At 65.4% G+C, this 115,343-nt stretch carries 102 protein-coding genes, 2 tRNA genes, 3 rRNA genes, 1 pseudogene and 1 riboswitch (1 of these 109 cut by a window edge); of the genes and pseudogenes, 84 read left to right on the top strand and 24 right to left on the bottom strand.

The window, feature by feature from the left end; genetic code table 11:
• The first annotated feature begins 112 nt into the window (after nt 1–112).
• A complete protein-coding gene (locus FS388_RS01045) occupies nt 113–2,386 on the top strand; it encodes a catalase (protein ID WP_168198721.1) in 2,274 nt (757 codons plus the stop codon).
• A 16-nt stretch (nt 2,387–2,402) separates the two neighbouring features.
• Here FS388_RS01045 and FS388_RS01040 read toward each other — a convergent pair whose 3' ends face one another.
• The 4 genes from FS388_RS01040 to FS388_RS01025 are packed head-to-tail and all read right to left on the bottom strand — an operon-like array spanning nt 2,403 to nt 6,638.
• Nucleotides 2,403–3,809: an L-serine ammonia-lyase gene (locus FS388_RS01040; RefSeq protein ID WP_146338871.1), complete on the bottom strand. Its 1,407-nt coding sequence runs from the start codon at nt 3,807–3,809 to the stop codon at nt 2,403–2,405.
• Between the two features lie 21 nt (nt 3,810–3,830).
• Nucleotides 3,831–5,045: an aromatic ring-hydroxylating dioxygenase subunit alpha gene (locus FS388_RS01035; protein ID WP_146338869.1), complete on the bottom strand. Its 1,215-nt coding sequence runs from the start codon at nt 5,043–5,045 to the stop codon at nt 3,831–3,833.
• Nucleotides 5,046–5,055: 10 nt separating this feature from the next.
• Complete coding sequence (locus FS388_RS01030) at nt 5,056–6,294, bottom strand: NAD(P)/FAD-dependent oxidoreductase (protein ID WP_146338867.1); 1,239 nt, start codon at nt 6,292–6,294, stop codon at nt 5,056–5,058.
• Nucleotides 6,291–6,638 carry a bifunctional 3-phenylpropionate/cinnamic acid dioxygenase ferredoxin subunit gene (locus FS388_RS01025; RefSeq protein WP_146338865.1) on the bottom strand — a complete coding sequence of 116 codons (348 nt, stop codon included), beginning with the start codon at nt 6,636–6,638 and terminating at the stop codon, nt 6,291–6,293. The genes FS388_RS01030 and FS388_RS01025 overlap by 4 nt, the downstream gene beginning before the upstream one ends.
• A 170-nt stretch (nt 6,639–6,808) precedes the next feature.
• On the opposite strand from FS388_RS01025, the gene FS388_RS01020 reads away from it, so the two are divergent.
• From FS388_RS01020 to FS388_RS00995, 6 genes are all read left to right on the top strand, one after another.
• Entirely contained in the window at nt 6,809–7,573 is a 765-nt protein-coding gene (locus FS388_RS01020) for an IclR family transcriptional regulator (RefSeq protein ID WP_146338863.1), read from the top strand.
• Between the two features lie 113 nt (nt 7,574–7,686).
• On the top strand, nt 7,687–10,179 hold the full coding sequence (locus FS388_RS01015) for an FAD-dependent oxidoreductase (RefSeq protein ID WP_146338861.1): 2,493 nt from the start codon (nt 7,687–7,689) through the stop codon (nt 10,177–10,179).
• A 1-nt stretch (nt 10,180) separates the two neighbouring features.
• Nucleotides 10,181–11,353: an N-methyl-L-tryptophan oxidase gene (gene solA / locus FS388_RS01010; protein ID WP_146338859.1), complete on the top strand. Its 1,173-nt coding sequence runs from the start codon at nt 10,181–10,183 to the stop codon at nt 11,351–11,353.
• Nucleotides 11,354–11,425: 72 nt separating this feature from the next.
• The gene (locus FS388_RS01005) at nt 11,426–12,064 is read left to right on the top strand and encodes a YitT family protein (RefSeq protein WP_146338857.1); all 639 of its coding nucleotides are present in this window, start codon (nt 11,426–11,428) and stop codon (nt 12,062–12,064) included.
• 72 nt (nt 12,065–12,136) lie between these two features.
• Nucleotides 12,137–13,048: an NADP-dependent oxidoreductase gene (locus tag FS388_RS01000; protein ID WP_146338855.1), complete on the top strand. Its 912-nt coding sequence runs from the start codon at nt 12,137–12,139 to the stop codon at nt 13,046–13,048.
• 171 nt (nt 13,049–13,219) lie between these two features.
• On the top strand, nt 13,220–13,939 hold the full coding sequence (locus tag FS388_RS00995) for a M50 family metallopeptidase (RefSeq protein WP_146338853.1): 720 nt from the start codon (nt 13,220–13,222) through the stop codon (nt 13,937–13,939).
• 12 nt (nt 13,940–13,951) lie between these two features.
• On the opposite strand, the gene FS388_RS00990 is transcribed toward FS388_RS00995, so the two are convergent.
• Complete coding sequence (locus FS388_RS00990) at nt 13,952–14,920, bottom strand: NAD(P)/FAD-dependent oxidoreductase (RefSeq protein WP_146338851.1); 969 nt, start codon at nt 14,918–14,920, stop codon at nt 13,952–13,954.
• 77 nt (nt 14,921–14,997) lie between these two features.
• On the opposite strand from FS388_RS00990, the gene FS388_RS00985 reads away from it, so the two are divergent.
• Genes FS388_RS00985 through pheT form a run of 5 tightly spaced genes read left to right on the top strand, consistent with a single transcriptional unit; the run spans nt 14,998 to nt 20,279 of the window.
• Nucleotides 14,998–15,564 carry a helix-turn-helix domain-containing protein gene (locus tag FS388_RS00985; RefSeq protein ID WP_146338849.1) on the top strand — a complete coding sequence of 189 codons (567 nt, stop codon included), beginning with the start codon at nt 14,998–15,000 and terminating at the stop codon, nt 15,562–15,564.
• A gap of 9 nt (nt 15,565–15,573) precedes the next feature.
• Entirely contained in the window at nt 15,574–16,092 is a 519-nt protein-coding gene (locus FS388_RS00980; protein ID WP_146338847.1) for a gamma carbonic anhydrase family protein, read from the top strand.
• A 3-nt stretch (nt 16,093–16,095) separates the two neighbouring features.
• Nucleotides 16,096–16,605 carry a DUF456 domain-containing protein gene (locus tag FS388_RS00975; protein WP_146338845.1) on the top strand — a complete coding sequence of 170 codons (510 nt, stop codon included), beginning with the start codon at nt 16,096–16,098 and terminating at the stop codon, nt 16,603–16,605.
• A gap of 51 nt (nt 16,606–16,656) precedes the next feature.
• Nucleotides 16,657–17,733 carry a phenylalanine--tRNA ligase subunit alpha gene (pheS, locus tag FS388_RS00970; protein ID WP_146338843.1) on the top strand — a complete coding sequence of 359 codons (1,077 nt, stop codon included), beginning with the start codon at nt 16,657–16,659 and terminating at the stop codon, nt 17,731–17,733.
• Between the two features lie 2 nt (nt 17,734–17,735).
• Nucleotides 17,736–20,279: a phenylalanine--tRNA ligase subunit beta gene (gene pheT, locus FS388_RS00965; protein ID WP_146338841.1), complete on the top strand. Its 2,544-nt coding sequence runs from the start codon at nt 17,736–17,738 to the stop codon at nt 20,277–20,279.
• 67 nt (nt 20,280–20,346) lie between these two features.
• On the opposite strand, the gene FS388_RS00960 is transcribed toward pheT, so the two are convergent.
• Nucleotides 20,347–21,354 (bottom strand): quinone oxidoreductase, encoded by a 1,008-nt coding sequence (locus FS388_RS00960; RefSeq protein WP_146338839.1) that lies wholly within the window; start codon nt 21,352–21,354, stop codon nt 20,347–20,349.
• A gap of 102 nt (nt 21,355–21,456) precedes the next feature.
• Here FS388_RS00960 and argC point away from each other — a divergent pair, with 102 nt between their 5' ends.
• The 6 genes from argC to FS388_RS00930 are packed head-to-tail and all read left to right on the top strand — an operon-like array spanning nt 21,457 to nt 27,435.
• Nucleotides 21,457–22,485 carry an N-acetyl-gamma-glutamyl-phosphate reductase gene (gene argC / locus FS388_RS00955; protein WP_210410210.1) on the top strand — a complete coding sequence of 343 codons (1,029 nt, stop codon included), beginning with the start codon at nt 21,457–21,459 and terminating at the stop codon, nt 22,483–22,485.
• Nucleotides 22,482–23,681 carry a bifunctional glutamate N-acetyltransferase/amino-acid acetyltransferase ArgJ gene (gene argJ / locus FS388_RS00950; RefSeq protein ID WP_246836245.1) on the top strand — a complete coding sequence of 400 codons (1,200 nt, stop codon included), beginning with the start codon at nt 22,482–22,484 and terminating at the stop codon, nt 23,679–23,681. The genes argC and argJ overlap by 4 nt, the downstream gene beginning before the upstream one ends.
• A 58-nt stretch (nt 23,682–23,739) precedes the next feature.
• Nucleotides 23,740–24,663: an acetylglutamate kinase gene (gene argB, locus FS388_RS00945; protein ID WP_146341801.1), complete on the top strand. Its 924-nt coding sequence runs from the start codon at nt 23,740–23,742 to the stop codon at nt 24,661–24,663.
• Entirely contained in the window at nt 24,660–25,940 is a 1,281-nt protein-coding gene (locus FS388_RS00940) for an acetylornithine transaminase (protein ID WP_146338833.1), read from the top strand. Before argB ends, FS388_RS00940 begins: the two co-directional genes overlap by 4 nt.
• Nucleotides 25,937–26,920 carry an ornithine carbamoyltransferase gene (argF, locus tag FS388_RS00935; protein WP_146338831.1) on the top strand — a complete coding sequence of 328 codons (984 nt, stop codon included), beginning with the start codon at nt 25,937–25,939 and terminating at the stop codon, nt 26,918–26,920. Before FS388_RS00940 ends, argF begins: the two co-directional genes overlap by 4 nt.
• A complete protein-coding gene (locus FS388_RS00930; RefSeq protein ID WP_146338830.1) occupies nt 26,917–27,435 on the top strand; it encodes an arginine repressor in 519 nt (172 codons plus the stop codon). The genes argF and FS388_RS00930 overlap by 4 nt, the downstream gene beginning before the upstream one ends.
• Nucleotides 27,436–27,437: 2 nt before the next feature.
• Here the strand turns inward: FS388_RS00930 and tenA are convergent, their stop codons facing one another.
• From tenA to FS388_RS00915, 3 genes are all read right to left on the bottom strand, one after another.
• Nucleotides 27,438–28,109: a thiaminase II gene (gene tenA / locus FS388_RS00925; RefSeq protein WP_146338828.1), complete on the bottom strand. Its 672-nt coding sequence runs from the start codon at nt 28,107–28,109 to the stop codon at nt 27,438–27,440.
• Entirely contained in the window at nt 28,106–28,759 is a 654-nt protein-coding gene (locus FS388_RS00920) for a TenA family protein (RefSeq protein WP_146338826.1), read from the bottom strand. Before FS388_RS00920 ends, tenA begins: the two co-directional genes overlap by 4 nt.
• A 68-nt stretch (nt 28,760–28,827) precedes the next feature.
• A riboswitch (TPP riboswitch) is annotated at nt 28,828–28,951 on the bottom strand.
• Nucleotides 28,952–28,961: 10 nt separating this feature from the next.
• Nucleotides 28,962–29,387, bottom strand: coding sequence for an ankyrin repeat domain-containing protein (locus tag FS388_RS00915; protein WP_146338824.1), 426 nt, complete (start codon nt 29,385–29,387; stop codon nt 28,962–28,964).
• A gap of 176 nt (nt 29,388–29,563) precedes the next feature.
• Between FS388_RS00915 and FS388_RS00910 the strand changes: the two genes are divergently transcribed.
• From FS388_RS00910 to rrf, 9 genes are all read left to right on the top strand, one after another.
• Nucleotides 29,564–30,799, top strand: a complete 1,236-nt coding sequence (locus FS388_RS00910; RefSeq protein ID WP_146338822.1) for an argininosuccinate synthase — start codon at nt 29,564–29,566, stop codon at nt 30,797–30,799.
• 5 nt (nt 30,800–30,804) lie between these two features.
• Nucleotides 30,805–32,256, top strand: a complete 1,452-nt coding sequence (gene argH, locus FS388_RS00905) for an argininosuccinate lyase (RefSeq protein ID WP_146338820.1) — start codon at nt 30,805–30,807, stop codon at nt 32,254–32,256.
• A 19-nt stretch (nt 32,257–32,275) separates the two neighbouring features.
• Nucleotides 32,276–33,109 carry a lytic transglycosylase domain-containing protein gene (locus tag FS388_RS00900; RefSeq protein WP_146338817.1) on the top strand — a complete coding sequence of 278 codons (834 nt, stop codon included), beginning with the start codon at nt 32,276–32,278 and terminating at the stop codon, nt 33,107–33,109.
• A 4-nt stretch (nt 33,110–33,113) separates the two neighbouring features.
• Nucleotides 33,114–33,800: a DNA-3-methyladenine glycosylase gene (locus tag FS388_RS00895; RefSeq protein ID WP_246836244.1), complete on the top strand. Its 687-nt coding sequence runs from the start codon at nt 33,114–33,116 to the stop codon at nt 33,798–33,800.
• A gap of 81 nt (nt 33,801–33,881) precedes the next feature.
• On the top strand, nt 33,882–36,152 hold the full coding sequence (locus tag FS388_RS00890) for a UvrD-helicase domain-containing protein (protein WP_146338814.1): 2,271 nt from the start codon (nt 33,882–33,884) through the stop codon (nt 36,150–36,152).
• A 15-nt stretch (nt 36,153–36,167) separates the two neighbouring features.
• The gene (tyrS, locus tag FS388_RS00885) at nt 36,168–37,490 is read left to right on the top strand and encodes a tyrosine--tRNA ligase (protein WP_146338811.1); all 1,323 of its coding nucleotides are present in this window, start codon (nt 36,168–36,170) and stop codon (nt 37,488–37,490) included.
• 464 nt (nt 37,491–37,954) lie between these two features.
• Nucleotides 37,955–39,481, top strand: a 16S ribosomal RNA gene (locus FS388_RS00880).
• Between the two features lie 451 nt (nt 39,482–39,932).
• Nucleotides 39,933–43,033 (top strand): 23S ribosomal RNA (locus tag FS388_RS00875).
• Between the two features lie 245 nt (nt 43,034–43,278).
• Nucleotides 43,279–43,395 (top strand): 5S ribosomal RNA (gene rrf, locus FS388_RS00870).
• The 16S, 23S and 5S rRNA genes sit together here, the layout of an rRNA operon.
• Before the next feature lie 94 nt (nt 43,396–43,489).
• Here rrf and FS388_RS00865 read toward each other — a convergent pair.
• Nucleotides 43,490–44,347 carry a MurR/RpiR family transcriptional regulator gene (locus tag FS388_RS00865; protein WP_168198548.1) on the bottom strand — a complete coding sequence of 286 codons (858 nt, stop codon included), beginning with the start codon at nt 44,345–44,347 and terminating at the stop codon, nt 43,490–43,492.
• A gap of 38 nt (nt 44,348–44,385) precedes the next feature.
• On the opposite strand from FS388_RS00865, the gene FS388_RS00860 reads away from it, so the two are divergent.
• The 16 genes from FS388_RS00860 (at nt 44,386) to fdhA (ending at nt 60,459) form a co-directional block, all read left to right on the top strand.
• The gene (locus FS388_RS00860) at nt 44,386–45,225 is read left to right on the top strand and encodes a hypothetical protein (RefSeq protein ID WP_146338806.1); all 840 of its coding nucleotides are present in this window, start codon (nt 44,386–44,388) and stop codon (nt 45,223–45,225) included.
• Nucleotides 45,222–46,058 (top strand): HAD-IIA family hydrolase, encoded by an 837-nt coding sequence (locus FS388_RS00855; RefSeq protein ID WP_146338803.1) that lies wholly within the window; start codon nt 45,222–45,224, stop codon nt 46,056–46,058. Before FS388_RS00860 ends, FS388_RS00855 begins: the two co-directional genes overlap by 4 nt.
• The gene (locus FS388_RS12965) at nt 46,045–46,221 is read left to right on the top strand and encodes a hypothetical protein (protein WP_168198547.1); all 177 of its coding nucleotides are present in this window, start codon (nt 46,045–46,047) and stop codon (nt 46,219–46,221) included. The genes FS388_RS00855 and FS388_RS12965 overlap by 14 nt, the downstream gene beginning before the upstream one ends.
• A gap of 5 nt (nt 46,222–46,226) precedes the next feature.
• Nucleotides 46,227–47,024 (top strand): TlyA family RNA methyltransferase, encoded by a 798-nt coding sequence (locus FS388_RS00850; protein ID WP_146338800.1) that lies wholly within the window; start codon nt 46,227–46,229, stop codon nt 47,022–47,024.
• Between the two features lie 26 nt (nt 47,025–47,050).
• Nucleotides 47,051–48,001: an NAD kinase gene (locus FS388_RS00845; protein ID WP_146338797.1), complete on the top strand. Its 951-nt coding sequence runs from the start codon at nt 47,051–47,053 to the stop codon at nt 47,999–48,001.
• Nucleotides 47,998–49,776 (top strand): DNA repair protein RecN, encoded by a 1,779-nt coding sequence (gene recN / locus FS388_RS00840; RefSeq protein WP_146338794.1) that lies wholly within the window; start codon nt 47,998–48,000, stop codon nt 49,774–49,776. Before FS388_RS00845 ends, recN begins: the two co-directional genes overlap by 4 nt.
• A 14-nt stretch (nt 49,777–49,790) precedes the next feature.
• Nucleotides 49,791–51,473 (top strand): CTP synthase, encoded by a 1,683-nt coding sequence (locus tag FS388_RS00835; protein ID WP_146338792.1) that lies wholly within the window; start codon nt 49,791–49,793, stop codon nt 51,471–51,473.
• Between the two features lie 6 nt (nt 51,474–51,479).
• Nucleotides 51,480–52,493 carry a site-specific tyrosine recombinase gene (locus FS388_RS00830; protein WP_146338789.1) on the top strand — a complete coding sequence of 338 codons (1,014 nt, stop codon included), beginning with the start codon at nt 51,480–51,482 and terminating at the stop codon, nt 52,491–52,493.
• Nucleotides 52,494–52,504: 11 nt separating this feature from the next.
• On the top strand, nt 52,505–53,392 hold the full coding sequence (locus FS388_RS00825; protein WP_146338786.1) for a ParA family protein: 888 nt from the start codon (nt 52,505–52,507) through the stop codon (nt 53,390–53,392).
• A gap of 7 nt (nt 53,393–53,399) precedes the next feature.
• Complete coding sequence (locus FS388_RS00820) at nt 53,400–54,200, top strand: ScpA family protein (protein WP_146338783.1); 801 nt, start codon at nt 53,400–53,402, stop codon at nt 54,198–54,200.
• The gene (locus FS388_RS00815; RefSeq protein WP_146338780.1) at nt 54,197–54,817 is read left to right on the top strand and encodes an SMC-Scp complex subunit ScpB; all 621 of its coding nucleotides are present in this window, start codon (nt 54,197–54,199) and stop codon (nt 54,815–54,817) included. The genes FS388_RS00820 and FS388_RS00815 overlap by 4 nt, the downstream gene beginning before the upstream one ends.
• A gap of 44 nt (nt 54,818–54,861) precedes the next feature.
• The gene (locus FS388_RS00810) at nt 54,862–55,803 is read left to right on the top strand and encodes a pseudouridine synthase (RefSeq protein ID WP_146338777.1); all 942 of its coding nucleotides are present in this window, start codon (nt 54,862–54,864) and stop codon (nt 55,801–55,803) included.
• Complete coding sequence (locus FS388_RS00805; protein ID WP_146338774.1) at nt 55,800–56,882, top strand: prephenate dehydrogenase; 1,083 nt, start codon at nt 55,800–55,802, stop codon at nt 56,880–56,882. The genes FS388_RS00810 and FS388_RS00805 overlap by 4 nt, the downstream gene beginning before the upstream one ends.
• 2 nt (nt 56,883–56,884) lie before the next feature.
• On the top strand, nt 56,885–57,580 hold the full coding sequence (gene cmk, locus FS388_RS00800; protein WP_146338771.1) for a (d)CMP kinase: 696 nt from the start codon (nt 56,885–56,887) through the stop codon (nt 57,578–57,580).
• A complete protein-coding gene (gene der, locus FS388_RS00795; RefSeq protein WP_146338768.1) occupies nt 57,577–59,112 on the top strand; it encodes a ribosome biogenesis GTPase Der in 1,536 nt (511 codons plus the stop codon). The genes cmk and der overlap by 4 nt, the downstream gene beginning before the upstream one ends.
• A 132-nt stretch (nt 59,113–59,244) precedes the next feature.
• Nucleotides 59,245–60,459, top strand: a complete 1,215-nt coding sequence (gene fdhA / locus FS388_RS00790; protein ID WP_146338765.1) for a formaldehyde dehydrogenase, glutathione-independent — start codon at nt 59,245–59,247, stop codon at nt 60,457–60,459.
• An 86-nt stretch (nt 60,460–60,545) separates the two neighbouring features.
• Here the strand turns inward: fdhA and FS388_RS12960 are convergent, their stop codons facing one another.
• Nucleotides 60,546–60,683, bottom strand: a complete 138-nt coding sequence (locus FS388_RS12960) for a hypothetical protein (protein WP_168198546.1) — start codon at nt 60,681–60,683, stop codon at nt 60,546–60,548.
• A gap of 290 nt (nt 60,684–60,973) precedes the next feature.
• Here FS388_RS12960 and FS388_RS00785 point away from each other — a divergent pair, with 290 nt between their 5' ends.
• Complete coding sequence (locus tag FS388_RS00785) at nt 60,974–61,264, top strand: YrhK family protein (protein ID WP_246836243.1); 291 nt, start codon at nt 60,974–60,976, stop codon at nt 61,262–61,264.
• A gap of 103 nt (nt 61,265–61,367) precedes the next feature.
• Nucleotides 61,368–62,066, top strand: coding sequence for a DUF6308 family protein (locus FS388_RS00780; protein ID WP_146338760.1), 699 nt, complete (start codon nt 61,368–61,370; stop codon nt 62,064–62,066).
• A 96-nt stretch (nt 62,067–62,162) separates the two neighbouring features.
• Here the strand turns inward: FS388_RS00780 and FS388_RS00775 are convergent, their stop codons facing one another.
• On the bottom strand, nt 62,163–62,396 hold the full coding sequence (locus FS388_RS00775; protein ID WP_246836242.1) for an AsnC family transcriptional regulator: 234 nt from the start codon (nt 62,394–62,396) through the stop codon (nt 62,163–62,165).
• Between the two features lie 259 nt (nt 62,397–62,655).
• Between FS388_RS00775 and FS388_RS13400 the strand changes: the two genes are divergently transcribed.
• Nucleotides 62,656–63,102 (top strand): DUF6308 family protein, encoded by a 447-nt coding sequence (locus FS388_RS13400; RefSeq protein ID WP_371708456.1) that lies wholly within the window; start codon nt 62,656–62,658, stop codon nt 63,100–63,102.
• A gap of 310 nt (nt 63,103–63,412) precedes the next feature.
• On the opposite strand, the gene FS388_RS00770 is transcribed toward FS388_RS13400, so the two are convergent.
• The 3 genes and pseudogenes from FS388_RS00770 to FS388_RS00760 form a co-directional block, all read right to left on the bottom strand.
• Nucleotides 63,413–63,485 (bottom strand) — tRNA-OTHER (locus FS388_RS00770).
• Nucleotides 63,463–64,008, bottom strand: coding sequence for an FAD-dependent oxidoreductase (locus FS388_RS13395; RefSeq protein WP_371708454.1), 546 nt, complete (start codon nt 64,006–64,008; stop codon nt 63,463–63,465). Before FS388_RS13395 ends, FS388_RS00770 begins: the two co-directional genes overlap by 23 nt.
• Nucleotides 64,009–64,036: 28 nt before the next feature.
• Nucleotides 64,037–64,906: pseudogene (locus FS388_RS00760) on the bottom strand (FAD-dependent oxidoreductase); the annotation flags it as partial.
• Between the two features lie 141 nt (nt 64,907–65,047).
• Here FS388_RS00760 and FS388_RS00755 point away from each other — a divergent pair.
• The 6 genes from FS388_RS00755 to FS388_RS00730 all read left to right on the top strand — a co-directional run bounded on the left by FS388_RS00755 (nt 65,048) and on the right by FS388_RS00730 (nt 72,344).
• Nucleotides 65,048–65,905, top strand: coding sequence for a sulfurtransferase (locus tag FS388_RS00755; protein WP_246836241.1), 858 nt, complete (start codon nt 65,048–65,050; stop codon nt 65,903–65,905).
• A gap of 73 nt (nt 65,906–65,978) precedes the next feature.
• Nucleotides 65,979–67,715, top strand: a complete 1,737-nt coding sequence (locus FS388_RS00750) for a nitrite/sulfite reductase (RefSeq protein ID WP_146338750.1) — start codon at nt 65,979–65,981, stop codon at nt 67,713–67,715.
• Entirely contained in the window at nt 67,712–68,440 is a 729-nt protein-coding gene (locus tag FS388_RS00745) for a phosphoadenylyl-sulfate reductase (protein ID WP_146338748.1), read from the top strand. Before FS388_RS00750 ends, FS388_RS00745 begins: the two co-directional genes overlap by 4 nt.
• 37 nt (nt 68,441–68,477) lie before the next feature.
• Nucleotides 68,478–69,440, top strand: a complete 963-nt coding sequence (gene cysD / locus FS388_RS00740) for a sulfate adenylyltransferase subunit CysD (protein WP_146338745.1) — start codon at nt 68,478–68,480, stop codon at nt 69,438–69,440.
• Between the two features lies 1 nt (nt 69,441).
• Nucleotides 69,442–70,875, top strand: coding sequence for a sulfate adenylyltransferase subunit 1 (locus FS388_RS00735; protein WP_146338742.1), 1,434 nt, complete (start codon nt 69,442–69,444; stop codon nt 70,873–70,875).
• A 44-nt stretch (nt 70,876–70,919) separates the two neighbouring features.
• Nucleotides 70,920–72,344, top strand: a complete 1,425-nt coding sequence (locus FS388_RS00730) for an FAD-dependent oxidoreductase (protein ID WP_146338739.1) — start codon at nt 70,920–70,922, stop codon at nt 72,342–72,344.
• Nucleotides 72,345–72,398: 54 nt separating this feature from the next.
• Here the strand turns inward: FS388_RS00730 and FS388_RS00725 are convergent, their stop codons facing one another.
• A complete protein-coding gene (locus FS388_RS00725) occupies nt 72,399–73,058 on the bottom strand; it encodes a hypothetical protein (protein ID WP_246836240.1) in 660 nt (219 codons plus the stop codon).
• Nucleotides 73,059–73,147: 89 nt separating this feature from the next.
• On the bottom strand, nt 73,148–74,518 hold the full coding sequence (locus tag FS388_RS00720; protein WP_146338736.1) for a CitMHS family transporter: 1,371 nt from the start codon (nt 74,516–74,518) through the stop codon (nt 73,148–73,150).
• A 139-nt stretch (nt 74,519–74,657) separates the two neighbouring features.
• On the opposite strand from FS388_RS00720, the gene FS388_RS00715 reads away from it, so the two are divergent.
• The 8 genes from FS388_RS00715 (at nt 74,658) to FS388_RS13390 (ending at nt 82,295) form a co-directional block, all read left to right on the top strand.
• Nucleotides 74,658–75,860, top strand: coding sequence for a Spo0B domain-containing protein (locus tag FS388_RS00715; protein ID WP_210410209.1), 1,203 nt, complete (start codon nt 74,658–74,660; stop codon nt 75,858–75,860).
• Nucleotides 75,861–75,863: 3 nt separating this feature from the next.
• Nucleotides 75,864–76,301 (top strand): ATP-binding protein, encoded by a 438-nt coding sequence (locus FS388_RS13100; RefSeq protein WP_210410257.1) that lies wholly within the window; start codon nt 75,864–75,866, stop codon nt 76,299–76,301.
• Nucleotides 76,298–77,002 carry a response regulator gene (locus tag FS388_RS00710; RefSeq protein WP_246836239.1) on the top strand — a complete coding sequence of 235 codons (705 nt, stop codon included), beginning with the start codon at nt 76,298–76,300 and terminating at the stop codon, nt 77,000–77,002. Before FS388_RS13100 ends, FS388_RS00710 begins: the two co-directional genes overlap by 4 nt.
• Before the next feature lie 108 nt (nt 77,003–77,110).
• Nucleotides 77,111–78,196: a maleylacetate reductase gene (locus FS388_RS00705; RefSeq protein WP_146338732.1), complete on the top strand. Its 1,086-nt coding sequence runs from the start codon at nt 77,111–77,113 to the stop codon at nt 78,194–78,196.
• 141 nt (nt 78,197–78,337) lie between these two features.
• Nucleotides 78,338–79,297, top strand: a complete 960-nt coding sequence (locus tag FS388_RS00700; RefSeq protein WP_146338728.1) for a VOC family protein — start codon at nt 78,338–78,340, stop codon at nt 79,295–79,297.
• A gap of 8 nt (nt 79,298–79,305) precedes the next feature.
• Nucleotides 79,306–79,956: an alpha/beta hydrolase gene (locus FS388_RS00695; RefSeq protein WP_168198544.1), complete on the top strand. Its 651-nt coding sequence runs from the start codon at nt 79,306–79,308 to the stop codon at nt 79,954–79,956.
• Between the two features lie 463 nt (nt 79,957–80,419).
• Nucleotides 80,420–81,442: a ParA family protein gene (locus FS388_RS00690; protein ID WP_146338723.1), complete on the top strand. Its 1,023-nt coding sequence runs from the start codon at nt 80,420–80,422 to the stop codon at nt 81,440–81,442.
• Entirely contained in the window at nt 81,339–82,295 is a 957-nt protein-coding gene (locus FS388_RS13390) for an SIR2 family protein (RefSeq protein ID WP_146338721.1), read from the top strand. The genes FS388_RS00690 and FS388_RS13390 overlap by 104 nt, the downstream gene beginning before the upstream one ends.
• Before the next feature lie 665 nt (nt 82,296–82,960).
• Here FS388_RS13390 and FS388_RS00680 read toward each other — a convergent pair.
• The 6 genes from FS388_RS00680 to FS388_RS00655 form a co-directional block, all read right to left on the bottom strand.
• Nucleotides 82,961–83,033 (bottom strand) — tRNA-Arg (locus FS388_RS00680).
• Between the two features lie 37 nt (nt 83,034–83,070).
• Nucleotides 83,071–83,397 carry an antibiotic biosynthesis monooxygenase gene (locus tag FS388_RS00675; RefSeq protein WP_146338718.1) on the bottom strand — a complete coding sequence of 109 codons (327 nt, stop codon included), beginning with the start codon at nt 83,395–83,397 and terminating at the stop codon, nt 83,071–83,073.
• Nucleotides 83,398–83,446: 49 nt separating this feature from the next.
• Nucleotides 83,447–85,588, bottom strand: coding sequence for an intein-containing Rv2578c family radical SAM protein (locus FS388_RS12950; protein ID WP_168198542.1), 2,142 nt, complete (start codon nt 85,586–85,588; stop codon nt 83,447–83,449).
• 137 nt (nt 85,589–85,725) lie between these two features.
• Complete coding sequence (locus FS388_RS00665; RefSeq protein ID WP_146338716.1) at nt 85,726–86,373, bottom strand: NAD(P)-dependent oxidoreductase; 648 nt, start codon at nt 86,371–86,373, stop codon at nt 85,726–85,728.
• Nucleotides 86,374–86,445: 72 nt separating this feature from the next.
• A complete protein-coding gene (locus FS388_RS00660) occupies nt 86,446–87,708 on the bottom strand; it encodes a beta-propeller fold lactonase family protein (protein WP_146338713.1) in 1,263 nt (420 codons plus the stop codon).
• A gap of 6 nt (nt 87,709–87,714) precedes the next feature.
• Nucleotides 87,715–88,128 (bottom strand): RDD family protein, encoded by a 414-nt coding sequence (locus FS388_RS00655; RefSeq protein ID WP_146338711.1) that lies wholly within the window; start codon nt 88,126–88,128, stop codon nt 87,715–87,717.
• Between the two features lie 164 nt (nt 88,129–88,292).
• Between FS388_RS00655 and glnA the strand changes: the two genes are divergently transcribed.
• Nucleotides 88,293–89,720 (top strand): type I glutamate--ammonia ligase, encoded by a 1,428-nt coding sequence (glnA, locus tag FS388_RS00650; protein ID WP_146341797.1) that lies wholly within the window; start codon nt 88,293–88,295, stop codon nt 89,718–89,720.
• A 70-nt stretch (nt 89,721–89,790) separates the two neighbouring features.
• Here the strand turns inward: glnA and FS388_RS00645 are convergent, their stop codons facing one another.
• Entirely contained in the window at nt 89,791–90,708 is a 918-nt protein-coding gene (locus FS388_RS00645) for a LysR family transcriptional regulator (RefSeq protein WP_146338708.1), read from the bottom strand.
• A gap of 82 nt (nt 90,709–90,790) precedes the next feature.
• Between FS388_RS00645 and FS388_RS00640 the strand changes: the two genes are divergently transcribed.
• The 23 genes from FS388_RS00640 to FS388_RS00530 all read left to right on the top strand — a co-directional run.
• Entirely contained in the window at nt 90,791–91,489 is a 699-nt protein-coding gene (locus FS388_RS00640; protein ID WP_168198541.1) for a LysE family translocator, read from the top strand.
• A gap of 34 nt (nt 91,490–91,523) precedes the next feature.
• Nucleotides 91,524–93,179 (top strand): arginine--tRNA ligase, encoded by a 1,656-nt coding sequence (gene argS, locus FS388_RS00635; protein ID WP_146338701.1) that lies wholly within the window; start codon nt 91,524–91,526, stop codon nt 93,177–93,179.
• Nucleotides 93,180–93,187: 8 nt separating this feature from the next.
• Complete coding sequence (locus FS388_RS00630; RefSeq protein WP_146338698.1) at nt 93,188–94,678, top strand: diaminopimelate decarboxylase; 1,491 nt, start codon at nt 93,188–93,190, stop codon at nt 94,676–94,678.
• A 28-nt stretch (nt 94,679–94,706) separates the two neighbouring features.
• Nucleotides 94,707–96,035 (top strand): homoserine dehydrogenase, encoded by a 1,329-nt coding sequence (locus FS388_RS00625; protein ID WP_371708445.1) that lies wholly within the window; start codon nt 94,707–94,709, stop codon nt 96,033–96,035.
• A 30-nt stretch (nt 96,036–96,065) separates the two neighbouring features.
• The gene (gene thrC / locus FS388_RS00620; protein ID WP_146338692.1) at nt 96,066–97,148 is read left to right on the top strand and encodes a threonine synthase; all 1,083 of its coding nucleotides are present in this window, start codon (nt 96,066–96,068) and stop codon (nt 97,146–97,148) included.
• A 9-nt stretch (nt 97,149–97,157) separates the two neighbouring features.
• A complete protein-coding gene (gene thrB, locus FS388_RS00615) occupies nt 97,158–98,153 on the top strand; it encodes a homoserine kinase (protein WP_146338689.1) in 996 nt (331 codons plus the stop codon).
• A 201-nt stretch (nt 98,154–98,354) separates the two neighbouring features.
• Nucleotides 98,355–100,283 carry a transcription termination factor Rho gene (gene rho, locus FS388_RS00610; protein WP_146338686.1) on the top strand — a complete coding sequence of 643 codons (1,929 nt, stop codon included), beginning with the start codon at nt 98,355–98,357 and terminating at the stop codon, nt 100,281–100,283.
• 113 nt (nt 100,284–100,396) lie between these two features.
• On the top strand, nt 100,397–101,479 hold the full coding sequence (gene prfA, locus FS388_RS00605; RefSeq protein WP_146341796.1) for a peptide chain release factor 1: 1,083 nt from the start codon (nt 100,397–100,399) through the stop codon (nt 101,477–101,479).
• Entirely contained in the window at nt 101,469–102,395 is a 927-nt protein-coding gene (gene prmC / locus FS388_RS00600) for a peptide chain release factor N(5)-glutamine methyltransferase (RefSeq protein ID WP_146338683.1), read from the top strand. The genes prfA and prmC overlap by 11 nt, the downstream gene beginning before the upstream one ends.
• The gene (locus FS388_RS00595; protein WP_371708441.1) at nt 102,392–103,060 is read left to right on the top strand and encodes an L-threonylcarbamoyladenylate synthase; all 669 of its coding nucleotides are present in this window, start codon (nt 102,392–102,394) and stop codon (nt 103,058–103,060) included. The genes prmC and FS388_RS00595 overlap by 4 nt, the downstream gene beginning before the upstream one ends.
• Nucleotides 103,057–104,169 (top strand): MraY family glycosyltransferase, encoded by a 1,113-nt coding sequence (locus FS388_RS00590; protein ID WP_146338677.1) that lies wholly within the window; start codon nt 103,057–103,059, stop codon nt 104,167–104,169. The genes FS388_RS00595 and FS388_RS00590 overlap by 4 nt, the downstream gene beginning before the upstream one ends.
• The gene (locus FS388_RS00585; RefSeq protein ID WP_146338674.1) at nt 104,166–104,555 is read left to right on the top strand and encodes a hypothetical protein; all 390 of its coding nucleotides are present in this window, start codon (nt 104,166–104,168) and stop codon (nt 104,553–104,555) included. Before FS388_RS00590 ends, FS388_RS00585 begins: the two co-directional genes overlap by 4 nt.
• A 201-nt stretch (nt 104,556–104,756) precedes the next feature.
• Complete coding sequence (gene atpB / locus FS388_RS00580; protein ID WP_168198717.1) at nt 104,757–105,560, top strand: F0F1 ATP synthase subunit A; 804 nt, start codon at nt 104,757–104,759, stop codon at nt 105,558–105,560.
• Between the two features lie 95 nt (nt 105,561–105,655).
• Complete coding sequence (locus FS388_RS00575; protein WP_146338668.1) at nt 105,656–105,859, top strand: ATP synthase F0 subunit C; 204 nt, start codon at nt 105,656–105,658, stop codon at nt 105,857–105,859.
• 94 nt (nt 105,860–105,953) lie between these two features.
• Nucleotides 105,954–106,508, top strand: coding sequence for a F0F1 ATP synthase subunit B (locus tag FS388_RS00570; RefSeq protein ID WP_146338665.1), 555 nt, complete (start codon nt 105,954–105,956; stop codon nt 106,506–106,508).
• Nucleotides 106,508–107,317, top strand: a complete 810-nt coding sequence (locus FS388_RS00565) for a F0F1 ATP synthase subunit delta (RefSeq protein ID WP_146338662.1) — start codon at nt 106,508–106,510, stop codon at nt 107,315–107,317. Before FS388_RS00570 ends, FS388_RS00565 begins: the two co-directional genes overlap by 1 nt.
• 91 nt (nt 107,318–107,408) lie before the next feature.
• Nucleotides 107,409–109,034, top strand: a complete 1,626-nt coding sequence (atpA, locus tag FS388_RS00560; protein ID WP_146338659.1) for a F0F1 ATP synthase subunit alpha — start codon at nt 107,409–107,411, stop codon at nt 109,032–109,034.
• Between the two features lie 40 nt (nt 109,035–109,074).
• Entirely contained in the window at nt 109,075–109,962 is an 888-nt protein-coding gene (locus tag FS388_RS00555) for a F0F1 ATP synthase subunit gamma (protein ID WP_146338656.1), read from the top strand.
• 45 nt (nt 109,963–110,007) lie between these two features.
• The gene (gene atpD, locus FS388_RS00550) at nt 110,008–111,468 is read left to right on the top strand and encodes a F0F1 ATP synthase subunit beta (RefSeq protein ID WP_146338653.1); all 1,461 of its coding nucleotides are present in this window, start codon (nt 110,008–110,010) and stop codon (nt 111,466–111,468) included.
• A 6-nt stretch (nt 111,469–111,474) separates the two neighbouring features.
• Nucleotides 111,475–111,744: a F0F1 ATP synthase subunit epsilon gene (locus FS388_RS00545; protein WP_146338650.1), complete on the top strand. Its 270-nt coding sequence runs from the start codon at nt 111,475–111,477 to the stop codon at nt 111,742–111,744.
• Nucleotides 111,745–111,830: 86 nt separating this feature from the next.
• On the top strand, nt 111,831–112,523 hold the full coding sequence (nucS, locus tag FS388_RS00540; protein ID WP_146338647.1) for an endonuclease NucS: 693 nt from the start codon (nt 111,831–111,833) through the stop codon (nt 112,521–112,523).
• A gap of 404 nt (nt 112,524–112,927) precedes the next feature.
• On the top strand, nt 112,928–114,874 hold the full coding sequence (locus tag FS388_RS12945) for a hypothetical protein (RefSeq protein WP_168198540.1): 1,947 nt from the start codon (nt 112,928–112,930) through the stop codon (nt 114,872–114,874).
• Nucleotides 114,875–114,878: 4 nt separating this feature from the next.
• On the top strand, nt 114,879–115,343 hold the beginning of the coding sequence (locus FS388_RS00530; protein WP_146338644.1) for a tetratricopeptide repeat protein. The gene runs 477 nt beyond the window's last position; only the first 465 of its 942 coding nucleotides appear in the window; its start codon is at nt 114,879–114,881; the stop codon falls past the right edge of the window.

Here is a 115,343-nt window from a genome sequence, read left to right as displayed (position 1 = left end):
TCAGCGGGAGGCGACGGCGGCGCGGTCGCCTGAGCGCTGAAGCGCCAGGCAACGCACAGGCAGCGTCTCGAAGAGCTTCAGGGTGTCTTCCTAGCGTGGGGTCGTGGCCCGGATGCCTGCGCACCAGTCTGCGGCTCCGGCCTCAGACCATGTTGCACCCATTGGTAAGGACCCCGCCATGAAGGACATCCGCATACCCGGCGCACCGCAGGAAGAGCCTGTTCCTGAGAAGCAGCCCACGGCACCCGCAGCTCCTCCCGAGGCCAAGCCTGACCAGGAGGGCCCGCAGGAGGTGAGCCCTACGGGTGTGCCCCAGCCCGGAGCTTCACAGGCCCGCCGCCAGCAGGGGGAGCACCTCACCACCGCACAGGGCGCCCGCGTGCGCAGCACTGACCATTCCCTCCGAGCCGGTGCGCGCGGCCCGACCCTCCTGCAGGACCACCACCTGCGGGAGAAGATCATGCACTTCGACCACGAGCGCATCCCTGAGCGCGCGGTCCACGCCAGGGGCGCCGCCGCGCACGGCGTGTTCGAGTCCTACGGGACCGGCGAGAAGCTCACCCAGGCGGGCTTCCTCGCCGAGAAGACGACCACACCCGTCTTTCTCCGCTTCTCCACCGTGCTGGGCAACCGCGGATCCGCCGATACGGTGCGCGACACACGCGGCTTCTCGGTGAAGTTCTACACCGATGAGGGAACCTTTGACCTGGTCGCCAACAACATCCCGGTGTTCTTCATCCAGGACGGCATCAAGTTCCCCGATCTGATCCATGCGGCCAAGCCGCACCCTGACCGCGAGATTCCTCAGGCCCAGTCAGCTCACGACACCTTCTGGGACTTCGTCTCGCTGCACACCGAGGCCCAGCATCACACCCTGTGGAACATGTCTGACCGCGGCATCCCGCGCTCCTACCGCATGATGGAGGGCTTCGGCGTCCACACATTCCGCATGATCAGCGCCGAGGGCGAGACGAGCCTGGTGAAGTTCCACTTCAAGCCCAAGCTCGGCGTGCATTCCCTGACGTGGGAGGAGGCGCTGATGACCAACGGAGTGGATCCGGACTTCCACCGGCGCGACCTCGCCGATGCGATCGAGAAGGGCGCCTTCCCTGAGTGGGAGTTCGGGGTCCAGGTCTTTCCGGACACTGAGGACCAGACGTTCGAGGGCATCGACCTGCTGGATCCCACCAAGATCGTGCCCGAGGAGCTTGCTCCTGTGCACCCTCTGGGCAAGCTGACGCTCAACGCCAACCCGACCAACTACTTCGCGGAGACGGAGCAGGTCGCGTATCACCCGGGCCACCTGCCTCCGGGCATCGACGTGACCGATGATGCGCTGCTCCAGGCCCGGCTCTTCAGCTACCTGGACACCCAACTCACGCGGCTGGGCGGCCCAAACTTCAGCCAGATTCCCATCAACCGCCCGAAGGCCCAGGTCAACGACAACCTGCGCGACGGGTTCCACCAGAGCGCCGTCCACACCGGTGTCGCCCCCTACCACCCCAGCGGACTCAACGGCGGCAACCCCCACCCGGTCTCCGACGCGGATGGGAAGGCACCTCCTGCCCTCATCGACGTCCCCCAGGCGGTTGCTGGAGAGAAGGTCCGCAGCAAGCCCGCAAGCTTCGAGGACCACTACAGCCAGGCCACGCTGTTCTACCGCAGCCTGACCCGCACCGAGCAGCAGCACACCATCCAGGCCTACACCTTCGAGCTCGGCAAGTGCTACGACCTCACCATCCAGACGCGGCAGCTGCAGTGCCTGGCCAATATCGACGCTGAGCTGGTCAGTGCAGTGGCCGAAGGGCTCGGACAGCTCGTGCCTGGGCCCACTGAGCCGCCCGCTGATGATGTCACTGTCTCACCGGCGCTCTCACAGATCGGGCAGAGCTACCCGATCGACGGCCGGCTCATTGCGGTCGTGGTGGACGAATCCTCGGAGTCCTCAGAGATCCAGAGGATCAGGCAGGACCTCGACGCCCGAGGGCTGGTGCCGCTGGTCGTCGCTCCCACCGGAGCGCCGCTGAGCAACGGGGTACACCCCCAGCGGACCTACCTGACCGCCCGCTCCATCGAGTTCGATGCCATCATCTTCGCGACGGGCCCCTCGAAGGCTGCGGCGGGCGCCGACCCGGACACGGACCAGAAGCTCGGGGACCCCGTCGGAGTCTCCAACGTTGACCCGCGGCTGACCCTGATGGCCGGCGAGGCCTACCGGCACTCCAAGGCGATGGTCTTCGCCGAGGGCTCCGCGGTGCTCACCTCAGCCGGGATCCAGGCCGGAACCCCCGGGGTGCTGGTGGGCGAGCCGCGCTCTCAGCTTGCGGAGCTCTTCGAGCTGCTGGGCGCGCACCGCGTCTGGGAGCGATTCTCGCCCGCCGTCTGAGGCCAACGCCGCCTGCTCAGCACTCCACGACGCTGACCGCGAGGCCGCCGAGGGCTGTCTCCTTGTACTTCTCGGACATGTCCTTGCCGGTCTCGCGCATCGTCGCGATCACCTCAGAGAGCGAGACGCGGTGCTCACCGTCTCCCATCAGCGCCATGCGGGCGGCATTCACCGCTTTGCCGGCCGCGATTGCGTTGCGTTCGATGCAGGGCACCTGTACGAGCCCTCCGACGGGGTCGCAGGTCAGCCCCAGGCTGTGCTCCATGGCGATCTCAGCCGCGTTCTCCACCTGCGCAGGAGTGCCGCCGAGCACTTCGCACAGACCCGCGGCCGCCATGGATGAGGCCGACCCCACCTCACCCTGGCAGCCGACCTCAGCCCCGGAGATGGAGGCCTGCTCCTTATAGAGCACTCCCACGGCCGCTGCGGTGAGAAGGTAGGTGGTCACAATGCGCTCGCGGTCCTCAGCCCGGGCGAAGCTGGATCCCGCACCGTAGTGCGTGGCGTAGACCCCCACAGCAGGGATGATCCCTGCAGCCCCGTTGGTCGGCGCAGTGACCACACGGCCGCCGGAGGCGTTCTCCTCGTTGACGGCCAAGGCCGTGAGGTTCACCCACTCCTGCCAATACGCGTAGCTGCGGGTGGGGTCCTCAGCCGAGAGCCGAGCGTGCCAGTCCGGCGCGCGACGCCGCACCTTCAGCCCTCCTGGAAGCGGGCCGCTTCGAGTCAGAGCGGAGTTCCTGCACTCCTCCATCACTGTCCATATCTGAAGGATGCCCTCACGGACGTCCTTCTCGGAGCGCAGGGCTGATTCATCGGCGAGCATGATCTCCGACATCGGCATGCCGGTGGCTCGGACGTGAGCCATCAGCTCCTCGGGTGAGGCGAAGGGATGGGGAACCTCCGGGGTCTGATGGGCGGCCGCAGCCTCCTCGGCCGAGGACTCAGCCAGGACGAAGCCTCCGCCCACCGAGTAGTAGGTGTCCTCGGCCAGCAGTGCGCCCGCTGCGTCGTAGGCCTTCAGCCGCATGGCGTTGGTATGCCGAGGCAGGACTGTCAGCGGCCGCATGGCGAAGTCCTCGACCCTCAGCGGCACGGGCTGGCCGAAGCCCAGCCGGTCAGCGAACCGGATCGCGCCGGCGGCCTGGATATCGGCAGTCCGCGACTCCGCCTGAGCGGGCAGAAGAGTCTCCGGATCCCACCCCTCCAGGCCGAGAAGCACGGCGGGGAATGTTCCATGGCCGTGCCCGGTCGCTGCCAGTGATCCGAAGAGATCCACGGTCACGGAGGACACATGCTCCACCGTTCCGGCAGGGGCAAGGTGCTCAGTGAGGAAGAGGCGAGCGGCGCGCATGGGGCCCACCGTGTGCGAGGACGAGGGGCCGATGCCGACCCGGAAGAGGTCGAAGAGGCTGAGCTGCATAGCGGTGCTCGAGCCTTCGGCCTAGGAACCGGCCGCTGCGGCAGGCTCAGACTGGGCTGCGCCCGCGGGCGATGATGCGCGCTCCATGCCGAGGCTCTCGTACCACCAGGTGTGGAACTCCTCGATGTGGTGCTCGCTGGGCACCAGGGCACCGCCGGCCGCGTAGGCCTGGGAGGACATCGAGGGCTGGGTGAGCTCACAGGCGTTGAAGTCCTGCTCGTTGACGCGGTGGAAGAGCTCGACGGACGTGGTGAGGTCCAGCTGCCCGGCGTCGGCCCTCTCCACCACCTCGGGCAGAAACAGCCAGTCGCAGACGACGACCGTGCGCGACTCGGAGACGGGAACCATCCTGTGGATGATCACGTGATCGGGCACCGTGTTGATGAATACATGGGGCTTCACGGTGATCGCGTAGTACTTGCGGTCCTGGCCGGGGACGAGCGACGGAAGCTCCTCGAAGCCCGAGGCGGAGCCGTCCACGGTGAAGCCGCCGATGTCCTCCCCGAAGTTCGACCCGTGGACTTCTCCGTTCTTCCGCTGGGAGGCCAGCCCGTCGGCGAACTCAGGGATCACTTCGGTCAGCTCGGGGTGGATGGTGGCGCAGTGGTAGCACTCCATGAAGTTCTCGATGATGAGCTTCCAGTTCGCTGCGACGTCGTAGGTTTTGGTCTCGCCGCGGCGGAGGCTCTCGATGCCGTAGTTGTCGATTGATTCGACCTGGCCGAACCGGGTGCGGACTTCGCCGAGCACCGTGTCGTCGAAGGAGGGAGGCTCCTCGGCGACGCAGATCCATACGTAGCCCAGCCACTCGCGGACATGGACCAGCTGGAGGCCGTAGCGGCTGCGGTCCACGTCGGGCATGGAGGTCAGGTTCGGCGCAGCCACCAGATCACCCTCGAGGGCGTAGGTCCAGGCGTGGTAGCCGCACTGCAGGGTTCGGCTCTTGCCCTCACCGGTGGTGCACACACGCATTCCTCGGTGGGCGCAGACGTTGAAATATGCTTTGATGCCGGCTTTGCGGGTGCGGGTCACGATGACCTCTTCGCGGCCGATGGTGACGGTCTTCCAGTGGCCGGCTGAGTGCAGGTCGTCGGCCCGCAGTGCGCAGTTCCACATCTTTTCGAAGATCTCCGCCTGTTCGGCCCCGAAGATGCTGGGATCGGTGTAGACGCGGCCGGGGGGAGTGGGACGCAGGGATGAGCCCGGGAGCGGCTCGTCCACGTGCTCGATGATCATGACAGGTCTCCTATGCGGCCAAAGCAGGTGCGGTGGTGCGGATGCGGCGGGTCTTGCGCCATCGGGTGACGTCGCGCAGACGGTTGATGCCGAGGACGCCGATCTCCTCACCGCCGCGGGAGTAGCTGACCAGCAGGTTTCCTTCGCTGGGAGAGCCGTCCAGGACAGTGGTGGTGTCGGCGAGGTGGATGCGTCCGGCGCCCTGAATGCGCAGGTCGAACTGGTCGGACCAGAAGTACGGCTCCTGCAGCACGGCGGGCTGGGCATCGGTGAGGGCAGCGGCCACGACGGCTGCCTCTTCCACAGCCTCCTGCCAGTGCCCGACCGGGCGCAGTCCGGAGGAGTGGGAGGCCCACTGAGCGCAGTCGCCGGCGGCGTAGACCCCCGGCACCTCCGTGGCTCCTGTGTCGTCGCAGAGAACTGCGGAGGTGTCCTGGGTGAGGGTCACCCCGGAGCCCAGCAACCACTCGGTGCGCGGCCGTGCGCCGATCGCGCAGATGACGACCTGCGCCTCGAGCGATGAGTCGTCGGCGAGCAGCACCTCATGGCCCCTGAGAGTGCTGCGCACCGCGCGGGCTCGCGTGGGAGGTGCGAAGCGCACGCCGCGTGCCTCATGGGCTGTGCGGATCGCCTGCCCGACCGGGGAGCCGAGTCGCGCGGCTCCTGGGTTCTCCTCACCTGCGACCACCGTGACGGAGGCCGCGCCGCGCTCGCTGCAGGTCGCAGCGGCCTCCAGGGCGAGGAACCCGCCGCCCAGCACGGCGACGGAGGCTCCGGCGAGCGAGGTGTCGCGCAGCGCGAGCGCGTCGTCCATGTTGCGGAGCACATAGGGGCGGATCGCCGCACTCCACTCCTGGGGCCCGGCTGCGGGGCTGGCTGCGGGCAGCGTGCAGGCCGATGCGCCTGTGGTGATGATGACGGCGTCTGCGGAGTGGAAGGCTCCGTCGGCGGTGCGGACGCCCAGCGGCTCTGTGCCGTTGCGGCTTCCGGCGAGGCCGACCACGCCCAGGCCGCTCACCCAGTCGACCTCGAGGGGATCCTGAGGGTCATCGAGCAGCAGATCCTCCTCAGCGACAGCGCCGGTCAGGTACGCCTTGCTGAGGGCGGGACGGTCGTATGCGGGGCGGATCTCCTCCCCGAAGATGGTGATGCGGCCGCGGTGACCGTGGCGCCGGACCCCGTACGCGGCGTGGTATCCGGCCAGTCCGGCACCGACGATGATGAGGTGGCCGTCTGCTGGGAGGCTCATGCGACCCTCACCCCCGGCGGCAGGTTCGGCTCGGCGCCGGAGAGTTCGACGAAGACTTCGCCGTCGTGCACCTCCACAGTGTGGGCACGGACTCCACGCTTTGCGGGGGGCTGGTCTACGTCGCCGGTGATGAGCGAGAACGTGGACTCATGGAGCGGGCACTCCACACGGCAGTCCTCGACCCATCCGGCAGCCAGCGAGGCGTCTTGGTGGGTGCACGTGTCGTCCAGGGCGTGCACGGTGCCCTCTTCGGTGAGGAAGACCGCGATCGGGGGACTGACCGAGGCGATGCGCAGCCCTTCGCCGGGTGTCAGATCGTTCAGTGAGCATATTCGGAGGCTCATGCTTGCCACCACCACACATTTCGTTTAACGTTGCGGATAATGCAACACCAGTCGCGATGAGCAACAGCGTTAAGGAAAGTGTTCTCCCTCGATGTGGAAACCGTCAAGCATGATGTGACGGGGTGCAGAAAGTTTTACCGAAAAGAAACACACAGAGAAAGGTGCCTCCCATGCCGGACCATGCGGCCGAGCGTGTCAGCCCTGTGCAGTCGGTGGATCGCGCGGCGCGCATCCTGGAGCTGCTGCGGGCTGAGTCGGGCCTGACGATCAGCGAGATCGCACGGCGCCTGAATGTGCACCGGTCGACGGCCTTCCGGCTTCTGGCCACGCTGGAGGATCACGATCTGGTGGAGCAGGAGCAGGCGCGGGGAGGCTTCCGGCTCGGGTTCGGCCTGCTGCGGATGGCCGGGGCCGTCACGGGGCGCATCGATCTGGCGCGCGATGCCCAGCAGGGCTGTGATGCGGCGGCTCGTGAGCTCAATGAAACGGTCAATGCGGCCATCCTGGACGCCGGTGCCGCCATGACGATCACTCAGACCGAGGGCAAGCGCATGATCGGCGTGGCGCAGCAGTACGTGGGTCAGCGCGGACCTCTCCACGCCACGTCGACGGGCAAGGTGCTGCTGGCGCACGCGGATCCGGCGGAGCAGCGACGCGCGACCGGCTCTCCGATGACGGCCTTCACGGCCTCAACCCTCGTCGAGCCGCAGGCCCTGGAGGCGGAGCTGGAGAAGGTGCTGCAGCGCGGCTGGGCCTCGGCTGTCGCTGAGTGGGAGGAGGGGATCAATGCGGTCGCCGTGCCGATCAAGGATGCGATGGGAGGTGTGGTGGCTGCGCTGTCGGTGACGGCGCCGGCCTTCCGTCTGCCGGAGTCGCGGTTCGACGAGTGCGTTGAGATTCTGCGCGAGGCAGCGTCCTTTATTTCTGGGACGTAAAAATATTCTGTGCGGGGGTGTGCCCTCTTGGCTGCACCGGCATCTCGTCCTAGGCTTGTCTCATCATGAGCAATACGTTGCGTATCGTGCAACGCTGATGGGAGGAGGTGCCGATGGCACCGCACGTAGCGATCATCGGCCTCGGCGTCGTGGGCTCAGCCCTCGCCGATGAGCTGGTTCTCAGAGGATGGAACGACGTGACCGTCGTGGAGCAGGGACCGCTGTATGTGACCGGAGGCTCCAGCTCCCATGCCCCGGGGTTCGTGTTCCAGACCAGCCCCAGCCGCAGCATGTCGCTGCTGGCTCAGCGCACCCTCGACAAGCTCGACGGCCTCGAGCTCCGGGACGAATGGCTGATGAAGCGCACAGGCGGGCTCGAGATCGCCTCCACTCAGGAGCGGGCGCATGAGCTGAAGCGCCGTCGCGCATTCGCGGACGCAGCGGGAATCCCCTCGCAGCTCATCGGTCCCGAAGAGATCAGCGCACTCTGGCCGGAGCTGGACACCTCTGGTCTCACCTCCGCGCTGCACACCCCCACCGATGCTGTGGTCAAAGGCGTCAGGGCTGTCGAGTTCCAGGCCGGCCGCGCCCAGGCCGGCGGCGCCCGGATCCTGTCCCACACCAAGGTGGTCGGCATCCCGACCCGGGAGTCGCGGGTCATCGGGCTCGACGTCCTGCCCGTCGGCGCCCCGCAGGATGCCGAGTCCGAGCGGATTCCGGCAGACATCGTTGTCTCGGCGGCAGGGCTGTGGGGGCCGGGTATGGCGCGGGAGCTGCTCGGCTTTGAGCTGCCGATGCTCCCAGTGGAGCACGGCTTCGGATTCAGCACCGCGCTGCCGCAGCTGGCCGACGTGGACGACCGCATCGAGACGCGCAGGCCGATGCTCCGGCACCAGGATCACGCGATGTACCTCCGGGAATGGGGGCAGCGCATCGCCGTCGGCGCCTATGAGCACCGCCCTCTGCCGGTGGAGCACAGCAGTCTGGCCAGCGCGGAGGAGTTCCGCCGCACCGGGGTCCATCCGGCCGTGAAGCCGTTCACCGAGGAGGACTTCGCGCCGACCTGGCAGGAGGCCCAGCGACTGCTCCCCGGCCTGATCGGCGCAGACTCCGAGGCCCGACTGGAGCGTTCGATGTCCTTCAACGGGATCTTCTCGTTCACCCCGGACGGAGGACCTCTCCTGGGTCCGGTGCCGCAGGTCGAAGGGCTGTGGATGGCCCAGTCGGTGTGGGTGACCCAGTCCGCCGGCGTCGGCCAGATCATGGCCGACTGGATCACCGCCGGGGAGCCCGGCATGGATACCCATGGGCTGGATCTGGCGCGCTTCGACCCTGCTGTGATCTCGAAGCGGTGGGCGCGGGAGCAGGGCGAGGAATCGTACGATGAGGTGTACGACATCGTTCATCCGAAGGCCACCACGCTGCGGATGCGGGGCCTGCGCACGTCTCCCTTCTACGAGCGGCAGCAGTCTTTGGGGGCCGTCTTCGAATCCGCGAACGGCTGGGAGCGTCCGCTCTGGTATGAGACGAATGCTTCCCTCGGCGACCCTGCGCTGGGAAACCGGCCCCTGCCCCCGCGGGACGAGTGGGCGGCGCGGCACTGGAGCCCCATCGTCGCACTCGAGGCGCGCGGCATGAGGAGCAGCGCCGGACTGGTGGACATGTCCTCCCTGCCCCGCCTGAGCGTGACGGGGACAGGTGCTGGGGAGTTCCTCGATCAGACGCTGTCGCGGCCGATGGGCCGGAAGGACGGCACCGTGGTGTACGCGCTGATGCTCAGCGAGGACGGAGGAGTGCTCTCGGACATCACCGTGGCACGTCTGGGGGAGGATCACTTCCACCTCGGCGTCAATGGCCACCAGGACGCTGCCTGGCTGACTGGACGGGCGCGGAGCCTGGGCTTCCGGGATGTCCGAATCAGCGACGCGACGGCCGGCTCATGCGGTCTGGGGCTGTGGGGGCCCCACGCCCGGACCGTGCTGCAGCAGCTCACCGAGGAGGACCTCACCGCCGACGCATTCCGGTTCTACAAAGCCCGGCAGCTCAGCATGGCAGGCGTTCCGGTGCTCGCCCTCCGACTGAGCTACGTCGGGGAGCTGGGCTGGGAGCTCTACGCCCCCGCCGAATTCGGCAGGGGGCTGTGGGACGCCACCATGGGCGCGGGCGCTGAGCACGGCATCATCCCCGTCGGGCGCCGAGCATTCGAATCGATGCGGCTCGAGAAGGGCTTCCGCCTCTGGGGCGCGGATATGGGCCGCGAGCACAGCCCCGCCGAGGCCGGAGTCGCCTTCGCCGTGCGCGGGGCCGCGGAGAGCCTGTCGAGGGCCGAGCCGCAGCGGACCCTGATGTGCCTGGTCCTCGACGATCCCGCCCGCGTGCTGCTGGGCGGTGAGCCGATCTATGCCGCAGGAGGCAACGAGGTGATCGGTTATGTGACCAGTGCCGATCAGGGGTACAGCGTCGGCGAGTCCATCGCCTATGCGTGGCTGCCCGGACCGGCGGAGCCCGGCACTGAGGTGATGATTGACTACTTCGGACTGAGGTGTCCCGCACGCGTTGCGACGGAGCCTCGCTTCGACCCGGCGGGAGAGAGGATGCGGAGCTGACATGGAGACCTTCGACGTCATCGTCATCGGAGTGGGATCAATGGGAGCGGCGGCGGCCAGAGAGCTGGCCGGCCGCGGGGCCCGCGTGCTGGGCCTGGAGATCTTCCAACCCGGCCACGACCAGGGATCAGCCCACGGGGGCACGCGCATCACCCGGCAGTCCTACTTGGAGGATCCCGCGTACGTGCCGCTGCTCTTCTCAGCCTACGACGGCTTCCGGGAGCTGGAGAAGGAGACTGGCCGCGACCTCATGCGCCTGTGCGGGGGGATATACATCGGCCATCCGGAGTCCCAGACATTCGCCGGCTCGCTCGCCGCCGCGAAGCTCCACGGGCTCGACCATGAGGTGCTGACCGCCTCCCAGATTCGCGAGCGATTCCCCACCATGGACCCTCACGATGATGCGCTGGGGCTCTTCGAGCAGAACGCCGGCTACGTCCGCCCGGAGGAGACGGTGGTGGCGAACGTCGAATCGGCGAGCGCACGGGGAGCTGACCTGCGGTTCGGCCAGCGGGTCAGGGGCTGGAGCGCCGCCGCCGGGGGAGGAGTCGAGGTCACCACCGACGTCGGCACCTATGGTGCCGACCGCCTGGTGATCGCTCCGGGAGCTTGGGCCCCGGAGCTGCTGGGGGACCTGCACCTGCCCCTGAGCATCGAACGCATGGTCTTCCACTGGTTCGCTCCGGACTTCGACGCGGTGCCCTACGACGCGTGGCGGGAGGAGAACCACCCGGTCTACGTGGAGCAGACCTATGAGAATCATCAGATCTACGGCTTCCCCATGACGGACGGGCCGGAGGGCGGGTTCAAGCTCGGGTTCTTCCGGGTGGGCACCCCGACCACGGCTGACACGATCGACCGGGAGGTTGCGGACTGGGAGAACGAGCGGATGCAGGCGCGGGCCCAGGAGCTGTTCCCCCACCTGAGCGGGGAGACTGTCATGGCCAAGACCTGCCTCTACTCCGTCACCCCGGATAAGCACTTCGTCATCGGGCAGCACCCTGAGCACGACCAGGTCTCCATCGCGTGCGGCTTCAGCGGTCACGGGTTCAAGTTCGTCCCGGTCGTCGGTCAGATTCTTGCGGACCTGGCGCTGGACGGCAGCACGGAGCACCCCATCGGCCTCTTCGACCCCATGAGGCCGGCCCTGCAGCAGTCCCTGCAGCCTGGGTGATCCTCGGCCCAGCGCCGCGGACTGAAGCAGCCGTCACACCGGTGTTGCACGGGCTTCGCTACAGTATGGCGCGTGACATCTTCCGAGTCGCGATCCTCGCGGCCGCTCGCCAGCCCTCCTGCCCTGCAGCACACCGTTCCCGAGGATATTCTCGGGGTGATCGTCGGGACGTTCATCGCCGGTCTGGGGCTGTACATTCTCGAGCACACCGGAGGTGTGACAGGGGGCACGGCAGGGGTGGCCCTGCTGCTCACCTACGCGACACCGCTGACGCTGGGTCCCATCTTCGTGCTGGTGAACATCCCCTTCTACCTGCTGGCCTGGTGGCGCAAAGGGTGGAAGTTCACGCTGAAGACCGTCGCGTCGGTCGGCGCTCTGGCGATCTTCACCGAGGTGAATGCGTGGCTGATCCCCTTGGGCGACATCGACCCGATCTACGGCACAGTGGGCGGGAACTTTCTGCTGGGCGTGGCGCTGATCGTGATCTTCCGCCACGGATCCTCCCTCGGCGGCTTCAACATTGTGGCGCTGATCGCCCAGGAGCAGTTCGGTCTGCGTGCCGGCTACGTGCAGATGTGTCTGGACCTCATGGTGGTCCTCATGGCGTTCGCCGTTCTCGCTCCTGCCTTCGTCGCGCTCTCAGCCCTCGGAGCCGTGACGCTGAACACTGTGCTGGCCTTCAATCACAGGCCCGGCCGCTACCAAGCCTGACCGGACCTGAGCCGCACCCCAGGGAGCAGGAATCTGCTGGGCGGGCTCTGTGTTGTCGTGCGTATGCGTGCAATGACCTATTCACAGTACGGAGATCCAGACACTCTCGAGCTCACCGAGGAGCCCTCGCCCAAAGTGGCACCGGGCGCGGTCCTGATCCGGGTGGAGCGCGCCTCCGTGAACCCGGTGGACTGGAAGCTCATGTCAGGCGGCCTCGACGGTCTCCTCGACGTGTTCTTCCCCGTCATTCCAGGCTGGGATGTGGCCGGGGTCGTGGAGGAGGTCGGCCCCGACGTGCCCGAGTTCGCCCCGGGGGATCGGGTGGCCGCCTACGCCCGCAAAGACTTCGTCCACGGCGGCACCTACGCCGAGTACGTATCGCTGCGAGCCTCAGATGTTGCGCGACTGCCCGAGGGCGTGGAGTTCGACGCCGCGGCCGCGGTGCCCCTGGCCGGGCTGACGGCGATGCGCTCGATCGAAGCCCTGGGCCTCACTGACCAGGACACTCTCCTCATCCATGCGGCCTCAGGCGGTGTGGGCCACTTCGCCGCTCAGCTCGCTGCGGAGACCGGAGCAACGGTCATCGGAACAGCCTCGGAGAAGAACCACGGCAAGCTGCGCGATCTCGGCGTCACGCCGGTGGCCTACGGCGAGGGTCTGGTCGACCGCGTGCGCGAGGCGGCTCCCAGCGGCGTCACCGCCGTGGCCGACTTCGCCGGGGGAGTGATGGAGCAGACCCTGGAGCTGCTCCCAGACGCCCGGCGCCAGGTGTCCGTGACCGACTTCGATGTGCTGGAGCACGGCGGACGCATCATCTGGGTGCGCCCCGACGCGCAGCGGCTCGAAGCCCTGCTCGACCGGGTGGCCGAGGGGCGGCTCACAGTGGACATCGACACGGTCTTTCCGCTGGAGCAGGCCGCCGATGCGATGAAGCACAACGCCGCCGGATCCAACGGAAAAGTGATCATCGACACCACGCGATGAGTATCGAAAGTATTTTCGATACGCCTATTGTGAAGCGGTAGAAAGCGTGTTCTAATAGGCATGCGCGATGGGAAGCGCGGCCCCCGCGAGAGCTCGTCCTCACGGCTCTCACGGGGGCCTCCCCATGTCTCGGGGCCATAAGCCCTCGCCCATAGGGCAGAATCGGCGCCTATGCATCCCGTCCTCGACTTCATCGCGGAACGCTGGAGCAGCCAGGCGGACGCCGATCCCGCCGTCGTGCTGGCTGTTGCGGTCGCCGTCCTCATCCTTGCGCTGGTGCCTGTCAGCTGGCATCTCCTGCGGCAGGCCGCCACGATCATCCACGAGATGGGCCACGTCTCCGCGGCTCTCGTCAGCCGACGTCGCATCTCAGGCATCCGCCTACATGCGGACACCTCTGGATCCACCCTCACCTGGGGCAAGTCCCAGGGCCCCGGGCTGCTGCTGACGTTCCTGGCCGGCTATCCCGCACCCGGTCTCCTCGCCGTGGCCCTGGCATGGCTCGCGCTCGCAGGCCACGCCGGCGCGGCACTGACTCTCTACCAGGCCGTCGTGCTGCTCGCACTGCTTCTGTCCCGCAACGCAGTAGGCATCCTCTCCTGCCTGGTCTCGGTGCTCGTCACCGGCGCCATCTGGTGGCACAACGAGCCCGAGATCGTGCTCTACACCGTGGTCGCCCTCGCAGTGTTCTACGGGATCGCGGGACTCCGGGCGACCTTGGACCTCTGGGGAAGCCACCTCTCGCGGCGGCGGACGTCATCGGGCAGCGACGCCGCGCAGGCGGCCAGGGCCTGGCGGGGGCTTCCCCTGCCGAGCTGGGTCTGGCTGATCGTCTTTCTGCTGATCAGCACCAGCTGTGCCGTCACGGTGGTCTGGCTGCTGATCCTTTAGCTGTGCCCGCGCCTATGCGGCCTCAGCTGCGTCGAAATCCTCCTGGATCAGCGCAGCATTGACCTGGGCCCCGGCCATGGTTCCGGCGCTGATCGCCATGGGTACGTTGCCCATCGGCATGGTCAGATTCCCCGCAGCCCACACCCGAGGGTGACTGGTGCGTAAGGTCTCGTCCACGGCGAGGAAGCTGCCCACGATGCTGTCCGCACGCGCCAGAGCCAGCCCCTCGAGGAAGTCATCATGGGGGACGAGGGCCCCTGCGGTGAAGATGGCGTCCACGGCTGTCGTGCCGCCGCCCTCCAGGCGCACATCCGCGGTGCTGCCGCCCTCACCCCTGACTTCGGTGACCCTGCGCGGTTCGATCTTCACCCCGCGGGCGCTCAGCCGCAGACGGGCCGCCTCCTCCAGAGGCTCTGCAGCGGCGGAGAAGAACGTCAGATCATCGCTCCACTGCCTCAGCAGCTGCGCCTGGTGCATGGCCATGGGGCCGGTGGCGAGCACGCCCAGGCGCCGGCCGCGGACCTCCCATCCGTGGCAGTAGGGGCAGTGCAGGACGCTCCGGCCCCATCGTTCGGCCAGGCCGGGGATCTCAGGCAGGCGGTCCGTCACCCCGGTCGCGGCGACGATCGCACGGGCGAGGAACTGCTGGCCATCCTCGAGGACCAGCCGCATCGAATGCGCGTCGGCCTCGGACACCGTGCTCACCGCGGCCTCAAGGATTTCGACGCCGTAGCCCGTCGCCTCCGCGCGTCCTCGCGCCTGAAGCTCGGTGGGTGGGAGCCCCTCGTGGCCGAGCACCGTATGCATGTGTTCGGCGAACCGGTTGCGGGGTGAGCCCGCATCGATGATCAGAGTGCGCCGCAGGGAGCGTCCCAGCGCCAGTGAGGCGGCGAGTCCGGCGGATCCGCCGCCGATGATGACCGCATCCCAGAGCTCTCCGGCTGCCGCGGACGGTGTGATGGTGGAAGCAGAAGGTGTCATGTATCCAGCATGAGGTGAGGCCGGCCTGTGTGAAAGAGCGTTTGCAGAATGTGCAAGATCTGCCGGAGAATGCATGCGTGGAAGAGCTCAAACAGGTGGGCCTGCGCCTGAAAGCGGCACGCACGGCCAAAGGATGGACATTGGAGCGGCTGGCGCGTGCTGCGGACGTCTCGCCCAGCACGCTCTCCCGCTTGGAGACGGGCAAGCGGCAGGCGAGCCTCGAGCTGCTTCTGCCGCTCACCAAGAAGCTGGGGATCACAGTCGACGACCTCCTCGCGGCGCCCGCGCAGGATCCCCGGGTGGATCGGGACGGCTGGGAGGCCGCGGGCCGACGAGTGCTCCCGCTGTCGCAGGAGAGCTCCCCGGTGCAGACGTACAAGATCGTCCTGCGCCCCGCCGCGGCGGTCCCTGCGCACATGCTGCAGACTCACGACGGCTATGAATGGCTCTATGTTCTGCACGGACGGGTGCGGATCCAGCTGGGGGATAGGGACATCGTCCTCCATAAGGGTGAGGCCGCTGAGTTCGACACCCTCACCCCGCACGCGATGACCGGCATCGGACCCGAGGACGCCGAGATCATCAGCATCTTCAATGAGGCCGGCGCCAAATTCCACACTCAGGCCCCGAGTGAGCAGGGTTAGAGTTGGGACATGGCTCACGTACTGACTGTCAACGGCAAGACTCCCCAGATCGGTGAGGGCGTGTTCCTCGCCGCCACCGCAGCCATCACCGGCGACGTGGTCATGGAGAAGAACTCATCGGCGTTCTACGGCGTCTCCGCCAGGGGCGACATCGACCGCATCGTGGTCGGCGAAGGCACCAACCTTCAGGACAATGTCGTGCTGCACACCGAGCAGGGCGACCCCTGCATCCTCGGCAAGGGCATCTCCGTGGGCCACTCAGCCGTCGTCCACGGTGCCCGGGTCGGCGACCGCACCCTCATCGGCATGGGTGCCACGGTTCTCAACGGCGCAGTGATCGGCGAAGAGTGCCTCATCGCCGGCGGGGCAGTCGTCCTCGAAGGCACCGAGGTGCCCCCGCGCTCGCTGGTCGCCGGAGTGCCCGGCAAAGTGCGCCGCGAGCTGACGGAGGAGGAGATCGAGCACATCCGCGCCAACGGTGAGCGGTACCTCGGCTACAAGGACCTCCACATCGACGCAGTGTCCTGAGCCGTGCTGGAATCAGCCGCCGCAGAGGCGATGAGCACCGTCATCATCGGGATCGTTCTGGTGGTCGGTGCCGCCGGGATCATCCTTCCCGTCATTCCCGGAAGCCTCGTCATCATCCTGTCCCTGCTGGCCTGGGCCTTTCTGCTCGGCGGCCCGGCGGCCTGGACCGCTGCCGTGGCAGGCATGGTCATCGCGGCAGTCGGCTGGTCTGCGTCCACCGTGCTGACCGGCCGTGCTCTTCATCGGGAGAGAATCCCGCGGCGGCCGATCCTCATCGCGGTCGGCTGCGCGCTCGTCGGGGTCTTTCTGCTGCCTCCTCTGGGACTCTTCATCGGTTTCGCCGCCGGGCTCTTCGGGGCAGAGTTCTTCCGCAGGGATCGTGATTGGCAGGCTGCCGGGCGCGCCAGCCTCGCGGCTCTGCGCGCCATCGGTCTCGGCATCCTCCTGGAGTTCGTGCTGGCGGGCCTGGCCGTCTCGGCTTTCCTCATCGGTGCCCTCGTCCACTTTCTCTGACCGCATAGACTGTCTGCGATCATCCAGCCCTGACCTCACTACGGGAGCAGAATGTCCACCCTCGAGAGCTACGAGGACCCGGCCGCGGCCGAGGTTCCGCACCCACTGGACGAAGCCGCAGTCGACGCGCGTGCGCAGCAGGCGGTTGCAGCGTTCGACGAGGCATCCGACCTCGACGAGCTGAAGGCTGCACGTCTGGCCCACACCGGTGAGAGATCTCCGATCGCTCTGGCCAACAGCCGGATCAGAGACCTCGAGAACGCGCAGAAGAAGCAGGCCGGGAAGATCCTGGGCGGAGCCAAGGGCAGAGTCCAGAAGGCTCTTGCGGCCCGCACGGAGGTACTGGAAGCTGAGCATGCCGCACGCATCCTCGAGGAGGAGGCGGTGGACGTCACCGCCGCGCCGCGGCGCCGTCCCCTCGGAGCCCGGCACCCGCTGAGCGTGCTGCAGGAGGATGTCTCGGACGTCTTCACGGCGATGGGGTGGGAGATCGCCGAAGGTCCCGAGGTGGAGTCGGAGTGGTTCAACTTCGATGCGCTCAATATTGCGCCCGACCACCCCTCCCGCGAGATGCAGGACACCTTCTACGTGGAGCCCCAGGACCGGCACCTGGTCCTGCGCACCCACACATCGCCGGTGCAGATCCGGTCGCTGCTCACCCGCGAGCTGCCCGTCTATGTGCTCTGCCCCGGGAAGACGTTCAGAACTGATGAGCTCGACGCGACTCACACCCCCGTCTTCCATCAGTTCGAAGGCCTTGCCGTGGACAGAGGCCTGACGATGGCCGATCTCAAAGGCACCTTGGAGCACTTCGCCCGGCAGATGTTCGGCCCGGAGGCCGCCATCAGGCTGCGGCCCTCCTACTTCCCCTTCACCGAGCCCTCGGCGGAGCTCGACGTCTGGGACGCCAACGCAAAGGGCGGGGCGCGCTGGGTCGAGTGGGGAGGCTGCGGCATGGTCCACCCGAATGTTCTCGCCGCTGCCGGAATTGAGGACGCCCAGTACACCGGCTTCGCCTTCGGCATGGGAGTGGAGCGGACGCTGATGTTCCGCAACGGCGTCACGGACATGCGCGACATGATCGAGGGCGACATCCGCTTCAGCGCCCAGTTCGGACAGGAGGTCTAGATATGCGCATCCCGCTCTCATGGATTCGTGAGCACACCCAGTTTCCGGAGTCGGGGACTGCCGAGGATCTGATGGCCGAGCTGGTCAGGGTCGGGCTCGAGGAGGAGGACGTCCACACCTCGGAGCTGACTGGCCCGATCGTCGTCGGTGAGGTGCTCGAGAAGACCCCCGAGCCGCAGAAGAACGGCAAGACCATCAACTGGTGCAGGGTGCGTGTGGTCCCTGAGGGCAGTCAGCAGACCCTCACAGGCGACGGCATCGATCCCGGTGGAGTTCAGGGAGTCGTCTGCGGCGCCCACAACTTCGAGGTAGGCGACAAAGTCGTCGTGACGATGCCCGGCGCCGTGCTGCCCGGTGATTTCCGCATCAGTGCGCGTCAGACCTACGGCCACCTGTCGGCAGGCATGATCGCCTCCGTGAAGGAGCTCGGCATGGGTGAGGACCACCACGGCATCCTCGTGCTCTCGACGCTCGGCCTCGACCCTGAGCCCGGCACCGACGCGATGCGGCTGCTGGGCCTGGACGACTCCGCAGCGGAGATCAACGTGACCCCCGATCGCGGATACGCCTTCAGCATCCGGGGCGTCGCCCGCGAGTATTCGCACGCCACCGGCACAGCCTTCTCGGACCCTGCCGAACAGGTGCAGCTCGAGCCGCCCCGAGCTGAGGGGCATAAGGTGGTCATCAACGACCTCGCACCGATCTACGGCACCACCGGGTGCAGCGTCTTCAACGCACGCACGGTCACCGGAATCGACGCTGACGCCCCGACGCCCAGCTGGATGGCCTCTCGCCTGCGCCTGGCGGGCATGCGTCCGATCAGCATCGTCGTCGACGTGTCGAACTACGTCATGCTCGAGCTCGGGCAGCCCAACCACTGCTACGACGCCTCGACCCTCGACGGTGCCATCACAGTGCGCCGCGCCTTCCCCGGGGAGAAGCTCACCACCCTGGACGAGAAGGAGCGCGAGCTGCACCCCGAGGATCTCCTCATCACCGACGATTCAGGTCCGATCGGCATCGCAGGCGTCATGGGCGGCGCCCGGACGGAGGTGAGCAGCGCGACGACGAACGTCATCATCGAGGCAGCGCATTTCGACACGATCACCGTCAGCCGCTCCAAGCGTCGCCACCGGCTGCCGTCCGAGGCGGCTAAGCGCTTCGAACGCGGGACGGACCCTCAGCTTCCGGCGCTTGCAGCGAAGCGAACGGCTGACCTGCTCGTCGAACTCGCCGGGGGAACTGACGCCGGCGAGGTCACGCAGGTCGGTGAGCCCCAGGTGCCGCAGGCCATCCGCCTTGATGCGCAGCTGCCGGCCAGGCTCGTGGGCGTGGAGTACAGCCGCGAGCAGATCGTGGCGCTGCTGCAGCAGATCGGCGCCGAGGTCGTCGCCGACGGCGAGGATCACCTCCTGGTGACGCCTCCGACGTGGAGGCCGGACATCACCATCCCTGAGGCGCTCGTGGAGGAGGTCGCGCGGCTGGCAGGCTATGACCAGATACCGGCGCGCCTTCCCGAAGCGCCCGCCGGGCGAGGTCTCACCCCGGCTCAGCGCCGCCGCCGCCGAGTGAGCGCGTCGTTGGCCGCCGCCGGATTCACCGAGGTGCTCAGCTACCCCTTCTACTCCGAAGAGGCCAACACCCTCTTCGGCCAGGCTCAGGAGGGTGAGCGTCCAACGCCGATGATCAGGCTGGCGAATCCGATCGCGAGCCAGTACCCGGTGCTTCGATGCCGCATCCTTCCGGGTCTGCTGGACGCCCTGCGCCGCAACGCCTCCCGCGGGCTGCGCGACCTCGCACTGTACGAGACGGGCTCAGTGTTCCTCGCCAAGGACGAGTTCGGCACCGCGCAGCTTCCTGCGCTCGGCCGCCACCCCGGTGACGACGTGATCGCCCAGCTCGACGCAGGAATCCCGGACCAGCCGCAGCATCTGGCGGTCGCACTGGCCGGCCGTGAGCCTGCCGCCCAGCCCGGAGAGCAGGGCAGGGCGAGGGACTGGGCCGATGCGGTGGAGGCTGCCCGCAAGGCTGCGGACCTGCTGCACGTGGAGCTCGGCGTGGTCCAGGGCTCGCACCAGGCGTTCCATCCCGGCCGCACTGCGGAGCTGAAGCTCGCAGAGAGGACCGTCGGATACGCCGGTGAGCTGCATCCGAAGGTGATTGAGGAGTGGGATCTGCCCGCGCGCACCAGCGTGATGGAGCTGAACCTCAGCGCGCTGCTTGAGTCCGCGCCTGAGAAGGTCCTGGCAGGACCGCTGTCCGGCTATCCCGCGACGACGCAGGATGTCGCCCTGGTGGTTGAGGCGTCGCTGCCCAGCGCTGACCTTCAGGCGACGCTCCAGGAGGGCGCCGGGGAGCTCCTGGAGCACATCGAGCTCTTCGACGTCTACGCAGGCACCGGCATTGAGGACGGGCGGAAGTCCATGGCCTACGCCCTGCGCTTCCGCGCACAGGATCGGACGCTCACTGCAGAGGAGGCCTCCGAGGCTCGTGCGGCTGCGGTGAGCCTTGCGCAGCAGCGTCACGGGGCCGAGCAGCGCAGCTGATCGCGATGTCGGGGCTGCCCTGCCCTGCGAGCACACGCGTGCGGGGCAGTCCGGCAGCGTGTGCCGGTCAGGGCTTCAGGAGCAGCTTTCCGGCGGTGCGGCGGCTCTCGAGGTCCTCATGGGCCTGGCCGGCGTCAGCCAGGGTGTAGGCCTGCCCGACGTGCAGCGCGAGAGTCCCTTGGCTGATGTGGTGGAAGAGCTCGGTGTATCGCCACGTGCGCTCCTCGGAGTTCTGCAGGTACCAGTTGATCGCGGGGCGAGTGATGTAGAGCCCGCCGCGCCGGTTGAGGTCCTGGAGATCATAGGGAGGCACCTGACCGGACGCTCCCCCGTAGAGCACGAGGGTGCCTCGGATGGCCAGGGACTCCAGCGAGCCTTCGAACGTGGAGGCCCCGACGCCGTCGTAGACCACGGGCACGCCCTCGCCATTGGTGATCTGGCGGACCTTTGCGGGAAAGTCTTCGTAGGGGATGACGTGGTCGGCCCCGGCAGCTTCGGCGATCTGCGCCTTCTCCGGCGTCGAGGTGGTGGTGATGACCCGAGCTCCGCGTGCTTTGAGGAGCTGCGTGAGGATCTGGCCGACGCCGCCGGCGCCGGCGTGGGTCAGGACGGTCTGTCCGGGGGAGACCCGGTAGGTGGAGCTGATCAGATAGTGCGCAGTGATGCCCTGAAGCGGCAGCGCCGCTGCCTGCTCGTCGCTGACTCCCTCAGGGACGGAAGCCGTCTTGTCCGCATCCACCAGGAAGTGGGAGGCGTATGTTCCGGTGGCCGCTTCGCAGGTGGTGACGCGCTGGCCGATGTACGACGTGTCCACGCCCTCGCCGACGGCCAGGACCTCCCCGGCACCCTCCTTGCCGGGGGTGAAGGGGTATTCGACGGGGTACACCCCGCTGCGCTGGTAGGTCTCGATGAAGTTCACTCCGGCTGCTGCGGTGCGCACCAGCAGCTGTCCCCGAGCAGGCTCGGGAGCAGTGACGTCAGCAACCTCGAATACGTCGGGGCCACCGGCCTCACGGGCCCGGACCACAGTGGCGTAGTCAGGGAGGTCCTCGGGGTAGACGGTAGGCTCGATCATGGGTTCAGAGTACCGAAGACAGGTCTCAGGTCGAAGAACAGTCCCGCTGATGCTTATGCATAAATATTGAGTCGGTTGCATATTCGTGCAACGATGGTGCCCATGTTTACAGCTGCTGTCTCCGGCGCCTCCGGCTACGCCGGCGGTGAGGTGCTCCGCCTGCTCGCCGGGCACCCCGAGGTTGAGGTCGCCACGGTCACTGCCCACTCCAATGCCGGTGAGCGCCTCGGCGCCGTCCAGCCTCACCTGCTCACACTGGCCGACAAGATTCTGACTGAGACCACGGCGGAGAGTCTGGCCGGGCACGACGTGGTCTTTCTGGCCCTGCCGCACGGCGCATCGGGTGAGATCGCCGCGCAGCTCGGACCGGACACGGTCGTGATCGATGCGGCTGCCGACCACCGGCTGGAGTCGGCTCAGGCGTGGGAGACGTTCTACGGCTCAGAGCATCAGGGAACGTGGCCCTACGGCCTGCCCGAGCTGCCCGGTCAGCGTGCCGAGCTGCGGGGCGCCAGCCGGATCGCCGTCCCCGGCTGCTACCCCACCACAGCCCTGCTCGGCCTGGTGCCGGCCTTCGCCGATGGCCTGGTGGAGCCGCGCGACGTGGTGATCGTCGCTGCCACAGGCACGTCGGGAGCCGGAAGGTCGCTGAAGCCGCACCTTCTGGGCTCTGAGGTGATGGGAGGCATGAGCCCCTACGGCGTCGGAGGGGGACACCGCCACACCCCTGAGCTGGAGCAGGGGCTGAGCTGGGCGGCCGGCGAGGCGGTTCAGGTCTCCTTCACTCCCACCCTGGCCCCCATGCCCCGGGGGATCCTCGCGACCTCCACCGCGCGGGTCCGGCCGGGCACCACGGAGCAGTCTCTGCGCGAGGCCTACCGCGCCCACTACGCCGAGGAGCCGTTCGTCCACCTGCTGCCCGAGGGCCAGTGGCCCGCCACCAAGCAGGTGGTCGGATCCAACCACGTGACCATCCAAGTGGCTCTCGACGAGCACGCAGGCCGAGCGATCATATGCTCGGCCTCGGACAACTTGGTGAAAGGAACGGCCGGCGGCGCCGTCCAATCGATGAACCTCGCCCTGGGGATCGAAGAGACCCTCGGCCTCAACCTGCTGGGAGTGGCACCGTGAACCACCACGCATCGTCCGGGATCACCGCTCCCGCTGGGTTTCTGGCCGCAGGAGCGGCGGCAGGCCTGAAGTCCGCCGGCCGTGATGTGGCCCTGGTCGTCAACAACGGCCCCGAACGGCACGCTGCGGCGGTCTTCACCACAAACCGCGTCGCAGCGGCACCGGTGCTCTGGTCCCAGCAGGTCATCGCCGACGGCAGAGCCGACGCTGTGATCCTCAATTCGGGAGGGGCGAACGCGTGTACTGGGGCGCCCGGATTCCAGGACACCCACGCCACCGCAGAGGCTGTGGCGCGTGCGCTGACGGCGGCCGACCGCGACGTCTCCGCCGGAGATGTGCTGGTCTGCTCCACGGGCCTCATCGGTCAGCGCCTGGACATGCCCGCCCTGCTGAGCGGGGTGGAGCAGACCGCCGCTGCGCTCTCGGACGATGTCGGCGCCGCAGAGGCGGCCGCAGACGCTATCAGGACGACCGACACCGTCTCCAAGACCGAGGTGCGGACCGGCACCGGCTTCACCATCGGAGGGATGGCGAAAGGCGCGGGCATGCTGGCTCCCGGCATGGCGACGATGCTCTCGGTCATCACGACCGATGCGGTCATCAGTGCAGCCGACCTGGATGCGGCGCTGCGCGAATCGGTGCGCGTCTCCTTCAACCGAGCTGACTCGGACGGCTGCATGTCCACCAACGACACGGTGATCGCCATGGCCTCCGGCGCCCACCCCGAGGCGGACCCCAGCGGAGCCGATCTGGGCGAGTTCCAGGCCGCGCTCACCGAGGTGTGCCAGTCCCTGGCCGCACAGCTGATCGCTGATGCCGAGGGCGCCCACCACGAGATCGCCATTCGCACCGTCAACGCGGTCGATGAGGAGCAGGCCGAGACGGCGGGCCGCTCAGTGGCCCGCTCCAACCTCTTCAAGGCTGCGATCTTCGGCCAAGATCCCAACTGGGGCCGCGTGCTCTCGGCGGTGGGCACCACCGACGCCGAGTTCGACCCGGCGACGATCGACGTCGCCGTCAACGGAGTGTGGGTCTGCCGCGCCGGCGGCATCGGTGAGGACAGAGACCTGGTGGACCTGAGCGGGCGCAGCGTCGATGTCGTCATCGATCTGAAGGCCGGCGCTGCTGAAGCCACCATCCTGACCAACGACCTCACGCACGACTACGTGCATGAGAACAGCGCCTATTCCAGCTGATCACCTCCTGAGCAACCGATGGAGCACTATGCCTGAGCAGTCGACCGAATCCCTCACCATGCTGCCGCGCGAGGCGGGGAGCCTCGCCTCCGCCGCGGACAAGGCCGCCGTGCTCGTCGAAGCGCTGCCCTGGGTGCAGAAGTTCGCCGGTCAGACCATCGTCATCAAGTACGGCGGCAACGCGATGGTCGATGATGAGCTCCGCCGGGCCTTCGCCCAGGACGTCGTCTTCCTCAAGCACGTCGGCGTGAATCCGGTCGTCGTCCACGGAGGCGGACCCCAGATCAGCACCATGCTCGACGCCGTCGGCATTGAGTCCGAGTTCCGCGCCGGATACCGGGTCACCACCCCGGAGGTCATGGACGTGGTCCGCATGGTGCTCACCGGGCAGGTGGGCCGGGAGCTGATCGGTCTGATCAATTCCCACGGCCCCTACGCGGTCGGCCTCTCAGGAGAGGACGCGGCCCTGCTCCGGGCCGAGCGGAAGGCGGCCGAGGTGGACGGAGAGACGGTGGACCTCGGGCTGGTGGGCGAGGTCACGGGAGTCAACCCCGCTGCCATCCAGGACCTGATCGCGGCGGGCCGGATCCCGGTGATCTCCACCATCGCTCCGGAGTTCGCAGACGGAGATCCCACCGGAGAGGTTCTGAACGTCAATGCAGACACCGCGGCGGGGGCTCTGGCCGCAGCCTTGGAGGCGGCCAAGCTGGTGATGCTCACCGACGTCGAAGGTCTCTACGCCGCCTGGCCTGACCCCTCCTCCCTGATCTCGTCCCTCACCGCATCCGACCTCCGGGCGATGCTGCCCAGCCTCCAGTCGGGCATGATCCCGAAGATGAGTGCGGCCCTGGCCGCCGTCGATGCCGGGGTCCCGCGGGCGCACATCGTGGACGGCCGTCGTCCTCACTCGATGCTCCTGGAGATCGTCACCTCCGAAGGGGTGGGCACTCAGGTGGTGCCGGATGCGGAGGTGCAGGCATGACGAGCTACCCAGATGCCATGAGCACCGCCTCGCTCGACGCGTCGAGCACGTGGCAGCAGCGGTACGGACAGTCTCTGATGGGCGTCTTCGGCACGCCTCAGGATCTGCTGGTCCAAGGCCGAGGCTGCTGGGTCACCGACGCTGATGGCCGTGAGCTGCTGGACATGCTCGGCGGCATCGCTGTCAACGCCCTGGGGCACAGCCACCCGGCGCTGAGCCGTGCACTGGGCGAGCAGCTGCAGCGTATGGGGCACATATCCAATCTCTTCGCCTCCGTGCCCCAGATGCGGCTGGCCGAGATGCTCCTCAGCGCGGCCGAGGCGCCGGCCGGCTCCAGCGTCTTCTTCGCCAACTCCGGGTCCGAGGCGAACGAGGCTGCCCTCAAGGCAGTGCTGCGCCACCGGCATGAGACCGGAAAGTCCCGCATCCTCGCTCTCGAGGGCGGCTTCCACGGGCGGACGATCGGCGCGCTCTCGCTCACCCACAAGCCCGCATTCCGGGAGCCCTTCGGAGACCTGATCGATGGCATCGAGTTCCTCCCCTTCAACGACGCAGACGCGTTGGAGCACAGGTTCGACGACGATGTTGCCGGCATCGTCCTCGAACCCATCCAGGGGGAGGCCGGCGTCAAGCCGCTCGCGCCGGAGTACCTGCTGCGCGCACGCGAGCTCGCCGACCAGCACGAGGCGCTCATGGTGCTCGACGAGGTCCAGACCGGGATCGGCCGCACCGGGGAATGGTTCCGCTTCCAAGGGGTGAACCGGACACTCTCCGCCTTGGGCAGCCCGGGGATCGCACCCGATCTGATGACGCTGGCCAAAGGGCTCGGCTCCGGCATTCCCATCGGAGCCCTCGTCGCCTTCGGCAGCACCAGCAGCACGCTTCTGGGCGCCGGCCAGCACGGGTCCACCTTCGGAGGCAACCCGCTGGCGGCGCTCGCCGGGCAGGTCACGCTGGAGACGATCCAGGCGGAGGGGCTGCTGGACAGCGTCAGCGCCGTGGGAGCCCGCCTCGCCGAGGAGCTGCGGGCCCTGCCTCAGACCGCGGAGGTCCGCCAGTTCGGCCTGCACATCGGTGCAGACCTGGTGCTGCCCGATTCGATCAGCGCCGGCGACGTCGTCGCCTGCGCGCGAGAGCACCACGGTCTGATCATCAACGCCACGGGGCACGCCACCCTGCGACTCGCGCCGCCTCTGACCCTCTCGCATGAGGAGGCCGACGAGGCCGTCGCCCGGCTCGCAGCCGCCCTGACACGTCTGACGAAGGAGTCCGCATGACCACTCGCCACTTTCTGAGCGACTTGGACCTCAGCCCCGAAGAGCTGACCCGCGTCCTCAACCTCGCCGACTGGATGAAGGCCAACCCCTACGCCATCGCGCCGCTGCAGGGCCCGCAGACCGCAGCAGTATTCTTCGACAAGACCTCGACGCGCACGCGGATCAGCTTCGCTGCAGGGATCGCGGCGCTGGGAGGCAGTCCGCTCATCATCAGCCCGGGGGAGTCCCAGCTGGGCCACAAGGAGTCCATCGCGGACACTGCAAGGGTCCTGGATCGCCAGGTGAGCCTGATCGTCTGGCGGACCTATGAGCAGGCCGGTCTTGAGGAGATGGCCCAGTTCAGCAGCGTCCCCGTCATCAATGCGCTGTCGGACGATTACCACCCGTGTCAGCTGCTCGCCGATCTCCAGGCCGTCCGGGAGAAGCTCGGCACACTGGCGGGTAGGTCCTTGGCCTACCTGGGCGATGCGGCGAACAACATGGCGAACTCGTACCTGCTGGCCGGCGCGAACGCCGGGATGGATGTTCGCATCGCGGGACCGCAGGGCCACCTGCCCTCCCGGGAGGTGGTGCGGGCCGCCGAGGAGCGAGCGGCGCAGACCGGCGGTCGCGTGACCATCACGACCGACCCGGCTGAGGCGCTTCAGGGCGCAGACGCCGTCGCCACGGACACGTGGGTCTCGATGGGGCAGGAGGACGAGAAGGCTCAGCGGATGCGGCTCTTCGGCGACTACCAGATCAGCGCGGGGGCCATGGCGCTGGCCGCCCGTCATGCGGTGGTGCTCCACTGCCTGCCTGCCTACCGCGGAGCGGAGATCACCGCAGAGGTGCTGGACGGTGAGCAGTCGATCATCTGGGATGAGGCGGAGAACCGTCTGCACGCCCAGAAGGCGCTGATGGCCTGGCTGCTGGTGGAGTCGGGCCAGGCAGATCAGACGACGGAGCGTCTGGTGCGCGAGGCGGAGGCCGCGGGCCTATGAGCCGGGAGTCTGCCCGATCGCGCACCGCGCCTGCGACCAAAGCTGCTCGACACGCCAAGGTTCGCGACCTGATCACCCGTGGGAGCATCCGGTCGCAGGCGGAGCTGGCCGACAGGCTCTCCGAGGCTGGGGTGCGGGTCACCCAAGGGACCCTCTCGCGCGACCTGGTGGAGATCGGGGCAGCACGCGTCCGCGGAGCCGACGGCGCACTGGTCTACGCGGTGCCTGCCGAAGGCCCTGCCGGTGAGCTCCAGTCCGACCAGACGGAGGCCGCCACCACGGCGCGGCTGGCCTCGCTGTGCAGGGACCTGCTGGTCTCCGCGGAGGCCAGCGCGAACCTGGTGGTGCTGCGCACTCCGCCGGGAGCGGCGCAGTTCCTGGCCAGTGCGGTGGACCACGCGGGCCTGCACGAGGTGCTGGGGACCATCGCCGGCGACGACACCATCATGCTCATCAGTCGTGGTCCCTCGGGGGGAGAGGCCCTGGTGGCGCGCTTCGACGCCATGGTGGGCTGAGCTCAGCCCGTGGCCGCTCTGTCCAGGCCCATCTGCCAGAACGCCGCCTCAGCTCGTGAGGCAGTGGCAAAGATCTCTGCAATATCCTGGAACCGCGCCTCGGAGCCGCCGCGGGCTGCCAGCGCCTCGATGTGCTCGACGGCAGACCGCGCCGTCTCCTGGTACCACTCCGAGGAGTACTCTGCGATCCATTCGGCGTAGGGATGGTTCGGGTCCGCGTCTGCGGCAGGCTTGAGTCGCCGGCCGATCTCGGCGTAGCCGATGACGCACGGGGAGAGGGCCACGTGGAGGTCCAGGAGGTCGCCGGTGGCTCCCGCGTCGAGCACGAAACGCGTGTAGGCGATGTTCGCGGGGTCCTCCGGGGTGCTCTCGATGTCCTCGGGCGTCAGGCCGTAGAGCTCGCCCAGGCGCTTTACGTGCTGCTGCGTCTCGTGCAGGATGTTGCCGATGCCTTCCTGGGCGTAGCGCAGGTCCTCGAGGGATCGGGCTTTGTAGCCGATGAGGGCATAGGCCCGGGCGAACTGGACCAGGAAGTGATAATCCTGGATGAGGTACTCCCGGAAGGCGACGGGGGGCAGCGTCCCGTCCTCCATCTGCTGGATGAAGGGGTGGTCGGTATAGGCCTGCCACTCGGCTGGGGAGGCTTCCTTCAGGCGGTCGAAAAGGGTGCTCATGAGTGATCTCCGTTCTGGTAGACGGCGTTGAAGAAGTCCAGCTCCAGCGTCACGGACCGTGAGAAGAAGTCCTGGGCCGTCGGCGCATCCTGGGGGCCGACCCGGTCGAGCTCGGAGCGGAGGAACTCCACCCACTCGTAGAACGCCGGGCTGCTGTGCAGATCGATCCACTCCGCGTGGACGAAGTGCTGGGGCCTGCTGGTGCCTGCGCGGCGGGCCCAGTCGCCGTAGAGCCACTCGGCGACGGTGAGCACCGCGAGGACAGCCGCATAGTTCTGTGTGCGGGAAGCCTCGCGCATGATGGCTTGGAAGCCGGCGCAGGGGGCGGTATCAGGGGTTTCGATGCGCTGCTCCTCGCTGACTCCGAGCGCCTCGAAGGAGCGCAGGAAGTAGCTGTTCTCGTCGTCGGAGATCATTCCGGCGAATCGTCCGAACCGCAGGCGCGCCTTCATCGTGTCGGCGGAGGCCATGGCCGCGCCGAGCAGGGTGAGGAACGCATCGAGGAACCGGTGATCCTGAATGAGGTAGGCAGCCATGTGGTGGTCGCTGACAGTGCCTGCGAGGAGCTCATCGACGAAGCGGTGGCCGACTGCGCCGTCCCAGGCCGGCTGGTTCTGCTCCTTGAGCTCAGTGCTGAATCTCTCGGCCATCTCTCTCCTTCTGCTGGGGTCGATCCGGGACCGACGAGAAGGGAGAGGGTGCGCTGCCGCGAGAAGGCTGCGGGCAGCTCGCCAGTCCCTTCGCCGGTATCAGCCGGATCAGGTTCAAAGGGTCGACGCACCGTCCGCGCTGCGGCTCAGCGTCATCTCAGTCCCTTTGGCGGGACGCCCCTCGGGTGTGACTCAGGCTACATCATGAGGAGGTGTACTCGTCGAGGAGGGATCGCATGCCCTCTATCCCGAAGACCTCGATCACCGCATAGGGATTCTGCCGCCCCCTGTGCACGTCGGCGCCTGCTTCGAGCAGCAGCCGAGTGATCTCTTCGTTCTGGCGGAAGACGGCGCACCCTACGGCGGTCTGGCCGCGGTCGTTCTCGCGGTCCGTCTCCGCGCCGCGCTCCAGCAGTCCCCGGACCAGCTCAGCCTGGTCGTGGTACGCGGCAAGGATGAGGAGGGTGTCGCCGGAGGAGTTGGTGAGATTGGGGGGAATGCCCTGGTCCACCAGGCTCAGCAGCTCCTCTGTCTTGCCGGCCCGGGCGAGGTCGAACATGGAGGCCAGAAATTCCAGCTGCTCCTCGGTGAGGTCCGCCGGTGATCCTGGGGTCTGCTGGTCTGCCATGGGCACCAGCTTAGCGAGCATGTCCATTCTTCGACCCGCTGTGCGACGCCGTGCGTCATCTCCGGGGCCCGCATAGAGTGGGGGAGCCGGATCGCGCAATCGATAAGTATGCATCGTACTGAATATTTATGTAGAATGCGGTTCATCAACCCTGCACACCCCATGAGGAGACTTCTGTGAGCGAGCGCATCGTACTGGCCTACTCGGGCGGCCTGGACACCTCTGTTGCCATCGGCTGGATCGCTGAGGCCACCGGAGCCGAGGTGATCGCTGTCGCGGTCGACGTCGGCCAGGGGGGCGAGTCGCTGGAGACCGTCCGTCAGCGTGCGCTCGACTGCGGGGCGGTGGAGGCCTACGTCGCCGATGCGCGTGACGAGTTCGTGGAGCAGTACTGCATGCCCACGCTCAAGGCCAACGGCCTCTACATGGATGCCTACCCGCTGGTCTCGGCCATCTCCCGACCCATCATCTCCAAGCACCTGGTGGCGGCAGCCCAGCAGTTCGGCGCCACGACGGTGGCCCACGGATGCACGGGCAAGGGCAACGACCAGGTCCGCTTCGAGGTCTCCATCCAGACCCTCGGCCCGGAGCTGAAGTGCATCGCCCCCGTTCGTGACCTCGCCCTGACCAGGGAGAAGGCCATCGAGTACGCGGAGCGCAACGAGCTGCCCATTGAGACCACCAAGAAGAACCCGTTCTCCATCGACCAGAACGTCTGGGGACGGGCAGTCGAGACGGGCTTCCTGGAGGACATCTGGAACGGTCCGACCAAGGACGTCTACGACTACACCGAGGACCCGGCCTTCTCGCCGGCCCCGGACATCGCGAGCATCACCTTTGAGGCCGGCATCCCGGTGGCCCTCGATGGGGAGAGCCTGAGCCCTCTGCAGATCATCGAGCAGATGAACCGTCGTGCCGGAGCCCAGGGCATCGGCCGGATCGACATCGTCGAGGACCGTCTGGTCGGCATCAAGTCCAGGGAGATCTACGAGGCGCCGGGAGCCATGGCGCTGATGGCTGCTCACCGCGAGCTGGAGAACATCACGCTGGAGCGCGAGCAGGCCCGCTTTAAGAAGACGGTGGACCAGCGCTGGACGGAGCTCGTCTACGACGGGCAGTGGTACTCGCCGCTGAAGAAGAACCTGGACGTGTTCATCGAGGAGTCGCAGAAGTACGTCTCCGGGGAGATCCGCCTGGAGATGCACGGGGGCCGCGCGACGGTCCAGGGCCGGAAGTCCGCCACCTCCCTCTACGACTTCAACCTGGCCACCTATGACGAGGGCGACGCCTTCGATCAGTCCTCGGCGCCCGGGTTCATCGACATCTACGGGCTGTCCTCCAAGGTTGCCTCGCAGCGCGAGGAGCGGCTGCACGGCAAGCCGGACCTCTCCGGCGCCGGAGTGGAGAAGTAGGCGCGATGGCGGAGAAGACCCACCAGGGCTCGCTGTGGGGCGGGCGCTTTGCGGCAGGCCCAGCCGATGCGCTTGCGGCGCTGAGCAAATCCACGCACTTCGACTTTCGACTCGCTCGGTACGACATCGCCGGCTCCCGCGCCCATGCCCGTGTGCTCCATCGCACCGGGCTGCTCGACGACTCCGAGGCTGCCGGCATGCTCTCCGCATTGGACCGTCTGGAGGAGGACGTGCTCTCGGGCGCGTTCTCGCCGGCGGCATCGGACGAGGACGTGCACGGAGCCCTGGAGCGAGGCCTGCTTGAGCGCGCCGGCGAGGAGCTCGGAGGCAAGCTGCGGGCCGGCCGGTCCCGCAATGACCAGATCGCCACGATGGGCCGCATGTTCCTGCGGGACCACGCCCGCGTCGTCGCGGCCGGCGTCATGGACACCATCGACGCGCTGATCAGCCAGGCCGAGGCCCACCCTGAGGCCCCTATGCCCGGCCGAACGCACCTGCAGCACGCGCAGCCGGTGCTGCTCAGCCACCACCTGCTGGCCCATGCCTGGGCCTTCCTTCGGGATCTGCAGCGAATGGTGGACTGGGACCGGCGGGCCGCGGCCTCTCCGTACGGCCACGGTGCGCTGGCCGGCTCGTCGCTGGGCCTTGACCCGCAGCGTGTGGCTGAGGAGCTGGGCTTCGACGAGGCTGCGTGGAACTCCATCGACGGGACGGCTTCGCGCGACGTCTACGCCGAGTTCGCGTGGGTCGCCGCGATGATCGGCGTCGATCTGTCCCGGATCAGCGAGGAGACGATCTTCTGGGCCACCAAGGAGGTCTCCTTCGTCACTCTCGACGACGCCTTCTCGACGGGCTCCTCGATCATGCCGCAGAAGAAGAACCCCGACGTCGCTGAGCTGGCGCGTGGAAAGTCCGGGCGGCTCATCGGCGATCTCACAGGGCTGATGACGACCCTGAAAGGGCTTCCGCTGGCCTACAACCGGGATCTGCAGGAGGACAAGGAGCCCCTGTTCGATGCGGTGGACACTCTGGAGCTTCTGCTTCCGGCTGTCTCGGGCATGATCGGCACGCTGACCTTCCACACTGAGCGGATGGCGGAGCTGGCGCCCCGCGGCTTTGCGCTCGCCACCGACATCGCCGAATGGCTCGTGCGTCAGGGGGTCCCCTTCCGCGTGGCCCATGAGCTGGCGGGGGAGTGCGTGCGGGTCGCGGAATCCCGGGACGTGGAGCTCTGGGACCTCACTGATGAGGAGCTCGCCGGCATTTCGGATCACCTCACTTCTGACGTGCGCGCCGTGCTGACCACTTTCGGGTCCTTGACGTCGCGCTCCTCACGAGGGGGCACCGCTCCTCAGGCAGTCGCCGAGCAGCTTGACGAGCTGAAGCGTCAGCTCCAGCCCCTCAGAGACTTCATCGCTACCCCCGGGAGCATTGTGGGACCGGACGGGATCGCCTGATCGCCAGCCCCTCTCTGCCGTGAGTTCGTCGCACAGCTCCGCCTCGCCGAAGAGGCCGCCGTCGCCCAGAGTCCGACGTCGCCGGGCCGCAGCCGCAGCGGCTGCCGCTGGCCTGGTGGTGCTGGTGGTGGTCGTTCTGGTGCTGCAGCAGTGGGCCGGTCGTGGGGAGGAGCGCCCCCACCCGACCGAGCTGGGCTACCCCTCGGCGCCTCCTCAGGCCCACCCTCCCGCGGCCTCGGACGCTCCCGAGGACGTGACCGCCGTTCCCCTCGCTGAGCTCGCTGACCCCGAGTGGACTGCTGAGATGAGCGGGGCTGCGGGTATTCCTGAGCGAGCGCTGATCGCCTACGCCGGTGCCGCTGTGCACCTGTCCCAGACGCGGCCTGAGTGTGGGCTGGGTTGGAACACGTTGGCAGGCATCGGGCAGGTCGAGTCCGTTCATGGGCAGTACGGAGCGTCGTCCGTCGCCGATGATGGTGCGGTGGATCCTCCTGTGATCGGAGTGGCCCTGGACGGCAGTGAAGGCCTGATGGCCATCCCCGACACCGATGATGGCGAGCTCGACGGGGACACGGAGTGGGACCGCGCGGTGGGCCCGATGCAGTTCATCCCGACGACGTGGGACCAATACGGCCAGGACGCGAATCAGGACGGTCAGGCCGATGTCCACCAGTACGACGATGCCGCCCTGTCGGCCGGGGTCTACCTGTGCGAGAGCGGCGAGGACCTGACCAGCGACTTCGGCTGGAACGACGCGGTCACTGCCTACAACCAGTCGGTGGAGTATGCCAACAGCGTGGCGCAGCGAGCCGCCGAGTACGCGCAGCACCAGGAGGCCGAGAACAATGAGTAGTCGGATGACTGTGGCAGGCATGAGCGCCGACGCGCTGAGCGAGCTCTTCGATGCCCATGCCGTCGATGTGGCTCCCCGGCTCCTGGGCTGCCGTCTGACGGTGAGCACTCCCGAGGAGGACGTCACCGTGCGGCTCACAGAGGTGGAGGCGTACGGAGGCGAAGGTGAGGACCCTGGGTCCCATGCCTACCGGGGCATGACGCCGCGCAGTGCTTCGCTCTTCGGCCCGCCCCGCCACGTGTATGTGTATCGCAGCTACGGCATCCACTTCTGCATGAACCTCGTGTCCCATGCCGCGGGAGCCGGCGGGGTGCTGCTGAGGGCCGCGGAGGTGCTCGAGGGTCGGGGTGCCGCGGTCAGCCGTCGCGGAGGCAGAGACACCGGGGTCAAGCTGCTGTCCGGTCCAGGGCGCCTGGGACAGGGCCTGGGGGCGGACACCACCCTCGACGGCGCCGCCGTGGAGATTGTTCAGGACCCGCCTCAGCCTCGGGTCGGGCCCCAGGAGGGCCTTCGCGTCGTCCTGGCTCCGCCGGAGCAGGGGCATCGCCCGGAGCCGGTGAGCGCGGGCCCTCGGGTGGGCGTATCGGGCGAGGGCGGTTCGGAGGCGTACCCGTGGCGCTTCTGGCTCGCCGAGAGGCGGTCCGTCTCCCCCTACCGAGCATCGACCCGACGACGCAGAGCCGCTCCCTGAGGTCCGCGTCACTTTGCGTTAACCATGGACGCTGTAATATTGACTGATCTTTTTCCGTCTCCGAAGAAAGCAGCACGCTTGATGACTGAGACCGCCGATCTGGTCACTGTTCCGCCCCTGGAGGGCGGGGTCGATCAGGAGCGCCTGTACGTGGCTGCCCTCTACCGCCGCTTGGATGCGCTGCGTCGGGAGAAGGAGGCGCAGCTGGCCAAGGTTCGCTCCACCGGTGCCGTGGGCACCATGCAGAACATCTCGGAGCGAGACGCCTTCGCGACCATGTACGAGGACCGGTTGGCGCAGCTGAATGCCGTCGATGACCGGCTCGTCTTCGGCCGGCTGGACCTGGACACCGGCGAAACGCGCTACATCGGTCGGATCGGGCTGACTTCAGAGGCACGTCAGCGTCTGATGCTGGATTGGCGCGCTCCCGAGGCGGGGGTCTTCTACCAGGCAACGGCGTTCGCGCGGCAGGGTGTGCGCAGGCGCCGGCACCTGATGCTCAAGCACCGTCAGGTCCAGGGGCTCGAAGATGAGGTGCTGGATGCCAGCGTTCTCGAGGAGGATGTCGAGAACCATGGAGACGGTGCCCTGCTGGCCGCGCTGAAGGCACGCCGCACGGGCCAGATGGGCGATATCGTCGCGACCATCCAGGCGGAGCAGGACCGCATCATTCGCGCGGACCGCTCCGGTGTGCTCGTCGTCCAGGGCGGCCCCGGCACAGGGAAGACGGCGGTGGCGCTGCACCGCGCGGCCTACCTGCTCTACGCGCACCGTGAGCGTCTGAAGAGCGCCGGTGTGCTCCTGGTGGGACCGAGCTCGGCATTCATGTCCTACATAGAACGAGTCCTGCCCTCCCTGGGCGAGACCGGTGTGGTCATGTCGTCCCTGGCCGACCTCTACCCAGGGGTCAGGGGGGTGGAGGAGCCCGACGCGCGCGTCGCCGAGATCAAGGGACGCGTGGACTGGGTTGAGATCCTCGACGCGGCGGTGGAGCACCGCCAGAGGAGCATTCCCGAACCTCGGGAGGTGACGGTCGAAGGCACGGCCGTGACGGTGACGCCCAAGATGATTCGTCGCGGAATCGAGCGGGCCAGGGCCACAGGCAAGCCGTACAACGAGGCTCGCGCCACCTTCGTGAAGGTCATGGTCAGGGAGATCGCAGAGAAGCTCGAACGGATCATCGAGAAGCGATCCCAGGGCAATGACGCAGACCGCGCCTACCTTGCGGAGGATGTCCGCACCTCACGCGACGTGCGTGTGCTGCTGAACCTGTGCTGGCTGCCGCGCACCCCGCAGAGCCTCTTGGAGGACCTCTTCTCGAAGCCCCAGTATCTGACCGATGCGGCCCCGCAGCTCAGCGATGCCGAGCGTGAGCTGCTGCAGCGTCGTCCCGGCAGTCCGTTCACCTCCTCGGACGTTCCCCTCCTGGATGAGGCCGCTGAGCTGCTGGGCGATCTCGATGAGACTGCCGGGCGTGAGGAGGCGCGGCAGAAGATCTCTCGCCAGAAGGACCTCGAGAACGCGCAGAAGGCCGTGGAGAATGCAGTGCCTCAGCTCGAGGAGATGGGCATCGAGGGCTTCCTGGATGCGGAGGCTGTCGCGTCGATGAACGCGGAGTCGGGCCCCACCCTGAGCGCGGCGGAGCGGGCCACTCTTGACCGTTCGTGGACCTACGGCCACATCGTGGTCGATGAGGCCCAGGAGCTCTCGGCCATGCAGTGGCACGTGCTCTTCCGTCGCTGCCCCCTGAAGTCGGTGACGGCTGTGGGGGATACCGCGCAGGGGTCCTCCCCGTCTGCCTCGTCGAACTGGGGCGAGGCCTTCGAGCCGTTCGTCGATGAGGACCGGCTGCGGATCGAGGAGCTCACCGTGAACTACCGCACTCCGGGGCGCATCGTGGAGCTGGCCGAGCGGGTGGCTGATGCGAACGGTTTGCAGACCACCTCCCTGCGCACCGTCCGGGAGGGCGATCATGCGCCTGAGGTCACCCCAGTCCAGGAGAGCGAGATCCTGGGCGCGGTGGTGCAGGCGGTGGAGGACGAGCACCGTCGCCTGGGGGAGGGCCTGGTGGCCGCCATCGTTCCCGATCGTCTGATCGGGGCGGTCCGGGAGCAGCTCGCCGAGAGATTCGGCACCCGACTCGGGCGCGGCGCGGGCTCGCTCACCCAGGATGTGGTGGCGCTGACCGCGGACGAGGCGAAGGGTCTTGAGTTCGACGGGGTGGTTGTTGCGGAGCCGGCCGAGCTGGTCGATCAGGCCGGCGGAAAAGTGGGCCCCCTGTATGTGGCGCTGACACGCTCGACGCGATCGCTGCAGGTCGTCTCCTCACAGCCGCTACCGGCGGGATTCTGAGATACGGTGAACGCCGTGACGAATGCGAAGAACCCAGTGCTCGAGACTCAGCGCAACGACCCCAGCTTTGCGAACGCGTATCAGGAGCTGAAGTGGCGCGGCCTCGTCCAGAACTCCACTGACGAGGAGTCCATCGAGACGGCCTTAGCAGGCTCGCCGATCACGTTCTATGCCGGCTTCGACCCCACCGCGGCCTCCCTTCACCTGGGGCATCTGGTTCAGCTGCTGACGATGCGTCGCCTGCAGCTGGCCGGGCACAAGCCCCTGGCGCTGGTCGGCGGCTCGACCGGGCTCATCGGTGACCCCCGGCCCACCAGCGAGAGAACGCTGAACACTCCGGAGGTTGTGGCGGGGTGGGTCGACAGTCTGAGCAGGCAGATCCGCCACTACGTCGATATGGACGGCGCTGAGGGTGCGCAGATGGTGAACAACCTCGACTGGACTGAGGGCATCAGCGCGATCGAGTTCCTCCGGGACATCGGAAAGCACTTCCGCATCGGCACCATGATCAAGAAGGACATTGTTGCCAAGCGGCTGAACTCAGACGATGGAATCTCCTACACCGAGTTCAGCTATCAGATCCTTCAGGGCTACGACTTCCTGCAGCTCTACCGGCAGTACGGATGCACGCTTCAGTTCGGAGGATCGGACCAGTGGGGGAACCTCACGTCGGGCACTGACCTTGTGCGCAAGGCTGAGGGGGCAGCGGTGCACGCTCTCTCGACGCCGCTGATCGCCAACTCTGACGGGACGAAGTTCGGGAAGTCAGAGGGCAACGCAGTGTGGCTCGACTCTGAGCTCACTTCTCCCTACACCTTCTACCAGTTCTGGCTGAACCAGGCGGATGCAGATGTGATCAACCGGCTCAAGGTGTTCACCTTCCGGAGCCGGGAGGAGATCGATCAGCTCGAGCGAGCTGTGGAGTCGGAGCCCTTCAGGCGTGAGGCCCAGCGAACGTTGGCCTGGGACGTGACGTGCCTGGTGCACGGCGAAGAGGCTGCTCAGCGAGCTATCGCTGCGGCGGAGGCGCTCTTCGGCAAGGGCGACATCGCAGATGTCGACGAGCGGACCCTCGCGGCCATCGCGGCCGAGTTGCCCACGGCAGACCTGCCGGCGGATGAGGCAACACCCGTGCGCATCCTTCACGACACGGGTCTGGTCAAGGGACGCGGCGAAGCGCGCCGAGCGGTGCAGCAGGGCGGGGCCTACATCAACAATCGGCAGGTTGAGGATGCGGAGACTGCAGTGGGCCATGACGAATGGCTTCACGGCCAGTACCTCCTCGTGCGTCGGGGAAAGAAGAGCCTCGCAGTGGTCAGGCGCGCCCCATCCGCATGATTCCGGGGTTCTTAGCCGGGGTTTGCACGTGCTCAGGAACGTGTGTAGAGTTAACCATCGCGCCGGGGGCCACAGCGAAAAGCTGAAAGCCACAGGCGCTGCGGAGAGTCTCTCTCCGATCACCTATCGAAGTTGAAGCTTCGTTTGGTGTGCTCGGAAACTCCAGGTAAACACGGAGTTGACGGGAACGAAACGAAGCGGTAACATAGAGAAGTTGCTTCAGAGCGATCCGGGAGAAAATCCTGGTGGTGCTGACAGCGATTGCTGCTTGAGAACTCAATAGTGTGCCAAATTTGTTGATACCAATTTATTTATTGGTAGTCACAGCGCTTGCACCCCCGTGTGAGCAGCTGTGACATGCCTGGATTGATCAGCAGCTGGCGAGCATGAATATCCGTGAGGCCCCGTTTTCCGGCGGGGTGGAGATCATGTTCGTTACGTTGTTTAGTTCTCTATTTAGTTATCTAATGGAGAGTTTGATCCTGGCTCAGGATGAACGCTGGCGGCGTGCTTAACACATGCAAGTCGAACGATGATGCTTCCAGCTTGCTGGGAGCGGATTAGTGGCGAACGGGTGAGTATCACGTGAGCAACCTGCCCTTGACTTCGGGATAAGCCCGGGAAACTGGGTCTAATACCGGATATGACCATCGCCCGCATGGGTGGTGGTGGAAAGCTTTATGCGGTCTTGGATGGGCTCGCGGCCTATCAGCTAGACGGTGAGGTAGTGGCTCACCGTGGCTTTGACGGGTAGCCGGCCTGAGAGGGTGACCGGCCACACTGGGACTGAGACACGGCCCAGACTCCTACGGGAGGCAGCAGTGGGGAATATTGCACAATGGGCGAAAGCCTGATGCAGCGACGCCGCGTGCGGGATGACGGCCTTCGGGTTGTAAACCGCTTTCAGCAGGGAAGAAGCTTTTTGTGACGGTACCTGCAGAAGAAGCGCCGGCTAACTACGTGCCAGCAGCCGCGGTAATACGTAGGGCGCGAGCGTTATCCGGAATTATTGGGCGTAAAGAGCTCGTAGGCGGTTTGCCGCGTCTGCCGTGAAAAATCCGGGCTTAACCCGGATCGTGCGGTGGGTACGGGCAGACTAGAGTGCAGTAGGGGAGACCGGAATTCCTGGTGTAGCGGTGAAATGCGCAGATATCAGGAGGAACACCGATGGCGAAGGCAGGTCTCTGGGCTGTTACTGACGCTGAGGAGCGAAAGCATGGGGAGCGAACAGGATTAGATACCCTGGTAGTCCATGCCGTAAACGTTGGGCACTAGGTGTGGGAACATTCCACGTTTTCCGCGCCGTAGCTAACGCATTAAGTGCCCCGCCTGGGGAGTACGGCCGCAAGGCTAAAACTCAAAGGAATTGACGGGGGCCCGCACAAGCGGCGGAGCATGCGGATTAATTCGATGCAACGCGAAGAACCTTACCAAGGCTTGACATGGACCGGATCGCCATAGAGATATGGTTTCCCTTCGGGGCTGGTTCACAGGTGGTGCATGGTTGTCGTCAGCTCGTGTCGTGAGATGTTGGGTTAAGTCCCGCAACGAGCGCAACCCTTGTCCTATGTTGCCAGCGGGTAGTGCCGGGGACTCATGGGAGACTGCCGGGGTCAACTCGGAGGAAGGTGGGGACGACGTCAAATCATCATGCCCCTTATGTCTTGGGCTTCACGCATGCTACAATGGCCGGTACAGTGGGTTGCGATGCCGCGAGGTGGAGCTAATCCCTAAAAGCCGGTCTCAGTTCGGATCGGAGTCTGCAACTCGACTCCGTGAAGTTGGAGTCGCTAGTAATCGCAGATCAGCAATGCTGCGGTGAATACGTTCCCGGGCCTTGTACACACCGCCCGTCAAGTCACGAAAGTTGGTAACACCCGAAGCCCACGGCCTAACCCTTGTGGGGGGAGTGGTCGAAGGTGGGACCGGCGATTGGGACTAAGTCGTAACAAGGTAGCCGTACCGGAAGGTGCGGCTGGATCACCTCCTTTCTAAGGAGCTGGCTGCGAGTCGCGGCCGCCCCGTTGTGGCATCCGAATGTGGTGTCCCGGGGTTTGCTCATGGGTGGAATATCAACGAATACCACGTTTTGTCGTGGTCACCGGCTGGTGGTGTTGGCCGCAGTTGCTTAGTACGCATGCTCTTTGGAGTGTGTTGGAAGGGTGTGCGGCTGGTGTCTGCTGGTTGGTGTTTGGCGCACTGTTGGGTCCTGAGGCCGCAGCCGTTTGGTTGGCGTCCTTTTGGATCGTGCTTCTGCAGCAGGTCTGCTGCACCGTGTCTGGTGTGGTGGTGGCTGTGGGGGTTGTTGTTTGGGAACTGCATAGTGGACGCGAGCATCTTTGTTTGCAATTTTTTTGTTGAGTGTTCGTCTGCGCGCTGGCTCCGATTGGGGGTTGGTGCGTTGATGTGTCGTTTGGTGGCTTACATCGCTATGTGTAGTGGGTGTAAGTGTTTAAGGGCGCATGTGTGGATGCCTTGGCAACAGGTGCCGATGAAGGACGTGGGAATCTGCGAAAAGCCTGGTGGAGCTGATAACCGAGCGTTGAGGCCAGGATGTCCGAATGGGGGAAACCCCGTGCACTGTTATGGTGCGCGACCAGCCGCTGAATGTATAGGCGGTTTGGGGAACGACGGGAAGTGAAACATCTCAGTACCGTCAGGAAGAGAAAACAAAAGTGATTCGGTGAGTAGTGGCGAGCGAAAGCCGATGGGGCTAAACCCATCACGTGTGATACCTGGTAGGGGTTGCGTGATGGGGGTTGTGAGGCCCAGTGTCCAAGATCTACCAGTCTTGGCAGTTGAGGTGCGGGCGTATAGACGAAGAAGGTTGAGTCCTTCACCGTAGAGGGTGTGAGTCCCGTAGTTGACATGCGTTCCGCCGGCTGATCTGGGTTCTCGAGTAGCACGCGGCTCGAGGAATCGTGTGTGAATCTGCCAGGACCATCTGGTAAGCCTGAATACATCCTGTTGACCGATAGTGAATCAGTACCGTGAGGGAATGGTGAAAAGTACCCCGGGAGGGGAGTGAAAGAGTACCTGAAACCATGTGCCTACAATCCGTCAGAGCACCCTTGGTTGGTGTGATGGCGTGCCTTTTGAAGAATGAGCCTGCGAGTTAGTGCTCAGTAGCGAGGTTAACCCGTGTGGGGAAGCCGCAGCGAAAGCGAGTCTGAATAGGGCGTCTTAGTTGCTGGGTCTAGACCCGAAGCGGAGTGATCTACCCATGGCCAGGTTGAAGCGCGTGTAAGAGCGCGTGGAGGACCGAACCCACCTAGGTTGAAAACTGGGGGGATGAGCTGTGGGTAGGGGTGAAAGGCCAATCAAACTCTGTGATAGCTGGTTCTCCCCGAAATGCATTTAGGTGCAGCGTCGCGTGTTTCGTCCGGGAGGTAGAGCTACTGGATGGCCGATGGGCCCTACAAGGTTACTGACGTCAGCTAAACTCCGAATGCCCGAGACGTGAGAGCGCGGCAGTGAGACGGTGGGGGATAAGCTTCATCGTCGAGAGGGAAACAGCCCAGACCACCGGTTAAGGCCCCTAAGCGTGTGCTAAGTGGGAAAGGATGTGGAGTTGCTTAGACAACCAGGAGGTTGGCTTAGAAGCAGCCACCCTTGAAAGAGTGCGTAATAGCTCACTGGTCAAGTGATTCCGCGCCGACAATTTAGCGGGGCTCAAGCACACCGCCGAAACCGTGGCATTCAGGTTCGTCCTGGATGGGTAGGGGAGCGTCGAGCAAGCCGGTGAAGCCGCAGCGGAAGCTAGTGGTGGAGGTTGTTCGAGTGAGAATGCAGGCATGAGTAGCGAAAGACACGTGAGAAACGTGTCCGCCGAATGACTAAGGGTTCCAGGGTCAAGCTAATCTGCCCTGGGTTAGTCGGGACCTAAGGCGAGGCCGACAGGCGTAGTCGATGGACAACGGGTTGATATTCCCGTACCGGCGAAGAACCGCCCACGCGAACCCGCTGATACTAACCACCCGAACGCTGCTGCAGTTGCCCCTTTTGGGGGCTTCGCGGCAGTCAGTAGCGTGGGACCTGAAGTGGTCTAGCGAGCGTATTAACAGGTGTGACGCAGGAAGGTAGCCGGGCCCAGCGATGGTTGTCTGGGTCTAAGAATGTAGGCCGACTGGTAGGTAAATCCGCCAGTCATACAGGCTGAGATTTGATGGGCCCCCACCTCGGGTGGGGGATCCGGTGATCCTATGCTGCCGAGAAAAGCATCGACGCGAGGTTCAAGCCGCCCGTACCCTAAACCGACACAGGTAGTCAGGTAGAGAATACCAAGGCGATCGAGAGAATCACGGTTAAGGAACTCGGCAAAATACCCCCGTAACTTCGGGAGAAGGGGGGCCACTCGCCTATTAGGACTTGCTCCGAAAGGGTGTGGTGGCCGCAGAGACCAGGGGGGTCCGACTGTTTACTAAAAACACAGGTCCGTGCGAAGTCGTAAGACGATGTATACGGACTGACTCCTGCCCGGTGCTGGAAGGTTAAGAGGACCCGTTAGCCCCTTGTGGGCGAAGCGGAGAATTTAAGCCCCAGTAAACGGCGGTGGTAACTATAACCATCCTAAGGTAGCGAAATTCCTTGTCGGGTAAGTTCCGACCTGCACGAATGGATAACGAGACCCCCGCTGTCTCAACCGTGAACTCGGCGAAATTGCACTACGAGTAAAGATGCTCGTTACGCGCAGCAGGACGGAAAGACCCCGAGACCTTTACTATAGCTTGGTATTGGTGATTCGCATCACTTGTGTAGGATAGGTGGGAGACTGTGAAGCCGGCACGCTAGTGCTGGTGGAGTCATCGTTGAAATACCACTCTGGTGTTGTGGATCATCTAACTTCGGGCCTGATCGGGTCCAGGGACAGTGCCTGGTGGGTAGTTTAACTGGGGCGGTTGCCTCCCAAAGAGTAACGGAGGCGCCCAAAGGTTCCCTCAGCCTGGTTGGCAATCAGGTGTCGAGTGTAAGTGCACAAGGGAGCTTGACTGTGAGACAGGCATGTCAAGCAGGAACGAAAGTTGGGACTAGTGATCCGGCGGCACCGTATGGAAGGGCCGTCGCTCAACGGATAAAAGGTACCTCGGGGATAACAGGCTGATCCTCCCCAAGAGTTCATATCGACGGGATGGTTTGGCACCTCGATGTCGGCTCGTCTCATCCTGGGGCTGGAGTTGGTCCCAAGGGTTGGGCTGTTCGCCCATTAAAGAGGCACGCGAGCTGGGTTTAGAACGTCGTGAGACAGTTCGGTCCCCTATCCGCTGCGCGCGCAGGAGATTTGAGAAGGTCTGTCCTTAGTACGAGAGGACCGGGACGGACGAACCTCTGGTGTGCCAGTTGTACTGCCAAGTGCACCGCTGGTTAGCTACGTTCGGGATGGATAACCGCTGAAAGCATCTAAGCGGGAAGCCGGCTTCAAGATAAGATCTCCATCACATTCAATGTGTGAAGGCTCCCTATAGATGATGGGGTTGATAGGCCAGATGTGGAAGCGCAGCAATGCGTGAAGCTGACTGGTACTAATAAGCCGACCACTTACACCACCACCACAACGTTTCACTCAATAGGTGTGAACACTGTGTGCTACGCGTCCACTCTGCGGTCCCTGACCAACAAACCCCACCCGCCTGCCCCCCAGTTCTTTTGGGGGTGGCTGGTGGTGAGCACGAGCCCCTCACTGATGGTGGGGGTGATGGTTGAATGGTTACAGTTGAATAGTGTCACGTGTTGTGACCCTTTTATAGGTTTCCAAACCCCTCCGGTATGTTGGGGTGGTTTGGTCTAGGGTTACGGCGGTCATAGCGTGGGGGAAACGCCCGGTCCCATCCCGAACCCGGAAGCTAAGACCCACAGCGCCGATGGTACTGCACTGGTAACGGTGTGGGAGAGTAGGTCACCGCCGGACATCTCTTCAAGAAAAGCCGGATGGGCAGTCAGAGACGACTGCTCCATCCGGCTTTTTCTATGTCCAGAAGCAAAGCACATCACGAAGCTGAGAACTAGACCACCAGATTCTCAGTGACCACATCAAGAACTTGGTCCCTCTGCGCCTTACGAACCAACCGCGCGCGCACCCCGCGGGCAAGTACCTCCGCGGAAAGCGCAAAATGAAGCCGAGACACAAACTCCAATTCATTCTGAAACATATTCAACGGCGGCACAATATTCAGTACGTCGTCAGCCAGTTTTGCCGCCGGAGAATCAGTGTTGGATGTCATCACCACCAGTGTTCCCTCTGACCTCGCCGCAGCTTCAGCAACGCGCACCGACAGCTCATTCAGACCGCTCGGAGTGATCAGAAAGCACAGACCTCCAGGCCCCAGCTGGCGCGCTGCAATCTGCTGACCGAACACATCCTGCAGAGTGCTCGCCCGCAGTCCCTCCGACATCAGACGAAATGCGAAGTCCAACGCCGTCGGCGCCGACTGACCATTCCCCGCGACGAGCACGCTGTCCGCACCGCACAGCAGATCCAAGACCCGCTCCGCCTGGTCCTCAGGGACGGCATCCATCGCCCGCTCCACACCCGAGGTGAGTCTGCGCGCCTCAGCCGAGCATGCGCTCATGCTCTCGCCCTCATGCTCGGAGTCCAGACCCGTTCGCGGCTCTGCGGGAGTCTCCCTGGCCAGGGCCACGCGAAACTGCGGATACCCCTCGTAGCCCAGCTTTCGACACGTGCGCACCACCGTCGAACGGGCGACGCCCACGCGGTCGGCAAGCTGCTGAGCGGTAGAGTCCACTGCGGCAGAAGCATCATCGAGGACCTCCCTCACCACCTTCGCCTCACTGGGCAGCAGCGTCGCCAGGGCCGAGGACATCCGCGTCGTGGCCGGCAGATGATCCCCCGAGTGCTTCATGGCCCCATGGTAGCCACGATGGCCGGTATCCTGTATCGGTGGCAGACCGAGCAGCACCAGCAGACAACCGCGACCGACCATCCCGCGCACCCCAGGATCACCGGCGCTCCAACAGGGAGGACCGCGCCAGGTCACCCGAAATCGACGAGGACGTCACCGGCAAGGAGCTCGACCGCGAAGCGGCCAGGCAGCTCGGGACCCTCAACGACATCAACCGTGGCTGGGTGTCCAAGCACCTCGTGATGGCAGGTCGTCTCATCGACATCGACCCCGAGCTGGCTCTCGAGCATGCCCTGGCCGCCTCGCGCCGGGCCGGCCGACTGGCCGTGGTGCGCGAAGCAGTGGGCCTGGCAGCATACGCGGCGGGGGAGTACGACGAGGCGCTGCGCGAGCTGCGCACCTACCGCCGCATCAGCGGCGACCACACACACATCCCCGTCATCGCGGACTGCCTCCGCGCCCTCGGCCGCTCCGCCAAGGCTCTGGAATTCGCACAGGACGAAGGTGCACAGCAGCTGACGGGAGCGCCGCGGGCGGAGCTTGCCATGGTTCTTGCCGGCGCGCACCAGGACTCCGGGGATGAGGAGGCGGCACTCCTGGCTCTGCAGATTCCCGAACTGGACCTCAACCGTGCCTTCAGCTTCTCGCCTCGCCTGTTCGCTGCCTACGCGGACGTCCTCGAGTCAGTGGGCCGCTACGACGATGCGCGCCGATGGCGGAACCAAGTGCCTGTGGCCGAGCGCGCGCTGGGAGCAGGCCACTACGAAGAGCCCGACATCCTCGACTTCGACTATGACGAGGACGACGACGGCTCCTCCGTCCCACGCATCAGCGACCTGCTCGGCGACGCCGAGGCGAAGGAGAAGCGCGCCCAGTGAGCACCACACCACTCGCCGACCAGCACGACGGTGTCCTGTTCGACCTTGACGGCGTGCTCTACCGCGGGCCGGAAGCAGTGCCGGGAGCCCAGGAGGCTCTCTCACGCCTGAAGTCTCAGGGCCTGCGCTGCGCCTTCGTCACCAACAACGCGTCCCGCTCTGCGGAGCACATCGCAGGCCACCTCCGCGAGCTGGGCATCCCAGCCGAAGCCGAGGAGGTGTACGGCTCAGCCCCGGCCGGAGTCCGCCTTCTCGCCGAGCACCTCCCAGCTCCGGCCAAAGTGCTTGTGGTGGGCTCCGACTCCCTGAGGTCCCTCGTCGACGCGGCCGGATACGAAACGGTCCGATCAGCCGATGATGAGCCTGAAGCCGTCCTGCAAGGCTTCGACCCCACTCTCTGCTGGGCCGACCTGGCCGAAGCCTCCTATGCGATCAACGCCGGTGCCCAGTGGTTCGCCACCAACCTTGACCGCAGCGTGCCCCGAGAGCGCGGCATCGCACCCGCCAACGGCGCCATGATCGAAGCGGTCAGCTTCGGCACCGACCGTCACCCGAAGGCCGCCGGCAAGCCGGAGCCAGTCATGTTCACCCAGGCAGCAGAGACGCTCGGCCTCTCCAGTCCGCTGGTGATCGGCGACCGTCTGGACACCGACGTGCTGGGCGGCAACCGAGCCGGGTACGCCACGGCACTCGTCCTCACCGGCGCGACCACGCAGCAGCAGGCGGACGCGTCCCAGGATCAGCAGCGCCCCGACTGGATCATCGACTCGCTCGAGGATCTGTTCACCGGCGTCCACCGCGCACCGGCTGGGAGCACCAATGGCCGCGCATGAGGCAGGCGGCGCTCCCACCGGCACTGAAACCGCCCATGACCCTCAGAGCAGCGAAGAGGCGGCCGGCAGCCTCACGCCGGACACGCTTCAGGAGCAGGTGGCCCACGCTGAGCGCAAGCACCGTGAGCTCTCCGAGAGGCTCGAGTCCATCGGCCGCAGCTGAGCACGATGGCCCGCCTCGATAAGGAAGTGGTGGCACGCGGCCTCGCACCCAGCCGCACCCGCGCGGCGCAGCTCGTCGCCGAGGGTGCGGTGCTGGTCGACGGCAAGCCTGCCCATAAGCCGTCAGCGGCCGTCTCACCGAACAGCCGCATCGACGTGGAGCCGCGTGAGGCGTGGGTCAGCCGCGCCGCGCACAAGCTCCTCGGCGCCCTGGCATCCTTCCCTGGGGCGACCCCGTCCGGTCGTCGGTGCCTGGACGCGGGGGCGTCCACCGGAGGCTTCACACAGGTCATGCTTGAGCACGGGGCCCAGCACGTCGTCGCGGTCGATGTCGGGCACGATCAGCTGGATGCCTCGCTGAGAGACGACCCTCGCGTCACCAGCATCGAGGGGACAAACCTCAGGTACGCCCGCGCCGGAGATTTCGGTGCGCCCTTCGGGCTCATCGTCGCCGACCTCTCATTCATCTCCCTGCGTCTGGTGCTGCCCGCACTGGCCGAGCAGGCCGCCCCGCAGTCGGATCTGCTGCTGATGGTCAAGCCCCAGTTCGAAGTGGGACGGGACCGTCTCGGCCGCACCGGCGTCGTCACCAGCGGCGCCCAGCGCCGCGAAGCCGTGGAGGCAGTCGTGGCCGCCGCAGCAGCGGAGGGCCTTCACCTGGGCGGGATCGCGGTCTCGGCCCTCGCCGGGCAGGACGGCAACCGAGAGTTCTTCCTGCACCTCCGGCGACCCTCTGGGGACGCCGCCCAGGAACTGACCAGCCCAGCCGATAGGCTGGGCGAGATCGACTACGAAGATCCGTGAACATGATGTGAGCAGAAGGAGGCCGGATGGTTGCAGCGAAGCAGCGGGCCGTGCTCGTGCTTGCTCACACGGGCCGGATGGAGGCTGTCGAGGCGGGGATCGAAGTCGCTGAGCAGCTGCATGCGGCCGGACTGACCCCCGTCATGCTGGCCAAGGACGTGCAGGCAGTCTCCTCTCAGATGGGAGAGCGGCTGGCGGCGATACCGCTGGCCGTCGCCGAGGAGGACATCGCGCTGAGCGAGTGCGAGATCGGTATGGTCCTGGGCGGCGACGGCTCCATCCTGCGCGCAGCGGACCTGGTGCGTGAGGCCGACCTGCCCCTGATGGGCGTCAACCTCGGGCATGTGGGCTTCCTCGCGGAGTCGGAGCGCACACAGCTCGACGATTCCGTCCGATGGGTCGCCGAGCAGAACTATGTCGTCGAACGTCGCATGGCCCTCGACGTCCAGGTGTGGCACGGCAGCACCCACGTCACGTCGTCGTGGGCCCTGAACGAGGCCAGCATCGAAAAGGCCTCCCGCCAGCGGATGATCGAGCTGGTCGTGGAGATCGACGGTGCTCCGGTCTCGACCTTCGGGTGCGACGGCATCGTCATGGCCACCCCCACCGGCTCGACCGCCTACGCGTTCTCGGCCGGCGGTCCCGTGGTGTGGCCTGAGGTTCAGGCGCTGGTTCTGGCGCCCATCTCAGCCCATGCGCTCTTTGCGCGCCCGCTGGTGGTGGATCCCGATTCCACGATGGCCGTCGAGGTGCTGCAGCGTGAGGGCGAGGAGGGCGTGCTGTGGTGCGACGGGCGGCGGGCAATGCCCCTGCCCGGAGGAGCCAGGGTCGAAGTCACCCGCTCCGACAGGCCGGTGCTGCTGGCACGGGTGCACCAGACGCCCTTCTCCCAGAGGCTCGTCGAGAAGTTCAACCTGCCCATCACCGGCTGGCGCGGTCCGACCGTGAACCCGGGACAGGAGAAGAAGCAGGGATGATCGAGCACCTGAGCATCAGCTCACTGGGAGTCATCGATCGCGCCGAGCTGGAGCTGACCCCAGGATTCAACGTCGTCACCGGCGAGACCGGCGCGGGCAAGACGATGGTGGTCACCGCCTTCGGCCTGCTCCTGGGCCACCGAGGCTCGCCCGCGGCGGTCCGAAGGGGCGCAGAGCGAGCCAGCGTCGACGCTGAGCTGGAGGTGCCGGCGGGACACCCCGCCCGAGTCCGGGCCGCGGAGGCCGGGGTGCTCGACGAGGCGGACGCAGAGTCTGCCGAGGAGCCGTTCCTGATGGGACGCTCCGTCAGCGCCAAAGGTCGCAGCCGGGCCACGGCCGCCGGGCGCGGAGTGCCCGTGAGCACCCTGGGGGAGATCGGTGAGCAGCTCGTCACGGTCCACGGCCAGGCGGACCAGCTGCGGCTGAAGTCCGCCTCTGCCCAGCGCGCAGCCCTTGATGCCTATGCGGGTCCGGAGTTCGCTGCGGCCCTCCGGGCCTACCAGGACGATTTCGCCCGCTTCCGGGAGCTCGCCGCCGAGCTGGAGGAGATCACCACGAACGAGCTGGAGCGGCGGCGCGAGGCTGAGCACCTGCAGCAGGCGCTCGAGCAGATAGACGAGGCCGATCCGCAGCCGGGGGAGGACGCGCAGCTTCGGGCCGAGTCGATGCGCCTGGAGAACCTGGAGTCGCTGAGGGACGCAGCCCGCACCGCCCAGGCGGCGGTCGCCGGTGGCGACGCGGCGCTCGCGGACGAGGCCCCCAGTGCGGTGGCGCTGGTGGAGGACGCTTCGCAGGCGCTGGTCCCCGTGACGGATCAGGACCCTGAGCTGGAGGAGATCGGGCGGCAGCTCTCCGAGGTGTCCACGCTCCTCACCGACGCGGGCAACCAGCTCGGCGTCTACGCGGCCGGACTGGACGAGTCGGGCCCGGAGAGGCTCGCCGAGGTCCACGCGCGTCGCGCGGAGCTGGACCGGCTGATGCGCCTCTACGGCACAGAGATCACAGATGTTCTGCAGTGGGCCGAGGAGTCGCGTGCCCGGCTGGACTCCCTGCAGGGCGACGCCGGACGCATCGAAGAGCTCTCGGAGCAGGTGAAGGAGATGGAGGCCTCGCTGTGGTCCCAGGCCGGCGCGCTGCGCGAGAAGCGGCAGGAGGCAGGCGATGCCCTTGCCGCCGCAGTGGGGGAGGAGCTGGCCGCCCTGGCCATGCCGAACGCACGCCTTCTTGCCGACGTGACCCCGCTTGAGAGCCTCACCCGTCACGGCGCCGATCAGGCGGCTCTTCTGCTGGCTCCCCACGCAGGCGCGGATCCGGCGCCTCTGGGCCGCGGCGCATCAGGCGGTGAGCTCTCACGGGTGATGCTGGCCCTCGAGGTGGTGCTCTCTGAGCACGCACCCGCCTCCACCTTCATCTTCGACGAAGTCGATGCGGGAGTGGGCGGAAAGGCAGCGGTGCAGATCGGTCGGCGTCTGGCGAAGCTCGCTCAGCACGCACAGGTCATCTGTGTGACGCACCTGCCGCAGGTCGCCGCATATGCCGACAATCACATTCGGGTCTTCAAGGACCCGGAGGCATCAGGACAGTCCGACGGCGTGACGGCATCAGATGTGCGTTCCCTCACTGACGATGAGCGGGTGGGGGAGCTGGCGCGCATGCTGGCAGGCCACGAGGACTCCGTTTCGGCGCGCGCTCACGCCGATGAGCTGCTGAGGCAGGCCGCTGAGGAGCACCCGGCCTCCGCGCAGAGCTCCGCAACCCCCATCCCCGAACGCTGATAGGCTAGAACTCCGTGGTCAACCGCGCTTCTTCCAGAAACCAGAACACCCCCAGCCCAACTCGACAGATCTTCGTCACGGGGGGTGTTGTCTCCTCCCTCGGCAAGGGTCTGACGGCATCGTCCCTCGGTCACCTCCTCCGAGCACGCGGCCTGTCCGTCGTGATGCAGAAGCTGGATCCCTATCTCAACGTGGATCCCGGCACCATGAACCCCTTCCAGCACGGTGAGGTCTTCGTGACCGAGGACGGCGCCGAGACCGACCTGGACATCGGCCACTACGAGCGATTCCTGGACGAGAACCTTGACGGGGTCAACAACGTCACCACCGGCCAGGTCTACTCCAGAGTCATCGAGAAGGAGCGTCGAGGCGACTACCTCGGCGACACCGTCCAGGTCATCCCGCACATCACTGATGAGATCAAGCGGCGCATGCGTCTTCCTGCCGATGAGCCCGGCGAGCGTGATGCCCCCGATGTGATCATCACTGAGATCGGCGGAACCGTCGGCGACATCGAGTCTCAGCCCTTCCTCGAAGCTGCGCGCCAGCTCCGGCAGGACGTCGGCCGGGAGAACGTGTTCTTCCTGCACGTTTCGCTGGTGCCCTACATCGGACCGTCGCAGGAGCTGAAGACGAAGCCGACGCAGCACTCGGTGGCCGCCCTGCGGTCCCTGGGAATCCAGCCTGACGGGATCGTGCTGCGCAGCGACCGCGAGCTGCCTGCCGATATCCGGGGCAAGATCTCCAGGATGTGCGACGTCGACGCCGACGCTGTGATCAACTGCGCCGATGCTCCGAGCATCTACGACATCCCGCGGATCCTCCACAAGCAGGCCATGGACGCCTACGTCGTGCAGGCGCTCGACCTGAAGTTCAAGGACGTCGACTGGTCCAAGTGGAACAGCCTGCTCAGCGTGGTCCACCACCCCGATGACGAGGTCGAAGTGGCGCTCGTCGGCAAGTACATCGACCTGCCCGATGCCTACCTCTCGGTCACGGAGGCGCTGCGCGCCGGCGGATTCGCCAACAGTGCCAAGACGAAGATCCGTTGGGTGCCCTCCGACCTCTGCTCCGACCAGGAGAGCGCCGCCAAGGCGCTGGCAGGCGTAGATGCCATCTGTGTGCCCGGCGGGTTCGGCGTGCGCGGCCTGGACGGCAAGATCGGCGCACTGCGGTACGCACGTGAGAACGGTGTGCCCACGCTCGGGCTGTGCCTCGGGCTGCAGACCATGGTCATGGAGTACGCCAGGAACGTCGTCGGACTTCCCGAGGCCAACTCCACCGAGTTCGACCCCGACACGAAGTTCCCGGTCATCGCGACGATGGCGGAGCAGGAGACCATCGTCGCCGGCGAGGGCGACCTGGGCGGAACCATGCGGCTGGGCGCCTACGACGCGTCGCTGGTCGAAGGCTCCGTGGTGGCCGAGACGTACGGGACCACCGAGATCTCGGAACGTCACCGGCACCGCTATGAGGTCAACAACGCCTACCGCGAGCAGCTCTCTGAGGCTGGGCTGGTGTTCTCCGGAACCAGCCCGGACGGCACTCTCGTGGAGTTCGTGGAGCTGCCCAGGGAGTCGCACCCCTACTACGTCTCCACGCAGGCGCACCCCGAGCTGAAGTCCCGGCCCACCAGCCCTCACCCGCTGTTCGCCGGCCTCATACGAGCCGGGCTGCAGCGGCGCTCGGCACGCTGAGCGGCCGTGGGCCTGTCAGAGGCGGTGCAGGAGTATCTGAGCCACCTGCGCATCGAGCGCGGCGTCTCGGAGAACACCTTCGCCTCCTACCGGCGTGATCTGCGCCGCTACACGGCCTACCTGGACAGTCGGGGGACCTCCTCGCCCGATGCGGTGGACGAGGGGCACGTCTCGGACTTCGTGCAGGCTCTGATGACGGGCGGCGACGGGGGAAGTGCTCTCTCCTCGCGCTCGGCCGCGCGGGCCCTGGCCTCAGTGCGCGGTGCCCACCGGCACTGGGCCCTCGAGGGGCTGACCGCTCACGACCCGGCGAGGGAGGTCGCTGCCCCGAAGCAGGCAGAGACCCTTCCGAAGGCCCTGACCGTGGACCAGGTCACTGCATTGCTGGACGCCCCCTCGGCGGCCGACCCGCTCGGGCTCCGGGACAGGGCGCTCCTGGAGTTCCTCTATGCCACGGGCGCACGGATCAGCGAAGCGGTGTCATTGGACGTCGATGACGTGCATGTGGTCCAGGCCGGCCAGGAGAGTCCGCCCGCCGACCCTGCCGCCTCGCCCCCGGATGCCGAGGAGGATGGCGACCGGCTCGTTCTGGTCCGAGTGACGGGCAAGGGGAACAGGCAGCGCCTCTTGCCCCTCGGGCAGTACGCCCAGCGGGCGGTGGGCGACTACCTGACGGCCGGCCGCCCCGCGCTCCTCGAGACTGCCTCAGCCGCAGGGCGCTCCGGGCGGTCCCGAGGGAGCGCTGCACTCTTCCTCAACCGCCTCGGAGGCCGCCTGTCGCGGCAGTCGGCGTGGTCTGCGCTCGTCAAAGCGGCCCGCGCAGCGGATATCGGCGCGGAGGTGTCGCCGCACACCCTGCGCCACAGCTGCGCCACCCACCTGCTCGAGGGCGGCGCGGACGTGCGCACCGTCCAAGAGCTTCTGGGGCACGCCTCAGTCACCACCACCCAGATCTACACCAAGGTGACCGCCGACTCGCTTCGGGAGACGTATATATCTGCCCATCCGCGAGCCTTGTAGGGTAAGGAGTCATGACGGACCAGGAACCCACCGAGCTTGTGACCATTCACGGGGACGCCATCATCGGTCCCACTGGACGGCCCAAGCACGAGTTCCCCATCCCGGACGCCCTTGACTCCCACGGCCCTGCCCGGACGATTGCGGTGGTCAACCAGAAGGGCGGCGTGGGGAAGACGACCTCGGCCATCAACCTGGGCGCCGCTCTGGCTGAGTACGGCCGTCGGGTGCTGATGGTCGACTTCGACCCGCAGGGAGCTCTCAGCGCGGGCCTGGGAGCCTCACCGCACGATCTGGACGTGACGATCTACAACGTGATGATGGAGAAGGACGTCCGCACCCGGGACGCGCTGCTCTCAACACACATTCGTGGGATCGACCTGCTTCCTGCCAACATCGACCTCTCCGCAGCCGAAGTTCAGCTGGTCACGGAGGTCGGGCGCGAACAGGTGCTGCAGCGAGCACTGCGCGAGGTCCGCGACGACTATGACGTCATCATCATCGACTGTCAGCCCTCATTGGGGCTTCTGACCGTCAACGCCCTCACGGCAGCCCACGGAGTGATCATTCCCCTGGTGGCCGAGTTCTTCGCCCTGCGGGCGGTGGCGCTGCTGAAGGAGACCATCGAGAAGGTCCAGGACCGCATCAACCCGGACCTTGAAGTCGACGGCGTGCTGGTGACCATGGTCGATCTGCGCACCACCCACGCCAAGGAAGTCATTCAGCGCATCGTCGAAGCCTTCGGCGACCGGGTCTTCGAGACCGTCATCAAACGATCCGTGAAGTTCCCAGATGCCACGGTGGCGGCAGAGCCGATCACCTCCTACGCCCAGAAGCACGACGGAGCCAAGGCATACCGTCAGCTGGCGCGCGAGCTCATCGGCCGCGGCGCAGCCCCGTGATCCTCGCATGAGCTCGGAGCTGCTGGACGCTGAGACGGAGGCACCAGGCTTCCGGCTCAGCCTGGAGAACTTCGACGGCCCCTTCGACCTGCTGCTGGGCCTGATCGCCAAGCGCAGGATGGATGTCACCGCTGTCGCCCTGGGAGAGGTCACCGACGAATTCCTCTCCTACGTGCGGACGCTGGATGCCCGCCGTGCACTCGACGAGTCGTCCAACTTCGTCTTCGTCGCCGCGACGCTGCTGGATCTGAAGATCGTTCAGCTCCTCCCCGGATCCGAGCCCGATTCGGAGGAGGACCTCGCCGCCCTCGAGGCTCGAGACCTGCTGTTCGCCCGCCTGCTGCAGTACCGGGCCTTCAAGGAGATAGCACGCCATCTCGGGGATGCCGTGGGCGCCAACGAGCGACGCGTCGCCCGCCAGCCGGGCACCGACCCCGCGCTCGCCGGGGTGCTGCCCGAGCTGATATTCAACGCAACCCCTGAGGACCTGCGTGCGCTGGCGGAGAAGGCCTTCGGGCGACGCGCGTCCGAGCCCGACGAGGTTCGCCTCGAGCACCTCCACACATCAGTCGACTCCGCGGCGGAGAGGCAGCAGGTGCTGCGGATGCTGCGCGAGGCGGGACGGGTCACCTTCCAGCAGCTCGTCGCCGACGCCGATGCGCAGGCTGTGGTGGTAGTGCGCTTCATGGTGCTGCTGGAGCTCTTCCGCGACCGCGTCGTCTCACTCGATCAGCCGGTTCCATTGGGCGAGCTGACGGTGACCTGGGCTGACGGCGAATCGCAGGCGGAGGAGATCGAGGACCGATGACGCAGCGTCCGGAGCCCGAGTCGGACCAGGGGCAGCCTCTGACCTCGCACGAGGATCGGCTGGGTGCGCTCGAGGCAGTGCTGATGGTCGCCGAGCAGCCCGTGCCCGCAGCGGATCTGGCTGCCGCTGTGGGACTGCCCCTCCACCACGTTCAGCCCCTGCTCGACGAGCTCCGGGCCGAAGCTGACGGCAGCTCCGGGCGGCAGAGAGGCTTCGAGCTGCGTGAGGTGGCCGGGGGCTGGCGCTACTACTCGCGGGAGCGCTTCTCCGAACCGGTCTCTGCCTTCATGCTCGGCGGTCAGATGGCGAAGCTGTCCCAGGCTGCGCTGGAGACCCTCGCCGTGATCGCGTACCGGCAGCCGGTCTCACGCTCAGCGGTGGCTGCGATTCGCGGTGTGAGCGTCGACGGGGTGGTGCGCACACTGGTCACTCGAGGCCTGCTGGACATCGCGGGCACTGACCCGGCCACAGGGGCCACGCTCTACATGACGACCACCGAATTCCTCGAACGTCTGGGGCTCGACTCACTGGATGATCTTCCGCAGCTCAGCCCGCACCTGCCGGGCGTGGGGGACCTCGTCGAAGCAGACTTCAGCGAGCAGGAGCCGGGCCTCTGAGCCGGCGCACTGCGGTGCGCCCTGTGGCCGGTAGACTGGCGGCCATGTCTTCGAGGGGTTCGGGCGGCCGTGCGCCCAGAGCGTCCCGTGCCGCACGCACCCCCAAGCCGGGCACATCCGGAGGTCCCTTCGCGAATCAGGCGAAGCACCGTCTGATCTCCTCTGAGCCCAAGCGTGTGAAGCTGCGCGCCGATGAGGCCGAGGAGAACTTCCGGGCCGTGCATGACCCGGAGGGCACCCGCCTGCAGAAGGTTCTGGCCTCCGCCGGTGTGGCTTCCCGCCGGGTCAGCGAGAATCTCATTGCGGAGGGGCGCGTCATGATCGACGGCCGTACCGTGATCGAGCCCGGAGTTCGGGTGGTCCCTGAGCAGGTCACGATCCATGTGGACGGCATTCGGCTGAACCTCGACGTGGAGCACCAGTACGCCGTGCTGAACAAGCCGGCAGGGGTGATGACCACCATGTCCGATCCGGAGGGGCGGCGGTGCGTCGGAGACTTCCTGACCCCGGAGCAGCAGAAGCTGCGGCTGTTCCATGTCGGCCGTCTGGACTTCGAGACAGAAGGTCTGCTGCTGCTGACCAATGACGGGGATCTGGCCCACCAGCTCACCCATCCGTCCTACGAGGTTCCCAAGACCTACCTCGCCGAGCTGCGCGGCAATCTGCCCAGGAAGGCGGAGGCCCAGCTGCGGGCCGGCATCGAGCTGGAGGACGGCCCCATCGTGGTGGACGACTTCCACCATATGGGCTCGAACGGCGGACGAACGCTGGTCCAGCTCACTCTTCACTCCGGCCGCAACCGCATTGTCCGGAGGATCTTCGAGCACTTCGGAGCTCCGGTGGCGCGGCTGGTGCGCACCGCCGTCGGTGGGATCGCCATCGGCGACCAGGCGCAGGGCACGGTGCGGGAGCTGACCTCGCGGGAGGTGGGGCACCTGCGCGACCTCGTCAGCGACCAGCCGAACGAACAGGGTGGGACGCGGTGAGCTTTCAGACAGTCCTCGTACGAGGCACCGGCCTTCTGGGGACCAGCATCGGCTTGGGCCTGCGCGCATCGGGAAAAGAAGTATGGCTCTCGGACCCTTCTCAGGTGGCGGTGAGCATCGCTGCCGACATCGGCGCCGGCAGGGTGTGGAATGACGAAAGGCACCCCGACCTGGTCGTGGTCGCGGCTCCGCCGGAGGCCACCGCAGAGGAGGTGCATCGGGCGCTGGTGCGTCACCCTGAGGCGATCGTGGTGGACATCGCTTCGGTGAAGGGTTCGGTGCTGGACGAGCTCCGCCAGTTTCCCGGTGAGACCGATCTCACCCGCTACGTGGGAACCCACCCGATGGCTGGTCGTGAGCGCTCTGGTCCCGTGGCCGCCCGTGGCGCTCTCTTTACGTCGATGCCGTGGGTGATCTGCCCCCACGAGGACGTCGCAGAGGAGACCGTCGCAGCTGCAGAGGAGCTGGCCCGCCTGCTCGGAGCGAGTCTGCACAGGATGACTCCGGCTCAGCATGATGGGTCGGTGGCGCTGATCAGCCACCTGCCGCAGGTGGCGGCCTCTCTGGTGGCCTCACGGCTTCAGAACGCCCCCCAGCAGGCGCTGGGCCTCTCCGGCAATGGGCTTCGGGACGTCACCCGAATCGCCGCCTCCGACCCGAACCTGTGGGTCCAGATCCTCACCTACAACGCGCCGGCCGTTTTGGAGATCCTCTATGGCCTGCGCGAGGACGTGAACCAGCTCATCGGGACCTTGGAGGCTCCGCGGGCTCCCGGAGGTCAGGCCGACATCGCTCAGCTGATCGCTGAGGGCAACGCGGGGGTGGCGCGGATTCCCGGAAAGCACGGCTCTCCGCCGCAGTCATTCACCGTGGTCACCGTCATCGTCGACGACCGTCCCGGACAGATCGCCGCCCTGCTCAATGACGTCGCAGAGATCGGGACCAACGTCGAAGACATGCGCATGGACCACTCCGCAGGCCATGAGGTGGGTATGGTGGAGCTTTCAGTTCTGCCTGGCCGGGCCGAGGAGCTGGCTCAAGCGCTCACGCACATAGGATGGAAGGTAGTGCTGACTTAGTTATGGCTGAACCACATTCCCGGATGATCATTGCCGTCGACGGCCCCTCAGGCAGCGGAAAGTCCAGCGTGTGCCGGGCGGCTGCGACCCAGCTGGGCGCTGACTATCTCGACACCGGGGCGATGTACCGGGCGGCGACCTGGTACTGCTTGGACCAGCAGCTGGATCTGGACGACGAGGCCGCAGTGGCGGTGGCGGTAGAGGAGATGCCGCTGCACCTGTCCACTGATCCGCAGCATCAGAGCGTCACGGTGGGCGAGACCGACGTGTCCGTCGCGATCCGTGAGCCGCGGATCTCCGAGGCGGTCTCTCAGGTGGCGACGAACCGTCGCGCTCGGTCTGTGCTGATCGACGCGCAGCGCCGCATCATCGACGAGTCCGGATTCATCGTGGCCGAAGGCCGCGACATCACCACAGTGGTCGCTCCCGACGCCCAGGTGAGAGTGCTGCTGACGGCATCGGCGGAGGCGCGGCTGCGTCGCCGCGGGCTGCAGCTCACTGCCGAGTCCGGCGCCGAGCAGGACGAGGCAGCCCTGAGACGCCAGGTGCTCGAGCGGGACCGCAGGGACTCAGCCGCGTCCAACTTCACCGAGGCCGCCGATGGGGTGGCCGTGCTTGACAGCTCAGACCTGACTTTTGAGGAGACCGTGGATTCATTGATCGGCCGTGTGGAGACCCTGCAGGATGCTTCGCGATGAGTGACCGCACAGAGGGCGAGTACGTGCCCGAGGGTGAGGACCGCATCGAGGAGCGGCTGGCGAGCCTCAGCGAGGAGGAGGCCCAGGCGCGCGCCGCAGCGCTGCGGGCCGGCCTTGAGGCGTATGAGCTCGAGGAGGACGATGCTGACCTTCTTGAGGACTTCGTCGAGAGCGAGGCCGAGGAGCTCTACCTTCCCGCGCCGCCGGTGCTGGCAGTGGTGGGCCGGCCCAATGTGGGCAAGTCGACGCTGGTCAACCGCATCATTCGTGCGCGCGAGGCCGTGGTCGAGGATGTCCCCGGCGTCACTCGGGACCGAGTTTCCTACGAGGCGGAATGGAACGGCACAGATTTCACGCTCTTGGACACCGGCGGCTGGGAGGCCGACGCGAAAGGAATGGCCAAGCAGGTCGCTGACCAAGCTGAGATGGCGGTAGACGAGGCGGATGCCGTGGTGTTCGTCGTCGACGGTCTGGTGGGTGCGACGGCGGTCGACGAAGCCGTTGTCCAGATGCTGCGCCGCAAGCGCAAGCCGGTGATTCTGGCCGCGAACAAGATCGACAACACCTATGAGGGCTCGTCGCAGATGGCCGAGGTCTACGCCCTGTGGAACTTGGGGCTCGGGGAGCCGTTCCCGATTTCGGCGCTGCACGGCACCGGCACCGGCGACATGCTGGACGCAGCCTTGAGAGTCCTCCCGGAGACGGCGCAGCACGGGGGTGTGATCCCGCAGGGCGGGCCTCGGCGTGTGGCGCTGGTCGGGCGTCCCAATGTGGGCAAGTCCTCGCTGCTGAACAAGCTGGCCGGCTCTGACCGAGTGGTGGTCGATGACGTGGCCGGCACCACCCGCGATCCGGTCGACGAGTTCATCGAGCTCGGCGGGCAGCAGTGGCGTTTCGTGGACACTGCGGGGATCAGACGTCGTCAGCACATGGCGGCGGGCTCTGAGTACTATGCGATGCTCAGGACTCAGCGCGCCCTGGACAAGGCAGAGGTCGCCGTGGTGCTGGTCTCGGTGGAGGAGCCGGTCAGCGAGCAGGACGTGCGGATCATCCAGATGGTGCTCGATTCCGGCCGTGCCGTGGTGCTGGCCTACAACAAGTGGGACCTCATGGACGAGGAGCGTCGCTACTACCTGGAGCGCGAGATCCAGCGCGATCTTGCGCATGTGGCCTGGGCGCCCCGAGTCAACGTATCGGCCCTTACGGGATGGCACAGGGACAGGCTCGCGCCGGCTCTGAACACGTCCCTCACCAACTGGGAGCAGCGGATCTCCACGGGGCGGCTCAATGCGTTCCTCGGCGAGTTGGTGGCGGCGCATCCGCACCCGGTGCGCGGCGGCAAGCAGCCGAGGATCCTCTTCGGCACGCAGCCGAGCACCCGGCCTCCGAAGTTCGTGCTCTTCACCACGGGCTTCCTGGATCCCGGGTATAGGCGATTCATCATTCGGCGGCTGCGTGAGACGTTCGATTTCACCGGCACTCCGATCGAAGTGCAGATGCGTGTGCGTGAGAAGCGCAAGCGTCGCAAATGAGTCTCATTAAAATTAGATTTACTGTCTTTTTGTAATTCTAAAAAGTGCTTCACCTTCGGGTTTATTCGGGCTACCGTGGTTCTTGCATGCCGTGATGTTCGTCACGGTGCAGTCGACTGGCAGGAGTCCGTCATGAGCTCGAATCGTGTTGTCGTCTACAAGGGCCCGGGTGAGGTCACCATTGAGTCCGTGGACTACCCGAAGCTGGAGATTCCCAAGGAGGTCGCGGACCATTTCGGCATCTCGCAGAAGGCTCCGCATGCTGCGATCCTCAAGGTGGTCACCACAAACATCTGCGGCTCCGACCAGCACATGGTCCGAGGGCGGACAACGGCTCCTGTGGGTCAGACTCTGGGCCATGAGATCACCGGTGAGGTGGTGGAGGTCGGCGAGGACGTCCTGTTCACCAAGCAGGGGGACATCTGCTCCGTGCCGTTCAACATCGCTTGCGGGCGGTGTCAGACGTGCAATGACGGAAAGACCGGCATCTGCCTGAACGTGAATCCCGCCCGGGCTGGGGCCGCATACGGCTACGTCGATATGGGCGGCTGGATCGGCGGTCAGGCCGAGTACGTCATGGTTCCCTACGCCGACTTCAACCTGCTGAGGTTCCCGGACCGCGATCAGGCGCTGGAGAAGATCCTGGACCTGACGATGCTGTCGGACATCTTCCCCACCGGCTATCACGGCGTATACACCGCGGGCGTGACGACGGGCTCGACGGTGTACATTGCTGGCGCAGGGCCTGTGGGGCTTGCGGCCGCGCACTCTGCTCAGCTGCTGGGTGCAGGTGCGGTGCTGGTGGGCGACATGAACAAGGAGCGCCTGGCCAAGGCGGAGAGCTTCGGGTGCGTGGGCATTGACCTGACCCGGGACGGAAGCCTGCCGGACATGATTGCTGAGGTGCTTGGTGAGCCGGAGGTCGACGCTGCCGTGGATGCGGTCGGCTTCGAGGCACGCGGTCATGGTGAAGGCGCTGCAGAGGCTCCCGCGACGGTGCTCAACGACTGTATGGAGGTCGCTCGCGCTGGTGCCGGAATCGGCATCCCCGGGCTGTATGTCACCGGGGACCCCGGCGCTGCGGATGACAACGCCAAGGAGGGCACACTGGGTGTCCGCTTGGGGCTCGGGTGGGCGAAGTCGCACACGTTCGCCACTGGTCAGTGCCCTGTGAAGCAGTACAACCGGCAGCTGATGAAGGCGATCATCCATGACAAGGCGAGGATCGCGGACGTCGTCAGCGCCACCCCAGTGTCACTGGACGATGCGCCGGATGCGTACCAGCAGTTCGACTCCGGGGTTGCCCGGAAGTTTGTCATTGACCCGCATGGGATGGTGTCCTCCTAAGCTCAGGAGCGCGGGATGCGAAGAGGCTCCCTGCGACCCTTCATCACGGGTCGCAGGGAGCCTTTCGCGTGTTGAGGGCGGGAACGTCATTTGCTGACGTACACCCGTGAACGTTCCCGGAATACGTGCACTCCGGAGAGCGCGAAAGCAATCATCACAAACACCGGACCGGCGATGAGCGACCAGCGGAGCGTGACATCCCAAGCCGTCAAGAAAGTATCCATGACCTGACAGTACGCTCATCGCGAACGAGTAGGTGCTCGACGTGCCGGTTATGCGCAGGGCGCATTTGCGTGCGCCTCAGGCGCTGCATGCGAGCTATCTGTGAGCGGATGCCTGCCCGCCTTGACCACGGCCTTGCCAGCGTCGAAAAAGCTTTCGTCCTACCCACAGCAGAATCGTCCTGATGATCATGATCCGACCGTAGCCAGCGAACCCGTGCGTCCCCTTGGCGGTCGCAGGACGCTGAGAGGGAGCCATGGGGCCGCGTCGGTTGCTCCGGACGATGGATATCGTGACATCCCTGAGTGATCACTCCAGCGACCTGACTCTGCGCATCGGCCACGAAGAACTGATCATCCGTGGCCGCTACGAGACGCTGAGCATCATCAACGACATCCTCATTGCGCTGTGGTTCATCAGCGGCAGCGTCCTGTTCTTGAGTGAATCCACGACGACTATTGGAACGTGGCTGTTTCTGATCGGCAATATGCAGCTGCCCATCCGCCCAGTCATCCGGCTCGCCCGCCGGATGCACATCACGCGCATCGGGGGAGGGGCAGGCGCAGCCTCGCAGGACTTCTGAGCCTATTCAGCAACACGAAGCCGAATGAGACAGGCCTCGTGGATAGAAGAATTCTGGTGAGCATATAGTTAGGATGTAAGCCCAGGTATCAAAAGGAGCTCTCGTGGACAATGCATCCCAGTTTCCGTCCGTGTCAGAAAATGTTGTCGATCATGCACGAGAGCAGGCGTTTATCGCGTTGCGTGACGCTAAGACTCCCCGGCTTTTACGCGAATTTTATGATCCGGAGACTAATTACGCTGGAGCGACGTTCACGCAGCTGGGACCAGTGGACCACGGTGCAGTGACGGCGGTCGACCTCGTAGCTACCGCAACACTATCCGTGACAATCCCTCCCCGGGCAGTGCGCCGGTTTCTTGGGGAGGAGGGCACAGCTCAAGAACTATCGCGCCTCCTGCATGCGTTGCCGGATGTCACCCTGGAGAACACTACCCCTGCGGACTTCGCTCCTATGAGCGAGTTTTACGATTTCATCAAAACTTCGTTAGCTCGCGCAGGTACGGCGTCGTCTAATGCGTGGGTAACGGCCAGCAAAATCACCGCACGAAAACGTCCCGGCCTGTTTCCTGTCCGCGATAGCGTCGTATGTACATATCTGGGTATCCATAACCTGCGAGATCGTGCGAAGGATTGGGTGGTTTTTCGCGAGCTCATGCGAGACCCCGAGATTTTAGAACGTCTGGAAGTGCTTGCTTCATCTACTAAAGAACCTTCGATGGAGAACCGGCCAGTTGTTGAGCCAGAGCCCTTGAGGCTGCTCGATGCCGTGCTCTGGAGGTTTGCGGGTAATCCCGGCCACTAGCCGTCAGGAGCGGGTTCGTCGGCGGGTGGTAATCGGCCGCCTCTAGATGGTCATCCCCCTCGAGGGCTCCGAGGTTCGAACCCAACTTTTCCTGCCTCAATTAGCATCATCGTTGAGGGCGGTCAGCAGTTCGCCGACCCGATGGTGGCGCTCCAGGGGGTGCCGCAGGGGCAGCTCCGGGTGCACACGACAGCGATTCCGGTGTCCGACACGCTCTCGGTCCAAGTACCCCTCGTTGAGGAGTTCGGCCCGGATGCGCTGTGCCGCACGTTCAATGATTCGCACCTTCTCCGCTATCTCACGGACGAGCAGCCCGTGATCCCAGGCCACGCAGATCCGTACGTGTGCATGATCGTTCAGGTGAGCTGCCCTGGGGTTGATGGAGGCTCCGGCTACATCCTCGACCGTCTTCCATGGACCGCGCTGGGCGCGTCGATACCGGGCCGGCGACCCCTCGTGGGGGGCGGGATGCTGTGCTCCCCATGGATGAGCATGAGGGGGACGGCCGAAGAGCCCTCATGAGGTTACGGTGTCGCGTGGCTGTGACACGGCCCAGGGCGGGGAAGTGTGAGCGGCTGAGGTCGACGAATTGAGCAGAGTTCGCGGGAGATGCATAACCCGCGATTCGAGGAGACGGGCCTGTGACAGTTCAAAATCTTCCCGCGGTCAAGCAAGACACTATCGATCTCGCTCGCAATCGGGCGCTTACGGCTCTTCTCGACGCTGGCACGCCTCAGCGTCTGGCGGATTTCTTACAACCCTGAAGGCAACTACGCAGGAGACTGCAGCCCAGGACTCCGGGGCGAGGTGCGAGTTCTACGACCTGGTCAAGGATTCGCTAGCCAAGGCGGGGACAAAGGCGTCCAGCACCTGGGTCACAGCTAGCAAGGTCACCGCACGGAAACGACCTAAGCTCTTCCCTGTCCGAGACAGTGAGGTGTGCAAACTCCTTGGGATGCAGGACCTAGGAGACCGAGAGAATGACTGGTGCGTCTTCCGTGAACTGATGCTCGACTCCGAGATTCAAAATTGCTGAGTGGTCTACCAGCTCAGGTCCGGACAGCTGCTGGGGAGACTCCATTGCGTCTGGAGCCCGCACCCGTGAGGCGTCTTTGACGCAGTGCTGGAGGTTCGCTTGAGCCGGTCAGGGGGAGCGGTGAGACTGGCCACCAGGACGGTCTCGATTGACGCCATGCGTGGCCATAAACGACCACTGGCAGTGTGCGCAGAAGTCTACTTGTCACGTCACTAGTGACCTTCGAAACGGCGTCTCCGGGACCATTCCGGGTCAAGCAAAAGCCTCCGCTTCCCTTGTTCTACAAGGAAGCAGAGGCTCTGCATGTTAGTCGGGCTGGCGGGATTTGAACCCACGACCTTCCGTCCCCAGACGGACGCGCTACCAAGCTGCGCTATAGCCCGTAGACGTGCTCTGCGCCGAAGCGAACCCGGCGGAAGCACCCGAAAGTCTACATGAGGTTTGACGGCTCAGCGACTCGGCCCGAGAGCTCCTGCGCCATGGCTGCCTGCGCGGCCAGCTGCCCGGAAAGACGGCCCCTTCCATGGTGCCCAGGTACTTCTGCGCTGTGTAGTCGCCTGCGAGCACCAGGCCGTTGATGGAGGTGCGCTGCTTCGGGCGCTTGGCGTCATTGCCGGGCTTGGGCGGGTAGAAGTCCTCAGGCATGACGATCTTGCGGAAGTCCAGCATCTTGTGCCGCAGGTCCAGTCCCAGCCGGTCGGCTTCCTCGAAGGCCTGCTTCGCCAGCTCCCATGAGTCGGTTCCGCGGTGTGCCTCCGGCTCGGTGCACACAATGCTCACCCGGCCCCTGGAGTCGGCGAACGTGGTGCGCGACTGTTCGGCGAACCACCCGAGCATGGTGCCGGGTCCGAATGTGGAGCGGTCCTGCGGCAGGAGCGGCTCCGCGAGCTCGAACTGCAGGCTCACGATGGGGAGTGCTCCATGCTGAAAACGCGTCGAAGGACGGCTCACCGGACAGCTGCTCGCGCACCAGCTTCTGCGCAGGACCTATGGATGAGGCCAGCACGACCACATCTGCCACCAGCGTCTCGTCGTCAGTCCGCACCCCGGTGACTTCACCAGCGTCAGTGACCAGCTGCTCGACTGCGCAGGAGGTCCGGACTGTCGCTCCTCGGGTGCGCAGATATTCGGCGATGGGCTCCGCGAGGACCTCCGTCATGGGACCTGCGAAGGCTCCCGCGCGCGATGATGGGCTGGTGTCCCAGTACGAGGAGGTGAGGTTCATGAACGTCGCCATCGAGAACTGATCCGCCGGAACGCTGAAGAGCCCGTCGGTCAGCGGTGCCAGGATGCGGTCGATGGTCGCCTCTGCCAGGCCGTGCTTCAGCGCGAACTCCTGGACGCTGAGGCCGTCGAGGGACTCGTCCTCGCTGCTGTGCTGCTTCGCCGCGGCGGCGAGCATCTTGCCGTGCTTCGCCTTCTCCGTCATGGGCAGGAAGTCATTGTTGCCCAGCGCCTCGCCGACGGACTTGATCGGCCGATGCACCACCGACGCGCCGAACTCGGCCTTGGGCCCGCCATCGGGGGTGATGATCTCGACCTCGTCCTCCCAGACCACGATGTCTTCGAGATCCGTGCCGGTGCGTCGGATGAGGTCTGTCGTTGCGGTGAATGAGCTCATGAAGCGGTGGAGTCCGGATTCCACGGTCATGCCGTCGGCTTTCCAGCTCGAGGTCCGGCCCCCAACCTGCTCGGCTCGTTCAAGCACCGTGACCCGGTGGCCGGCGTCGACAAGATCCACGGCGGCGGCCAGTCCGGCCAGGCCCGCCCCAACGACAATGGCGTGCTTCGCATTCTCAGGCATAGACGGAAATTAATGGGCGAATCTACAGGGAAACTCCAGGAACCCTGGACTCGAGCGTAACGAGCGACCTGATCACTCTGTGCGCACACCGCATCACCTGGTGCTCTTTATGTTCAAAATATTCGCATACAATATGGCGCTATGGCCTACCGCGAGACACTGCCTCACCTGATGTCCGCCGCTGAGCTGCACGCTCGAATCGATGACCCACAGGTGAAGATCCTCGACGTCCGGTGGCGGCAGGATCGCCCCGAGGGCCTGCCCGAATACCTGCAGGGACACATCCCCGGCGCTGTGTTCGTCGACCTCGACTACGAGCTCGCCGATCCCATGTCAGCCAACAACGGGCAGGGCCGCCACCCGCTGCCGGCACCGTCGGACTTCCAGGAGACGGTGCAGCGCTGGGGGCTCAGCGGCAGCGAGACAGTGGTGGTCTACGACGATCTGAAGAACCTGTCCTCGGCCCGAGCCTGGTGGCTGCTGAAGTGGGCAGGCTTCCCGGACGTCCGCGTCCTCGACGGCTCTCTGCGGGCGTGGACCGCCGCCGAGTACCCGCTCGCGGACGCCCTGCACCTGCCTGAGACGGGCAGTGCTCTGGTCCGGCCCGGGCAGCTGCCGCTGCTGGAGGCCGACGAAGCGGCAGCGTTCGCGCACGAGGCCACCCTGCTGGATGCTCGCCCCACGGACCGCTACACCGGCGACCATGACCCGCTGAGCGTTCGGCCGGGCCACATTCCCGGGGCCATCAGCGCCCCGGCGACCGGAAGCGTGGACGCTCAGGGACGCTTTCTGCCGGCCGAGCACCTGCGCCGGCGATACCTGAGCCTCGGTGTCGACCCGGAGCGTCCGGTGGCCGTCTACTGCACCTCAGGCCTGCATTCGGCCCACTCGGTCATCGCCTTGGAGCTGGCCGGATTCGACGCCGTCCTCTACTCGGCCGGCTACAGCCAGTGGACCCGCGATGAGCAGCGATCGGTCATGGTGGGCCTGCGCCCCTGAGCACTGAACGCGAATGTGAACAAAACTTACGCGCAGCTATTTTCTGAGCCGCGGAGAGGCGTACCGTTTCAATATGTCCACTGAGACCAGTTCTCGTCCCGCGCGGCCGCCGCGGCAGAAGAAGCCCAACGGCCAATGGAAGGTCGACGGCCAGGAGCCCCTCAACCACAACGAAGAGTTCAAGCAGGAGGACGACGGGCTCAACGTTCGTCAGCGAATCGAGGAGATCTACTCCAAGCAGGGCTTCGCCTCCATCGATCCTGACGACCTGCGCGGCCGCTTTCGGTGGTGGGGTCTCTACACCCAGCGCCGCCCCGGCGTACCCCCGGGTGCCCACAACTCTCTTCCCCCCGAAGAGGTCGACGACGAGTACTTCATGCTCCGCATCCGCCTCGACGGCGGCGCCCTGACGACAGATCAGCTCAGACTCATCGGGGAGCTCTCCAGAGACTTCGGGCGCAGCACCGCCGACATCACCGACAGGCAGAACGTTCAGCTGCACTGGGTGCGGGTGGAGGATATGCCGGAGATCTGGCGGCGCTTGGAATCGGTCGGACTGGGCACCACCGAGGCCTGCGGCGACACGCCGCGCGTGATCCTCGGCTCGCCCGTCGCCGGCATCGCCGCCGACGAGATCATCGACCCCACCGCCGTCATACAGGAGATCTCTCGGCGCTACATCGGCGACCCTGAGCTCTCCAACCTGCCGCGCAAGTACAAGTCAGCCATCACCGGCCATCCGAGCCAAGACGTCGTCCACGAGATCAACGACTTCTCGCTGGTCGGTGTGGTCCACCCCGAACTGGGGCCGGGATTCGACCTCTGGGTCGGGGGAGGGCTCTCCACGAACCCCCGCCTGGCCGAGCGCCTCGGGGTCTTCCTCACTGAGGATGAGGCCCCCGATGTGTGGCACGCAGTCACCCAGTGCTTCCGGGACTACGGCTACCGGCGCCTTCGCGCCAAGGCCCGGCTGAAGTTCCTGCTCGCAGACTGGGGCCCGGAGAAGTTCCGCCAGGTGATCGAGGACGAATACCTCGGGCGGTCCCTCACCGACGGCCCCGAGCCGCCGGCGCCGACCAGCCCCGGGGACCATATCGGCGTCCACGCCCAGAAGGACGGAAGGTTCTACATAGGAGCCGCCCCTGCCGTCGGACGCGTCAACGGAGAGCTTCTTCTGGAGCTGGCCGATCTCATCGAAGCTCACGGCTCGCATCGGCTGCGCACCACTCCCCACCAGAAGATCGTGGTGCTCGACGTGGCCGCGGAGAAGGTCGAATCCCTCAAGGACGGCCTCTCCGCGCTCGGCCTGGACCCCAGCCCAAGCGTCTTCCGACGGTCCACCATGGCATGCACCGGCATCGAGTTCTGCAAACTCTCCTTCGTTGAGACCAAATCCACGGGCATCACCGTGATCGGCCAGCTGGAAGAGGCCTTGGCCGATGTCGCCGACCAGCTGCCGGAGCGCCTCACGCTGAACATCAACGGATGCCCCAACTCCTGCGCCCGCATCCAGGTCGCAGACATCGGGCTCAAAGGCCAGCTGATGGCCGGTGACGACGGAGAGCAGACCCCCGGCTACCAAGTGCACCTCGGAGGCGGGCTCACGTCCTCCGACCGCGACGAGGAAGCGGGCCTCGGCCGCACCGTCCGTGGGCTGAAGGTCTCCCGCGAGGGGGTGGCCGCCTACGTCGAGAAGCTCATCCGCCGCTACCTGAGCACCCGAGAGTCCGCGTCCGAGACGTTCGCGGTCTGGGCGCACCGGGTCGACGACGACGTCCTCCAGCACCAGTGGGAAGGACGTTCCGCATGAGCACCGCCGCCGTCCTGAACCCCGACCAGCTCAGAGCGCTCGCCGAATCCGGTGCCGAGGAGCTGGCCTGGGACGCCCCCGCAGAAGAGGTTGTCGCCTGGGTGGCCGCACATTTCGACACTCCGGACGTGGCCGTCGCCTGCTCCATGCAGGACGCGGTGCTGCCCGCACTGGTCGCCGACCAGGTTCCAGGGGTGGACGTGCTCTTCCTCGAGACCGGCTACCACTTCGCCGAGACCATCGCGGCGCGCAACGACGTCGAGCACCGCCTGAACGTCAGAATCGTCGACGTGCAGCCCAAGCTCACCGTGGAGGAGCAGGACGAGCAGTACGGCAAGGACCTCTTCGCCCGTGACCCGGCCGCCTGCTGCCGCATGCGGAAGATGGAGCCGCTGGGACAGACACTGTCCGGGTACAGGGTCTGGTTCACCGGAGTCCGCCGGGACGAGGCCCCGACCCGCAGCGGCACACCCCTGATCACCTGGGACGAGATGCACGGGCTGGTGAAGGTGAACCCGCTGGCCACCTGGAGCTTCGACGATCTCGTCGGCTACGCCGCGGACCACGACGTCCCCGTGAACATGCTGCTGCAGCACGGCTACCCGTCCATCGGATGCAAACCGTGCACCCGCCCCGTGGCACCAGGCGAAGATCCCCGCTCAGGACGCTGGGCCGGCACCGGAAAGGTCGAATGCGGCATCCACACCACCGACTCCACCTCCTGACCAGCACCGCACCCCGACCAGCACCCTCGAGGAACCCATGACCACCACCGCACCCGAAGCCCAGCGCACCGCACAGCAGCTGGCGCAGGACGGCGTCCTCTCGGCCGCCGGCACCACGGCGCTGGCACGCCTGGAGGCTGAAGCCATCCATATCATCCGCGAGGTCGTCGCAGAGTTCGACCGACCAGCGATGCTCTTCTCCGGCGGCAAAGATTCCGTGGTGATGCTTCACCTCGCATCCAAAGCCTTCTGGCCCGGCCGGGTCCCATTCCCTGTGGTCCACATCGACACCGGCCACAACTTCCCCGAGGTCATCGACTTCCGCGACCGGACCGTCGAACAGATGGGCCTGCGCCTGGTGGTCGGCTCGGTCCAGGACCTCATCGACACCGGCGAGCTCCAGGAGCGCGCTGACGGCACACGGAACCCCCTGCAGACCGTGCCCCTGCTGCGAACCATCGCGGAGAACCGGTTCGACGCTGTCTTCGGAGGCGCTCGCCGGGACGAGGACCGTGCCCGGGCGAAAGAGCGGATCATCTCGCTGCGCGATGAGTTCGGGCAGTGGGACCCGCGCTCGCAGCGGCCTGAGCTCTGGAACCTGTACAACGGGCGGCACAAGCCGGGCCAGCACGTGCGCGCCTTTCCCATCAGCAACTGGACTGAGCTGGATGTGTGGCGCTACATCGCCTACGAGAGCATCGAGCTGCCGCCTCTGTACTACGCCCACGAGCGTGAGGTCTTCCACCGCGACGGGATGATCCGGGCGGTCGGCCCGTTCAGCCAGCCCGCCCCGGGGGAGTCGACGCAGACCCGGCTGGTGAGGTACCGCACGGTCGGGGATATGTCCTGCACCGGGGCAGTGGACTCGGCAGCCGTGAACAATGAGCTGGTTCTGCAGGAGGTTGCCGAGGCCACGGTCACTGAGCGCGGAGCAACCCGCGCCGATGACCGCCTCTCCGAAGCGGCCATGGAGGACAGGAAGAAGGACGGGTATTTCTGATATGACTGTGAGCGCTGAATCTCCGCGGACGGCGACGCCGTCGGGCACCCTTTTCCGTCTCGCCACTGCCGGAAGCGTCGACGACGGCAAGTCCACCCTGGTGGGCCGGCTGCTCCACGATGCGCAGGCCATCCTCAGCGACCAGCTCGCAGCGGTCGCCCGCACCTCTGCCGAGCGCGGCTTCGGAGAGGCCTTCGATGAGTCTGGCCAGCCCCTGGATCTGGCGCTGCTGACGGACGGGCTGCGCTCTGAGCGTGAGCAGGGCATCACCATCGACGTCGCGTACCGCTACTTTGCGACCGATCAGCGCAGCTTCGTGCTCGCCGACTGCCCCGGGCATGTCCAATACACACGGAATACGGTCACCGGCGCCTCCACTGCGGACGCGGTGGTCCTTCTGGTCGACGTGCGCAACGGCGTCGTCGAGCAGACTCGCCGGCACTTGGCAGTGGCCGCTCTGCTTCGGGTTGAGCACATCATCATCGCCGTGAACAAGATCGACGCCCTCGACTACAGCGAGGAGGCGTTCCGCACGGTGGAGGCAGAGATCCTGCGTGTGGCACGAGAGCTTCGCGGCCACAGCGACGCGCTCCGCCCCGATGCGGCGGACCCGATCGTGGTGCCCGTCTCCGCTCTGCGCGGCGACAACGTAGTCACCGTCTCGCAGAGGACGCCCTGGTACGCCGGGCAGGCTCTGCTGCCGATCCTCGAGCACCTCCCTGATGCTGATGCCCAGCACCGCCTCGAGGAGCCGATGAGGCTTCCGGTCCAGACAGTCATCAGGCCCCAGGGCGGCCTGGCACCGGGCGTGCCCGGCGATGAGTTCGCAGATTTTCGCGGGTACGCCGGCCAGCTCGCGGCCGGGCGGCTCAGCCCAGGAGACAGGGTGAGGATTCAGCCGGGCGGGCACGTCACCGAGGTGACGTCAGTGCGACGCACCGGGCTGCAGGCAGACCTCGCTGAAGGTGAGGCAGCGGCCGCAGGCGAATCGGTGGTGGTGGAGCTGGCCGGGCAGTACGACGTCTCCCGCGGCGCTGTGCTCACTGCTGAGGCAGAGCCGGCGCAGGAGCTCGACGAGGTGCGGGTCCGTCTGGCGTGGTTGCACGAGAAGCCGGCATCGGTGGGGACCCGCGTGCTCTTCAAGCACGGGACAACGACCGTCAAGGCGCTGATCAGCGAAATCCGTACCCGACTGGACCTGAGCACCTTAAACGCGGACAATTCTGATCAGTTGGAGCTCAACGACATAGGAACCGCCACGATCAAGCTCGCCGCGGCGCTGCCCGTGGACGACTACACCGCATCCAAGCGCACCGGAGCCTCGCTGCTGATCGATCCAGCGGACGGCAATACACTGGCCGCCGGACTGATCATCCTGCCCGAGGCCCCCGAAGAGCAGGGTGCTGACTCTGCGGAGGACTGGCTGTCCTCCTAGCCAGCATCCCGCACACCACGTAAGGACAAAGGACCGAATACCAGATGACCGAGACCACCTCCGCCCCCTCCCGCCGCGTCGCCGTCGTAGGCGCCGGTCCCGCCGGCGTGTATGCATCAGACATCCTGCAGCGCTCTGAGCAGGGCGGGAGCATGGCGATCGACCTGTTCGACCGCTACCCGGCGCCCTTCGGGCTCATCCGCTACGGCGTGGCGCCGGACCACCCGCGGATTAAGGGCATCATCAAGGCGCTCCACAAGGTGATGGAGCGCGGAGGCATCCGGTTCATCGGCAACGTCGACTACGGCCGCGACATCACCCTCGAGGAGCTGAGGAAGCACTACGACGCCGTGATCTTCGCCACCGGCGCCATCGACGACGCTGCCCTGAACATCCCCGGCATCGACCTCGAAGGCTCCTACGGCGCCGCAGACTTCGTCTCCTGGTACGACGGCCACCCCGACTACCCGCGCGAGTGGCCGCTGAACGCTGAGCAGGTGGCGGTGCTCGGCAACGGCAACGTCGCGCTCGATGTGGCTCGTGTGCTGTCGAAGCACGCTGAAGACCTTCTGGAGACCGAGATCCCGGACAACGTCTATGAGGGGCTGCAGACCTCCCCGGTCCAGGACGTGCACGTCTTCGGCCGCCGCGGCCCGGCCCAGGTGAAGTTCACTCCCTTGGAGCTGCGGGAGCTCTCCCACACCCGCGACGTCGACATCGTCCTCTATGAGGAGGACTTTGAGTTCGACGAGGCGTCGGACGAGTCCATCAAGACCAACAACCAGGTGAAGACGATGGTCAACACTCTGGCGAACTGGCTGGTCGAGCAGGAGGAGCGAAGCGAGGAGGCTTCGCGGAAGCTTCACCTGCACTTCCTGCACCAGCCGGTCGAGATCGTCGAAGGCAGGAACGAGGACGGCTCGGGCACCGGCAAGGTGGCGGGCATCAAGTTCGAGCGCATGGAGCTGGACGGCACCGCGCGAGCTCAGGGCACCGGCGAGTTCGTGGAGTATCCCGTGCAGGCTGTCTACCGTGCGGTCGGCTACTTCGGATCGCCGCTGGCAGACATCCCGTTCGACTCCGAGCGGGGCATCATCCCCAACGACGGGGGGCGGGTGCTCGATGAGACCGGTTCCCCGGTGGAGGGCATCTATGCCACCGGTTGGATCAAGCGGGGACCGGTCGGCCTGATCGGCCACACCAAGGGCGATGCCTTGGAGACGATCAACCACCTGCTGGAGGACTTCCCGAACCTGCCCAGCGCAGAGCAGCGCGATTCGGATGTGCTGGACCTTCTGGAGTCCCGCGGTGTGCAGACCACTTCCTGGGAGGGGTGGCTGTCGCTGGACGAGCACGAGCGTCAGCTCGGCGAGTCCTACAGCCTGCCCTCGGGGGAGGCCCGTGAGCGGATCAAGGTGGTGGCTCGTGAGGAGATGGTCAGCGTCTCCCGCGGGGTGACGACCGCCTGACAGCGCTCGAACGTTTCACGACCTGGTGCCCGGGCCTCCTGCGAGGTCCGGGCACTACTCGTTCTGGCTGCTCTTGTCGGGACGCACCAGCAGGAACATCAGTCCCATAATGACCACACCCGCGCCGATGGACGCTGCGATCGCGCCCTCTTCGCCGAAGAGGCCCTCCAGGAAATTCCGGGCAGGAGATTCCGGATCGGCGAGTGCTGCGATGACGAAGGCGCCGACGACGATGATTGCCAGCGCTGAGCCGAGGTAGCGCTTCCAGGCGGAGCCGCCGCTCTTCTGCAGGGATTCGCCGGCCTTAGCGACCTGTTTGGCGCGGAGCACTCTGAGTGCGCCGACGCTGCGGAGCATGCGAAGGATCTGCATGGGCCCGATGCTGAAGATGGTGGCGATGATGGTCAGCGCGGTGAGCAGGATGAGCCACCAGTTGCGCCGGACCCAGTCGACTTTTTTGGGGGAGACGAGGAAGAGGACGACTGTTTCGACGACCAGGACGACGCTGGCGCCCCACAGCCCGACGTGGCCGATCATTTCGAAGGGCTCATCGAACAGGGTCAGGAACACTGACGGCACCGAGACGATCGCGGCGATGAGCACCGGCCAGGCCAGGCGGGTCTCCCACTGCTCCCCGATCTCTTCGGTGCGCTCCTCGGAGAGTCGGCCGAGGGCTGCGGCGTAGAGGTCCTGCGCTTCGGACTTCAGGTGCATGCGCCTCAGACACCCGCCTCGTGGGAGGTGCGTGCGTTCTGGGGTGCCGGGCGTGTCACCCCGTCAGCGTACCTAACGCCGCCGCCGGCTCAGCTCCAGGGGATCGCGCCCACGCCGAGCGAGACGGCCAGGACCACGACGCTGAAGATCCACATGGGGAAGAAGGAGTACTTGATGTGCTTGCCGATGTCCGCGCCGGCCAGCCCGAGGCCCAGCCAGAGGGATGCGTTGAGGGGGCTGATGTAGGTGCCGATGACGTTGCCCACGATGACCGTGTAGGTCACAGCGAGGGTGTCCACGCCGACCTGTGATGCGATGCCTTCGACCAGGGGCAGCAGGGCGAAGTAGTGGGCGTCGGTGCTCAGGAGCAGCTCCAGTGGGAGTCCGAGGACGCCCACGATGAGGTGGAGGTAGGGGATGGAGGATTCGGGCAGGAGGCCGACTGCGTCTGAGGCGAGCGACTCCAGCATGCCGGACTCCTGCAGGATGCCGAGGAAGCATGCGGCGGCGAAGATGATCGCCCCGGTGCCCAGGGCGGCTCCGCCGTGTGCGCGGATGCGCTCCATCTGGTCGGAGACTTTGGGGTAGTTGATGATGAGCGCCGCACACAGGGCGATGAGGAAGCAGAGTGCCGGGGGGACGATTTCGGTGACGAGGAGAGTCATGGCGGTGAGGACCAGGACGGCGTTGAGCCACATCTTCGTCCGGGTGGCGTCGGCGGGCTGCTCGGACCCGGCCGCCCAGTCTGCGCTGGCTGCGGTGTCCGGCTCTGCGGTGCCGATGCCGGTGTCGCTCGCGTCGCTGCCGGATCCGCCGCCGGCGTAGGCGAGGACCTTCTGGTGAGCAGCGATGCGGGCCCTCTCGCGGTACCCCAGGATGACGGCCATGCCGACCAGCAGCACCAGGCTGATGATCTGCACGGGGATGAGGTCGCGCCAGATGGTGACGGGGTCCAGGTCCAGTGCTGCCGCGGATCGGCCGACGGGACCGCCCCAGGGGAGCATGTTCAGGATGCCCATGCTGGTGCCCACGAGCAGCAGCAGCAGGTATCGGCTCATCCCGAGCCGCTGGTACAGCGGCAGCAGCGCGGGGATGGTGATGAGGAAGGTCGAGGCGCCGGCGCCGTCCAGGTGGCACACGGCGGCCAGCAGCACGGTGCCCACCGAGACGGCCACGACGTTTCCTCGCGTGAGCTTCACCGTAAGGCTGATGAGGGGGTTGAACAGGCCCGCATCATTCATGATCCCGAAGAAGATGATGGCGAAGATCAGCATCACCGCAACGTCCATGACCGAGCCGAGGCCGGTCTCGAAGAAGTCGCTGATCTCGCCGGGCGTGAAGCCTGCGATGAGGGCGCCCACGATGGGGATCACCGTGAGACCCACCACTGGGGATATGCGTCCCAGGATCAGCAATGTCGTCATAGTCCCGATGACCGCCAGGCCGACTAGGCTGAGCATGTGTCCTCCGTGTAGGTATGTGCCGCCCGTGACCCGGGCCACACTCACTCTCCGGCATAAGTGGCGCAGGTCACGCGCTTAATCGCAATAGGGTGATATTGGTCATATTGGTCGCAGCTCCCTGGGGCAGAATGGTCTGGTGCGACTTTCGCTGACGACCTACCTCTTCCTGCTCAACACGGTTCTCCTCGCGGCCGCCGTGGCTGCAGTGGGAGCGCTCTGGTTCGCCCATCACCACCGTGTGGTTCAGGCTGAGGGGGAGGAACGAGCCATGGTGATGGCCCAGTCCGTCGCCGCCATGCCGGCCGTTCGGGACGGCCTGGCGTCCGAGGACCCCTCCCAGGAGCTCGGCCCGATGGCCGAAAGGCTCCGCGAGGCCTCCGGGTTCGAGTACATCGTGGTCGCTGACGAGGAAGGCATCCGGCATTCCCACCCTGTTGAGGACGCGATCGGCCAGCCCTCGAGCATCGACGCCTCCTCCGTGCTGGCCGGCAGCGAATGGACAGGCGTCGAGCGGGGGCCTGCCGGACTCACACTCAGGGCGCGGACACCCATATGGGGCGAGGACGGCGAGGTGATCGGGTACGTCTCGGTGGGAATCCTCACCTCCGACATCGACGGAGCCATCTCAGAGGCGCTGCCCGTCATTGCCGGGACCCTTATGACCGCCCTGCTTCTCGGCGGGGCGGGTGCCTACGTGATCTCCCGGCGCATCCGCGCGCGCACCCACGGGCTGGAGCCCCATCAGATCACCGAGCTGCTCGACAGCCGCGAAGCCCTCCTCTACGCCATCAGCGAGGGAGTGATCGCAGTCGATCACGACGGCCGAATCGTCCTGGCCAACGATGCGGCACGCAGTCTGCTGGGCCTGAGCGCCGAGGACATAGGTCAGCTGCCGGAACAGGCGAGCCTTCCCCCAGAGGCTGACCAGCTGCTCAGCGGCGATGGCCCCTCCAGCGATGAGCTCCTGAGCATCGGAGACAGGATCGTCGTCTGCAGCCGACGGCCGGTGCGCGTCGGCGAGGTCGACGGAGGTGCCGTCATCACCCTGCGCGACCAGACTGAGCTGACCCAGCTCACCGGCGAGCTCGACGGCGCACGCACCGTCACTAGGGGCCTCCGCGCCCAGCGGCACGAGTTCGCCAATCGGATCCACACGGTCGCAGGCATGCTGGAGCTGGGAGCCGTCGAGCGCGCCAAGGACTACCTCACCGAGCTCTCCGCAGCGACGATCAGAGCCAACGCGCAGGTGACCGAACGCATCGGCGACCTCACTCTGAGCGCCCTCATCCTGGCCAAATCCGTCCAAGCCTCCGAACAGGGAACGGCGCTCGACGTATGACCACTGAGCTGGCTGGGAGGTGAGTTCGAGGGACGCCTGCGCGACGACCTCCTGCTCATCGTCGGCAATCTCGTCGACAACGCGCTCGAAGCGACAGGCGACGGGGAATGGGTGGAGCTTCTCGTGCGGCAGCACGCCGTTGCCGGGAACGCTCACGATCACCTGAGCCCCTCCCGAGGTCTCGTCGAGATCCGTGTCACCGACTCCGGCCCCGGCGTGAGCCCCGAGACTGCGCAGCAGATATTCGCGGCAGGATTCAGCACCAAACAGACCCAAGGAAGCGACCGCAGGGGCCTCGGGCTCGCCCTGGTGCGCCAGGCATGCCGCCGATGGGGAGGAAACGTCGAAGTGGACACTGCCGAACGCACTGTCTTCACCGCCTACATCCCCGCACCAGCCCCGGCCGAAGCCGCAGCCGCCCCCGCGGAGGCCTCACTGTGAGCCGCAGAGGCACCATCAGTGTCCTCGTCGTCGACGATGACGTGCGCGTGGCCCAGAACCACCGGGAGCTCGTGGACTCGATGAGCGGCTTCTCCGTCGTCGCCGCCGCCCACACCGCCGGCGAGGCGCTCGCCGCAGTGAGGAAGCACGGGCCAGACCTGGTGCTCCTGGACCTGTTCCTGCCCGATGCCTCGGGCCTGGACGTGCTCAACGAACTGCGCGGGCCGCAGGCGGAGGCTCAGGGGGGCCTCGTGGATGTCCTGGTCATCACGGCGCTGCGCAACGTGGAGCACGTGCGCACGGCACTGCACAGCGGCGCGGTGTACTACCTTCTGAAGCCCTTTCCGCTGTCTGTGCTCAGGGAGCAGCTGGAGCGCTACGCGGCGGCTCAGCGCAAGATGACTCAGATGGGCACGGCCACCCAGGACGATGTGGACGGTCTGCTGGGTCTGCTGCGCCCGCGGGGGAGGAGCCAGCCCCTGCCCAAGGGGCTGACGTCAGCAACGGCCGACCTGGTCGCGGAGACTCTTCGCGAAGCTGGTACGGATCTCTCCGCTGCCGAGGTGTCTGCCCGCATCGGCGTCGCCCGTGTGACGGCCCGACGCTATCTGGAGCACCACTGCGCCGAGGGCAGAGCTCAGCTGCAGATGAGGTACGGGTCGGCCGGCCGCCCGGAGCACCGCTACCGGTGGGCCGCATAGGCTCCGAGCCATGAGCGCCCCCTACGCCGGGACATTGCGCAGTACACTGTGGCCCATGACATGCACCGTCCTGCGGTGATCTGACGGAGAGGCGGACACGTGGCCACGATGGCGTTCAGTCACCAGACGCTTGGTCAGCGAGTGAGCTTCGGAGTGGGCAATACGGCGTCTGATCTCGCGGGAGAGGTCGAACGGTTCGCCGAATCGACAGGCGCTCCCCAACGGGTCATGCTCATCGCTGCAGAGAGCGCCGGGGATACGGCCGCTGAGGCTGCCAGCGGCCTGCCGGTGGTCCACTCCCATCGTGGTGCTGCCCGTCATGTGCCCCTGGAGGATGCCCAAGCCGCCCGCGTCGAGGCGCAGCGCTCAGAGGCTGACCTTCTGGTGGCGATCGGAGGAGGCTCTGCCGTCGGACTGGCGAAGGCTGTCGCACTGACCCACCGGCTGCCGATCATCGCAGTGCCCACGACCTACTCCGGCTCCGAGGGCACCAACATCTGGGGTATGACTGAAGCCGGCACAAAGACCACGGGGGCGGATGATTTCGTGCTTCCGGCCGCTGTCGTCTACGACGCTGAGCTCGTTCGTGACCTGCCGGCAGATCTCACGGTCGCCTCGGGCCTCAATGCTCTGGCCCACTCCATCGACGGTCTCTGGGCCCCGGGGGCCAACCCGATCAACACCGCATGGGCCGGCGAGGCGATGCGCGCCCTGTCTGAGGGGCTGCCGAAGGTGGCGAGCGATCCGCGTGCCAGCGAGCCTGGCCGCCAGCAGATGCAGTACGGCGCGTACCTCTCTGCGGTGGCCTTCGCCTCCACCGGGTCAGCCCTGCATCATAAGATCTGCCACGCTCTGGGCGGCGCGTTCAACCTCCCGCATGCTGAGACGCACGCGGTGGTGCTGCCCTACGTGCTCGCCTTCAACGCTCCGGAGGCCCGATCTGCGGCCGAGCGCATTGCTGAGGCCTTCGGCGCTGAAGATCCGGTGGAGGGGCTGATGGCGCTGCGGGCAGCCATCGGCGCGCCCGGGGCCCTTCGCGACCATGGCCTCGACGAGGCCGATCTTGACCGTGCTGCGGAGCTGGTGCTGGCCGCTGCCCCTTCCAGCAACCCGCGTCCTGTCTCCGCCTCCGATGCGCGGCGCATCGTGCGTGCTGCCTGGGCGGGAGAGGATCCGGCGGCGCTGAGCCGCTGATCGGGCTGCGGCAGCGTCACGCTTGCGCGTCGCGGCATTCCTGGTCCGACTGGTGCCGACTCATGCTTGACGTGATCGGGTGCCGGCGTAAAATGAGCCTTGCGGTGTGAGGTAAATCACACTCATAAAGAGAGGCTCACCATGACGTACCTGCTCGGCTCTCACCACGTCACGCTTTCTGTCGCGGGCGCACAGGAGGATGTGGACTTCCACACCAAGGTCCTTGGTCTGCGGTTCATCAAGAAGACCGTCCTCTATGACGGTTCGATCCCGGTCTACCACCTCTATTACAGCAATGCGAACGGGGATCCCTCGTCGGTGGTCACCACGTTCCCCTGGGGGCATCAGGGAGTCTTCGGGAAGCGAGGCACGAATCAGGCTCGCGAGGTGATGCTCTCCGTTCCGGCGGCCTCCATGGATTTCTGGGCCGAGCGGCTGAAGAGCTTCGCCATCGACTTCGCTCAGGAGGAGCTCTTCAACGAGCGTCGAATCCTGCTCAACCACCCGAGCGGCCTGGAGTACGTGCTGGTGGGCGCCGAGGGTGACCCGCGCGTCGGTCACCCGGGCCACGGTGTTCCGCCGGAGCATGCGGTGCACGGCATCTACGGTATGGGCATTCACGCCTACGACATGGACCGGATGGTCGAGTTCGTCGACGATGTCTTCTTCAAGGCGGGGGAGATCAGCGAGACCGGACACGTGGCGCGCTTCCGTCTCGGCTCGGATGCGCACGGCAACTGGGTGGAGCTGCGCGGGAATCGCACTGATGAGCAGGGCACGTGGCGCTTCGCGGCCGGCACCTACCACCACTTCGCCTGGAACCTGGACACTTTGGACAACCAGGAGGCGGTGAAGTTCGACATTGAGGGTGCTGGCTACACCGACGTCTCGGAGCTGAAGGATCGCACCTACTTCAAGTCGCACTATGTGCGGACCCCAGGAGGAGCTCTGTTCGAGCTGGCGGTCACTCATGAGGACGGCGGATGGGACTGCGACGAGTCTCCGGAAGAGCTGGGGAAGCAGTTCATGATTCCGCCGCACTTCGAACAGGATCGCGAGAAGATCATGGCCCAGCTGGAGCCGATCACCGTGGAGGACTGATCCCTCGGATGCGCTCCCACTCCGAGATCGCCCCCATCACGCATGGTGAGAGCGCTGACGATGCTGGCGCAGTCGTCTATGGAGTTCACGGCCGTACCCAAAGCCCCGAGTTCATCCGGGAGCTGGCGGATCGCGTGAACCTGCCCGGGCTGCACTGGGTGATTCCGTCTGCCGCGGATCATTCCTGGTACCCGGGCGGGTTCATGGCCGATCCGGAGGAGAACCAGCCGCAGCTGGGGGAGGCGCTGGCTGTCGTGGATGCCCAACTGGGGCGGCTGCTCGCCGATCGTGACGCCGGCGGGCCGCCCGTGGTGGTGCTCGGCTTCTCCCAGGGTGCGTGTCTGCTGGCCGAGTACCTGCTGACGCGACAGCCGCGGGTGGATGGTGCGGTCCTGCATACCGGCGGGTACATGGGGCCCGATGTGCGCAGCTTTGCGCCGGCGTCGGGGGCACCCCTCAGAACGGTGTCGGTCGAGCTGTTCTGCGCAGATGAGGACCCCTGGGTGCCGCTGCACCGGGCCAAGGAGACGGCATCAGCGTTCGAGGCACTCGCTGCGGCGACGACATTGACCGTCTACCGCGACAGTGAGCACCACATCACCGACCATGCCGTCTCGCGGATCCGCCCCTACCTGCAGGAGTGGCTGATTGCACAGTAGTTCGCTTGTCCAAACGCCTACCGTTACATCGGCGGTCCGGAATGCGAAAGCTAGGGGACGAGATGTGTCAACTCTTCAGAGAGTTCCAACGCCTGACGGGAAGGAACTACCCGCCAGGCGTTATCGCCGATTACTTTTTCATGCGTCACGACTCTGTAGAAGTCAGCTCGGTCTACTAGCGCGGCTGCCCAGTAAATCCGCTCAAGTGGACTGGTCCGTGTACGGAGCAATATCGCGGTAAAGAGTCGTCGATTTCACGCACGCACGTAAGTCGGCGATTTCAGAGCAAGGCCACGCTTGGGGTAGCTCAGCCTGCGTGAGCGTGTGACATCGCAAGCTGGTACGGGAGTCCCATCAGCCTTTTATAGGCGGAAGACTTATGCCTCCCTGACCGCTCTTTGGGGCCAAGGTGGGTGACGTCATCCTCAGGAGGCCTAGCTCAGCACTAGTGTATTGTTCAGACATGGATCGGAATGTCTCAACAATTGTCTTCTTCAACAATAAGGGTGGAGTCGGGAAGACGACCCTGGCTTGCAACTTCGCGCACTACGCAGCCGAGGAATTGAATCTCGATGTGACGATCCTCGACTTAGACCCTCAGGCGAATGCGACGCAGCTCGTGCTCACTGATAACCAATGGCAAGAGATCTACGCAGATTTCGACCGCAGCGAAGACGAAAGTATTATGCGAGCGTTCCGTGACATTCGTGATGGGGATTCGTCTGTCCCCACCGACTTGCGATTCCATGAGTCGTTCCGGTTCAAGTGCAAAGTGCTCGCTGGCCATCCTTCGATGTCGACAGTCGAGGACCTGCTGAGCCAAGCTTGGACAGAATTGCGTGCAGGCGACGTAGGTGGCGCCCGTCGAACGAACTGGTTGCACACCCTCAGGCAGTCCATCGACTCAGAGCTTGTCATCATTGACTTGGGCCCAAGCCTCGGGGCGCTTAACCGAAGCGCACTTCTAAGCTCAACCCACTTCATGACCCCCATGGCGGCAGATCTATTCAGCCTGTACGCCTTGAAGAATATAGGGGAGTGGATGCACCGTTGGATTGCTGAATACACGGACAGTATGCATCGTGCGCTTGAAGGGAATGCAACGAGTCAACGACTTAGGAAGCTTCCGCAAACTCCAGAAGTCCAAGAGGGATATCTTGGGTACACCGTTCAGCAATATATGGCAAAGAAAACTAATGGTGAGTACCGTCCGACTGTTGCTTACGACCGCTTCAAAAGTCAAATACCGGACCATGCGATGGCTTTGAAGAACATTTCAGCCGGCGAAATGGACTACGACTTAGGAATCGTTCCGAACATGTTTGCCATGGTTCCTTTAGCGCAAGCAGTGCACGCACCGATCCGCGCGTTGGTTCCCAGCGATGGCGTGCGAGGCGCCCAAAACTACCAAAAACAGCGGTACACCGAGAGCCTCGACCAAATATTCCGGCGCATCGCGGAGAATGCGGGGCTTTCGAATGAGTGAATATTGGCCAGTACAAGTTGTCGAGGCGGCCAGGCGGCAAGAGCTTGTGGTGGTCGTGGGGGCGGGAGTCTCATACAACAGTGTGCAGGGTGGCTTACGACCTCCAACGTGGGTGGACCTCATACGCCGGTTGGCTGACGCAGCTAAGTTGAGGGGCGAAGTATCGAGGGTCCTCGATTCGCTTCTGGAGGCATATTCTCTGCTGGAAGCAGCTGAGCTTGTATACGCGACCGCCGCCGATAATTCGCGTCTCGCTGATGTTCGGCGCACTCTAAGAGATGCCACTGACGGACCCGAAGGGGCGCATTTCAAGCCAAACGAGTGGCATGATGCCCTTATGCAATTGGGCCCTACGGGCCCCCGAGTTGTCGTAACCACGAACTATGACAGGATCATCGAGCGCGGCTCAGACAATACTTTTCAAAAACACGAACATGACTCGAAGACAGTCGGTCAAGATATACGAAACGGTCTACCTACTCTGATTAAAGTACACGGGTCCGTTGACACGTTAGAGAACACCATACTAAATCAATCGGATTATACAAGACTGAGCATCACTGGTTCGCACGTAATGGATGTTTTGAGGGCACTATTTTTGACGCGAACTGTTTTGTTTTTAGGTTACTCTATGGGCGATCCGGATATTCAACTTGTCCTACAGAATGTCCAGCCGATAATGGGACAGACGCCGGCCCACTACGTATTGTGTGAAGACGTGGTCTCCTATAAGCGTTCTATGCTTCAGACTTCGTTCGGTGTCACGCCAATCACCTATCCCACGAATAGTCATGACAAGGGGCTGGAAATGCTGGAAGAACTCGCCGAACGTTCGCGGGCTGTGGGCGCATAGCCTGATTGGACACCCTACTGGTCCGCAGAGTGTGTACGACTTAGGGTGCTCGACTCCGACTGACGGGCGTTCAGAGCGCATGGGGGTGCCTAATATTTTCCTCTGCAGTTCCCTGCGTTAAAGATGTTCCAGTACAGGTCTCCTGAAGCCTTATTCGCCGCACAAGCCGGGCATTTGGTCTAGTGGCCTGACTCCCCAGCTCGGGCTTTTCGCCGGTCTTCGACAACGGCCGCTGGGGTTGTGGGTCCTATGGCAATTCAGGGGCCCCGGGGTTGTTGCCCGGGTCGGTCTTTCGTGCAAAGTTCAGCGTCGCAAGATCTGCGGGTTCATGGTGGTTAAGGTCTTAGACACGGTCCAAGGTCCTGTGGAGCTCCAGGAGACCAAGGTGCTTATTTCGCGCCCCAAACGGAACGCATTTTTATAAGATTGTGATGGAGCGACATGTGCATTTCGAGGCTTAGAGCCGTCCGTCGAGAGGGCGCAGAGAGTCTTCGATATGAGCGTTACGGACCAAGACCGTAAGATAAAGTAGACCCGAGAGGATTATGTGTTTGCGATTAAGCCGCTATCTGGCGTCTTGGCATCTGCGGAACGTCCCCAACCGAGCAATGTTCATCGAACCAGACGGCGTCTGCTGTTTTCGCCGCACATGCCATATACGGGAGTGCCCCCAGGAGGATTCGAACCTCCGACCTTCGGTACCGGAAACCGACGCTCTATCCCCTGAGCTATGGAGGCGGGGGTCGCTTTCAGCGACCGACCCAGATTACCAGAGTCAGGCGCTCACTGAGACTTCGTAGCTCCACAGTTCAGCCGACATGCCCACCGGCTTCTGCTTGGGCGCCTCATCCTGGTCCTTCTCCGCGTGGGATGCGCCGAACCGTTCCGAGTTCCGCCAGTTCTCGTAATCCTCTTCAGAGTCCCAGCGCGTCACCACCAGCCACGTAGTGCGCTCGTCCGTAGGCTTCAGCAGCTCGAAGCCCTGGAACCCAGGGGTGCCCTTCATGGAGTCCTGTCGCGCGGCGAAGCGGTGGCCCAGCTCGTCGCCGGAGCCGGCGGGCACAGTGATGGCGTTGATCTTGATGACGGGGGAGTGAGCCATACCAGGAGTCTATCGGGCGTCGCGACCGAATGTCGGGTCCCCAAGGGCATCAGAACAGTGCGCCCTGGCTGGTCGCGGAGAGCTCCAGACCTGGGATCTCTGCCTGGGCGCTGGTGGAGGCTGAGTCACTGGTCGGCTCGTCCGGGGACATGCGCGCCCGCCAGCGCAGATCACCGTCCCGAACGAACCCATGGCGCCGCCGCGCCTCGGCTGCGCGGGCGCTGAGCCACTGCTTGTAGTCCTTCGACGCGTACGTACCGAAACCCCGCCTGCCGGTGTACAGCTGGCGGTACTTCGGAACGAGCGCAGGGTGCTCCTGCTGCAGCCATTGCATGAACCATTCTCGTGCGCCAGGCCGCAGGTGCAGGGCGCCCGTGCTGACCCAATGCGCTCCAGCCTCGCGAAGCGCGCCGTGCAGCCAGTCCAGGTGGTGCTCCGAGTCGGTCAGCCACGGCAGGATGGGCATCGCCAGGACATTGACGTCCAGGCCCGCGTCGGCAACCGCCTTCACCAAGCTCAGACGGGCGGATGGGTTCGGTGTGCCCGGCTCTACCGCCTGCTGAAGGTTCGGATTCATGATGGCGAGGGAGACGGCCACCGAGACGTCGACCTTTTCGGAAGCTTCCACGAGCAGCGGCAAGTCGCGCTTCAGCAGCGGCCCCTTCGTCAGGACGGAGAAGGGCGTTCCGGAATCCGCAAGGGCCCGGATGATGCCCGGCATGAGCTGATACCGTCCCTCCATGCGCTGATAGGGGTCGGTATTGGTGCCCAGGGCCACATGCTCCCGCTTCCACGAGGGCTTCGACAACTCTGCTCGCAGAACCTCAGCCACGTTCGTCTTTACGACGATCTGGGTGTCGAAGTCCTCGCCGGCGTCCATGTCCAGATACTCGTGAGTCCGGCGGGCAAAACAGTTGTGGCTTACGACCCCATTGGCGATGAAGTCGCCAGTCCCAGTAGTGATGTCGATCATCTGCTGCTCATATCCCAGGTCCTCGATCGAGGTGACGTGCAGCTGGGCGAAGGTCTTGACGGCTCGTCCAGCCATGGAGAGCTTTCGTGTGACCGCGGGGTTCACCAGGTGAAAGAAGCGCCGGTAGGAAGTGGCGGCGCCAGTCAGCCTGATCGTGGTGACGCCGATACTATTGACCGGCTCTCTGACGAAGGGCATCTCGAATGTCTCAAGAGCCGCCTCGATGTGGGTGAGGACCTCGTCCTCGCTGTTGGAGATCCGAAGAGCACTTCCGGAGAAGGAACCCTCGGCATCGAAGATCCCAGCCAGGTATCCCTTCTGCCAGTCTGCGGTGACATTCTCAGGCCATTCGATGAGGCTCCGGATTGCTGCATAGTTGGCCCGCGTCGAGGTATGGATCGCATCCATGGGTGACCGGGTGGCGCTGCCCTGCACATAGGGACGGCGATTGGTCAGGACTCCTTCAGCAGCCAGATACTCCTGGCTCCGTTGAAGCGCCTCAGCGTCTTTGAGGGCCAGTCGAAAGTGGGTGACCCGATACGGCTTCCCTGTGCTCTTCCTCGTATAGGTCCGATCAATCAGCATTCCGTCGCCTCGGATCATTCCGGTGAGGTACCCCTGACGGTAGGCGGGGGTGTGGACCGGAGCGGAATAGGCACTCAGAATACGTCCGAGCCCAAAGCCCATGAGTCTGTTGTTGGTGGTGAGGTAAGGGCGCTGCCCTTCGCCCCGAGGCAGGGGGGAGACGTACTTCCATCCTCGTTCGGTGAGGAAGCGGTGATCAGGGCTGCTCAACAGTTCCGTCCCATCGCGCAGGGTCACGCGTTGAGTCCGTTTACGGGTGTGCCAGAGGGCCTCGACCTCGGTCTCGACGAAATATCGATATCTCTCACCGGGCTCGGTGCCGATGATCTTGTCACCGACCCTGATGTCGCGAAGCGGCTTCTGGCGCCCGTCGGCCATCATGATCAGTGTCTCCGGGGCCAGACAGTAGCGGCACTGGTGCAGACATCCGCGGCTTGGATTCACGGTCCAGCTGAAGGGCATATTCGACTGGCCCGGGACCTTGTTCAGGGCCGTCTTGGCCGCGACCTCATGGAACGTGATGCCCTCGAACTCTGGCGTGCGGACGCTGCGGACGAGTCCCTGCATGGGAATGAGCGGCGCCGTGCCCGGCGCCCCGGGGCCCGCTTGGATCTTCTGACTCTCCCATCGCATGCGACATATTCGAACACAGATTCGAAAGAAGATCTACAGGAGGCGAAAGAGCCTTCGATTCAGGATGCTCTCAGACAGAGTTCGCAGCCTTCTTGTCTCAAGCCGCCACACGGTCACTGGCCCCCTGGTGCAGAACGTCAGTACGCCACGGCGAACCGCGTGCGGTGATGCCTCGGCGCCTCAACCTCGTCCACCAGAGCGATGGCCAGGTCGGCCGCAGACAGGTCGGACCGGCCCTCATCATCTGTGAGCAGCACACCGGAATCATCCGTCCGGTAGGTGCCGCGGCGCTCGCCAGGGTTGAACGCGCCGAAGCCCGCGGCAGGGGAGACGAAGAACCAGTCCAGCGCTTCGTCGCTGCGCTGAAGGTCCCCCCATACCTCCGTCATCTCGAAAGCCTCCGGTTTGGCCTGTTCCGGGAACTTCGACGTCTCAATCAGACGGGGCCCATCGGGCGAGACCCGCAGAGAGCCGGCCCCACCGATCACGCCCAGCCGCACGCCGTGCTTCTCCACCATGGGGATCAGCCTCTCAGCCGCCTGTTTCACCTGCCCCAGCATGTCCTCACGCGGGGCAATCGCCACCAGAATCACCTCCGCGCCATCCATGAGGCCCGCAAGGAATCCCTCGTCCTTCACATCCCCGCTCACATAGTTCACACCCTCAGTCGGAGACTCAGGGGCTCGCCGTGAGACGGCAGTGACCTCGTGGCCGCGGGACGCAGCTTCGCTCGCGATGTGGGAGCCGGCGTAGCCGGTGCCGCCGAGAACAGTGATTCGAGCCATGGTGCCCTCCTGGGGAGTTGATGTGGTGCTGACGCCCCTGACAACGCCCGGAAGCGCCGAACCCTTCCGGGCCTACTGCTCGACGGTGTCGTCGAAGATCATCAGCGCCCCGCCGTCGTGATAGTTCGACACCCATACGGTCCCCGACAGTTCGTCGTAGGTGACCCCGATGGGGAACTCGCCCGCGGGAAGCGTCTCGATCTCATCCAGGGTCTCAGCATCGAACTTCGAGATCGTGTTGTCGTAATAGTTCGCTGCGAACAGAGCCGTGCCGTCGGCTGAGATGTCCATGGTGCGGGGCTCGCGGCCCGTAGGCGTCGAATCGATGACGTCGTTGGTGTCGGTGTCGAACGCGACGATCTGATCTGAGCCCGAGAAGGTCGCATACAGCACACCGCCCTCCGGCGAGAGCACCAAGTGCCGGGGCCGCTCGCCCTGGTTGTAGAACATCTCGGCTTCGCCGGTCTCCAGGTCCACCTCGTAGATCTCGTTCGCGTACATGGCCGTCACATACACCGTTCGGTTGTCCGGCATGGGAGCGATGCCCCGGGGCTGCGAGTTCAGGCGGATGCGTTGGGTGGTCTCACCGGACTCGGCATCCACTACCGACAGGTCGTGATCGCACCAGTTCGACACCAGCAGCGTCGAGGCATCCGGCGTCACAGACAGGTATTTGGGCACGCGTCCCACCTCGATGAAGTCATCCCAGGTGCCCTCTTCGACGCTGTAGCGGAACAGTGCAGTCGGCTCCACCGCGTCACCGTTGCGGCAGTCGTCATAGGCGTCCGCGCCGTAGTCGCGGAAGCGGTACTGAGAGACGTATGCGTACTCGCCGTCCTCGGTCCACACCGCCTCCACCGGGGCTCCGGTGACCTCGTCCGGGTAGCCCTCGACGCCGAAATCAGCAGGGTTCAGCGTCGCATCGAGCTCCTGGACCAGCTCCCGCTCCTGGGTGTCATACAGGGTGGAGTTGTTCCTGTAGATCATGTTGTTCGCGATGGCGAGGCCGCGACCGTTGGACACCACCGACTTGGGAAAGATCGAAGGCTCCGTGATCGACTCGGCGAAGGCGAAGCCTGTGGTGTTCGATGGGGGACGATCAGGGATCTCCTCGTCGCCGGGCACAGCATCGTCCTCGTCCGCAGGGTCAGCGTCGTCCCCGCCGTCCTGCTCATCCCTCTCGCCGGTGTCGCCTTCAAGGGTGGGGCTGGGGATGCTCTCCTGCTCGGTCTCTGCTGACTGCTCCCCGTCGTCACCGCCGCATGCGGAGAGCATCACGGACAATCCGGCGCCGAGCACGAGCAGGCGCAGGGGGAGCGGGCGGGATTCAGTCATGATGCCTCACATCTGGACCTGGACAGTTCCCGCGATTCTGTCATGGGCGCCCCTGCCATCCGGGGATATCAGCAGCACGGGAAGGACCAGCAGCAGCATGGCGGTGCGGAGGCTGGACCATGCGAGCCCCGGCAGGGCTGGGCCGGACCCGGATCCCAGTCGCACCACCTGCGTCCGGACGAGTCGCTTGCCGATCGTCACACCGAGCAGGCCCACCAGCACCACATGCGTCAGCACGAAGATGCCCAGCGTTGCGAGCTCATTGAAGCTGAAGAAGGTGAGCGAGATCAGGGAGGCGATTCCCCAATCGATGAACAGGGCCAGCACCCTCCGCCCGAAAGGCGCCATCGCGCCCGGACCATCAGCTGGCAGCCCCAAAACGTCGCCGGGGTATCCGTCGTCATCTCGATCTGGGCTCACAGGCGACAAGTGTACGTCTGAGAGCCTCCGTTAACATGCCGGAAACATTTGCGTGACCAGCGGGAAACCGGAGAGTCGGTAGTGTGTCACGTGTCTGCCTGAGTCAGCTTCTGCTGCCGCTCAGGAGTCCGATGACCGACTCACACGATGAGGAGCAGTACCGCATGTTCTCCAGCCCCCAGGAAGTTCTCGACTACATCAAGAACGAGGACGTGAAGTTCGTCGACGTCCGCTTCACGGATCTGCCAGGCCTTCAGCACCACTTCAACGTCCCCGCGCACACCGTGGACATGGACTTCTTCGAAGACGGACAGCTCTTCGACGGATCCTCCATTCGCGGATTCCAGGGCATCCAGGAGTCGGACATGCAGCTGATTCCGGACCCCACCACGGCCTTCCTCGACGAGTACCGCGTGGCGAAGACCCTGGTGATGACCTTCTCCATCATCAACCCCCGCACCGGCGAGCCGTACGCCCGTGACCCCCGCGGAGTCGCCAAGAAGGCCGAGGAGTACCTCGCATCCTCCGGCATCGCAGACACCGCCTTCTTCGGCCCCGAGGCAGAGTTCTTCCTCTTCGACGAGGTCTCCTACAGCAATGCGCCGAACGAGTCCTTCTTCAAGCTCGGCGCACGCGAAGCCGGCTGGGGCTCAGGCAACAGCGGCGAGTACGGCGTCCCGGACGCCCACAAGCTCGCCACCAAGGGCGGCTACTACCCCGTGACCCCGCAGGACAAGACGGCTGAGGTCCGCGACGAGATCGTCCTGGCCCTTGAGCGCGCCGGCCTGTCCGTCGAGCGCTCGCACCACGAGGTGGCAGCGCCGGGCCAGCAGGAGATCAACTACAAGTTCAACACTCTGACGCTCGCCGCAGACGACGTCCAGAAGTTTAAGTACGTCGTGAAGAACACCGCTGCCAACTACGGCTACGCAGCGACCTTCATGCCCAAGCCAGTCTTCGAGGAGAACGGCTCCGGCATGCACTGCCACCAGTCGCTGTGGAGCGGCGGAGAGCCGCTGTTCTACGACGAGGCCGGCTACGCGAACCTCTCCGACACCGCTCGTTGGTACATCGGCGGCCTGCTGAAGCACGCCGATGCGGTGCTGGCCTTTGCCAACCCGACCGTCAACTCGTACAAGCGTCTCGTGAAGGGCTACGAGGCCCCGGTCTCTCTGGTGTACTCCCAGGGCAACCGCTCCGCGGCCATCCGTATCCCCATCACCGGCTCCAACCCCAAGGCCAAGCGCATCGAATTCCGTGCGCCCGACGCCTCGGGCAACCCGTACCTGGCTTTCGCCGCCATGATGATGGCAGGCCTGGACGGCATCAAGAACCGCATCGAGCCCCACGAGCCTGTCGACAAGGACCTCTACGAGCTCCCAGCCGACGAGCTCAAGGACATCCCCCAGGCGCCGGGCAGCCTCGAAGAGGCCCTGGCCGCGCTCGAGGCCGACCACGACTTCCTCCTCGAAGGCGGCGTGTTCACCGAAGAGCTCGTTCAGGCATGGATCGAGTACAAGCACGAAGAAGAGATCGACCCGATCCGCATGCGGACCACCCCCGCAGAGTTCGACCTGTACTTCAGCGTCTGATTCTCGGCTGAGCCGAACAGCAGCAAGGGCCCCGTCGTTGAGGCGGGGCCCTTGCGCGTCTGCAGTCCGTTCAGGGCTCCTCACTGCGCAGGCCAGCGTCTGCGGCGAGCCTATGAAGCGTCTTCAGTGCCGTGCTGACCGATCGAGTGCTTCCGCGCTCCTGCCGGACGTGAGCCACTACCCTGCGCTGGACCGCCGGACGATGCAGCGAGCGGATGCTCACCCGTGGGGCCGCGTCCTGGAGAGCCAGACGAGTCAGCACCGTGATGCCAACTCCAGCCTCCACGAGGCTCAGGGCGGCGTAGTGATCATCGAGCCGGGCCACCACATTCGGTGTGAAGCCGGCCGCTCTGCACGCGGACCGGATGATCCTGCTGGCCGGGGTCTCGAAGATGTCGTGGTCGACCCACAGCTCCTCCGCCAGCTCGTGCACGGCAACGACGTCCCGACTCTCGAGGTGATGACCAGCCGGCAGGGCCACATCGAACTCCTCGATGCCCAAGGGGCGTCGGAGATATCCGGGGAGGTGCTCGGAAGGGGCTTCGAGGCTCTCCTGGCGCACGTCGATGTCCGGCGGATGGAACGGGCTGCCGGCCGGCGCCTCGTTGAGACTGATCTCCACCACGATGCCCGGGGAGATCTGCCGCACGGCCGCCACCACATGCGGGAGCCATTCCTTCGCGGCCGAGGAGAACGACGACAGCGTGAGCTGATTGCCCTGACCGCGGCGCATGTCCTCGGCGGTGCGCTCCACGCGCTGCAGCGCCGCCAGAGCATCCCCTGCCTGCTCTGAGAGCTGCAGCGCAGCGGCGGTGGCCTGAAGGCCCCGGCCCCGTCGAGTGAAGAGCTCAAGCCCCGTCTCATGGGCCAGCTCCGCCATGTGCTGACTGACTGTCGCGGGGGAGTAGTGGAGACTGCGCGCTGCAGCTTGGAATGACCCCGCAGCGACGACGGCCTGCAGGACACGGAGGCGCTGTGGGTTCATCATCCATCTATTATTAGTCACTGCCGATCAATACTTCGAAAAAGATTGCTTGTCACGATGTATCTCTGCCGCGAGGATGAACGACGTGAATCTTGCCAGCTATGCGGGCCTCCTTGCCGCGGCCTTCGTCGTTGCCGTCACCCCAGGTCCCGACACGATGCTCTCCCTGCGCTGCGCGCTGTCCTCGCGCAGGGCCGGGGTCGGCGCAGCGACAGGGTCGTGCACGGCGATCTTCCTGTGGGCGGCACTGACAGCCTCCGGCCTCGCTGCGGTCTTTCAGGCGTCGCCCGTCGCCTACGACATACTGCGCACGGTGGGAGGGAGCTACCTCCTGTTTCTGGCGACACGGGCGATCATCACGGCGCGCCGCCGCATGAATGCGCCGCTTCTGCAGGCCGTCGGAGCTGGCGGGCCGGGCCTCAGCCCCGACGCTGCACGGGTCGTTGAAGAAGGCGCCCAGAAGCCTCCCACCCTGCGTTCGGGCTTCTTCGCGGGGCTTGCCACCTGCATGACCAACCCCAAGGTCGCCCTCTTCTTCCTGGCGCTGTTTCCCCAGTTCATGCCCGAGGACGGCACGCTGCTCTTCGCCGTCGTCGTCATGGGCGGCACCGTCGCCTGCACCATGTACGCCTATCTCATCGGAGTGGTCCTTCTCGTCGACGCGGCCAATCGCTGGCTCTCCAACCCCCGCGTGACCGGTTGGATCGAGATGGTCAGTGGGCTGATCCTGCTGGCGCTGGGCGCGTACATGGCCGTGTCCGGGACTCTGGCTCTGCTTCTCTGACTCCGCGCGCCTGCACAGCATTTAGGATGTTCTGGTGACTCCCGAAGAACTCTCCTCCGCCGTGAAGACCGTGCTCCACCAGGCCGTCGAGGCCGGCGAGCTGAACCTCACCGTCCCGGACGAGATCCGAGTGGAGCGGCCCAAGAGCCGCGAGCACGGAGACTGGGCCACCAATATTGCGCTGCAGGTGGCCAAGCAGGCCGGCATGCCCCCCAGGCAGCTTGCTGAGACCCTCGCTGCCAGGCTCCGCGAGCATGAAGGGATCTCCGCGGTCGAGATCGCCGGCCCCGGCTTCATCAACATCACCGTAGACGCTGCCGCCGCCGGCCAGCTCGCGCGGACCATCGTAGAGTCGGGCGCGACCTTCGGCCACAACGAGGTCCTGAGCGGGCACACCGTGAACCTCGAGTTCGTCTCGGCCAACCCCACTGGGCCCCTCCACATCGGGCACACGCGGTGGGCCGCTCTGGGCGACGCCGTGGGACGGCTCCTGCGAGCTTCAGGGGCGAACGTGACCACGGAGTACTACATCAACGACGCCGGCAACCAGATGAACGTCTTCGCCGCAAGCGTCCTGGCACGCCTCCGCGGGGAGAGCGTCCCGGAGGGGGGCTACCCGGGCGAGTACGTGGTCGAGCTTGCCGACAGCGCCGCAGCCAAGCGCCCAGAGCTGCGGGACATGCCCGATGCTGAGGCGCTGCCCCTGGTGCGAGAGCTGGCATACCAGGAGCAGCTCTCGCTCATCCGCAGCACGCTCAATGCCTTCGGCGTGCACTTCGACGAATGGTTCTCCGAGAGCACCCTCCATTCCGGCGGGCACATCAGTGACGCCATCGCCACGCTGCGCGAGCAGGGGCACGTCGAGGACCGCGACGGGGCCATCTGGCTGCGGACCACCGACTTCGGAGACGACAAGGACCGCGTTCTCATCAAGGCGGACGGGGAGCCGACGTACTTCGCCGCAGACGCCGCCTACTACCTGTCCAAGCGCAGCCGCGGCTTTGAGGAGAAGATCTATCTCCTGGGCGCAGACCACCACGGCTACGTGGGACGGCTCAAGGCCATAGCAGCCTGTGCGGGCGATGACCCCAAGAAAAACATTGAGATCCTCATCGGTCAGCTCATGAGCGTCAAGGGCGCCAAACTCTCGAAGCGCGCCGGCAACATCATCGCGCTCGACGACCTCATTCAGTGGCTCGGAACCGACGCCCTGCGCTACACCTTGGCGCGCTACCCCGCGGACTCACCGATCGATGTCGACCCCGACCTGCTGCAGTCCCGCACCAACGACAACCCCGTGTTCTACGTCCAGTACGCACACGCCCGGGCATGCAACGCGGCTCGCAACGCCGAGGCGCACGGCGTGGACCGGCAGACGTTCGACGCCGCGCTCCTCACGCACCAGACGGAGGAGGAGCTGCTGGCCCACCTGGGGCAGTTCCCCTCAGTGGTCGCCTCAGCCGCCGAGCTGCGGGAGCCCCACCGCGTCGCGCGATACCTCGAAGGGCTCGCTGCGGCCTACCACGGCTGGTACGCCGCATGCCGCATGGCCCCGTCCACCCACCAGGACGGAACGACCGATCCCGTCAGCGACCTCAACCGCAGCCGGCTCTGGCTCAACGATGCCGCCGTGCAGGTGCTCCACAATGGGCTGAGCCTCCTCGGCGTCAGCGCACCAGAGAAGATGTGAGACCGACCATGACTGTTCAGCCCCACCCCCTCGCCCCCTCGTGGCTGTCCCCTCGCAGCTCATCTGAGGATCTCGAGCAGAAGCTCCTTCCCTCGGATGCAGGCCGCTCCGAGCAGGGAGAGCTGACTTTCGGCGGGATACCTGCCTCCGAGCTCGCCGCGACCTACGGCACTCCGCTCTACGTGGTCTCCGAGACCGACTTTCGCGCCCGTGCCCGTGCCTTCCGCGAAGCGTTCTCGGAGGCATTTGCGCCCGAGGCTGAGGTCGACGTGTTCTACGCCGGCAAGGCTTTCCTGACGACCCACGCAGCACGATGGGCCGCAGAGGAGGGTCTGAACATCGACACCGCCAGCGGGGGCGAGCTGGCGCTGGCCCTCGCTGCAGGCGTCGATCCGGCTCGGATCGGACTGCACGGGAACAACAAGTCCGACGCCGAGATCGAACACGCCCTGCAGGTCGGCGTCGGAAGAATCATTGCCGATTCGCTCGACGAGCTCTCCCGCATCTCCGAGCTCGCCGTCCGGCTCGGGGTGACGGCGCCCGTCATGCTGCGGCTGACTCCAGGAGTGCACGCATCGACCCACGAGCACATCGCCACCGCACACGAGGACCAGAAATTCGGGCTCTCGCTCACTCCGGTGGGCCCTGAGGCGTCTGCCCTCACCGCGGGAGGCGCTGCCGATCAGTCAGTGCAGAACAGCGGCCAGCACCGAGGCTCACCCGCCTGGGCGGCGGCAGAGGCTGCGCTGAACCTTGCGGGCGTGGAGCTGGTCGGCGTGCACTGCCACATCGGCTCGCAGATCTTCGAGCCGGACGGCTTCGAGCTCGCGGCCCAAAGGCTCATCCAGTTCCTCGCGGCCGTGCGGGACGCTCACGGAGTCGAGCTCGCCGAACTCGACCTCGGCGGCGGCCACGGCATCGCCTACACCGAGGCGGACACCCCCCGGCATCCGCAGGAGATCGCAGCCGCACTGGCCAGCACGGTCAAGGAGGCGTGCCTCGAGTGCGCGGTGGATGTTCCGCGCATCAGCATTGAGCCCGGCCGCGCGATCGCCGGCCCTGCCGGCGTCACGCTGTACACGGCTGGGGTGACCAAAGACGTTGTCGTCGAAGCAGGGGTGACACGTCGATACATCGCCGTCGACGGAGGAATGGGCGACAACGCTCGCCCAGTTCTGTACGACGCGGACTATTCAGCGCTCCTCGCGTCTCGGCCCCAGGAGGGAGAGCACAGCCTGTCTCGCATCGTGGGCAAACACTGTGAGTCCGGCGACATCGTGGTGCGAAACGTATACTTGCCGACGGCTGTGAGCAGGGGAGACCTTCTCGCTGTGCCGGCCACGGGAGCGTACTGCCATTCGCTGTCGAGCAACTACAACTACCTCACACGTCCGGCCGTCGTCAGTGTCGCGGGAGGTCGCTCTGAGGTGCTCATCCGCCGCGAGACAGTCGACATGATGCTCTCCCGGGACACCGGCTACGCAGCTGAAGCGCGATGAAGACATACACACCGCAACGGATGAAGGGGTGAACGTGGCTGAGCCCATCACTATCGGACTGCTCGGAGCCGGCAGCGTCGGAGCGCAGGTCGCACGCACGCTGGTGGAGGAGAGGGAGCTCATCTCCGCCAGGGTCGGAACCCCGGTCCGACTGGCCGGCGTGGCCGTGCGCGACGTGGAGAATCCCCGCGACTGGCGCATTCCCCGAGAGCTTCTGACCACTGACGCCGAGCGTCTGGTCGACGAGGTCGACTTGGTCATCGAGCTCATCGGCGGCTTCGATCCGGCCGCAGGACTCATCGAGCGGGCGCTGCGTCAGGGAACCGCTGTGGTGACTGGAAACAAGGCCCTCCTGGCGGCCCAAGGCGCTCAGCTCCACGCGCTGGCCGACGAGGCGGGCGCGCTGCTTCGCTATGAAGCCTCCGTCGGCGGTGCCATCCCCATCCTTCGTCCTATCGAGGACTCGCTCTCGGGCGACCGCATCACCAAGGTGATGGGCATCGTCAACGGGACCACCAACTACGTGCTGGATCAGATGGACACCACCGGAGCTGCCTTCGGCGACGCCCTGGCCGAAGCGCAGAAGCTGGGCTACGCCGAGGCGGACCCCACCGCAGACGTAGAGGGTCACGATGCCGCTGCCAAGGCCGCGATCCTCGCCACTCTCGCCTTCCACGCCCCCTTCACCATCGACGACGTCTACTGCCAGGGCATCAGCGATGTCACGCCCGATGACATCGAAGCGGCGGCGCTGTCCGGCTATGTGATCAAGCTCCTTGCGATTGTGGAGCGGCGAAGCTCTGGTGCAGTGCTCCGGGTGCACCCCACGCTGCTGCCTCGCACCCACCCCCTCGCGACTGTTCGCGGCGCCTTCAACGCCGTATTCGTGGTGGCTGAGAACGCCGGAGAGCTGATGTTCTACGGTCAGGGGGCCGGTGGGGTTCCCACATCGAGCGCCATCATGGGCGATGTCGTCGCGGTGGCCCGGCGCCTGCGCTCCGCAGTGCCGGAGACGCCGCTGCTCTCCGACGCCGAAGACCTGGAGCCGCTGAGCATCGAGGCCGCAGAGACTCAGTACTACATCGATATGCAGGTGGCAGACCAGGAGGGTGTGATCGCAGAGATCGCCCGCGTCCTCGCCGACCACCGCGTCTCCATCGAATCGATGCGGCAGCCTGGCTCAGTCAGCCCCGAGGGGGAGGTCGAGGACTCGGCCGGCAGCGACGCAGGCGCGCAGGTCCAGATCGTCACGCACAAGGCCCAGGAGCGGCACCTCCGCGCGACCGTGGAGACGCTGGAGTCCCTCGACGTGGTGCAGTCCATCAGCTCCGTGCTTCGGGTCGAAGTCGAGCAGTAGTCCGCAGCGTCGGAGAATAAGGAGACCCATATGGCGCACTTGTGGCGCGGAGTCATCAACGAATACGCCGACCGGCTCCCGGTGACGGAGGACACCAGGGTCATCACCCTGGGCGAAGGCGGGACCCCGCTGGTCCGTGCGCCGCACCTGTCTGAACTGGTCCAGGGCGACGTCCGCCTCAAGGTCGAGGGCATGAACCCGACGGGCTCCTTCAAGGACCGCGGAATGACGATGGCCATCACCGCGGCGGTGGCCGACGGCGCGAAGGCGGTCGTCTGCGCATCGACGGGCAACACCTCCGCCTCGGCAGCCGCCTACGCCACCCAGGCCGGCCTCACCTGCGCCGTCCTTGTGCCGGCGGGAAACATTGCGGTGGGCAAACTCTCCCAGGCTGTGGCCCACGGCGCGGAGATCATCCAGATCGACGGCAACTTCGACGATGGTTTGGAGATCGCTCGCAAGCTCTCGGAGTCCTACCCCGTCTTCCTGGTCAACTCTGTGAATCCGAGCCGCATCGAGGGTCAGAAGACCGCAGCGTTCGAAGTGGTGGACGTCTTGGGCGATGCGCCCGACTTCCACCTCCTCCCCGTGGGCAACGCCGGCAACATCACGGCGTACTGGAAGGGATACCGCGAGTACTGCGAAGACGGGCCCGCGACCCGTACGCCGATCATGTGGGGCTTCCAGGCGGCCGGCGCGGCCCCCATCGTCGCCGGGCACCCCATCACGGAGCCGGATACGGTGGCGACCGCGATCCGCATCGGCAAGCCCGCCTCATGGGACGCCGCCGAGGCCGCACGCGATGAGTCAGCCGGCCTCATCGAGGCTGTCACCGACGAGCAGATCCTCCATGCCCACCGGTGGCTCTCAGCCAAGGAGGGAGTATTCGTCGAACCTGCCTCCGCGTCCGGCGTGGCCGGGCTGCTGGCGAAGCACGAGGCCGGGCAGGTTCCCGCTGGCAAGACCTGGGTCATCACGGTGACGGGCCACGGGCTCAAGGACCCCGAGTGGGCAGTCAACAACCCCGAGGTGGTGGGCGCGGACGGTGCGCGCGACTTCACGACGCAGGTGCCGGCCGACGTCGAGACCATCGCCCGAACCTTGGGCCTCTGATCGTCAGTGATGCTTGAGGAACTCCCCGACCCGCTGATCGGAGCGCGCCGATTCACTCTGACGGTGCCTGCGACCAGCGCGAACCTAGGTCCCGGCTACGACAGCATGGGCATTGCTCTGGACCTTCGCGACACGGTCGAAGTGTTCGCCGAGCCGCGTCGGGTGCACGATGCCGCTCAGGTGCGCGTGACGGTCACCGGCGAGGGGGCCGCTGATCTCCCGCAGGACGGATCGCACCTGGTGGTCTCTGTGGCAGAGCGAATTCTGGCCGAGCGCGGCTACCGGCTGCCGGACCTTGTAGTCACCGCTCATAACGTGATCCCCCATTCACGGGGTCTGGGCTCGTCCGCGGCGGCCATCGCGACGGCTGTCGAGCTTGCCTCCCAACTCCTTGCAGAGACCGTGCGCGGCGAGCTCAGCGCCGACGAGCAGCTTCAGATCGGGTCGCGCCTCGAGGGTCACCCCGACAACTACGTGCCGGCGCTTCGCGGCGGCGCGGCCGTATCCTGGGAACGCCAAGCGGACCCCAACGGCGCCCGGCTCTTCGCCACAGCTCGCCTTCCTCTGCACAGCTCACTCACGTGCGTGGCCGCTGTGCCCAACTCTGCCCAGTCGACCAAGGAAGCCAGGCAGCTTCTTCCCGAGCTTGTGCCGCATCGCCAGGCGGCCCGCAACTCGTCTCGATCTGCTCTTCTCGTCCACGCGCTCACTGCAGATCCGACCCTGCTGCTCGAGGCCACAGAGGACTCCCTGCATCAGGAGTATCGCCGCTCGGCCTTCCCCACCTCTATGAGCCTGGTCGACGCTCTCCGAGGGGAGGGATGGGCTGCGGTCGTTTCCGGCGCTGGGCCGACGGTCCTGGTGATCACCACCGAGAGCGCCGCGCCCGACGCAGCGGCACGGATTCGAACATGGGACGAGTCGCAGGGCGGCGCCGTTCGCTTCATCCCCCAGATCCTGCCGATCACGGATGCAGGTGTTACAGTGGAGTCAACCCCGCGGTGATGTGACCGGACCATAGAATATGTGCTGGCAGCACTGCACCAGGGGATCATCGCGGCTCTCCCATGCAGCGTGCATCAATTTTTGGGGAGAGCTGATCTTGCAATTCCTACGGCGCCTTCTGACGCGCCGTTGATGAGACCGCAGGCCAATATATGCCACGACGCTCATTGAGCCTGCCCGACGAGGGAGAAGGAAACCTTCGTGACAGAAACCACCACTGCGACCCCAGAGGTCGACAACGCTGAGCAGAACGACAGCAGCTCGGCAGCCGGCGGGGGACTCGCCGGACTCAAGCTTCCTCAGCTGAAGACTCTGGCCTCCCAGCTCGGCATCCCCGGCGCTTCCAGAATGCGCAAGTCCGACCTGGTTCAGGCCATCTCCGCCCACCAGCGGGGCGGCAGCTTCGCTGAGAAGAAGACTGAGGGCGAGAAACCCGCCGCAGAGCCGCAGGCGTCGGAGTCCGCACCGGCAGCCGATCACGGCGCCGCCGAGCAGAACGGCTCCGAGAAGAATGGCCGCAACGGTCACGCGCAGCAGGGCGACGAGTCCTCCTCGGAGAGCCAGTCCGGCGGCGAGAAGGAAGAGGGCGGCCGCAGTCGCAGCCGCAATCGCCGCAACCGCGGCCGCGGCGGCTCCGACGGGCAGAACGACTCCCAAGGCGGCAGCGACCAGTCTCCCAAGGGCGAGCAGGCGCCCAAGAGCGCCGAAGGTCGGGACGGCTCAGAGCGCGATGCATCCGGAGAGCAGGACGGCGACCAGTCGAACGGCCGCCCACAGGGTGACCGCCGCGGCGGGGACCAGGACGCGCGCGGCGACGGCGACAGCGACGGCGAGGGCGGCGGACGCAATCGAAACCGCCGCAACCGCAACCGCAAGGACCGCAACAAGCGTGGCCGCGGACCCGAGCAGGACGGCGAGGAGCAGGTCAGCGAAAACGACCAGCTGATCCCCATCGCCGGCATCATCGATGTCCTCGACAACTACGCATTCGTTCGGACCTCGGGGTACCTGCCCGGGCAGAACGACGTGTACGTGTCCATGCAGCAGGTGAAGAAGAACGGCCTCCGCAAGGGCGACGTCGTCACCGGCTTCATCAAGGCACCAGGCGAAGGCGGCCCGACCGAACAGCCGCAGGGCGGCGGCGGAGGCAGGAACCAGAAGGGCGGCAAGAACCGCGCGAAGTTCAATGCCCTCGTCAAGGTCGAAAAGGTCAACGGCCGTCCGGTCGAGTCCAACGACGACCGGGTCGACTTCAACAAGCTGACTCCGCTCTACCCGCAGGAGCGCCTGCGCTTGGAGTCCAACGACCCCAAGGCCGTCGGTCCACGAGTCATTGACCTGATCTCACCGATCGGCAAGGGCCAGCGCGGTCTCATCGTTTCGCCTCCCAAGGCCGGAAAGACGATGATCCTGCAGGCGGTGGCGAACGCGGTCAAGCAGAACAACCCCGAGGTCCACCTCATGATGGTGCTCGTGGATGAGCGACCGGAAGAGGTCACCGACATGCAGCGAACCGTCGACGGTGAGGTCATTGCCTCCACCTTCGACCGTCCTGCCGATGACCACACCACGGTGGCCGAGCTCGCCATCGAGCGCGCCAAGCGTCTCGTAGAGCTCGGAAAGGACGTCGTCGTCCTTCTTGACTCCATGACTCGTCTGGGACGCGCCTACAACCAGGCCGCACCGGCTTCCGGCCGCATCCTCTCCGGCGGTGTGGACGCTTCGGCTCTGTACCCGCCCAAGCGCTTCTTCGGCGCCGCACGCAACATTGAGAACGGCGGATCGCTGACCATCCTGGCTACTGCCCTGGTGGAGACCGGCTCCAAGATGGACGAAGTCATCTTCGAGGAGTTCAAGGGCACCGGCAACATGGAGCTGCGGCTCTCGCGCCAGCTGGCTGACAAGCGCATCTTCCCCGCAGTGGATGTCACCGCATCCTCGACGCGGCGCGAGGAGGCCCTGCTCAGCCCTGATGAGGTCAAGATCATGTGGAAGCTCCGCAGGGTGCTCTCCGGCCTGGACCAGCAGCAGGGACTCGAGCTGCTGATGTCCAAGCTCAAGGAGACGCAGTCGAACGCAGAGTTCCTTATGCTGACCCAGAAGACCACACTGGGCGACAACGGCAAATAGCGTTCCGAAAGAGACCCCGTCGGCCTTCATGCGCCGGCGGGGTCTTTTCGGATCTGCCCGCCTTCGCCGAACCAGCCAGAAAGTCACTGATGAGCACAGAGAACAACCCGCGGATGTTCGACTCCGTCGAGGCGCTGCTTCAGGAGCACGCCGAGATCCAGGAGCAGATGGCCGACCCGGAGACGCACAACGATCAGGCGCTTGCGCGTCGCCTGGGACGTCGATACGCCCAGCTGAACGGAGTGGTGGAGGCTCATAAGCGGTGGAAGAGGCTTCAGGGCGACTTGGCCGCCGCATCGGAGATGGCGGAGGAGGACGCGGACTTTGCCGCGGAGGTGCCCGAGCTGCAGACCGCCATGGAGGAGGCCTCCGAACGCCTGCTGCGCATGCTCATCCCACGTGACGAGAACGACGCCCGCGATGCCATCGTCGAGATCAAAGGCGGAGCCGGAGGGGATGAGGCAGCAATCTTCGCCGGCGATCTGCTGCGCATGTATTCCCGCTACGCGGATGCCAAAGGCTGGAAGACGGAGCTTCTCGCGGCCACGCCGTCTGAGGCCGGCGGGTACAAGGACGTTCAGATTGCGGTCAAGGGGCGCTCGAACGATCCGGCTGAGGGCGTCTATGCGCACCTGAAGTTCGAAGGCGGAGTGCACCGTGTCCAGCGGGTGCCCGAAACGGAGTCCCAGGGCCGCATTCACACCTCCGCTGCCGGAGTGCTCGTTATGCCCGAGGTCGAGGAGCCGGAGGAGGTGGAGATCAGCCAGAACGATCTGCGCATCGATTATTTCCGATCCTCCGGACCAGGAGGACAGAGTGTGAACACGACTGACTCTGCAGTGCGCATCACCCATGAGCCGACAGGCATTGTCGTGTCCATGCAGAACGAGAAGTCGCAGCTGCAGAATCGTGAAGCTGCGATGCGCGTCCTGCGATCCCGGCTCCTGGCGCATCAGCAGGAGCAGATTGACGCGGAGAACGCCCAGGCCCGAAAGTCGCAGGTCCGCACCATGGACAGGTCCGAGCGCATTCGCACCTACAACTTTCCGGAGAACCGGATTGCTGACCACCGGACCGGTTACAAGGCGTACAACCTCGACTCTGTCATCAACGGAGATCTCGAAGCCGTGGTTCAGTCCTGCATCCAGCTGGATGAGGCTGAGCGTTTGGCCTCCCTGGCGCACCATGACGACTGAGCTGGAGCAACGGCTCAAGAACGCTGCCGCCGAACTCGCCGAAGCGGGTGTGCCGACGCCCCGGGTGGACGCTGAGCTCCTGGCCTCGCACGTACTGAATCTCAGCAGGGGAGAGGTGCAGGTCAAAGCGATGGTGGGCCTGGAGCTGGACCACGGCTCGGTTGGCGAATTTCAGCGTCTGATCGAAGAGCGAGCGCGACGAGTGCCGTTGCAGCACCTGACCGGATCGGCACCATTCCGCACACTCGAGCTCCGTGTCGGGCCGGGAGTGTTCGTGCCTCGCCCCGAGACAGAGGCTGTCGTGGACGTAGCGCTCGCGGAGATCGATCGGCTGCTCGGCCTGGGGGTCGCGGTGCCTCGCATCGTAGACCTGGGGACCGGAGCGGGCACCATCGCGGCATCCATCGCCGCGGAGCGGCCGCAGTGCGACGTGCATGCAATAGAGGTCTCGGAGGCGGCGGCAGCGTGGGCTGCGCTCAACTTCTCGCGGCTGCCCCAGCACGCTGCCCAAGTGCGACTCCACGTTCAGGACCTTCGTGATTTTGAGCAGGACGGCTTTGATGTGGTCGTTTCGAACCCGCCCTATATTCCGCCGTCCATGGTGCCCACCGAACCCGAGGTGCACGAGCATGACCCCAGAACGGCCCTCTACGGCGGGGGAGAGGACGGCCTCGAGATGCCCCGCGAGGTGATCGCCGCGGCCCAGCGAGTCCTGACGCGCGACGGCTGGTTCATCCTGGAGCATGCAGAAGTGCAGGCGGAGGCCCTGTTGGACATCTGCGCGGCTGAGCCTGATCTCGGTGACGTTCGTACGCACCATGACCTCACGGGCAGGCCGCGGGCCACGTCTGCGCGCCGCAGGTCGGAGCGTGCTCACAGCGGGAAGCCTGAAGGCGTGGAAGAATACCGCGCGTGAGTGAGACCTTCGACGCGTCCGACCCCCAGGCCCGCACAGCGGGGATAGCTGCCGTCAAAGAGGCGGCTCAGCGCGGCCAAGCAGTCGTCGTGCCGACCGACACCGTCTACGGGATCGGTGTGGACGCCTTTTCGCCGCAGGCTGTCGCAGTCCTCCTCGCCGCCAAAGGGCGGGGCCGCTCCATGCCGCCGCCGGTGCTCGTCGCCAGGCCCGAAGTGATGGAGGCCTTAGCCGCTGAGATTCCCGACGCGGCGCGCAGTCTCACCGAGGCGTTCTGGCCCGGTGGGCTGACAGTCATCCTGCAGGCTCAAGGATCGCTCGCATGGGACCTCGGGGACACACGCGGCACCGTTGCGCTCCGGATGCCCGCCGACGAGCTTGCCCTTGAGGTGCTGGGAGCCGTAGGGCCCATGGCCGTCTCCTCCGCCAACCGAACGGGCATGCCGGCGGCGACCACGGCAGCGGCTGCTGAGTCCATGCTCGCCGAATCGGTCGCCGTCTACCTCGACGACGGAGAGCGAGTCAGCATCCCGCCGTCGACCATTGTGGACTGTACGGGCGAACACCCTCAGGTGGTCCGAGACGGGACCATCTCCTTGGCGGAGCTCAGGGCCGTCGTCCCCGAGGTGCGCGAGCTGGACGAGGGGCCTGCTTCGGCTTCATGATCTACTTCCTCATCGTCCTGGCGATCTCGGCAGTCGTCACCTTCGTCCTGACGCCGCCGGTGCGCCGGCTCGGTATGCACCTGGGGATCTACACCTCCATCCGCGCCCGGGACATCCACACCCAGGTGAAGCCTCGATGGGGCGGGCTCGCCATGTACGGCGGAATGGTGGTGGCCCTCGGGGCCGCCTCGCTGATCCCCTACCTCTCCGGCCTCTTCGAGGAACCCGCTCGCATAGCGGGGATCGTCGGCGCCATGACGCTGATCCTGCTGACGGGATTGGCCGATGATGCGTGGGACATTCACTGGGTCACAAAGCTCGCCGCTCAGGTCGGTGCGGCCACCATTCTCGTCCTGTCCGGAACTCGGCTCGAAGTGGCCCCAATGGGCCGCTTCGAACTGGACGACGGGCTGCTGCAGGCTGTCCTGACGGTATTCGTCGTCGTTGCAACCATCAACGCGTTCAACTTCATCGACGGTCTGGACGGCCTGGCCGCGGGGGTGGCCGCCATTGGCGGGGCAGCGTTCTTTCTCTACAGCTACATGCTGACCCTGCAGCTCCACGAGTTCACCGTCTCCAACCTGACCACGCTGCTGATGGCGGTGCTGGTAGGCGCCTGCCTCGGGTTCCTGCCGCACAACTTCCATCCGTCGTCGGTGATCATGGGAGATACGGGGGCGATGCTGCTGGGCACGGTCATGGCAGCCGGAGCCTTGGTGGTGACGTCCTCTCTCGAGCTCTATGAGGAGAGCTTCCGCTTTATGAACGTGCCGGCCTATATGCCCGTGCTGCTGCCGCTGGCCGTCATGGTCCTTCCGATGCTTGACCTCGTCATGGCCGTAGCCCGCCGAACCGCCCGGGGGGCATCGCCCTTCTCCCCAGATCGGGGCCACCTCCATCACAAGCTTCTGGACGCTGGGTACTCGCATCCCCAAGCAGTGCTGCTCCTGTATATGTGGGCGGCGATCGTGGCCTTCGGGGGAGTCTCCTTCAACTTCATTCCCTGGCAGTGGGTCGTCCTCAGCGCCGGAGGCGGCCTCACCGCAGCTGCGGTGCTCACATTCACCCCGCGATTCCGCCGTCTCATTCGACGAAAAGGTGCCCCGTGAGGAACAGCTGGACAAGCATTGTGATCAGGACGACGGGCTCCGCCGCGCTGGCCTTGGGGCTCATGGTCGCACTCGCCGCCCTTCTCGGAGGAGGCGCCGCAGCGGCCTCATCAGCGATGGTGGGCAGTGCAGTGGTGCTGATGTTCCTGATGTCTCTCGTGCTCTTCGCCCTGGCTCAGCACTACCGGCCGGAGTGGGGTCCGATGGTCCTGCTCGCCGCATTTATTGCGAAGGTGGCGCTGATCGGCGGCACGCTGCTCCTCGCGCCTATACCTCACTGGCTCGACACCGTATGGACGGCCGTCACAGTGGTTGTGCTCCTCTTCGTATGGCAGGCCATGCTGGTGCTGGGCGTGTGGAAGATGCGCGCCACCGTGGAGCAGTGACGGGCCCTGCCGAGCCGCGGTGCCGTTTTTCTACATCCTGTAGTAGTGTTTGTGGGAGCGCCTGGGCGTGCTCTGGACCACTAAGTCTTTGATAGGCTCAGCGGTAGTCCGGGAAGTGCTTATGGCCTCGACTTTCCTCGCATCATTCAAATGGGTCTGAATCTGCTCAGGCTCATCGACGACCACCGAGAGGACCAGCGTTTGTCATCGCTAGCCCTGAGAGCCGCCGATGAGGGTGGGTTCCAGCCGCCTACGATCAACGACACTCACCTGCCGGATATCATTCCGTGGGGAGCCGAATGGGGAACCTTCTTCGGGAAGGCGATGCTCGTCCTCATCCTTTCGGTCATCTTCATCGTGTGGTTCTTCAACACGGCCATCCGCAGGAAGTCGCTCGTTCCTACGCGAACTCAGTTCATTGCGGAGTCGATCTACGGATTCGTCCGTCACACCATCAGCCGCGACGTGCTGGGCGAAAAGCACTTCAAGCCGTGGATTCCGTTCCTATTCGCGGTCTTCGTCTTCGTGCTGGTGAACAACCTGACCGGCGCTATTCCGCTGATCCAGATGCCCACCTTCTCGCACGCCGGAGTGGCGTACGCCATGGCGGCGATCATGTACGTGACCTGGATCGGCGTGGGACTGCAGAAGCACGGCCCGAAGTTCTTCTGGCTGTCAGTGGCCCCATCGGGCGTGCCCAAGCCGATTCTTCTGCTTCTGGTCCCGCTGGAGATCATCTCCAACTACATCGTGCGGCCCCTCACACACTCGCTTCGTATCATGGCGGTCATGCTCGCCGGCCACATGATCATGCTGGTTGCCGCTGTAGGAGCGGAGTACATGATCAGTCAGGGTGGCTTGCTGACCATCGGCGGCGTCGCCGCGATCGTCGGCGCGATTCCCATGTACTTCATCGAAATCCTTCTGATGGTCATCCAGGCGCTGGTCTTCACGCTGCTCACTGCGGTGTACATCCAGCAGGCCATCGAAGTCGACGCTCACTGACGCGTTCGCACCACATCCAAACTTCTAACTGAATAGCAAGCAGTACAAGTGTCCCCGCCGGCGGAAAAGTCGGCTATCTCACAGAAAGAGAGAACATGGAAGGCTCACTCAACCTGATCGGGTACGGCATCGCGGCCCTTGGCTCCGGCGTCGGCGTGGCTCTGATCTTCTTCGCTTACTTCCAGGCAGTCGCTCGTCAGCCCGAGGTGTCGCGCATCCTGCAGCCCCTGCTCTTCGTGGGCTTCGCTGCCGTCGAGGCGCTGGCCATTCTCGGATTCGTTCTGGTTCTGGTCGTCTAGCAGTTCGTCCGGCTCGCTTTGAGGTGCTCGGCTCGCTGGAGCCCCGCACCGCAATCAGTCCCAGACGAAACCCTTGAGAGAAACAGGTGTAGACATGATCAGCGCAGACGTGATCCGCGCAGCCGATGACTACGGCGGAAACCCACTGGTCCCCAACTGGTGGGAGGCCGGCACTGCGGCTGTCTCCTTCTTGGTGCTGCTCTTCATCATCATGAAGTACGTCGCGCCCAAGTTCGAGGAGACCTACCAAGCGCGTGTGGCTGCCATCGAAGGCGGCATCAGCGAAGCCGAAGAGGCCAAGGCCGAGGCCGAAGCACTGAAGGCCGAATACGAGAAGAACCTCGCTGAATCGCGCGCCGCGGCGTCGCAGATCAGAGAAGAGGCTCGTGCCGAGGGGGCCCAGATCGTGGCTGAAGCCCAAGAAAAGGCTGCGGCTGAGTCAGGCCGCATCCGCGAGCAGGCTCAGGCGCAGATCGAAGCGGAGCGGGCTGCAGCTGCAGCCTCTCTCAAGGCTGACGTCGGTGCGCTTGCCTCGGAGCTGGCGGGCAAGATCGTCGGCGAGGCTCTTGAGGACGACGCTCGCTCGCAGCGCGTGGTCGACCGTTTCCTGGCTGATCTTGACGCTGAGCAGGCAGGAGCCTCCAAGTAATGGCAACGGTGACCACGGAATCCCTCGCGAGCCTGCAGTCAGACCTCGCAGAGACCCTTCGTGCTGCCGATCTGAAGGTCGCCGACGAGCTGTTCGCGGCCGTGGACGTCATGGACACATCCGCGTCGCTTCGCCGTTCGCTGACGGACCCTTCGAGGGAGCCCGCAGAGCGTGCCGGCGTCGTCCGACGACTGTTCGGCGACAAAGCGGCGAGCACCACGGTGGCGGTCCTGGAGGCTGTCGCGTCTCGGCGTTGGAGCAGGGCGAGAGATCTCTCTGACGCGGTGGAGACGCTCGCCGTCACCACCGTTGCGGCTGTTGCCGAGCGCGGAGGCCTTCACGGCCTTGAAGAGCTTGAGGCTCAGCTGCTCGGCTTCCGCCGGACCGTCTCCGAGTCCCATGAGCTGCAGCGCGCATTGGCTGACGGACAGGCGCCTGACGAGGCCAAGCAGAAGCTGGCCGCACGGCTCAGTCCTCAGGCCTCGTCCGAAGCTCGCCTTCTGATCGATCGAACGGTCACGGCCCCCCGTGGTCTGCGCCCGGCAGCTCTGCTGGCACGCTTCGCGGAGCAGGTGGCTGCGCGGCAGCATCGTTGGATTGCCCAGGTCACCGTGGCGAAGAGCCTCGACGGCTCCAACCTCGAGAAGCTTTCGACAGGTCTGAACCGCTACTTCGGACGAGAGCTGCGCTTAGACGTCGCCGTCGACCCCCGAGTGGTGGGCGGCATCCGAGTCCAGGTCGGCGATGAAGTGGTCGACTCGACCATGGCTGGCCGGCTGAACAGCCTCACCCGAAACATCACCAGCTGACCGGGCTTAGCCTGGTAGGCGACAGAAGTTTTTACAGACCCCCTCAGGGCCTGACCCCAGGCCTGATGACCAAGGAGAGCAGGAGACGCCGATGGCCGACTTGACCATCAACGCCGATGACGTCCGCAATGCACTGAATGAGTTTGCCGCGTCCTACGACCCGGGCAGCGCCGAGAAGACCGAAGTTGGTCGCGTGATCTCGGCGGCAGACGGCATCGCACGTGTCGAGGGCCTTCCCTCGGCCATGTCGAACGAGCTGCTGCGCTTCGAGGACGGCACGCTTGGCCTTGCCCAGAACCTTGACACCCGTGAGATCGGCGTCGTCGTGCTCGGCGAGTTCTCCGGCATCGAGGAGGGGCAGGAAGTGACGCGCACGGGTGAGGTGCTGTCAGTGCCCGTGGGCGACAAGTTCCTCGGCCGTGTCGTGGACCCCCTGGGCAACCCCATCGACGATCTCGGCGACATCGAAGCAGAGGGCCGACGAGCGCTCGAGCTGCAGGCGCCGGGAGTGACCCAGCGCCAGTCCGTCGGCGAGCCCCTGCAGACCGGAATCAAGGCCATCGACGCCATGATCCCGATCGGTCGTGGCCAGCGCCAGCTCATCATCGGTGACAGGCAGACCGGAAAGACTGCCATCGGCATCGACGCGATTCTCAACCAGAAGGAGAACTGGGAGTCGGGCGACGTCAACAAGCAGGTCCGCTGCATCTACGTGGCTGTCGGGCAGAAGGCGTCGACCATTGCTGGTGTGCGTCAGACTCTGGCAGACAACGGTGCACTTGATTACACCACTATCGTGGCGGCCCCTGCGTCAGACCCTTCCGGATTCAAGTACCTGGCGCCTTTTGCCGGCTCTGCTATCGGGCAGCACTGGATGTACGGCGGGAAGCACGTGCTGATCATCTTTGATGACCTGTCGAAGCAGGCGGAAGCGTACCGTGCGATTTCGCTTCTGCTGCGCCGTCCGCCCGGACGTGAAGCCTTCCCTGGCGACGTGTTCTACCTCCACTCACGCTTGCTGGAGCGTTGCGCAAAGCTCTCTGACGAGCTCGGTGCGGGATCGATGACGGGCCTGCCGATCATCGAAACTAAGGCCAACGATGTGGGTGCGTTCATCCCCACGAACGTCATCTCCATCACCGACGGCCAGATCTTCCTCCAATCAGACCTCTTCAACGCGAACCAGCGCCCAGCCGTTGACGTGGGCATCTCGGTGTCGCGAGTTGGCGGTGCCGCTCAGGTCAAGGCGATGAAGAAGGTCGCCGGCACGTTGAAGCTCGACCTGGCTCAGTATCGAGACATGCAGTCGTTCGCGATGTTCGCATCGGACCTGGACGCAGCCACGCGAAAGCAGCTCACCCGTGGTGAGCGGCAGACTGAGCTCCTCAAGCAGCCGCAGTACACCCCATACCGTGTCGAGGACCAGGTGGCCTCCATCTGGGCCGGCGCCCAGGGCCACCTTGACGACATTGAGACGGCGGATGTCAACCGCTTCGAGACCGAGTGGATCGATTACCTGAAGCGCAAGACCTCCGTGCTGACCAACATCGCGGCGACGGGGAAGCTGGAGGACGACACCGTCGCTGCCCTGAAGAGCGGCATGGAGGAGTTCAAGCGTCAGTTCCAGGCTGAAGGCAAAGATTCCCTCGTCGGCAACGAAGAGACGGAAGCCCTCAGCGACCAGGACATCGATCAGGAAGAGATCAAGACTTCCTGAGCCGGGAGTCGTGCCCTCCTCCGACTGAGAAAGGACTTACATGGGAGCCCAGATCCGGGTCTATCGCCAGAAGATCAAGTCGACATCGTCGATGAAGAAGATCTTCAAGGCGATGGAGCTGATCGCGACGTCCCGCGTGCTGAAGGCACGCGACCGCGCCCAAGCCTCCACGCCCTACGCAGAGGCCATCACCCGAGCAGTTGCGGCTGTTGCCGGTCAGGGAGAGATTGAGCATGTCCTGACCCAGAAGGCGGAGAGCCCACGGCGGGCCGCAGTGCTCATCATGAGCTCAGACCGCGGTCTCGCCGGGGCCTACTCCACCAATGTGATCAAGCGCTCCGAGCAGCTCTTGGCGCGTCTGAAGGAAGATGGAATCGAAGCTCGTCCGTATTTGTATGGGCGCAAGGTTCAGCAGTTCTACGACTTCCGCGACCGTGAGTATGACGGGGTGTGGTCCGGCAGCACGGACAAGCCCGAGGTGGCCCGGTCCCAGGAGATTGGTCGCACCCTCGTGAATCGCTTCACGCAGGGGACGGATCAGGACGGCGTTGATGAGATCTATCTCGTCTACACGCAGTTCGAATCCATGGTGAGCCAGGATCCTGTGGTGCGACGACTCCTCCCTCTGAGCGTTGCGAAGGAGACCGACGAGGCCGGGGGATACGTACCCCAATATGACTTCGAGCCGAATCCTGCCGACGTTCTCGACGAGCTGCTGCCTCGCTACATCGAGTCGCGCATCTTCTCGGCAATGCTCGAGGCGTCTGCGTCTGAGCTCGCAGCACGCCAGAGGGCGATGAAGTCCGCCGGCGACAACGCCAGCGAGCTCATCGAGAAGTACACCCGTCTGCGCAACAACGCGCGCCAGGCCGAGATCACGCAGGAGCTGTCCGAGCTTATTGCCGGCGCAGATGCGCTGGCCTCCTGATCAGCACACAAGACATCAAGCACAATCGAGTGAAGTGAGAAAGTGATGACTGCCACTACTGCAGAACCGCGCCCCGCCGGGGCCCCGACGCCCGGCGCGACCGGTCGTGTCGCCCGCGTCATCGGCCCGGTCGTGGACATCGAGTTCCCGGCCGACGCCGTCCCGGACATGTACAGCGCCCTCACCGCTGAGCTCACCCTCGGCGACCAGCGGCGCACGATCACCTTCGAGACCGCTGCCCACCTCGGTGACAACATCGTGCGTGCCATTGCGCTGCAGGCCACCGACGGTCTGGTCCGCGGAGTGCCGGTGCAGGACACCGGCGGGCCCATATCGGTGCCCGTGGGCGACGTCGTCAAGGGTCACATCTTCAACGTGCTCGGCGAGAGCCTCGATGTGGACAGCTCCGAGCTGGACATTCAGGAGCGTTGGGGGATTCACCGCAAGGCTCCCAATTTCGCGCAGCTCGAAGGTTCGACCGAGATGCTGGAGACCGGCATCAAGGTCATCGACCTGCTTACCCCTTACATCAAGGGCGGAAAGATCGGACTGTTCGGCGGTGCGGGTGTCGGCAAGACTGTCCTCATCCAGGAGATGATCACGCGTGTGGCCCGCAACTTCGGCGGCACTTCGGTGTTTGCCGGTGTGGGGGAGCGCACCCGTGAGGGCAACGACCTTTGGGTGGAGATGGAGGAGGCTGGCGTCCTCAAGGACACTGCGCTGGTCTTCGGCCAGATGGACGAGCCGCCAGGAACACGTCTTCGAGTGGCCCTCTCGGCCCTCACCATGGCGGAGTACTTCCGTGACGAGCAGGACCAAGACGTTCTGCTCTTCATCGACAACATCTTCCGCTTCTCGCAGGCCGGCTCCGAGGTTTCGACGCTGCTGGGGCGCATGCCCTCCGCAGTGGGCTACCAGCCCAACCTTGCGGATGAGATGGGTGTGCTCCAGGAGCGCATCACCTCAACCCGCGGCCGCTCGATCACCTCCATGCAAGCCGTCTATGTGCCCGCAGATGACTACACCGACCCCGCGCCGGCCAACGTCTTCGCGCACCTTGACGCAACGACGGAGCTCAACCGTGCCATCGCCTCCCGCGGCCTGTACCCAGCCGTCGACCCGCTCACCTCAACGAGCCGGATCCTCGACCCGCAGTACATCGGGCGCGAGCACTACGACTGCGCCACACGGGTGAAGCAGATTCTGCAGAAGAACAAGGAACTGCAGGACATTATCGCAATCCTGGGTGTGGACGAGCTCTCCGAGGAGGACAAGATCCTTGTCTCGCGGGCGCGCCGCATCGAGCAGTTCCTTTCGCAGAACACGTACACCGCTGTGCAGTTCACGGGTGTGGAGGGATCGACTGTGCCGATCAAGGACACCATCGAGGGCTTCAACGCCATCGCAGACGGTGACCTTGATCACATCCCCGAGCAGGCGTTCTACAACAGCGGCGGACTCGACGACGTCGAGCGCAACTACGCCAAGATGCAGAAGGAGTCCTGATCGGCCATGGCTGAGCTGGATGTCCAGATCGTTGCCAGTGACCATGCCGTATGGCATGGGAAAGCCACCGAGATCAGCGCTCGCACCGTTGAAGGCTCCATTGGCATACTGCCCGGCCACACGCCCGTCCTGGCGATCCTCGGCGAAGGCGAAGTTGTGATTCGGTCCATCGACCACGGCACGGTGAAGGCGCACGCCAGCGGAGGATTCTTCTCCGTCGACGATGACAGGATCACGATCGTCGCAGACGACGCCAGTCTCACCACCGAGGGCTGAGCAGGCCCAGCCCCATTCACTCGAAAGAAATCCCCGGCGCCCTGAGCTGCCGGGGATTTCTCGTCTCTGCGATAGGATCTTCGACCGTGCGCCTCGTCATCGCCACCTGTTCCGTCACCTATACCGGACGTCTCAACGCCCACCTCCCACTGGCCTGCCGGCTCATCATGATCAAGTCCGACGGTGCTGTGCTCGTCCACTCTGATGGAGGGTCCTACAAGCCGCTCAACTGGATGTCCCCACCAGCCTCGCTGCGTCGTACCGAGCCCACCGGCGAAGAAGCCGCGGCCGGGATCACAGACGTGTGGACCGTCAGCGCTGAGAAAAGCGACGATACCCTGAGCATTCTGATCGAAGAGATCCACCACGACTCCGCCCACGACCTCGGCGCCGACCCTGGTCTGGTGAAGGACGGAGTGGAGGCTGATCTCCAACGGCTGCTCGCAGACCAGATGACCAGGCTGGGAGATGGCTACCGCCTGATACGACGCGAACATTCGACGCCCATAGGCCCTGTCGACATCCTGGCCAAAGGGCCCGACGGAACCGTAGCGGTCGAGCTGAAGCGTCGCGGCGACATCGACGGCGTGGAGCAGCTGACCCGCTATCTCGACCTTCTCAATCGCGACCCGATGCTCGCACCGGTCAGCGGCGTGTTCGCCGCGCAGCAGATCAAGCCGCAGGCGCGTACCCTGGCAGAGGACCGCGGTATCCGGTGCGTCCTCTTGGATTACGCGGATATGAAGGGCGAAGAATCAGGAGAGCCGCGGCTGTTCTGAGACCCCCAGGCTGCAGAGAATAGAAGCATGGCACACCGGAAGAGGAACAAGTGGCAGCGAGAGGCGCGGCCGCTCGCACCTCATTTCCTCGCGTCCGACCGGCACACCTCCAGCACAGTCAGACGCCGGGACGGCGAGTACCACGTCCGGCACATTCCAGGCACAGCTGCGTCTAAGTCATATACCTGCCCTGGCTGCAGGCTGAGCATCGCCCCCGGTACGGCCCACATCGTGGCGTGGCGCGCAGACTTCGTCCTGGGGGACCGGTATGCCGCCGAGCAGCGAAGACACTGGCACCTCAACTGCTGGCGGATCTCCTGACTGCAGACCTCGAATTGTAACCATTTCGTTATATTCGGTATGATATGCCGCTGGACATTCCCTCCCATCCCAAGGAACCCCACGTGCGTTTTCTTTCTGCTGTCGCAGCCTTCATCGCCGGCCTCGTGCTGCTGGCGCTGGGCGTCAATGAGCTCACCGGCTTCACCGCCGAAGAGTCCCACACCGTCTATCCCGAAGGCGTCGAAGAAGCTCCCTTCACCGTTGTCACGGAGGACCTCATCGACGAGCAGGAGGGCCGCGAGGAGTTCACCATCGAGGCGGAGGGTGAATACACCCTGGCACTGGGACGCACGTACGATATCGACGCCTGGCTGGAGGGCGTGACGCACAACCGCCTCCTCGGCGTCGCTGAGTCGGACGATCCAGACGTCGACTCCTACGTCGAGGCCGAGCACATCGAAGGCGAGGAGGCGATCGAGAACCCCGCCGATTCGGACCTCTGGGTGGCCGTCCAGGAGGAGGAGGGGGAGATCCTCTACAGGTGGAGCACACCTGATGAGTCCGGTGACTGGGCCCTTCTGATCTTCCGTGACGGCGAAGAGGCCGCACCTGCAACGATCACAACGACCGAGACGGAGCTCTTCTCCCGTGACCAGGCCATCTGGCTCACTGTCGGCGGCGGGCTTCTGCTCCTGGTATCCGTCGGCCTGTTCTACTGGGCTATGGCAGCTCGCCGCCGCGGAAAGGACGAGGAAGACATGGACACCACAGACGCATCGCCTGAAGGCACGGAGGCGACCGCTGAGAGCGCCGATGAGAGCCGCGCCTCGGGCCGGGGCGGAGCAGCGACCACGCTTGCAGCGGTCGCCGCTCTGAGCCTGGGACTGACTGCACTGCCCGGACCGCAGTCAGCCTCTGCGGCAGAGCCGGAGGATGAGGATGCGGACACCGAAGTAGACGGCGATATGCCCTCAGAGGGCTACTCCGTGCTGCTGCAGTCACAGCTCGACCGAATTCTGGAGGATGTCGCCGGCTCGGTCGAGGAGGCCGATGAGGCCCAGGACGCAGACCTGATGGAGCCGAGAGTCGCGGAGCAGGCGCTCGAAACCCGCGAGCTGGAGTATCGCAATCACGAGATCGCCGACAGTGATCTGCCCCTGCCCATCGGCACGGAGATTGTCTCTGCCGCAGTGACCAGCGATCAGACGTTCCCTCGTCAGGCTGTCGTTATGACCGAGCATCCGGATCAGGAGGTTCCTCAGATCCTGGTCCTGGAGCAGGAGGACGTGCACGAGAACTACCGCCTGATTCATCTGACGACCATGGCGCCGGGCACTGAGTTCTCGGCCATCTCCCCCGAAGAGGGCGGGATCAGCTCCGTCTCGCTCCAGGGCGAAGGATTTCTCACGGGTCTCGCCGAGTACTTCTCGGACGCGGAGCACGAATACGGCGAGAACGTTGAAGAGAGCATCTACATCGACGACGTCCACGCCTATTACGAGGAGATCGACGAAGGCGCGGAAGCCGTGGACATCGACTTCTCGCTCGACGAAGTCTCCGAGGAGATGACAGGCCTCGAGCTGCCTGACGGATCCCAGCTGCTGGCCGGCAACTTCTCCCGCACCATGGAGTTCACCCCCCAGGAGTCCGGTGACACCATCTACCTGGACAACGACCTGATCGAAGCATTCGTCGGCACGGACTGGACTACGTGGACCACCCGTATGACAACAGTTCACTCGGTGCTTCTGCACGTGCCTGCCGGGTTCGACCCCGAGGAAGGCGCTGACGACGACGAGGGAATCACTCTCCTGGGAGTCCACGAGGTGGACGAGTCTGCCTACATCGACGTTCCCGACTGGGCGGACGAGTATGACGCAGCCCTGCCGCCGGAGGACCAGGCCGAGGACGTCGACGACGAGGAAGCCGCCGAGGAGGAGGACGAGCAGCAGGACGAAGAGGCCTCCGACGAGGACGAGTCTGAGGACGAGGACTCCGAAGACGACGAGGATGCCTCCGAGGACGAAGACGACGATAATGGTGACGACGACGCCGACGAAGAGGACTGATCGAATGACGGAGCAGCACACCGGCGGTGCCGGGTCCAGCGTGAACACCAGGGGGGCGGTGGACCTCTCTGCCCTTTCGGGAGCCTCACCATCAGGACAGCAGCAGCCGTCCTCTGCCCCGGGCAGCAACGACTCCTGGGTGATAGAGGCCGAGCCGCAGCGCCTGCAGGAGATCGTCCAGCTCTCCTCGCGGGTGCCCCTGCTGGTGCTGATCCACTCTGACGACCCGACGTCTCAGAAGTTCCGAGACACGCTCTCCCAAGCGGTGGATGCTAAGGGCGGTCGTGCCGTCCTGGCGACGATCGACGCGGCTGCGAACCCGCAGCTCGCTCAGCAGGCGGGTCAGCTCCCCGTGGTGACCGCCTTCATCTCGGGGCAGCCCGTGGGGGAGTTTGACTCGAGCGCACCCGTCGAACAGCTGCCCCAGGTGGTGGACCAGATCCTGCAGATGGCCACCCAGAACGGGGTG

The organism is Nesterenkonia sp. NBAIMH1, from assembly GCF_007922635.1.
Classification (GTDB): Bacteria; Actinomycetota; Actinomycetes; order Actinomycetales; family Micrococcaceae; genus Nesterenkonia; species Nesterenkonia pannonica.
This window is presented reverse-complemented; position numbering and strand designations above follow the sequence as displayed.

Coding starts and splice junctions, on each gene's coding strand:
- FS388_RS01045 (WP_168198721.1), top strand. CDS start 113: ATGCCTGCGCACCAGTCTGCGGCTCCGGCCTCAGACCATGTTGCACCC.
- FS388_RS01040 (WP_146338871.1), bottom strand. CDS start 3,809: ATGCAGCTCAGCCTCTTCGACCTCTTCCGGGTCGGCATCGGCCCCTCG.
- FS388_RS01035 (WP_146338869.1), bottom strand. CDS start 5,045: ATGATCATCGAGCACGTGGACGAGCCGCTCCCGGGCTCATCCCTGCGT.
- FS388_RS01030 (WP_146338867.1), bottom strand. CDS start 6,294: ATGAGCCTCCCAGCAGACGGCCACCTCATCATCGTCGGTGCCGGACTG.
- FS388_RS01025 (WP_146338865.1), bottom strand. CDS start 6,638: ATGAGCCTCCGAATATGCTCACTGAACGATCTGACACCCGGCGAAGGG.
- FS388_RS01020 (WP_146338863.1), top strand. CDS start 6,809: ATGCCGGACCATGCGGCCGAGCGTGTCAGCCCTGTGCAGTCGGTGGAT.
- FS388_RS01015 (WP_146338861.1), top strand. CDS start 7,687: ATGGCACCGCACGTAGCGATCATCGGCCTCGGCGTCGTGGGCTCAGCC.
- solA (WP_146338859.1), top strand. CDS start 10,181: ATGGAGACCTTCGACGTCATCGTCATCGGAGTGGGATCAATGGGAGCG.
- FS388_RS01000 (WP_146338855.1), top strand. CDS start 12,137: ATGACCTATTCACAGTACGGAGATCCAGACACTCTCGAGCTCACCGAG.
- FS388_RS00995 (WP_146338853.1), top strand. CDS start 13,220: ATGCATCCCGTCCTCGACTTCATCGCGGAACGCTGGAGCAGCCAGGCG.
- FS388_RS00990 (WP_146338851.1), bottom strand. CDS start 14,920: ATGACACCTTCTGCTTCCACCATCACACCGTCCGCGGCAGCCGGAGAG.
- FS388_RS00980 (WP_146338847.1), top strand. CDS start 15,574: ATGGCTCACGTACTGACTGTCAACGGCAAGACTCCCCAGATCGGTGAG.
- pheS (WP_146338843.1), top strand. CDS start 16,657: ATGTCCACCCTCGAGAGCTACGAGGACCCGGCCGCGGCCGAGGTTCCG.
- pheT (WP_146338841.1), top strand. CDS start 17,736: ATGCGCATCCCGCTCTCATGGATTCGTGAGCACACCCAGTTTCCGGAG.
- FS388_RS00960 (WP_146338839.1), bottom strand. CDS start 21,354: ATGATCGAGCCTACCGTCTACCCCGAGGACCTCCCTGACTACGCCACT.
- argC (WP_210410210.1), top strand. CDS start 21,457: ATGTTTACAGCTGCTGTCTCCGGCGCCTCCGGCTACGCCGGCGGTGAG.
- argB (WP_146341801.1), top strand. CDS start 23,740: ATGCTGCCGCGCGAGGCGGGGAGCCTCGCCTCCGCCGCGGACAAGGCC.
- FS388_RS00940 (WP_146338833.1), top strand. CDS start 24,660: ATGACGAGCTACCCAGATGCCATGAGCACCGCCTCGCTCGACGCGTCG.
- argF (WP_146338831.1), top strand. CDS start 25,937: ATGACCACTCGCCACTTTCTGAGCGACTTGGACCTCAGCCCCGAAGAG.
- FS388_RS00930 (WP_146338830.1), top strand. CDS start 26,917: ATGAGCCGGGAGTCTGCCCGATCGCGCACCGCGCCTGCGACCAAAGCT.
- tenA (WP_146338828.1), bottom strand. CDS start 28,109: ATGAGCACCCTTTTCGACCGCCTGAAGGAAGCCTCCCCAGCCGAGTGG.
- FS388_RS00920 (WP_146338826.1), bottom strand. CDS start 28,759: ATGGCCGAGAGATTCAGCACTGAGCTCAAGGAGCAGAACCAGCCGGCC.
- FS388_RS00915 (WP_146338824.1), bottom strand. CDS start 29,387: ATGGCAGACCAGCAGACCCCAGGATCACCGGCGGACCTCACCGAGGAG.
- argH (WP_146338820.1), top strand. CDS start 30,805: ATGGCGGAGAAGACCCACCAGGGCTCGCTGTGGGGCGGGCGCTTTGCG.
- FS388_RS00895 (WP_246836244.1), top strand. CDS start 33,114: ATGACTGTGGCAGGCATGAGCGCCGACGCGCTGAGCGAGCTCTTCGAT.
- FS388_RS00890 (WP_146338814.1), top strand. CDS start 33,882: ATGACTGAGACCGCCGATCTGGTCACTGTTCCGCCCCTGGAGGGCGGG.
- FS388_RS00865 (WP_168198548.1), bottom strand. CDS start 44,347: ATGAAGCACTCGGGGGATCATCTGCCGGCCACGACGCGGATGTCCTCG.
- FS388_RS12965 (WP_168198547.1), top strand. CDS start 46,045: ATGGCCGCGCATGAGGCAGGCGGCGCTCCCACCGGCACTGAAACCGCC.
- FS388_RS00850 (WP_146338800.1), top strand. CDS start 46,227: ATGGCCCGCCTCGATAAGGAAGTGGTGGCACGCGGCCTCGCACCCAGC.
- FS388_RS00845 (WP_146338797.1), top strand. CDS start 47,051: ATGGTTGCAGCGAAGCAGCGGGCCGTGCTCGTGCTTGCTCACACGGGC.
- recN (WP_146338794.1), top strand. CDS start 47,998: ATGATCGAGCACCTGAGCATCAGCTCACTGGGAGTCATCGATCGCGCC.
- FS388_RS00825 (WP_146338786.1), top strand. CDS start 52,505: ATGACGGACCAGGAACCCACCGAGCTTGTGACCATTCACGGGGACGCC.
- FS388_RS00820 (WP_146338783.1), top strand. CDS start 53,400: ATGAGCTCGGAGCTGCTGGACGCTGAGACGGAGGCACCAGGCTTCCGG.
- FS388_RS00815 (WP_146338780.1), top strand. CDS start 54,197: ATGACGCAGCGTCCGGAGCCCGAGTCGGACCAGGGGCAGCCTCTGACC.
- FS388_RS00810 (WP_146338777.1), top strand. CDS start 54,862: ATGTCTTCGAGGGGTTCGGGCGGCCGTGCGCCCAGAGCGTCCCGTGCC.
- cmk (WP_146338771.1), top strand. CDS start 56,885: ATGGCTGAACCACATTCCCGGATGATCATTGCCGTCGACGGCCCCTCA.
- der (WP_146338768.1), top strand. CDS start 57,577: ATGAGTGACCGCACAGAGGGCGAGTACGTGCCCGAGGGTGAGGACCGC.
- fdhA (WP_146338765.1), top strand. CDS start 59,245: ATGAGCTCGAATCGTGTTGTCGTCTACAAGGGCCCGGGTGAGGTCACC.
- FS388_RS12960 (WP_168198546.1), bottom strand. CDS start 60,683: ATGGATACTTTCTTGACGGCTTGGGATGTCACGCTCCGCTGGTCGCTC.
- FS388_RS00755 (WP_246836241.1), top strand. CDS start 65,048: ATGGCCTACCGCGAGACACTGCCTCACCTGATGTCCGCCGCTGAGCTG.
- FS388_RS00750 (WP_146338750.1), top strand. CDS start 65,979: ATGTCCACTGAGACCAGTTCTCGTCCCGCGCGGCCGCCGCGGCAGAAG.
- FS388_RS00745 (WP_146338748.1), top strand. CDS start 67,712: ATGAGCACCGCCGCCGTCCTGAACCCCGACCAGCTCAGAGCGCTCGCC.
- cysD (WP_146338745.1), top strand. CDS start 68,478: ATGACCACCACCGCACCCGAAGCCCAGCGCACCGCACAGCAGCTGGCG.
- FS388_RS00735 (WP_146338742.1), top strand. CDS start 69,442: ATGACTGTGAGCGCTGAATCTCCGCGGACGGCGACGCCGTCGGGCACC.
- FS388_RS00730 (WP_146338739.1), top strand. CDS start 70,920: ATGACCGAGACCACCTCCGCCCCCTCCCGCCGCGTCGCCGTCGTAGGC.
- FS388_RS00725 (WP_246836240.1), bottom strand. CDS start 73,058: ATGCACCTGAAGTCCGAAGCGCAGGACCTCTACGCCGCAGCCCTCGGC.
- FS388_RS00720 (WP_146338736.1), bottom strand. CDS start 74,518: ATGCTCAGCCTAGTCGGCCTGGCGGTCATCGGGACTATGACGACATTG.
- FS388_RS00705 (WP_146338732.1), top strand. CDS start 77,111: ATGGCGTTCAGTCACCAGACGCTTGGTCAGCGAGTGAGCTTCGGAGTG.
- FS388_RS00700 (WP_146338728.1), top strand. CDS start 78,338: ATGACGTACCTGCTCGGCTCTCACCACGTCACGCTTTCTGTCGCGGGC.
- FS388_RS00695 (WP_168198544.1), top strand. CDS start 79,306: ATGCGCTCCCACTCCGAGATCGCCCCCATCACGCATGGTGAGAGCGCT.
- FS388_RS00690 (WP_146338723.1), top strand. CDS start 80,420: ATGGATCGGAATGTCTCAACAATTGTCTTCTTCAACAATAAGGGTGGA.
- FS388_RS13390 (WP_146338721.1), top strand. CDS start 81,339: ATGGCGTGCGAGGCGCCCAAAACTACCAAAAACAGCGGTACACCGAGA.
- FS388_RS00675 (WP_146338718.1), bottom strand. CDS start 83,397: ATGGCTCACTCCCCCGTCATCAAGATCAACGCCATCACTGTGCCCGCC.
- FS388_RS12950 (WP_168198542.1), bottom strand. CDS start 85,588: ATGCGATGGGAGAGTCAGAAGATCCAAGCGGGCCCCGGGGCGCCGGGC.
- FS388_RS00665 (WP_146338716.1), bottom strand. CDS start 86,373: ATGGCTCGAATCACTGTTCTCGGCGGCACCGGCTACGCCGGCTCCCAC.
- FS388_RS00660 (WP_146338713.1), bottom strand. CDS start 87,708: ATGACTGAATCCCGCCCGCTCCCCCTGCGCCTGCTCGTGCTCGGCGCC.
- glnA (WP_146341797.1), top strand. CDS start 88,293: ATGTTCTCCAGCCCCCAGGAAGTTCTCGACTACATCAAGAACGAGGAC.
- FS388_RS00645 (WP_146338708.1), bottom strand. CDS start 90,708: ATGATGAACCCACAGCGCCTCCGTGTCCTGCAGGCCGTCGTCGCTGCG.
- FS388_RS00630 (WP_146338698.1), top strand. CDS start 93,188: ATGACTGTTCAGCCCCACCCCCTCGCCCCCTCGTGGCTGTCCCCTCGC.
- thrC (WP_146338692.1), top strand. CDS start 96,066: ATGGCGCACTTGTGGCGCGGAGTCATCAACGAATACGCCGACCGGCTC.
- thrB (WP_146338689.1), top strand. CDS start 97,158: ATGCTTGAGGAACTCCCCGACCCGCTGATCGGAGCGCGCCGATTCACT.
- prfA (WP_146341796.1), top strand. CDS start 100,397: ATGTTCGACTCCGTCGAGGCGCTGCTTCAGGAGCACGCCGAGATCCAG.
- prmC (WP_146338683.1), top strand. CDS start 101,469: ATGACGACTGAGCTGGAGCAACGGCTCAAGAACGCTGCCGCCGAACTC.
- FS388_RS00590 (WP_146338677.1), top strand. CDS start 103,057: ATGATCTACTTCCTCATCGTCCTGGCGATCTCGGCAGTCGTCACCTTC.
- FS388_RS00575 (WP_146338668.1), top strand. CDS start 105,656: ATGGAAGGCTCACTCAACCTGATCGGGTACGGCATCGCGGCCCTTGGC.
- FS388_RS00570 (WP_146338665.1), top strand. CDS start 105,954: ATGATCAGCGCAGACGTGATCCGCGCAGCCGATGACTACGGCGGAAAC.
- FS388_RS00565 (WP_146338662.1), top strand. CDS start 106,508: ATGGCAACGGTGACCACGGAATCCCTCGCGAGCCTGCAGTCAGACCTC.
- atpA (WP_146338659.1), top strand. CDS start 107,409: ATGGCCGACTTGACCATCAACGCCGATGACGTCCGCAATGCACTGAAT.
- FS388_RS00555 (WP_146338656.1), top strand. CDS start 109,075: ATGGGAGCCCAGATCCGGGTCTATCGCCAGAAGATCAAGTCGACATCG.
- atpD (WP_146338653.1), top strand. CDS start 110,008: ATGACTGCCACTACTGCAGAACCGCGCCCCGCCGGGGCCCCGACGCCC.
- FS388_RS00545 (WP_146338650.1), top strand. CDS start 111,475: ATGGCTGAGCTGGATGTCCAGATCGTTGCCAGTGACCATGCCGTATGG.